Origin of the sequence: Wenyingzhuangia marina (genome assembly GCF_900130035.1) — a bacterium.
Lineage (GTDB): Bacteria > Bacteroidota > Bacteroidia > Flavobacteriales > Flavobacteriaceae > Wenyingzhuangia > Wenyingzhuangia marina.
Map to the genome: position 1 here is coordinate 173,015 of NZ_FQXQ01000004.1, position 115,343 is coordinate 288,357.

At 31.0% G+C, this 115,343-nt stretch carries 95 protein-coding genes and 3 tRNA genes (2 of these 98 running past the window's edge); 55 read left to right on the forward strand and 43 right to left on the reverse strand.

Annotated features, from left to right (window positions below):
• Nucleotides 1–1,131, forward strand: partial view of a malonyl-CoA decarboxylase domain-containing protein gene (locus tag BUB70_RS10180; protein ID WP_073121180.1) — the 3' portion only. Its footprint begins 156 nt before the window's first position; only the last 1,131 of its 1,287 coding nucleotides appear in the window; its start codon lies off the left edge, out of view; it ends in the stop codon at nucleotides 1,129–1,131.
• A gap of 66 nt (nucleotides 1,132–1,197) precedes the next feature.
• Here the strand turns inward: BUB70_RS10180 and BUB70_RS10185 are convergent.
• Nucleotides 1,198–1,270, reverse strand: a tRNA-Phe gene (locus tag BUB70_RS10185).
• 102 nt (nucleotides 1,271–1,372) lie between these two features.
• Here BUB70_RS10185 and BUB70_RS10190 point away from each other — a divergent pair.
• From BUB70_RS10190 to BUB70_RS10245, 12 genes are all read left to right on the forward strand, one after another.
• On the forward strand, nucleotides 1,373–2,116 hold the full coding sequence (locus BUB70_RS10190; protein WP_073121182.1) for a type III pantothenate kinase: 744 nt from the start codon (nucleotides 1,373–1,375) through the stop codon (nucleotides 2,114–2,116).
• On the forward strand, nucleotides 2,097–3,353 hold the full coding sequence (locus BUB70_RS10195) for a BamG family beta-barrel-assembly machinery protein (RefSeq protein ID WP_073121184.1): 1,257 nt from the start codon (nucleotides 2,097–2,099) through the stop codon (nucleotides 3,351–3,353). Before BUB70_RS10190 ends, BUB70_RS10195 begins: the two co-directional genes overlap by 20 nt.
• Before the next feature lie 20 nt (nucleotides 3,354–3,373).
• Complete coding sequence (locus BUB70_RS10200) at nucleotides 3,374–4,729, forward strand: tetratricopeptide repeat protein (protein WP_073121185.1); 1,356 nt, start codon at nucleotides 3,374–3,376, stop codon at nucleotides 4,727–4,729.
• Between the two features lie 166 nt (nucleotides 4,730–4,895).
• A complete protein-coding gene (locus BUB70_RS10205) occupies nucleotides 4,896–6,254 on the forward strand; it encodes a tetratricopeptide repeat protein (protein ID WP_073121666.1) in 1,359 nt (452 codons plus the stop codon).
• Between the two features lie 132 nt (nucleotides 6,255–6,386).
• Nucleotides 6,387–6,968, forward strand: a complete 582-nt coding sequence (gene lptC, locus BUB70_RS10210; protein WP_073121187.1) for an LPS export ABC transporter periplasmic protein LptC — start codon at nucleotides 6,387–6,389, stop codon at nucleotides 6,966–6,968.
• A 1-nt stretch (nucleotide 6,969) separates the two neighbouring features.
• The gene (locus BUB70_RS10215) at nucleotides 6,970–7,155 is read left to right on the forward strand and encodes a hypothetical protein (RefSeq protein WP_073121189.1); all 186 of its coding nucleotides are present in this window, start codon (nucleotides 6,970–6,972) and stop codon (nucleotides 7,153–7,155) included.
• Between the two features lie 6 nt (nucleotides 7,156–7,161).
• Nucleotides 7,162–8,427, forward strand: a complete 1,266-nt coding sequence (locus BUB70_RS10220; protein ID WP_073121191.1) for a hemolysin family protein — start codon at nucleotides 7,162–7,164, stop codon at nucleotides 8,425–8,427.
• Between the two features lie 90 nt (nucleotides 8,428–8,517).
• Nucleotides 8,518–10,668 carry a peptidylprolyl isomerase gene (locus BUB70_RS10225; RefSeq protein ID WP_073121193.1) on the forward strand — a complete coding sequence of 717 codons (2,151 nt, stop codon included), beginning with the start codon at nucleotides 8,518–8,520 and terminating at the stop codon, nucleotides 10,666–10,668.
• Between the two features lie 84 nt (nucleotides 10,669–10,752).
• Nucleotides 10,753–11,859, forward strand: a complete 1,107-nt coding sequence (gene prfB, locus BUB70_RS10230; protein ID WP_073121195.1) for a peptide chain release factor 2 — start codon at nucleotides 10,753–10,755, stop codon at nucleotides 11,857–11,859.
• A 91-nt stretch (nucleotides 11,860–11,950) separates the two neighbouring features.
• Nucleotides 11,951–12,292 (forward strand): arsenate reductase (glutaredoxin), encoded by a 342-nt coding sequence (gene arsC / locus BUB70_RS10235; RefSeq protein ID WP_073121197.1) that lies wholly within the window; start codon nucleotides 11,951–11,953, stop codon nucleotides 12,290–12,292.
• A gap of 19 nt (nucleotides 12,293–12,311) precedes the next feature.
• Nucleotides 12,312–12,884 (forward strand): pseudouridine synthase, encoded by a 573-nt coding sequence (locus BUB70_RS10240; RefSeq protein WP_073121199.1) that lies wholly within the window; start codon nucleotides 12,312–12,314, stop codon nucleotides 12,882–12,884.
• 30 nt (nucleotides 12,885–12,914) lie between these two features.
• Nucleotides 12,915–13,346: an MgtC/SapB family protein gene (locus tag BUB70_RS10245; RefSeq protein WP_073121201.1), complete on the forward strand. Its 432-nt coding sequence runs from the start codon at nucleotides 12,915–12,917 to the stop codon at nucleotides 13,344–13,346.
• 52 nt (nucleotides 13,347–13,398) lie between these two features.
• Here BUB70_RS10245 and BUB70_RS10250 read toward each other — a convergent pair whose 3' ends face one another.
• The 10 genes from BUB70_RS10250 to gcvP all read right to left on the reverse strand — a co-directional run bounded on the left by BUB70_RS10250 (nucleotide 13,399) and on the right by gcvP (nucleotide 24,737).
• The gene (locus BUB70_RS10250) at nucleotides 13,399–14,010 is read right to left on the reverse strand and encodes an arsenate-mycothiol transferase ArsC (protein ID WP_229742991.1); all 612 of its coding nucleotides are present in this window, start codon (nucleotides 14,008–14,010) and stop codon (nucleotides 13,399–13,401) included.
• A gap of 14 nt (nucleotides 14,011–14,024) precedes the next feature.
• On the reverse strand, nucleotides 14,025–14,480 hold the full coding sequence (locus BUB70_RS10255) for a DUF6428 family protein (protein ID WP_073121205.1): 456 nt from the start codon (nucleotides 14,478–14,480) through the stop codon (nucleotides 14,025–14,027).
• A gap of 21 nt (nucleotides 14,481–14,501) precedes the next feature.
• Nucleotides 14,502–14,834: an ArsR/SmtB family transcription factor gene (locus BUB70_RS10260; protein WP_073121220.1), complete on the reverse strand. Its 333-nt coding sequence runs from the start codon at nucleotides 14,832–14,834 to the stop codon at nucleotides 14,502–14,504.
• Nucleotides 14,835–14,907: 73 nt separating this feature from the next.
• Nucleotides 14,908–15,474: a pentapeptide repeat-containing protein gene (locus BUB70_RS10265; RefSeq protein ID WP_073121222.1), complete on the reverse strand. Its 567-nt coding sequence runs from the start codon at nucleotides 15,472–15,474 to the stop codon at nucleotides 14,908–14,910.
• A 110-nt stretch (nucleotides 15,475–15,584) separates the two neighbouring features.
• Nucleotides 15,585–16,034: a NanQ anomerase/TabA/YiaL family protein gene (locus tag BUB70_RS10270; RefSeq protein WP_073121224.1), complete on the reverse strand. Its 450-nt coding sequence runs from the start codon at nucleotides 16,032–16,034 to the stop codon at nucleotides 15,585–15,587.
• 117 nt (nucleotides 16,035–16,151) lie between these two features.
• Nucleotides 16,152–17,549 (reverse strand): class II fumarate hydratase, encoded by a 1,398-nt coding sequence (gene fumC, locus BUB70_RS10275; RefSeq protein ID WP_073121669.1) that lies wholly within the window; start codon nucleotides 17,547–17,549, stop codon nucleotides 16,152–16,154.
• A 138-nt stretch (nucleotides 17,550–17,687) separates the two neighbouring features.
• Nucleotides 17,688–18,695 (reverse strand): TlpA family protein disulfide reductase, encoded by a 1,008-nt coding sequence (locus tag BUB70_RS14175; protein WP_073121226.1) that lies wholly within the window; start codon nucleotides 18,693–18,695, stop codon nucleotides 17,688–17,690.
• A gap of 155 nt (nucleotides 18,696–18,850) precedes the next feature.
• Complete coding sequence (locus tag BUB70_RS10285) at nucleotides 18,851–20,500, reverse strand: pyruvate dehydrogenase complex dihydrolipoamide acetyltransferase (RefSeq protein ID WP_073121228.1); 1,650 nt, start codon at nucleotides 20,498–20,500, stop codon at nucleotides 18,851–18,853.
• Between the two features lie 16 nt (nucleotides 20,501–20,516).
• Nucleotides 20,517–21,515 carry a pyruvate dehydrogenase (acetyl-transferring) E1 component subunit alpha gene (pdhA, locus tag BUB70_RS10290; RefSeq protein WP_073121232.1) on the reverse strand — a complete coding sequence of 333 codons (999 nt, stop codon included), beginning with the start codon at nucleotides 21,513–21,515 and terminating at the stop codon, nucleotides 20,517–20,519.
• 372 nt (nucleotides 21,516–21,887) lie between these two features.
• Nucleotides 21,888–24,737, reverse strand: a complete 2,850-nt coding sequence (gene gcvP / locus BUB70_RS10295; protein ID WP_073121233.1) for an aminomethyl-transferring glycine dehydrogenase — start codon at nucleotides 24,735–24,737, stop codon at nucleotides 21,888–21,890.
• 120 nt (nucleotides 24,738–24,857) lie between these two features.
• On the opposite strand from gcvP, the gene BUB70_RS10300 reads away from it, so the two are divergent.
• The gene (locus tag BUB70_RS10300; protein ID WP_073121234.1) at nucleotides 24,858–25,682 is read left to right on the forward strand and encodes a UbiA prenyltransferase family protein; all 825 of its coding nucleotides are present in this window, start codon (nucleotides 24,858–24,860) and stop codon (nucleotides 25,680–25,682) included.
• Nucleotides 25,683–25,728: 46 nt separating this feature from the next.
• On the opposite strand, the gene BUB70_RS10305 is transcribed toward BUB70_RS10300, so the two are convergent.
• From BUB70_RS10305 to rsfS, 7 genes are read right to left on the reverse strand one after another with little or no spacing between them, the layout of a single operon-like run.
• Nucleotides 25,729–26,328 (reverse strand): YceI family protein, encoded by a 600-nt coding sequence (locus BUB70_RS10305; protein WP_073121235.1) that lies wholly within the window; start codon nucleotides 26,326–26,328, stop codon nucleotides 25,729–25,731.
• Entirely contained in the window at nucleotides 26,325–26,603 is a 279-nt protein-coding gene (locus BUB70_RS10310; RefSeq protein ID WP_073121236.1) for an acyl-CoA-binding protein, read from the reverse strand. The genes BUB70_RS10305 and BUB70_RS10310 overlap by 4 nt, the downstream gene beginning before the upstream one ends.
• Nucleotides 26,604–26,615: 12 nt before the next feature.
• Nucleotides 26,616–27,269: a phosphatidylserine decarboxylase family protein gene (locus tag BUB70_RS10315; RefSeq protein ID WP_073121237.1), complete on the reverse strand. Its 654-nt coding sequence runs from the start codon at nucleotides 27,267–27,269 to the stop codon at nucleotides 26,616–26,618.
• 3 nt (nucleotides 27,270–27,272) lie between these two features.
• Nucleotides 27,273–28,100: a phosphatidate cytidylyltransferase gene (locus BUB70_RS10320; protein WP_073121238.1), complete on the reverse strand. Its 828-nt coding sequence runs from the start codon at nucleotides 28,098–28,100 to the stop codon at nucleotides 27,273–27,275.
• Between the two features lie 9 nt (nucleotides 28,101–28,109).
• Nucleotides 28,110–28,703: an LUD domain-containing protein gene (locus tag BUB70_RS10325; protein ID WP_073121240.1), complete on the reverse strand. Its 594-nt coding sequence runs from the start codon at nucleotides 28,701–28,703 to the stop codon at nucleotides 28,110–28,112.
• Nucleotides 28,704–28,730: 27 nt separating this feature from the next.
• Complete coding sequence (gene ftsH, locus BUB70_RS10330; protein ID WP_073121671.1) at nucleotides 28,731–30,722, reverse strand: ATP-dependent zinc metalloprotease FtsH; 1,992 nt, start codon at nucleotides 30,720–30,722, stop codon at nucleotides 28,731–28,733.
• 22 nt (nucleotides 30,723–30,744) lie between these two features.
• Nucleotides 30,745–31,107 (reverse strand): ribosome silencing factor, encoded by a 363-nt coding sequence (gene rsfS, locus BUB70_RS10335; RefSeq protein WP_073121250.1) that lies wholly within the window; start codon nucleotides 31,105–31,107, stop codon nucleotides 30,745–30,747.
• A gap of 76 nt (nucleotides 31,108–31,183) precedes the next feature.
• On the opposite strand from rsfS, the gene BUB70_RS10340 reads away from it, so the two are divergent.
• A complete protein-coding gene (locus BUB70_RS10340) occupies nucleotides 31,184–31,924 on the forward strand; it encodes a biotin--[acetyl-CoA-carboxylase] ligase (protein WP_073121251.1) in 741 nt (246 codons plus the stop codon).
• Here BUB70_RS10340 and BUB70_RS10345 read toward each other — a convergent pair.
• Nucleotides 31,921–32,310, reverse strand: a complete 390-nt coding sequence (locus tag BUB70_RS10345) for an orotate phosphoribosyltransferase (RefSeq protein ID WP_073121252.1) — start codon at nucleotides 32,308–32,310, stop codon at nucleotides 31,921–31,923. The two genes, BUB70_RS10340 and BUB70_RS10345, sit on opposite strands and share 4 nt — an antisense overlap.
• Before the next feature lie 86 nt (nucleotides 32,311–32,396).
• A complete protein-coding gene (gene pyrE, locus BUB70_RS10350; RefSeq protein WP_073121264.1) occupies nucleotides 32,397–33,047 on the reverse strand; it encodes an orotate phosphoribosyltransferase in 651 nt (216 codons plus the stop codon).
• Between the two features lie 7 nt (nucleotides 33,048–33,054).
• On the opposite strand from pyrE, the gene BUB70_RS10355 reads away from it, so the two are divergent.
• The 9 genes from BUB70_RS10355 to BUB70_RS10395 all read left to right on the forward strand — a co-directional run bounded on the left by BUB70_RS10355 (nucleotide 33,055) and on the right by BUB70_RS10395 (nucleotide 44,490).
• On the forward strand, nucleotides 33,055–33,651 hold the full coding sequence (locus BUB70_RS10355) for an NUDIX hydrolase (RefSeq protein WP_073121673.1): 597 nt from the start codon (nucleotides 33,055–33,057) through the stop codon (nucleotides 33,649–33,651).
• Nucleotides 33,652–33,702: 51 nt separating this feature from the next.
• Nucleotides 33,703–35,619: a protein-disulfide reductase DsbD family protein gene (locus BUB70_RS10360; RefSeq protein ID WP_073121266.1), complete on the forward strand. Its 1,917-nt coding sequence runs from the start codon at nucleotides 33,703–33,705 to the stop codon at nucleotides 35,617–35,619.
• Between the two features lie 76 nt (nucleotides 35,620–35,695).
• Nucleotides 35,696–36,382 (forward strand): phosphatase PAP2 family protein, encoded by a 687-nt coding sequence (locus BUB70_RS10365; RefSeq protein ID WP_073121268.1) that lies wholly within the window; start codon nucleotides 35,696–35,698, stop codon nucleotides 36,380–36,382.
• Nucleotides 36,369–37,946: an ArnT family glycosyltransferase gene (locus tag BUB70_RS10370; RefSeq protein ID WP_073121269.1), complete on the forward strand. Its 1,578-nt coding sequence runs from the start codon at nucleotides 36,369–36,371 to the stop codon at nucleotides 37,944–37,946. The genes BUB70_RS10365 and BUB70_RS10370 overlap by 14 nt, the downstream gene beginning before the upstream one ends.
• Before the next feature lie 22 nt (nucleotides 37,947–37,968).
• Nucleotides 37,969–39,636, forward strand: coding sequence for an ArnT family glycosyltransferase (locus BUB70_RS10375; protein WP_084730259.1), 1,668 nt, complete (start codon nucleotides 37,969–37,971; stop codon nucleotides 39,634–39,636).
• A gap of 89 nt (nucleotides 39,637–39,725) precedes the next feature.
• Nucleotides 39,726–40,673, forward strand: coding sequence for a glycosyltransferase family 2 protein (locus BUB70_RS10380; protein ID WP_073121271.1), 948 nt, complete (start codon nucleotides 39,726–39,728; stop codon nucleotides 40,671–40,673).
• Nucleotides 40,660–41,550, forward strand: a complete 891-nt coding sequence (locus tag BUB70_RS10385; protein ID WP_073121273.1) for a lysylphosphatidylglycerol synthase transmembrane domain-containing protein — start codon at nucleotides 40,660–40,662, stop codon at nucleotides 41,548–41,550. The genes BUB70_RS10380 and BUB70_RS10385 overlap by 14 nt, the downstream gene beginning before the upstream one ends.
• 174 nt (nucleotides 41,551–41,724) lie before the next feature.
• Complete coding sequence (gene rpsA / locus BUB70_RS10390) at nucleotides 41,725–43,518, forward strand: 30S ribosomal protein S1 (protein WP_073121276.1); 1,794 nt, start codon at nucleotides 41,725–41,727, stop codon at nucleotides 43,516–43,518.
• A 117-nt stretch (nucleotides 43,519–43,635) separates the two neighbouring features.
• Entirely contained in the window at nucleotides 43,636–44,490 is an 855-nt protein-coding gene (locus tag BUB70_RS10395) for an N-acetylglucosamine kinase (protein ID WP_073121678.1), read from the forward strand.
• Between the two features lie 55 nt (nucleotides 44,491–44,545).
• On the opposite strand, the gene BUB70_RS10400 is transcribed toward BUB70_RS10395, so the two are convergent.
• The 5 genes from BUB70_RS10400 to BUB70_RS10420 all read right to left on the reverse strand — a co-directional run bounded on the left by BUB70_RS10400 (nucleotide 44,546) and on the right by BUB70_RS10420 (nucleotide 49,247).
• Complete coding sequence (locus BUB70_RS10400; RefSeq protein WP_073121278.1) at nucleotides 44,546–45,340, reverse strand: hypothetical protein; 795 nt, start codon at nucleotides 45,338–45,340, stop codon at nucleotides 44,546–44,548.
• 158 nt (nucleotides 45,341–45,498) lie between these two features.
• Nucleotides 45,499–45,945: a ferritin-like domain-containing protein gene (locus BUB70_RS10405; RefSeq protein ID WP_073121280.1), complete on the reverse strand. Its 447-nt coding sequence runs from the start codon at nucleotides 45,943–45,945 to the stop codon at nucleotides 45,499–45,501.
• 161 nt (nucleotides 45,946–46,106) lie between these two features.
• Complete coding sequence (locus BUB70_RS10410) at nucleotides 46,107–47,366, reverse strand: UDP-N-acetylmuramoyl-tripeptide--D-alanyl-D-alanine ligase (protein ID WP_073121282.1); 1,260 nt, start codon at nucleotides 47,364–47,366, stop codon at nucleotides 46,107–46,109.
• 6 nt (nucleotides 47,367–47,372) lie between these two features.
• On the reverse strand, nucleotides 47,373–48,077 hold the full coding sequence (locus tag BUB70_RS10415) for a 16S rRNA (uracil(1498)-N(3))-methyltransferase (protein ID WP_073121284.1): 705 nt from the start codon (nucleotides 48,075–48,077) through the stop codon (nucleotides 47,373–47,375).
• A gap of 9 nt (nucleotides 48,078–48,086) precedes the next feature.
• Complete coding sequence (locus tag BUB70_RS10420; protein WP_084730260.1) at nucleotides 48,087–49,247, reverse strand: transporter; 1,161 nt, start codon at nucleotides 49,245–49,247, stop codon at nucleotides 48,087–48,089.
• A gap of 98 nt (nucleotides 49,248–49,345) precedes the next feature.
• Between BUB70_RS10420 and BUB70_RS10425 the strand changes: the two genes are divergently transcribed.
• From BUB70_RS10425 to BUB70_RS10475, 11 genes are all read left to right on the forward strand, one after another.
• The gene (locus tag BUB70_RS10425; RefSeq protein ID WP_073121288.1) at nucleotides 49,346–49,600 is read left to right on the forward strand and encodes a hypothetical protein; all 255 of its coding nucleotides are present in this window, start codon (nucleotides 49,346–49,348) and stop codon (nucleotides 49,598–49,600) included.
• A 19-nt stretch (nucleotides 49,601–49,619) separates the two neighbouring features.
• Entirely contained in the window at nucleotides 49,620–52,034 is a 2,415-nt protein-coding gene (locus tag BUB70_RS10430; protein WP_073121290.1) for a YfhO family protein, read from the forward strand.
• Between the two features lie 4 nt (nucleotides 52,035–52,038).
• Nucleotides 52,039–53,229, forward strand: coding sequence for a glycosyltransferase family 4 protein (locus BUB70_RS10435; protein WP_073121292.1), 1,191 nt, complete (start codon nucleotides 52,039–52,041; stop codon nucleotides 53,227–53,229).
• A complete protein-coding gene (locus BUB70_RS10440) occupies nucleotides 53,230–54,483 on the forward strand; it encodes a glycosyltransferase family 4 protein (RefSeq protein WP_073121294.1) in 1,254 nt (417 codons plus the stop codon).
• A gap of 1 nt (nucleotide 54,484) precedes the next feature.
• On the forward strand, nucleotides 54,485–55,573 hold the full coding sequence (gene wecB, locus BUB70_RS10445; RefSeq protein ID WP_073121296.1) for a non-hydrolyzing UDP-N-acetylglucosamine 2-epimerase: 1,089 nt from the start codon (nucleotides 54,485–54,487) through the stop codon (nucleotides 55,571–55,573).
• Nucleotides 55,574–55,640: 67 nt separating this feature from the next.
• Nucleotides 55,641–57,104 carry a lipopolysaccharide biosynthesis protein gene (locus tag BUB70_RS10450; protein WP_073121298.1) on the forward strand — a complete coding sequence of 488 codons (1,464 nt, stop codon included), beginning with the start codon at nucleotides 55,641–55,643 and terminating at the stop codon, nucleotides 57,102–57,104.
• 85 nt (nucleotides 57,105–57,189) lie between these two features.
• The gene (rpsF, locus tag BUB70_RS10455) at nucleotides 57,190–57,528 is read left to right on the forward strand and encodes a 30S ribosomal protein S6 (RefSeq protein WP_068824382.1); all 339 of its coding nucleotides are present in this window, start codon (nucleotides 57,190–57,192) and stop codon (nucleotides 57,526–57,528) included.
• Nucleotides 57,529–57,530: 2 nt separating this feature from the next.
• Nucleotides 57,531–57,827: a 30S ribosomal protein S18 gene (rpsR, locus tag BUB70_RS10460; protein ID WP_073121300.1), complete on the forward strand. Its 297-nt coding sequence runs from the start codon at nucleotides 57,531–57,533 to the stop codon at nucleotides 57,825–57,827.
• Nucleotides 57,828–57,840: 13 nt separating this feature from the next.
• Nucleotides 57,841–58,287: a 50S ribosomal protein L9 gene (gene rplI / locus BUB70_RS10465; RefSeq protein WP_073121302.1), complete on the forward strand. Its 447-nt coding sequence runs from the start codon at nucleotides 57,841–57,843 to the stop codon at nucleotides 58,285–58,287.
• A gap of 112 nt (nucleotides 58,288–58,399) precedes the next feature.
• A complete protein-coding gene (locus BUB70_RS10470; RefSeq protein ID WP_073121304.1) occupies nucleotides 58,400–58,873 on the forward strand; it encodes a DUF6495 family protein in 474 nt (157 codons plus the stop codon).
• A 4-nt stretch (nucleotides 58,874–58,877) separates the two neighbouring features.
• Entirely contained in the window at nucleotides 58,878–59,558 is a 681-nt protein-coding gene (locus tag BUB70_RS10475; RefSeq protein ID WP_073121306.1) for a TrmH family RNA methyltransferase, read from the forward strand.
• A gap of 30 nt (nucleotides 59,559–59,588) precedes the next feature.
• Here BUB70_RS10475 and BUB70_RS10480 read toward each other — a convergent pair whose 3' ends face one another.
• From BUB70_RS10480 to BUB70_RS10515, 8 genes are all read right to left on the reverse strand, one after another.
• The gene (locus tag BUB70_RS10480; RefSeq protein ID WP_073121308.1) at nucleotides 59,589–60,242 is read right to left on the reverse strand and encodes a hypothetical protein; all 654 of its coding nucleotides are present in this window, start codon (nucleotides 60,240–60,242) and stop codon (nucleotides 59,589–59,591) included.
• Nucleotides 60,243–60,244: 2 nt separating this feature from the next.
• Nucleotides 60,245–60,541, reverse strand: a complete 297-nt coding sequence (locus BUB70_RS10485) for a hypothetical protein (RefSeq protein ID WP_073121310.1) — start codon at nucleotides 60,539–60,541, stop codon at nucleotides 60,245–60,247.
• Nucleotides 60,534–61,418: an aldose 1-epimerase family protein gene (locus BUB70_RS10490; RefSeq protein WP_073121312.1), complete on the reverse strand. Its 885-nt coding sequence runs from the start codon at nucleotides 61,416–61,418 to the stop codon at nucleotides 60,534–60,536. Before BUB70_RS10490 ends, BUB70_RS10485 begins: the two co-directional genes overlap by 8 nt.
• Before the next feature lie 5 nt (nucleotides 61,419–61,423).
• Entirely contained in the window at nucleotides 61,424–62,743 is a 1,320-nt protein-coding gene (locus BUB70_RS10495; RefSeq protein WP_073121315.1) for an SPFH domain-containing protein, read from the reverse strand.
• 27 nt (nucleotides 62,744–62,770) lie between these two features.
• A complete protein-coding gene (locus BUB70_RS10500) occupies nucleotides 62,771–63,199 on the reverse strand; it encodes a hypothetical protein (protein ID WP_073121317.1) in 429 nt (142 codons plus the stop codon).
• A 62-nt stretch (nucleotides 63,200–63,261) separates the two neighbouring features.
• Nucleotides 63,262–64,461 carry an alanine dehydrogenase gene (locus BUB70_RS10505; RefSeq protein ID WP_073121320.1) on the reverse strand — a complete coding sequence of 400 codons (1,200 nt, stop codon included), beginning with the start codon at nucleotides 64,459–64,461 and terminating at the stop codon, nucleotides 63,262–63,264.
• 27 nt (nucleotides 64,462–64,488) lie between these two features.
• Entirely contained in the window at nucleotides 64,489–64,893 is a 405-nt protein-coding gene (tsaE, locus tag BUB70_RS10510) for a tRNA (adenosine(37)-N6)-threonylcarbamoyltransferase complex ATPase subunit type 1 TsaE (RefSeq protein ID WP_073121322.1), read from the reverse strand.
• A gap of 14 nt (nucleotides 64,894–64,907) precedes the next feature.
• Nucleotides 64,908–64,990 (reverse strand) — tRNA-Leu (locus BUB70_RS10515).
• Between the two features lie 269 nt (nucleotides 64,991–65,259).
• Between BUB70_RS10515 and BUB70_RS10520 the strand changes: the two genes are divergently transcribed.
• The 12 genes from BUB70_RS10520 (at nucleotide 65,260) to BUB70_RS10580 (ending at nucleotide 97,751) form a co-directional block, all read left to right on the forward strand.
• Nucleotides 65,260–69,345, forward strand: coding sequence for a hybrid sensor histidine kinase/response regulator transcription factor (locus BUB70_RS10520; RefSeq protein ID WP_084730261.1), 4,086 nt, complete (start codon nucleotides 65,260–65,262; stop codon nucleotides 69,343–69,345).
• 560 nt (nucleotides 69,346–69,905) lie between these two features.
• Entirely contained in the window at nucleotides 69,906–73,217 is a 3,312-nt protein-coding gene (locus tag BUB70_RS10525) for a SusC/RagA family TonB-linked outer membrane protein (RefSeq protein WP_073121327.1), read from the forward strand.
• A gap of 10 nt (nucleotides 73,218–73,227) precedes the next feature.
• Nucleotides 73,228–75,198, forward strand: coding sequence for a RagB/SusD family nutrient uptake outer membrane protein (locus tag BUB70_RS10530; RefSeq protein ID WP_229742990.1), 1,971 nt, complete (start codon nucleotides 73,228–73,230; stop codon nucleotides 75,196–75,198).
• A gap of 20 nt (nucleotides 75,199–75,218) precedes the next feature.
• The gene (locus BUB70_RS10535; protein WP_073121680.1) at nucleotides 75,219–76,484 is read left to right on the forward strand and encodes a DUF4959 domain-containing protein; all 1,266 of its coding nucleotides are present in this window, start codon (nucleotides 75,219–75,221) and stop codon (nucleotides 76,482–76,484) included.
• A gap of 68 nt (nucleotides 76,485–76,552) precedes the next feature.
• Nucleotides 76,553–77,209 (forward strand): DUF4998 domain-containing protein, encoded by a 657-nt coding sequence (locus BUB70_RS10540; RefSeq protein WP_159431428.1) that lies wholly within the window; start codon nucleotides 76,553–76,555, stop codon nucleotides 77,207–77,209.
• Between the two features lie 256 nt (nucleotides 77,210–77,465).
• Nucleotides 77,466–79,634, forward strand: coding sequence for a glycoside hydrolase family 43 protein (locus tag BUB70_RS10545; RefSeq protein ID WP_073121333.1), 2,169 nt, complete (start codon nucleotides 77,466–77,468; stop codon nucleotides 79,632–79,634).
• Between the two features lie 89 nt (nucleotides 79,635–79,723).
• Entirely contained in the window at nucleotides 79,724–80,710 is a 987-nt protein-coding gene (locus BUB70_RS10550) for a family 43 glycosylhydrolase (protein WP_073121335.1), read from the forward strand.
• 95 nt (nucleotides 80,711–80,805) lie between these two features.
• Nucleotides 80,806–83,556, forward strand: a complete 2,751-nt coding sequence (locus BUB70_RS10555) for a LamG-like jellyroll fold domain-containing protein (RefSeq protein WP_073121337.1) — start codon at nucleotides 80,806–80,808, stop codon at nucleotides 83,554–83,556.
• Between the two features lie 427 nt (nucleotides 83,557–83,983).
• A complete protein-coding gene (locus BUB70_RS10565; RefSeq protein ID WP_229742989.1) occupies nucleotides 83,984–87,946 on the forward strand; it encodes an FG-GAP-like repeat-containing protein in 3,963 nt (1,320 codons plus the stop codon).
• Between the two features lie 69 nt (nucleotides 87,947–88,015).
• Nucleotides 88,016–91,981, forward strand: a complete 3,966-nt coding sequence (locus BUB70_RS10570; protein ID WP_234950299.1) for an FG-GAP-like repeat-containing protein — start codon at nucleotides 88,016–88,018, stop codon at nucleotides 91,979–91,981.
• A 572-nt stretch (nucleotides 91,982–92,553) separates the two neighbouring features.
• On the forward strand, nucleotides 92,554–95,676 hold the full coding sequence (locus BUB70_RS10575) for a beta-galactosidase, LacZ type (protein ID WP_073121344.1): 3,123 nt from the start codon (nucleotides 92,554–92,556) through the stop codon (nucleotides 95,674–95,676).
• 428 nt (nucleotides 95,677–96,104) lie between these two features.
• Entirely contained in the window at nucleotides 96,105–97,751 is a 1,647-nt protein-coding gene (locus BUB70_RS10580) for an alpha-L-fucosidase (RefSeq protein ID WP_073121346.1), read from the forward strand.
• Between the two features lie 184 nt (nucleotides 97,752–97,935).
• On the opposite strand, the gene BUB70_RS10585 is transcribed toward BUB70_RS10580, so the two are convergent.
• Nucleotides 97,936–98,008: transfer RNA gene (locus BUB70_RS10585), tRNA-Lys, on the reverse strand.
• 99 nt (nucleotides 98,009–98,107) lie between these two features.
• Here BUB70_RS10585 and BUB70_RS10590 point away from each other — a divergent pair.
• Nucleotides 98,108–98,617 carry a shikimate kinase gene (locus BUB70_RS10590; protein WP_073121348.1) on the forward strand — a complete coding sequence of 170 codons (510 nt, stop codon included), beginning with the start codon at nucleotides 98,108–98,110 and terminating at the stop codon, nucleotides 98,615–98,617.
• Here the strand turns inward: BUB70_RS10590 and BUB70_RS10595 are convergent, their stop codons facing one another.
• Nucleotides 98,618–99,118: a phosphoribosyltransferase family protein gene (locus BUB70_RS10595; RefSeq protein WP_073121350.1), complete on the reverse strand. Its 501-nt coding sequence runs from the start codon at nucleotides 99,116–99,118 to the stop codon at nucleotides 98,618–98,620.
• Nucleotides 99,119–99,130: 12 nt separating this feature from the next.
• Nucleotides 99,131–99,517 (reverse strand): RNA-binding S4 domain-containing protein, encoded by a 387-nt coding sequence (locus BUB70_RS10600; RefSeq protein ID WP_073121352.1) that lies wholly within the window; start codon nucleotides 99,515–99,517, stop codon nucleotides 99,131–99,133.
• A gap of 71 nt (nucleotides 99,518–99,588) precedes the next feature.
• Between BUB70_RS10600 and BUB70_RS10605 the strand changes: the two genes are divergently transcribed.
• A complete protein-coding gene (locus BUB70_RS10605) occupies nucleotides 99,589–100,266 on the forward strand; it encodes an FKBP-type peptidyl-prolyl cis-trans isomerase (RefSeq protein ID WP_073121354.1) in 678 nt (225 codons plus the stop codon).
• A gap of 55 nt (nucleotides 100,267–100,321) precedes the next feature.
• On the opposite strand, the gene BUB70_RS10610 is transcribed toward BUB70_RS10605, so the two are convergent.
• The gene (locus tag BUB70_RS10610; RefSeq protein WP_073121356.1) at nucleotides 100,322–100,843 is read right to left on the reverse strand and encodes a DUF1697 domain-containing protein; all 522 of its coding nucleotides are present in this window, start codon (nucleotides 100,841–100,843) and stop codon (nucleotides 100,322–100,324) included.
• Between the two features lie 92 nt (nucleotides 100,844–100,935).
• Between BUB70_RS10610 and pta the strand changes: the two genes are divergently transcribed.
• The 3 genes from pta to BUB70_RS10625 all read left to right on the forward strand — a co-directional run bounded on the left by pta (nucleotide 100,936) and on the right by BUB70_RS10625 (nucleotide 104,999).
• Nucleotides 100,936–103,026, forward strand: coding sequence for a phosphate acetyltransferase (pta, locus tag BUB70_RS10615; protein WP_073121358.1), 2,091 nt, complete (start codon nucleotides 100,936–100,938; stop codon nucleotides 103,024–103,026).
• A gap of 3 nt (nucleotides 103,027–103,029) precedes the next feature.
• On the forward strand, nucleotides 103,030–104,214 hold the full coding sequence (locus BUB70_RS10620; RefSeq protein ID WP_073121360.1) for an acetate/propionate family kinase: 1,185 nt from the start codon (nucleotides 103,030–103,032) through the stop codon (nucleotides 104,212–104,214).
• Nucleotides 104,215–104,351: 137 nt separating this feature from the next.
• Nucleotides 104,352–104,999, forward strand: a complete 648-nt coding sequence (locus tag BUB70_RS10625) for an outer membrane beta-barrel protein (RefSeq protein WP_073121362.1) — start codon at nucleotides 104,352–104,354, stop codon at nucleotides 104,997–104,999.
• Between the two features lie 62 nt (nucleotides 105,000–105,061).
• Here BUB70_RS10625 and BUB70_RS10630 read toward each other — a convergent pair whose 3' ends face one another.
• The 5 genes from BUB70_RS10630 to thrS form a co-directional block, all read right to left on the reverse strand.
• Nucleotides 105,062–105,757, reverse strand: coding sequence for a TerC family protein (locus BUB70_RS10630; protein ID WP_073121364.1), 696 nt, complete (start codon nucleotides 105,755–105,757; stop codon nucleotides 105,062–105,064).
• A gap of 90 nt (nucleotides 105,758–105,847) precedes the next feature.
• The gene (gene rplT / locus BUB70_RS10635; protein ID WP_073121366.1) at nucleotides 105,848–106,192 is read right to left on the reverse strand and encodes a 50S ribosomal protein L20; all 345 of its coding nucleotides are present in this window, start codon (nucleotides 106,190–106,192) and stop codon (nucleotides 105,848–105,850) included.
• 99 nt (nucleotides 106,193–106,291) lie between these two features.
• Nucleotides 106,292–106,489 (reverse strand): 50S ribosomal protein L35, encoded by a 198-nt coding sequence (rpmI, locus tag BUB70_RS10640; RefSeq protein WP_068824420.1) that lies wholly within the window; start codon nucleotides 106,487–106,489, stop codon nucleotides 106,292–106,294.
• 129 nt (nucleotides 106,490–106,618) lie between these two features.
• The gene (gene infC, locus BUB70_RS10645; protein WP_073121368.1) at nucleotides 106,619–107,137 is read right to left on the reverse strand and encodes a translation initiation factor IF-3; all 519 of its coding nucleotides are present in this window, start codon (nucleotides 107,135–107,137) and stop codon (nucleotides 106,619–106,621) included.
• An 86-nt stretch (nucleotides 107,138–107,223) separates the two neighbouring features.
• Nucleotides 107,224–109,170, reverse strand: a complete 1,947-nt coding sequence (gene thrS / locus BUB70_RS10650) for a threonine--tRNA ligase (protein WP_073121370.1) — start codon at nucleotides 109,168–109,170, stop codon at nucleotides 107,224–107,226.
• A gap of 233 nt (nucleotides 109,171–109,403) precedes the next feature.
• On the opposite strand from thrS, the gene BUB70_RS10655 reads away from it, so the two are divergent.
• The 3 genes from BUB70_RS10655 (at nucleotide 109,404) to BUB70_RS10665 (ending at nucleotide 114,635) form a co-directional block, all read left to right on the forward strand.
• Nucleotides 109,404–110,489, forward strand: coding sequence for a helix-turn-helix domain-containing protein (locus tag BUB70_RS10655; protein ID WP_073121372.1), 1,086 nt, complete (start codon nucleotides 109,404–109,406; stop codon nucleotides 110,487–110,489).
• A 308-nt stretch (nucleotides 110,490–110,797) separates the two neighbouring features.
• Nucleotides 110,798–112,330, forward strand: a complete 1,533-nt coding sequence (guaA, locus tag BUB70_RS10660) for a glutamine-hydrolyzing GMP synthase (RefSeq protein WP_073121374.1) — start codon at nucleotides 110,798–110,800, stop codon at nucleotides 112,328–112,330.
• Nucleotides 112,331–112,487: 157 nt separating this feature from the next.
• A complete protein-coding gene (locus BUB70_RS10665; RefSeq protein WP_084730264.1) occupies nucleotides 112,488–114,635 on the forward strand; it encodes a LysM peptidoglycan-binding domain-containing protein in 2,148 nt (715 codons plus the stop codon).
• Here the strand turns inward: BUB70_RS10665 and BUB70_RS10670 are convergent.
• Nucleotides 114,627–115,343 carry the 3' portion of an NAD-dependent epimerase/dehydratase family protein gene (locus BUB70_RS10670; protein ID WP_073121379.1) on the reverse strand. Its footprint extends 282 nt past the window's final position, so 717 of the gene's 999 nt are visible here — the last part of the coding sequence; its start codon lies beyond the right edge, outside the window; its stop codon occupies nucleotides 114,627–114,629. The two genes, BUB70_RS10665 and BUB70_RS10670, sit on opposite strands and share 9 nt — an antisense overlap.

Below are 115,343 nucleotides of genomic sequence, written 5' to 3' on the forward strand. Positions count from 1 at the left end.
TATCAAAAGCTAAATCAAGACCAAAAAATATCTTTTTTTGTAAAAATAAACAAGAAATATACTCCAGACTTATCAGCAATATCTAGAGATGCATCTATTTTTTTAGAAAATAATAATCTTAAAAATTTAAATAGACTTTCTGTAAGTATTGAAGGGAAGCGTCAAGAATTGTTTAGAAGAATGAATATGGCTTTGGGGGGGAGTGAAATTTTGGTTTCTATGAGGGGAGATTTATTATCTTTTATTGGTGATTATCCAGAACTTCAGGAGTTAGATAATGATTTGATACATCTGTTTAGATCTTGGTTTAATCCTGGGTTCCTTAAATTAAGAAAGATTGATTGGAATACAGAAGCAAGTATTTTAGAGAAATTTAGAAACAATGAAAAAGTACATAGTATTAAGGATTTATCAGATATAAAAAAACGATTGCAGCACCATAAAGAATTCTATGCTTATTTTCATCCAGCCATTAAAACAGAGCCAATTATTTTTGTAGAGGTTGCTTATACAAAAGGTATAGGGAAATCTGTTCAAGAGATAATTAATAGGAACACGAGGTCTAATATTTTAGATTTTGACTCATGCATGTTTTATTCAATCAATAATTGTTTGATTGGACTGTCTAGAATATCACTTGGTAATTTTTTAATAAAACGTGTTGTTCAAAAAATTATAATTGATAAGCCAAATATTAAGGTTTTTTATACACTCTCACCATTACCTGGTTTTACAGCATGGTTGTTAACAAATAAAGGAGAAAATATAAGGACATTTGTTTCAAAAAAAGATATGAAAATGATGTCATTTTTATTTGAAGGGGAGGGGGATTATGAAAAATTTGATAATAAAATGAAGAGTGTCATTTTAAGGTTATGTGCAATATATTTGATTGAAGTAAAGCATAATGGAAAACCTATTAATAAGGTTGCAAACTTTCATTTAGGAAATGGGGCTTTGATAAATGATGTTTTTTGGAATGGAGACTTATCACCTAATGGAATTAAATCTTCGTTTGGTATTATGGTCAATTATGAATATGATTTATTAAGAATGGATGAGTATCATGAACTCTTTTTTTCAAAAGGGAAAATAACGGTGTCAAAAAAAGTGGAGAAATTAATCTGCTAAGGTTAATTCTTTTATAGTAATATATTAAAACAAAAAACCACAACAATGATGTTGTGGTTTTTTATGTGGTGCCTCCAGGAATCGAACCAGGGACACAAGGATTTTCAGTCCTTTGCTCTACCAACTGAGCTAAGGCACCATGCTTAACTTAGCGGTTGCAAATATATAATCTTTTTAAAGTTCTACAAATTTTTTGAAGAAAAAATGTTTCTATATTTGAAGTCTATATAATATAGCTGTGATGAATTTAATTATTGATGAAGGAAATACCAGAATTAAACTAGCTGTTTTTAAGGATGTTCAGCTAGTTGATTTGATGATATCGAATGTTAAAGATTTTAAAGAAGCAATTGATAATATTTTAGGTAAGCATGATATTAAATCTTTAATGATATCATCTGTTACCGATGAAGTAAATCATATAGTTGATGATTTACCTGTAGTTCATAAAGTTTTCTTATCTCATGAAACATCTTTGCCTTTTGCAAACTTGTACGAAACTCCCAAAACATTAGGTGTAGATAGAATGGCTTTGGTAACAGGAGCTTGGAGCCAATTTCCAAATCAAAATTCTTTGGTGATTGATGCAGGAACTTGCGTTACTTATGATTTCATTAATAAAGAGGGACAATACTTAGGAGGAGCTATTTCTCCAGGATTAAAAATGCGCTTTAAGAGTATGAGTTTTTTTACGAAAAAACTACCAGATTTAGAAATTCCATTAGGTACTGTAGAGATTATTGGAAAATCAACAAAACAATCTATGGAAAGTGGCGTTTTAAATGGTATGGTGTTTGAGATGGTTGGGGCTATTGAGCATTATCAGCAAAAATTTAAAGATGTTAATATAATATTAACGGGTGGGGATGCTAATTCCTTGTGTAAACAATTAAAAAATAGCATATTTGTCAACCCTAATTTTTTGTTAGAAGGATTAAATGCGGTTCTAACGTATCAAAATAAAAATGAAGCAAAACTTAAATAATATCGTTGTAGGATTAGTCACGTTGTTTTTTGTGTCAGCAAAAGCACAAGAACAGCAAGTTTCATCCCTATTATCTAATGTAGGTACAGGAACAACTTTTTCAGAAGCAACCATGGCCGAGAAGGCACAAGGAGATTTATCGGTCGTTGGAAATAATAATTTTGAGGTTCTTACATTTACCAATCCAGCCTTGTTATCAGATTTACAATTTACATCATTAGGTGTTGATTTGCAGGTGCAAAGTGCGGATGTGTCTTCAACGGAAGCTAATTTTAAAAGTTCAAATACTACATTGTCTAATTTGTCTTTTGGTGTTCCATTAGGAATAAAAGGAGGTTTTGCTCTTGGTTTACGTGTACATTCTGCTGTAGGTTATGAAGTAGATACTAATAATTTTTACAATCATGGTAGTGGTGCAGTAAATCAAATATATGCTGGGTTAGGTTATGAAATCTTTAAAAACTTTTCACTAGGGGTTCAAGCGAATGTCTACTTTGGAGAAACCACAAAAAGACAAGCTTTTAAAAATATTCAGAAAGCGACTGTTTATGATCAAACATATAATGTTAAAGGACTTGCCACTAAAGTAGGTGCTCAATATAGAGTTAATATATCTGAAAAAGTTATGGCACAAGTGGGAGCTTATGGTGTTTTAGGACATCAAATTACAGCTACTGGTACAGCTAGATTTTATGAAGCTATACAAACCAATAAAAATACTTTTTCAATGATTGATAATCCTGTTAGTTCTGGTTTGTCTGGAACTCAAGATAATTCATTTAAATCTGTGTTTGGTGTTGGATTAGGTACTTATAATAATTGGTTTGCTGGAGTTTCTTATGAAAATCAAGGAGCAACAACTTATTCGGGAAATACATTTAATCAAGGTTTTTCTGATAGTCAGTTAAGTTTTGAATCTCGTTCTAAAATAAGTGTAGGGGGGTATATTATTCCTAAAAGATATGCTTTAAAGAACTACTTAAACAGGGTTGCCTACAGAGCGGGATTTAAGTATGAAAACACAGGAACAGTATTAAATAATGAGAGTTTAAAAAATATTGGCATGTCTTTTGGATTAGGATTACCAATAGGAAAGAGAATTTCTTATGCAAACTTTACCCTTGAAGTAGGAAAATTAGGAGACTTCTCTAAAAATAAGTATGAAGAAAAATATATTAATATCGGAGTAAATTTCTCATTATCTGATAAATGGTTTGAGAAACGATTTATACGCTAAACTAAATAATCAATAATAATATGAAAACAAGACTACTAACAATTTTTACGATTTTATTTTCAGTTATGATGTTTACGGCTCATGCACAGGATGACCCAGCTTTACGTTATAACATGTTAAAAACAGACTACAAAACCAAAAATTACGAATCAGCACTTAAGAACCTAGAGTGGTGTTTAGATAATAGTCCAAAATTAACAGCAAATATATATAAATACGGAGGTAATTTATTAGACGATGTTTTAAAAGAAACTCCAGAAAAAAAAGCTGAAATAGCTGCTTTGGGTAAAAAAATGTTTGAAAAAAGATTTGTAAACTACCCAGACGAAGATCCTGCAAAAGCACATAGTGATTATGCAGATTTCTTAGAAGAAATAGGTGGTGATAAAGAAGAGATTTTTAGTCACTATGATCAAGCATTTAAGATTGATCCAACTAAATTAGGAGTGGGGTCTATTATCAATTACTTTACAACAGTAATTAATAAATATAAAGACACAGATTTACAGTTAGTATTTACAACCTATGATGTTACTGTAGAGGCTATTAATGCAAAAGTTGAAGGATATTTGGATAATATTCAAAAATTAAAAGCAAAACAAGAAGAAGGTCAGACTTTAATTTCTTCAGAAAAAAGAAATTTACATATCTATACTGTAAACTCTAAAGCTTTAGGACAAGTGGAGGCTATTTTAGATCAAAGAATGGAAGAAATTTCTACTTGTGAGTACTTAATTCCTTTATATACTGCTGAGTTTGAAGAAAACAAGACAGATAAAGTTTGGGTAACCAGAGCAATCAATCGTATGTTTAAGAAAGATTGTACAGAAGATCCTTTATATGCTACTTTAGTAGAACAATACCAAGAAATAGATCCATCACCAGAAGCATCTGTATTATACGCAGGGTTGTTGATGGATAAAGGAGAAACAGAGAAAGCAATTTCTTTCTTTGATAAAGCAATTTCTCAGGAAACTGATCCAGCAAAGAAAGCTAAAAACTTATACAAAGTAGCAGATATTTTTAAGAAAAGAGGTCAAAATGCTAAAGCAGTTTCATATGCTAAAAAAGCCATTGCAGCAAAGTCTAACTTTGGTAGAGCTTATACTATGATTGCGACTTTATATGCAGGTTCGGTTAATGATTGTGGAAGCGATGAATTTGAAAAACGTATGGTATATGTAGCAGCTAAAACATATGCATTAAAGGCAAGTAAAGTAGATCCAAGTATTGGTGTTTATGCATCTAAATTAGCACAAGCTTATGCAGCTAATGAACCAAGTAAAAAATTAGTATTTAATAATGAATTAGGATTAAAATCTGGAGATTCATACACAATTAAATGTTGGATAGGTGAAACCGTAAGAGTTCCATAATCTAATTTTACTAAAACAATATATAAAAGTCAAAGATTAATTTCTTTGGCTTTTTTTATGCTAAAAATTTAACAGTCAAATAGTTTGGTGTTTTATGATAGACTATGCAATAAAATTATTTTTGGCATATATTTTGGTCGTAGAATTAATAACAAAACAGAAAACTATGAAAACACGAGAATTAATTTTTTTTACAATTTTATGTTCATTTATAATGTTTAGGGCTCATGCACAAGATAATGATCCAGCTTTACGTTACAATATGTTAAAGACTGACTACATAACCAAAAACTACGAATCAGCACTTAAAAACTTAGAGTGGTGTTTAGATAATAGTCCTAAATTAACGGCTAACATTTATATTCATGGAGGAAATTTGTTAGATGCTGTCTTAAAAACTTCTCCGGAAAAAAAAGAAACAATTGCTGTACTAGGGAAAAAAATGTACACAAAAAGATTTGAAAATTTTCCAGAAATAGCTCCAGCAAAAGCGCATAGTGATTATGCTGATTTCTTAGAAGAAATAGGCGGTAATAAAGAAGAGATCTTTGAGAATTATGAAAAGGCTTTTAAAATTGATCCAACTCAAATGGGGCCACCATCAATCGTTAAATATTTTACTGCAGTAGTTGAAAAATATAAAGATAAAGATTTGCAAAAAGTATTTAACACATATGATCTTACAGTAGAGGCTATAGAGAAGAAAGTAGAAGGTTATTTAGATGGTATTGAAAAGTTACAGGAAAAAGAAGCGAAAGGACAGATGTTAATTTCATCTGATAAGAAACAATTAGAAGATTATAGTACCAATTCAGAGTATTTTGGAAAAGTAGTATTGGTTTTAGATCAAAAGATGGAAGAGATTTCTACATGTGAATATTTAATCCCTTTGTATACTGCTGATTTTGAAGAAAACAAGACAGATAAAGTTTGGGTAACTAGAGCAATCAATCGTATGTTTAAGAAAGATTGTACAGAAGATCCTTTATATGCTACTTTAGTAGAACAATACCAAGAAATAGATCCATCACCAGAAGCATCTGTATTATACGCAGGGTTGTTAATGGATAAAGGAGAAACAGAGAAAGCAATTTCTTTCTTTGATAAAGCAATTTCTCAGGAAACTGATCCAGCAAAGAAAGCTAAAAACTTATACAAAGTAGCAGATATTTTTAAGAAAAGAGGTCAAAATGCTAAAGCGGTTTCATATGCTAAAAAAGCCATTGCAGCAAAGTCTAACTTTGGTAGCGCTTATACTATGATTGCGAGTTTATATGCAGGTTCGGTTAATGATTGTGGAAGCGATGAATTTGAAAAACGTATGGTATATGTAGCAGCTAAAACATATGCATTAAAGGCAAGTAAAGTAGATCCAAGTATTGGGGTTTATGCATCTAAATTAGCACAAGCTTATGCAGCTAATGAACCAAGTAAAAAATTAGTATTTAATAATGAATTAGGATTAAAATCTGGAGATTCATACACAATTAAATGTTGGATAGGTGAAACCGTAAGAGTTCCATAATCTAAATTTTACTAAAACAATATATAAAAGTCAAAGATTAATTTCTTTGACTTTTTTTATGAATCAAAGGATAGTAGCTAATGGTATACATTATAATTTATAATCCTATATTTGTATTAGTTATCAAAAAGCATGAGTCAGAAAAGTAATTTTGTTTTTATTCTAAAATACCTAAGTAAAATAAGCTTAATACTAGTTGTTTTGGTGAGCTGTAAAAATTCATCAAAAGAAATTAATGACTTTTTAGCTGATAAAAACTTACCTGTTGGTGTTTCTGAAAATGTAAATCTTGTCCGTAAAGATTCTGGTATAATTGTAAGTAGAATGATTACGCCGCTTTATTGGGATTACACTAATAAAAAATTAAATCCATATTATGAATTTCCTAAAGGGGTAAAAATAGTAACGATTAATAGACTTTCAAGAGATTCTGTAACTGTAACAGGAGATTATGCTATTAGTTATGCTAATACAGCTATTTCAGAAATTATAGGACATGTAGTGGTTGTTAATCATGAAAACGGTGTTGTTTTAAATACGGACCAAATGTATTGGGATCAAAAAGAGGATTATTATTTTACTGAACAACCTTTTACCATTTACACAGAGAAAGATACCATGAATGGTGTTGGTTTTGAATCGGAAAGTAATTTAAATAATTGGATATTAAATAATACAAAAGGCGATTTTATCGTAGATCAAAAAGAAGAATAAAATGCACAAATTTTCGAAAATTATAGAGTGGGGATATTTAGCAATAGGAATTGTTTTTTTAGTAGAAGTATTTACTAATTGGAGTACAGACAGACAAAAAGCAATTGTTTCTATTTTAATGTCAGCCTTAGCTTTTTTTATGTTTTTTTTTAAACGTAGATTTAGACAAAATCGCACAGAAAAATAAAAATATATGGATTTAGAAATCCTCATTATTGTTGTATCCATTCTTTTATCTGCCTTTTTTTCGGGCTTAGAAATTGCATTCGTATCTTCAAATAAGTTACAAGTAGCTTTAGAAAAGAAAAAAGAAGGATTAACATCAAGGTTGTTAACAAGGTTAACAGAAAAATCATCAAAATTTATTACCACAATGTTGGTTGGTAATAATATTGCTTTGGTGGTTTATAGTTTTTATATGGGTAAAAAGTTGGTAGCTTTGTTTCCTCAAGACATGAACGATTTTACACTGTTGTTATTACAAACCATTATTTCTACTTTGGTTATTTTAATTACAGCAGAGTTTTTACCAAAGGCTATTTTTAGAGTTTATGCAAATGAAACACTAATTATTTTTGCGGTACCTGCTTACTTCTTTTACTTGTTATTTCATTTGATATCAGGTTTTATTGAGCAAATTTCAAATGGATTGTTGAAATTGTTTTTTGGAGCCAATGCAGATGAAGAAGGAACAGAATTTAGTAAAGAAGAATTAGGACATTATATTGATAAGCAATTAGAAACAGGAAAAAAAGATGATGAAGAAATTGATTCTGAAATTCAAATTTTTCAAAATGCTTTAGGATTTAATTCCGTAAAAGCACGTGAAATTATGGTGCCAAGAACAGATATTGAAGCCATTGAAATTCACGATAGAGTAAGCAAACTAAAACAACGATTTGTAGATACAGGCTTTTCTAAAATCTTAATATATAAAACTTCTTTTGATGACATTGTAGGTTATGTTCATGCATATGAAATGTTTAAAATGCCTAAAACCATTAAATCCATTTTATTACCGGTTGAATACATACCAGAATCTATGATGATTAATGAAGTTTTAAATATCATGATGAAAAAACGTAAAAGTATTGCGGTAGTGATTGATGAATATGGAGGAACTTCAGGAGTGATTACTGTAGAGGATATTATAGAAGAATTATTTGGAGAAATTGAAGACGAACATGATAAAATTGCCTTGACAGATAAAAAACTAGACGAAAATGAGTTTGAATTGTCTGGAAGGTTAGAGGTCGATTATCTAAATGAAACGTATGATTTAAAGATTCCAGAGTCGGAATCTTATGAAACTTTAGGAGGCTATATTATTGAAAGCATAGAAGATATCCCTCAATTAGGAGAAGAATTTCAAATCGATGGTTTTTTCATCAAAATAACACAAGTAAGTAACGCAAGAATAGAGGAAGTTTACCTAAAATCTAATTATTCAACAGAGTGATTGTTTTTTTCTTTAAAAACAGTCTTTTTATTTCCTGATTTCAATTGAAATTGTATTTTAGCGGACAATCAAAAAATTACATATATAGAAATGGCAATATTATCAAAAATCAGAGATCGCTCAGGATTTTTAATCATCGTTATTGGATTAGCGATGTTTTCATTCGTAGTAAGTCCTAAAAATATTATTGATTTTTTTAGTAGTAAAAACGTAGATGCTATTGGAAAAGTGAATGGTGAGGACATTTCATACAAAGAGTTTGCAACAAGAGTTGAAAATTTTAAAGCTCAAAACAGAAATGCATCTGCTTATGGAGCTCTGACTGTTGAGAACATGGTGTGGGATCAAATGGTTAGAGAAAAAATTTATGAAACTAAATTAGCTCAAGCTGGTGTTGTTATTGGAGAAGGTGAAATTTGGCAAGCAATCATTACAAGTAATGAAGTTGTAAATTCTCCTCAGTTTAAAGACAAAGACGGAAATTTTAACGAAGATTTGTTAAAAGCATATGTTGCAGGTTTAGAAGCGGATAAAACAGAACAAGGTAAACAAATGTTACAAGGTTGGTTGAATTATGAAAAGTCAATCAAACAAAACTTATTAACACAAGCTTACAATTCTTTAGTTAATGTAGGTGTGGGAGTTACAGAGGCAGAAGCAATTAATGATTATGTTATTACTAATACTAGTGTTAGTGCAGACTACGTTTATTTACCGTTTTCTTCTATTCCTAATACAGATGTAAAAGTAACTAAAGAAGATGTAGCTGATTATATTAATGATCATACAAACTTGTATCAAACAGATGCAACAAGAAGTTTAAACTTAGTTAAGTTTTCTTTTACTGCCTCTCAAGAAGATGAAGAAGAAATTAAGCATAGCTTAGAAACTTTAATAGCTGATAAAGAAGAATACAATAAAGTATCTAAATCTACAGAATTGGTAAAAGGGTTTAAGAACACTAACGATTCAAAATTATTTGTTGAAGAAAGTGCTTCTGATTTACCATTGGTTGATAGATTCCAATTTGAAGATGAATTACCAACTGTTGCTAAAGAAGAAATTAAGAATGCTTCTGTAGGAGATGTAGTAGGGCCATATAAGTTTTCTCAGTACTACAAAATATCTAAATTGTTAGATGTACAACAAATTCCTGATTCAGTTCAAGCAAGTCATATCTTAATTAACTTTATAGGAGCGCAAGGGGCACAACCTACAGTAAGAAGAACTTTGGCTGATGCACAAAAATTGGCTGATAGTCTTTTAACAGTAGTTAAAAAATCACCTAAAAAATTCGGTGAAATTGCAGAAAACTATTCAACAGATCCAGGGTCAGCTTCTAAACAAGGATCATTAGGATGGTTTGGATACAGAGCAATGGTACCAGAGTTTAGAGATTACTGCTTTGAAAATAAAAAAGGATCTGTAGGAATTGTTAAAACAGCTTATGGTTTACATATAATTAAAATTGAAGACCAAAAGAACTTTAGTAAAGCTTATAAATTAGCTACTATTGCAAGACAAATTCAAGCTTCAGAAAAAACTGAAAACAAAGTTTTTGAACAAGCAGAAACTTTTGCAAATGCATTAAGAAACGGAGGTGATTTTGAAGCAATTGCTAAAGAAAAAGGCTATTTAGTAAGCCCAGTTAATGGATTAAAAGAATTAGATGTTTATGTAGGTTCTGTAGGAGAAAACAGAAGAATTGTAAAATGGGCTTTTGAAGAAGATACTGAATTAAATGCTACCAAACGTTTTGATTTAGATGAAAATGGATATGCAGTTGTGATGTTAACTAATAAGCAAGAGAAAGGTTTAATGTCTGCTACAAGTGCATTTAGCCAAGTAGAGCCTATTTTAATCAAACAAAAGAAAGCAGAAATGCTGGAGGAAAAAATGGATGGAGATAGTTTAGAAGCTATTGCTAAAGCTAACAATGTAAAAGTAGAAAACTTTAACAATGTAACTTTAGGAGCTCCAACTATTTCTGGTGTTGGTATTGAGCCAGGTGTGGTAAGTGCAGCTGCAGTAAGTAAACAAGGAACTTTAATTAACAATATTGTTGGAAACAAAGGAGTATTTGCAGTTGTAAATAAATCTGTAACAATTCCTGAAGCGGATGCAACTAAAGTAAATGTTAAGACAGTAAATAGCATAGTAAAATCTAATGTGTCTAGTCAACTATACAACGGATTAAAAGAAGAAGCTACTATAGAAGATTATAGAGCATCTCGTTACTAAGAATCCAATTTATAAAGAAATAAAAAAGAGGCTTTAAAGCCTCTTTTTTTGTACTCAATATCAACGTTTCTTACCTTTGTTATTATGATTACTCAAGAACAACTACAAAAATTGGCTAACAGAGTTGCCAAGCTTAAACAATATTTAGAGATTGATAAAAAATTGATTGAAATTGCCAATCAAGAAGAAAAGTCTTTGGCTCCAGATTTTTGGAACCATCCCAAAGAAGCCGAAGCACACATGAAAGTGTTAAGAGGTCTAAAAAAATGGGTAGAAGATTATAAAAAAGCCAATACGTTAATAGAAGATTTAGGAGTTACTCTTGAGTTTTATAAAGAAGGTGAAGCTACAGAAGAAGAGGTTAACGACTTAGAAACTGAAGCGGTTACTTTAATAGAAGATATTGAATTTAGAAACATGCTTTCTGAAGAAGGTGATGAGATGAGTGCGGTATTACAAATTACTGCAGGAGCAGGAGGAACAGAGAGTTGTGATTGGGCTGCCATGTTGTTACGTATGTATAGCATGTGGTCTAACAAACAAGGGTTCAAAATCAAAGAATTAAACATGCAAGATGGTGATACAGCTGGAATTAAAACGGTTACCATTGAAATTGAAGGAGAATTTGCTTTTGGATATTTAAAAGGAGAAAACGGTGTACATCGTTTGGTACGTATTTCTCCGTTTGATAGTAATGCCAAACGCCATACTTCTTTTGCCTCGGTCTATGTTTATCCTTTGGTAGATGATTCTATTGAAATAAAAATAGATCCATCTGAATATAGTTTTGAAACCATGAGAGCTAGTGGAGCAGGAGGGCAGAATGTAAACAAAGTTGAGACAGCCGTTCGTTTACGCCACCATCCTACAGGAATTATTATTGAAAACTCAGAAACTCGTTCTCAATTAGATAATAAAACTAAGGCCATGCAGTTGTTAAAATCTCAATTATATGAAATTGAGTTACAAAAGAAAATGGCCGCTAGAACAGAAATTGAAGCCAATAAAATGAAGATTGACTTTGGTTCTCAGATTCGTAACTACGTGATGCATCCCTATAAATTAGTGAAAGATGTTAGAACAGCTCACGAAACAGGTAATGTTGATGCAGTAATGAATGGAGATATTGATGGTTTCTTGAAATCGTATTTAATGATGGCTGGGCAGCCTGAACAAAAAAATGAATTGTAGATAAACTTTACAAAGTTTTTAACGAGTGTTCTAGATAGTTTGTATTATATGATGAAGTTGTTAAGAATTACTTTATTTAAAAGTTAAAAAGATGATAAAAATATACCACAATCCAAGATGTACAAAAAGTAGACAAGGTGTTGCTTTTTTAGAGGAAAAAGGAGTTGAATTTAAAGTGATCAGATATTTAGAAGAAGCTTTTACTTTTCAAACCTTGACAGAAGTAATTGCTGAATTGGCTATTCATCCAATGGAGCTTATTCGTAAAAACGAAGCTATTTGGAAGAGTAATTTTAAAGGAAAAGAATTATCGGATGCTCAAATTATTCAAGCCATGGTTGATTTCCCTAAGTTGATAGAACGTCCTATTGTTGTGAATAAGGGAAGAGCTGTTATAGCAAGACCTACTGAAAAAATAGAAGAGGTTTTATAAAACTTTTAAAAATATCAAATTGCATCACCATTTTATCATACATAAACCTTATGGTTACTTATCTCAATTTACAAGTGGTGAAAAGTTAGCACATAAAAAAAAGTATTTAGGAGATTTGTATACCGTGCCTGAAGGTACTATGGCTATTGGTCGTTTAGATGAACCTAGCGAAGGTTTATTGTTATTAACTACAGATGGTAGCGAAAGCGAACGAATAAGATCAAATAAGGTAGGAAAAGAGTATTATGCACAAGTTGATGGACTCATTACCTCAGAGGCTTTAGAACTTCTTAAAAAAGGGATTGTTATCAGTGTTAATGGACAAGATTATAAAACAAAACCTGCTAAAGTTAAAAGTATTTCAATACCAAATAAATTACCACATAGATCTAAAAAAATTAGAGATGATAGACATGGACCTACTTCTTGGGTTTCTATCACTTTAACCGAAGGAAAATTTAGGCAAGTAAGAAAAATGTGTTCTGCTGCTGGTTTTCCTGTTTTAAGATTAATTAGAGTTAGAGTAGGGCAGATGTACTTGTCTCAAATAGAGGAATCAGGAATTTTAAAAGTAGATTCTTTTTTGATTTAATACATTCCAAAAATCCTTATCTTTAATTGTATGGAGTTAAAAGATTTTATCATAAGACTTGTTGTAGCCCTTATGGCAGGACTTTGCATAGGTTTTGAAAGACAATGGAGAAATAAATCTGCTGGATTAAAAACCAATATGTTAGTCTCAACAGGTTCAGCTATTTTTGTCTTATTATCTGTAAAGTTTTCTGAATTAAATAACGATGTAGATGTTACAAGAATTGTAGCTCAAGTAGTTACAGGAGTTGGTTTTTTAGGAGCTGGGGTTATTTTTAGAGAAGGAACCAATGTTCATGGACTTACCTCGGCTGCGACTATTTGGTGTAGTGCAGCTATTGGTTGTGTTGCTGCTACTGGTTTTTATATTGAAACTTTTATATGTACTCTATTGGTTTTAATTGTTAATGTTAGTATTGAGCCTGTAGATAAATGGTTAAGGAGTAGAAATATTTCAGATTAGAATAAAAAATAAAAGCCCTCATCATTTTACGATAAGGGCTTTTTTTATTGTGCTAGTTTATTTGAGAAAAAACATAATACATTTCTGTAGCAATTTGCATGCTTCTTTCATGATATTTAGTTTCTTGTTCAGCTGTTTTATCAAACAGTTTTGGGTCTTCGTAGGTCATAGGAATCCTTTTTTCGGCTCCAGGAATAAATGGACAACCTTGATCTGCACTAGAGCAAGTCATAATAGCTGCAAATGAATTTTCAGGATTAAAATCATCATCATAAGTTTTAGAAAATCCAATAATTGGATGTGATTCGCTACCGAACTTAATGCTATAAATAGGATTTGTATTGTTAGTTAAAGTTTGAATATGAAATCCTGAATTTTCCAAAGTAATGGCTATAAAAGGAAATAAAGCAGTAGCTTCTGTTCCGCCAGAATAACAAAAAACATTATTGATGTTAAACTGAGTAGCCATGGTTTGTGCCCATATTTGTGATAAATGACTTCTTCTTGAATTATGTGTACAAATAAAGTTAAGATTTATTTTTTCTTGATTATTTTTTTTCTGTTGAATGTAGTTAATTAATGGTTGTAATACTTCTTTTCTTTCTATAGAAATTCTAGCGGGATTTACATCTTTTATTACCTGTTGTAATTCTGGATATATCATAATAGATTTTAATTTTAGCAACATCCAGAACCTGGAGTACATTTTGATGTTAGATTAGTTAGTTTTATTTTTTCTTTTGGAACTCCGCATTGATCTGGAGCCAAACAGTTGGTTGTTTTGTTAATTAGTAAAAAATCACGACCATTAAAATCTAATCCATATTTACCAATGGTGTTTGATTGATATTCAACTTCTATATCTAAATCTTTTATCTGAAGTACTTTTTCAGAAAGTGCAATAATTTGTAACAGTTTTTCTGGATGTAATCTGTGGTCGTAATCATTAGCCTCCCACAATTGTAAGTTAATTGTGTTTTCTTTTCTTAAAACACCACCACAATCAATAAAATGTTTACTTACTTTTCCAACTTCTGTTACATGAAAATGACTTGGTACTCTTGTCTCATCTGGTAAAACAAATCCAATTGTTTCTAAATTATTTAAGACCGATTTTAATTCTGATAATTTCACTTTTTTTACTTTATAAGGTTGTTAGCAACATTGGTTTTTATGTGGTTTTTTAGTAGAAATAAATTTGTTAAGTATTAATTCCATTTGTTCCCAATTAGAATCATCAATACAATAACAAACTCGAGTCCCATCAATACTCCCTTTGATAAGTCCAATGTTTTTTAATTCTTTTAAATGTTGAGAAATGGTTGCTTGTGCCAGACCTATTTCTTCTACAATATCTCCGCAAACACAAGATTTTGTATCAAATAAATATTCTAAAATAGCAATTCTAGCAGGATGTGCTAATGCTTTAGCCAAAGTAGCAATCATGTTTTGCTCCTTTGTAAATTTCTCGGTTTTACTAATTCCCATAGGATTGTTTTTAGATCGCAATATTACGATTAATAGGGTTGAAAATCTAATAAAAAAGAGATTTAATATAAAATTAATGAATTACAATGTTGTATTTATCTAATAGTCCCTGAATGTTTTCTATAGAAAATATAGCTTTTTTAACATTGTTGTTTTCAGGATCGATGATATAATTTATAGAAGTTTTAAAATTTGCCTTTTCTAAATTGGTACGTTCAAATTTAGCTTTTGAAAAATCACACTCATCAAATAAAGATAGAGATAAATCACATTCTGTAAAATCTACATTTTGTAATTGTGTATTTTTAAAAATAGTTTTCTTTAATTTTTGCTGATAGAAGGAACTGTGATTTAATGAACAATGATAAAATTGAAAAGACAACCCAAAAGGATTACAGGCTTCAAATAGAATTCCAATCATTTTACAATCTTTAAAAATCACTTCTTGTAGTACCGTTTTGTTTAATTTAACATTACTTAGATTACAATCTTTAAACTCACAATTGGTAAACTCTATTCCAGACAAATCGCATTCAGAAAAATTACAATTAATAAAAGTACATTCTTCGTATTCACCAGATTCTATAGGATATTTTGTGTAGTTTTTTTGTTCAAAAAGCTCTTCTTCAAAGTAATTCACTTGACTTATTTTTAAAATGATAAGGGCTAAAAGTAAGGGCTAAAATCGATTATAAAAAATAAAAAAGAGATTAAAATTATTTAATCTCTTTTTTCTAATATCAATAAAGCTTAGTGTACTTTGATTTTTACCACTACTTTTTTTACTTTTTCAGGAGCATCAATATGCACACTTGGCATGTGTAAGTCATCTGGGAAGAAAATCATAAAAGTACCCGTATCAAATTTTACTAGAGATGAAGTCGTATCATAAAAATCTAAATCTTTTTCAGGATCTTCGCTTATTGGTGTTTGATTCGTTAGCGTTGTAACTCCAACGTATTCAGTTCCAGAAATCATGTATTGTAAATCTATATGTGCATGATGTCCTTCGCAATTAGCTTCATCAATGTCTTTGGTAATATATTCCATCACAATGGCAAATACTTTGTCATCATCAATTTCATAAGTTCCAATAGGAGTGTTTGCTAAATCTGTTTGGGTAACATAATCAAAAGCCATGGCAATTCTATCACTTAGTCCACTGTACAATTTGTGATTTTCTAGTTTGTCTATTATCATTTTAGTTTAGTTTTCTTTTTAGCAGAAGCAATATAATTAATTAGTACCATAAAAAGTTGTTTAAAATAAAAAACCGCTACAAAATATGTAGCGGTTTGATAGTAAAGGTAGCTTTTATTATTTTAAAGAACCAATCATGTCTTCAGGTTTTACCCATTCGTCATATTGTTCTGGTGTTACATGTCCTAAACGTACAGCTTCTTCTTTTAAAGTAGTTCCGTTTGCATGAGCAGTGTTTGCAATTTCAGCTGCTTTATAATATCCAATTTTAGTATTCAAAGCAGTTACCAACATCAATGAGTTGTTTAATAACTTTTCTATTACTGGATAATTTGGTTCAATACCTATAGCACAATGTTCTTCAAAAGATACACAAGCATCACCAATTAAACGAGCAGATTCAATTAAATTCTTAGCCATCACAGGTTTAAATACATTTAACTCATAATGACCTTGTAATCCACCAACTCCAATAGCAACATCATTACCCATTACCTGAGCAGCTACCATAGTAATTGCTTCACATTGTGTAGGGTTTACTTTCCCTGGCATGATAGAAGATCCTGGTTCGTTGGCAGGAATGATTAATTCTCCAATACCTGAACGTGGTCCAGAAGCCATTAAACGAATATCGTTTGCTATTTTGTTTAAGGATACTGCAATTTGTTTTAAAGCTCCATGTGTTTCTACAAAAGCATCATGAGCAGCCAAAGCTTCAAATTTATTTTCAGCAGTTATAAAAGGCAATCCTGTAAATTCAGCAATTTTTTTTGCCACCAATACATCATAACCTTTAGGTGTATTTAATCCTGTACCCACAGCAGTTCCTCCTAAAGCCAATTCAGCCAAATGGGCTAAAGTATTTTTTAAAGCTTTTAAACCATGGTTTAGTTGAGAAACATAACCAGAAAATTCCTGACCTATTGTTAATGGAGTTGCATCCATTAAGTGTGTTCTACCAATTTTAACTACATCTTTAAATGCTTCTGATTTTGCTTGTAAAGTATCGCGTAATTTTTCAACACCTGGAATGGTATTTTCTACAATAATTTTATAGGCGGCAATGTGCATTCCTGTAGGAAATGTATCGTTTGATGATTGAGATTTGTTTACATCATCATTAGGTTGAATTGCTTTCTCTCCTTCTCCAATTACTCCACCAGCCAATTCTTGAGCACGGTTTGCAATTACTTCATTAGCGTTCATGTTCGATTGTGTACCAGAACCTGTTTGCCAAACAACCAATGGGAATTGATCATCTAATTTTCCCGCTAAGATTTCATCACATACAGCAGAAATTAAATCTCTTTTACTTTCTGCCAATACTCCTAAATCACAGTTGGCATGTGCAGCAGCTTTCTTTAAATAAGCAAAACCATAAACAATTTCTAAAGGCATGCTTCCTGCAGGACCAATTTTAAAGTTGTTTCTAGATCTTTCTGTTTGTGCTCCCCAATACTTGTCAGCAGGTACTTGTACCTCACCCATAGTATCTTTTTCTATACGATATTTCATTGGATTTTTATTTAATTCTCTTAGCATTCAAAGATAAGCCGATTGCTTTTTTATTTAAAAATTTGTGACTAAAACTTGTTTGATTTCTATAACATTACACAGATTTTTGTAATTGTTATACTATTTTAACAGTTTGATTTATGGTAGACTTTTTAACAAATCATTTATTTGGTTACTAGAAGGTCTTGGGGCGTTTGCAGAGATGATTTTCCCTTCGGTATCTAACAAGATAAAACGTGGAATACCAGTAACATTATAAGCCGATGTAAATTCTTGATCTCCATTAGCGAATAATTGAATTCCACCCATTTCCTTTTCTTGAATCATTTTTTTCCAAGCTTCTTTTGCATTTTTGTTATCCACAGAAATACTTACAAACTTGATGTTTTTTTTATGAAACTTTTCTTCTAATTTTTTTAGATATGGAATTTCAACTTTACATGGTCCACACCAAGTTGCCCAAACATCAATGTAAACATAATTACCACGTAAATCTTTTAAAGAAGTTTTTCCTCCCTTATAATTTTCGTAATCGTTAAACTCTGGAGATTGATCTCCTTTTTTTAATTGTTCAACACCATTAATTGCGTTGTATTGTTGTTCTAAGTTCTTAACAAAAAAATCTAAATTTTCTTTTTCTGTTTTGATGATGTAAGGATTGATATCAGCATATCCCTTAAATAAGGATTCAATATTCCCAACCATATTTAATTTAAAATCTTTAAAAGCATCAGGCTCTAAATTGTTGATGCTGTCAATTTTTTCAAATATTTCTTGTGTATAAATTTCTCTTTTATTTAAATAGTCATTAGCTCTTTTACCATGACCTGAATAAGTTAAAGAATTATCATAATCTTTGGCATCTAGATTGATTTTTAACTGAGTCTCTTTATCTAAAAAAAGTGTTTTTTGAAACTGTCCAATTTTAATAAAACAAAATTTACCATCTACATTAATGGTGTCTTTAAAACTTCCGTTTTCGATTTTAATTTTTTTAACCTGTGAAGGGGTTCTTAAAAGAACTTCAGTTACTTCTTTTGGTAGGTTTTTAATTTCTCCAGAGATGCTAGATTGTTTAGGGGTGTTGTTACAAGCAATGACTAGTAAGGCAATACTAGCTATAAAAAATCTTTTTAAATGGTTCATGTTTTTAAGGTTCTGTTAAAATCTATTTTCACAAAGAATAGCATATATCAAGCCAAGCCTTGCTAAAATTATATAAGTTTTAAAAAAATCTAAGATATAAAAAAACACCTTTGTATTTAAACAAAGGTGTTTTAAGAAATATATTTGTTTATTGCTTATGCAATCATGGTTACAGGGTTTTCAATATACTGTTTTAAAGTATTTAAGAAAGCTGCACCAACTGCACCATCAATGGTTCTGTGATCACAAGACAATGTTAAATTCATTACGTTACCAACAACAATTTCTCCGTTTTTAACAACAGGTTTTTGTTTGATTCCCCCTACAGATAAAATTGCAGAGTTTGGTTGGTTAATGATAGAAGTAAAGTTATCTACTCCAAACATTCCTAAGTTAGAAACAGTAAAAGTACTTCCAGACATTTCTGCAGGAGTTAACTTTTTGTTTTTAGCTTTAATGGCTAAGTCTTTTACTTCAGCACCAATTTGAGTTAAACTCTTAGTGTCTGTAAAAGGAATTACAGGAACTACTAATCCGTCTTCAATAGCAACTGCTACACCAACAGAAATATGTTCGTTGTAAATGGTTTTTTCTACAGTCCACTCAGTATTGATTTGTGGGTGTTTTCTCAATGCCATTGCACTTGCTTTTACCACTAAGTCATTAAATGAAACTTTAGTATCTGGCAATTGATTAATCATTGCTCTAGAGGCCATGGCATTGTCCATGTCCACATCCATACTAATGGTAAAGTTTACGTTTTCAGTTTGAGATTTGTCTAAAGCTCTAGCAATTGCTTTACGCATGTTAGAGTTTTTCTCTTCTCTTTGAGAAACTTCACCAGCAGGAGCAGCAGCAACAGTCTTAGTAGCAGGAGCAGCAGTTTCTACAGCAGGAGTATAGTTTTCAATATCTACTTTTACAATTCTTCCACCTTCACCAGTACCTACAACTTTTGCCAAGTTAATTCCTTTTTCTTCAGCCAAAGCTTTTGCTAAAGGAGAAGCAATAATTCTACCATTTTCAGAATTGATTGCGCTTACTTTTTTAGTAGCAGTTGGTGTTGTAGTCTTTGGAGCTTCTGTTTTGGCAGGAGCAGGAGTGTCAGTTTTAGGAGCTTCGCTAGCAGGAGCTGGTTTAGCTGCAGCAGGAGCATTAGCTTTTCCAAAATTTTCAGCGACACCAGAAACATCAGTTCCAGCTTCACCAATAATAGCTAATAAACTATCTACAGGAGCGGTTTCTCCTTCTTGTAAACCAATGTACAATAAAGTTCCTTCATTAAAAGATTCGAACTCCATAGTCGCTTTGTCAGTTTCAATTTCAGCAAGAATATCTCCTTCTTCAACTTTGTCTCCAACTTTCTTTAACCAAGAAGCAACAGTACCGTCAGTCATTGTATCACTTAAACGTGGCATAGTAACTACAGTTACTCCATCAGGAATAGCCACTTCTTCACTAGCAGGTGCTTCTTCAGTTTCAGCAGCAGGAGCTGCTTCTTCTGTTTTTGGAGCTTCAGCAGCTGGTTCAGCAGAACCACCACTTAACAATCCAGAAATGTCTTCACCTTCTTCACCAATAATTGCTAATAAACTATCTACAGGTGCAGTTTCTCCAGCTTCTAAACCAATATGTAATAAAACACCTTCGTTAAAAGATTCGAATTCCATAGTAGCTTTATCAGTTTCGATTTCTGCTAAAATGTCACCTTCTTCAATTTTGTCTCCAACTTTTTTAAGCCATTGAGCTACGGTTCCTTCCGTCATCGTATCACTCAATCTAGGCATATTAACTATAGTAGCCATAATTTATTGTATGGGATTATTTATGTTTAACAAATGGGTAGTTTTCTTGCTCATATACCATATCGTATAATTGTTGCTTGTCTGGATATGGAGATTCTTCTGCAAATTTCTCACATTCAGCTACCTTGTTCTTAACGTCCTTGTCAATTTGTTTAATTTCTTCGTCAGTTAAGTATTTTTCTTCTTTGATAATATCTAATACTTGTGTAATAGGATCAATTTTTTTGTATTCTTCAACTTCTTCCTTGGTACGGTAGTGTTGAGCATCCGACATAGAATGACCTCTATAACGGTACGTTTTCATTTCTAAGAAAGTTGGTCCATCACCTCTACGAGCTCTTTCCATTGCTTCGTCCATTGCTTCTGCTACTTTAATAGGATTCATAGCGTCAACAGGTCCACAAGGCATTTCGTATCCTAAACCTAATTTCCAAATATCTTGGTGGTTTGCAGTACGTTCTACTGAAGTTCCCATTGCATATCCATTGTTCTCTACAATAAATACTACGGGTAATTTCCATAACATTGCCATGTTAAAGGTTTCATGTAAGGAACCTTGACGAGCAGCACCATCACCAAAACAACAAATAGTAACACCACCTGTATTGTGGTATTTATCACCAAAGGCCATACCTGCTCCTAATGGAATTTGTCCACCTACAATACCATGTCCTCCATAAAAACCATGTTCTTTAGAGAAAATATGCATAGAACCTCCCATACCATGAGAAGTACCTGTAGATTTTCCGTACAATTCAGCCATTACTCTTTTAGGATCAACTCCCATACCAATCGGTTGTACGTGGTTACGGTAAGCAGTAATCATCTTGTCTTTACCTCCTAATTCCATAACATGTAAACATCCTGCTAAAATAGCTTCCTGACCGTTGTACAAGTGCAAGAATCCTCTAACTTTTTGTTGGATGTAGACTGCAGCTAGTTTGTCTTCAAACTTTCTCCAGAAAAGCATGTCCTTATACCAGTTGATATAGGTTTCTTTGGTGATTTCTTTCATGATTTGTTTTAAATTTATAATAAATGATTTACGGATTTATGTGTAAATCAAACTTTATATTTATAGAATAGGAGCAAAAATAAGACATTATAGGTAAGTAATAAACATCTAGAATCACTTTTTTAATGCCTGTTTCATAAGATTTTACACTGATTTTAAAAACATTAGGTTGAATTTCGTGGGAGGTGTAAAATGGTTTTTTATTAACTATTTGTTTTTTAGTTTTTTAGGTGTGTTTTTTGATGTTTTTTTAGCTTTTGAATATCGGTAAAATAAATTTTGTTTTTTTTCAAAAAAAATACATTCTAAATAAAAATCTCAATCCATTTAAATGGATTGAGATTTTATGATTTTAATTTTTGGATATGTTGTTTATGCTTCAATATAGCTTTCAATCGGCTCACAAGAACAAACTAAGTTTCTATCACCATATGCATCATCTACTCTACGAACAGTAGGCCAGAATTTATTATCAGAAATATTTTCTAATGGATAAGCAGCTTTTTGTCTAGAGTAACTAAAATTCCATTCATCCCCTGTTAACATTTGCAGCGTATGAGGAGCATTCTTTAATACCGAATTTTCATCATGAATTTCTTGTTCATCAATTTCAGCTTTGATGCTTAACAAAGCATTGATAAAAGTATCTAATTCTTCTTTGTTTTCACTTTCCGTTGGTTCAATCATTAAAGTTCCAGCAACAGGGAAAGATACGGTTGGAGCATGGAAACCATAATCCATCAAACGTTTCGCCACATCAACAACTTCAATTCCTTTGGCTTTAAAAGTTCTAAAATCAACAATCATTTCATGAGCACAGAATCCGTTTTCACCAGAATATAAAATAGAATATTCAGACTCTAATTTTGTTTTGATGTAATTGGCATTTAAAATAGCATTTTGTGTTGCTGATTTTAATCCTTTTGCTCCTAACATTTTAATGTATCCATAAGAAATCAAACATACCAATGCAGATCCCCATGGAGCAGATGATACTGCTTTGATAGCATTTTTACCTCCTGTTTTTACTACTGGATTTGATGGCAAGAAAGGTGCAAGGTGTTCTACCACACAAATTGGTCCAACTCCTGGTCCACCACCTCCGTGAGGAATGGCGAATGTTTTGTGTAGGTTTAAATGACAAACATCAGCACCAATGGTAGCAGGATTTGTTAATCCTACTTGAGCATTCATGTTGGCACCATCCATATAAACTTGTCCACCATTGTCATGAATTAATTGTGTAATTTCTTTAATTCCACTTTCAAAAACTCCGTGAGTAGATGGATAAGTAACCATTAAACAAGATAGGTTGTCTTTATGTAAAATGGCTTTTTCTTTTAAATCTTCAAAATCAATATTTCCTTCTTCTGTAGCTTTGGTAACCACTACTTTCATTCCTGCCATAACAGCAGAAGCGGGGTTGGTACCGTGAGCAGAAGATGGAATTAAACAAATGTGTCTGTGGTGATCTCCTCTAGATTCGTGATATGCTTTAATGGCTAATAATCCGGCATATTCTCCCTGTGCACCAGAGTTTGGTTGTAATGATGTTGCATAAAATCCAGTGATTTCATTCAAATCATTTTCTAATCCTTTTAAAACTTCTTGATATCCTTGAGCTTGATCAACAGGTACAAATGGGTGAATGTTTCCCCAGTTTGGCCAACTTAAAGGTAACATTTCTGAAGCTGCATTTAATTTCATGGTACAAGAACCTAAAGAAATCATAGAATGATTTAATGATAAATCTTTACGCTCTAACTTTTTGATGTAACGCATCATTGCTGTTTCAGAATGATGAGTATTAAATACAGGATTGGTTAAATAATCAGAAGTTCTTTTAAATTCAGGTTTTACATCCACTTCTTTTAATTCGTGAATTTCAGTAAAGTTTTTACCAGTAGCTTTGGCTAAAATTCTAACAATTTCATTAATGTCTTCCAAATTGGTAGTTTCATTAATGGCAATAGTTACAGAAGTTTCTGAATTGTATAAAAAGTTAACTTGTAATAATTCTGCAATTTCTTTTATTTTACTTGCAGAAGGAACAGTAATGTTTAAAGTATCAAAAAACACCTTGTTCACTTGTTCAAAACCTAAATTTTTTAAGGTGCTGTGTAAGGTATAGGTATGGTTTAATATTTTATTGGCAATGTATTTTAATCCTTTTGGACCATGAAAAACAGAATACATACCAGCCATTACCGCTAACAATACTTGAGCAGTACAAATGTTAGAAGTAGCTTTTTCTCTTTTAATGTGTTGTTCACGGGTTTGCAAAGCCATGCGCAATGCACGGTTTCCATCAACATCTTTGGTTACACCAATAATTCTACCTGGTAAAGATCTTTTGTATTCTTCTTTGGTAGCAAAATATGCAGCATGAGGTCCACCATATCCCATAGGAATTCCAAAACGTTGTGTAGTTCCCACTACAACATCTGCTCCCCATTCCCCAGGAGGAGTTAATAAAGTTAAACTTAATAAGTCAGCAGCAACTGCTATTCTTGCTTCTGTTTCGTTAGCTTTTTTAACAAAATCAGTATAATCAACTACTTTTCCATTTTTTCCAGGATATTGAACCAAACCTCCAAAAACATTTTCTGAAAACTCAAAAGTTTCATGGTTTCCAATCACCAAATCAATGTGTAAAGGAGTGGCTCTAGAGGTTAAAACATCAATGGTTTGAGGTAATACATTCTCTGAAACAAAAAATTGTAAAGCATCTTTTTTCTTTTGATTTCTACTTCTAGTATTAAAAAGTAAAATCATGGCTTCAGCAGCAGCAGTTCCCTCATCTAATAAAGAAGCATTGGCTATTTCCATTCCGGTTAAATCCGTTACCATGGTTTGGAAATTTAACAAAGCTTCCAATCTACCTTGTGCAATTTCTGCTTGGTAAGGTGTATAAGCAGTGTACCATCCCGGATTTTCTAAAATGTTACGCTGAATTACACCAGGAGTAATGGTAGGGTGGTAGCCTAGTCCAATATAGTTTTTAAATAATTTATTTTTTACAGATAGTTTTTGAATATGATCCATGTATTCATGTTCACTCAAAGCAGGTGCTAACTGTAATTCATTTTGTAAAAGAATATCTTTTGGAACTGTTTTTTCAATCAACTCTTCAATAGAATTTACATTGATAGCTTTAAGCATTTCAGCTTGTTCCTCTTGATTAGAACCTATGTGTCTTTGCGCAAAAACATCTGTTTTCATAAACGAAAAAATAATTATTTTGAAGCCACAAAAATACGGATAATAAAAGTTTTATTTTTGTTCTATTGTCAAATGTTTTAACCAATTTTGATAGTTATTGTTGATAAGTATAAATAAACGATGAAATTTTTAAAGGCCCTTTTTCAGTTTTATGTCTATAGCAATTTGCATGTGTCTATTGCAGTGGCTTGTTTGGTGATGAGTGTTGGTTTTTTGTTTGGGGTAGAAGTAAGTCACGAAGCATTGTTGTTAATGTGTGCTACTTTTGTTTCTTATCATTTAATTAGATTTTTAAATAGATATAAATACGGGAAAAAGCATTTGTTAGATGTATTCAGTAACCAATATAAAGCTCTCATTTATATAATGATTAGCGCTGCAATGGTTGTTGGACTGTATGAGTTATTGCAGTTAGAAATAATTCAGTTCTTACATTTATTCCCTTTTGTAATTCTGACATTGTTATATGCTTATAGTTTTATAGGTAAAAATGGAATTAGACATTCTATTCGTTTTATTCCTGGAATAAAAATATTTGTGATTGCTTTTGTTTGGGCAGGAACAGTAGTCTTTTTTCCGGTAACTTCATTTGTTCCTTTTGACGTTAATCACGTAATATATTTTTTAGGATTGATGTTCTTTGTGGTGGTGTTAACGATTCCTTTTGATATTAGAGATTTGGCTTTTGATGAAAAAAGCATTAGAACTTTGCCTATGCTTTTAGGAGTAAAAGGAGTAAAAGTTTTGGGCGTTTTTTTATTACTACTTTCTTTATTAATACATTGGTATGTTTTTGGGAATGATGGATTTTATCAATTTTTAATCACCTCTTTAGTTTTAGTTTTTTTATTATTTTTTGCTAAAGAAGAACAATCTAAATATTACGCTTCTTTTTGGGTAGAAGGAATTCCGATATTATATTATTTACTTCTATTATACGCATAAAAAAAGCACCTAATTAGGTGCTTTTTTTATGTATGTTTTTTTGAGTTTAGAAATTTAAGACTGCATCTAAATCTACAGTATCCCAAGTTTTACTAATTCCATCTTCACCAGTGTGTAATAATTCACAGGCTTTGTGTAAAGACTCTAATGCCTTTTGAGCATGCCATGTGTTTAAATCTAAGGTAGCTTTTAAGTAAGCTGTTTTTCCTTGAATATCTAATGTAAATGGTAAATCGTGGGTTTCATTATTCATGGTTAAAGAAATAACTCCTCCATCTTTTGATGTTTTGGTTACTGTACCAGAAAGCATCTCTGTATTATCCATCACCCCAAAAAATAATGTTTTAAGTTTGGTGTCCCTAGAGTCATCATTACTAAAAATACTGCTAACAGGAATAGAAAATTCAACTCCATCTAAAGCTTCTTCAATTGATTCAGCTGCTTGATTATTAGAGATATTTACCGTTTGCATTTGTCCATTCACTCCTTTTTTACTAGTGAATTTATAACCTATCCAATTTACAATAGCTGTTTCAGCATCTAATTGGTAGGTTGGTACTTCAGCTTTTTTTTCGTTTTCTTTTTTTGATGGTTTACATGCTGCAAGTGTTGCAACAGCCAATAAAATAAGTGCTACTTTTTTCATGATATCTTTTGATTTGTATATTTTTCTACGAGTTTAATATATTCTTTTTGAGCTTGTTTAGGGGAAATACCTCTTAACTGCATCCAAGCATTATATTTAAATGAGCTCCTTAAATCTTGATCTTGATTTGCATTAAAGCTAAAATCATCACCTTTGGTCGCTTGTTTGTAGTATGCGTAGAATTCTAACATAATATCCGGCGGAAGTGTTTCCATTTCTAACGCCAATTTAACCGCTTTGTTAAAGCGTTCTTTTAATAAAGAATCATTACTCATAAATTATAAAAATTATAAAGATGCAATTACATCTTCTGCACCTTTCACTGTTTGATTTAAAGATACATTAATTTTAGAATTTAAAGGTAAAAATAAGTCAACTCTTGATCCAAATTTAATAAACCCAGCATCAGTTCCTTGTAGTACTTCTGTACCTTCAACGGCATAGTTTACAATTCTTTTTGCTAGGGCTCCGGCAATCTGTCTGTATAACACTTCACCAAATGTAGCATTTTCTACTACAATACTTGTACGTTCGTTTTCTTCAGACGCTTTCGGGTGCCATGCAACTAAATATTTACCAGGATGATATTTGCTATATTTTACCAATCCACTTAAACCATATCTTGTAACGTGTACATTTAATGGGCTCATAAAAATAGAAACCTGTAATCTTTTGTCTTTAAAATATTCAGGTTCATATACCTCTTCTATTACAACAACCTTGCCATCAACAGGTGCTACGACATGATTTTCTGATACATTGGTCTTTCTCTTAGGATTTCTAAAAAATTGCAATACAATTACTATAAAAAATACTAAAACAGTATAGATAATGTATTGTAACCAAGGTAAATCTTCTAATAGAAAGTAAGTTAAGTCTGTACCGATTAATGCTAGAATTAATGTAGCTAAAATGATGGTTTTTCCTTCTTTGTGAAACATAGTTTATGAAATTAGTTGTAAGTAAAAATATATAAAAGGAGAGGCAAAAACCAAACTGTCAAAACGATCTAAGACACCTCCATGACCGGGAATTAAATTCCCACTATCTTTAATGTTTGCAGCACGTTTAAACATAGATTCTACCAAATCTCCTAGGCTACCAAAAATACTGATAACAAAGCTTAATCCAAGCCATTGAATTAATGAAAATTGTGTGAAATATATAGATAAAATACTTGCTGTAATTAATGTTAAAAGTAGCCCACCCACAGAACCTTCAATAGTTTTGTTTGGAGAAATTCTTTCAAATAATTTAGTTTTACCAATACTCTTCCCAGTTAAATAAGCAAAAGTGTCTGTAGACCAAACCAAAATAATGCAACCTAAAAAAGTGGTTCCTTCATATGTGTGAGTTTCATTACAAAAAGGAATGGCTAATATGATGGTGAAAGGAAGTATGGCATATAAATATGTTAAAAATACAACCCCAAGATCTGTAAATGGTGATTTGTTTACTCTTTTAAATAATACAATTAAAAAAGCTACAAATAGTAGAACGTATATAAATGCTGAGTTTGTTTCTGGTATAGAAACAGAATCACTTAGGTTAAAATGCTCTTTTAAAATAGTAATGCTCCCTGCAGATAATACAAACGAAAAGATACCAAGAATATTAAAAAACGGTGTTTTGTAGTTGCTTAGTTTTTGAAACTCATATATAGCAACCAACATAAAAAAGAAAAACAAAATGTAAAAAGTAATACTGCTATATAATGTTGCAGATACTAGTATGGCAACAAAAACAATTCCTGAAAGAGCTCTTTGCAACATAATTATATATTATAAATCTTCAATTAAGATAAGGTAGGTGTTTTTAGAATTAGAAAGTCCATAATTTAAGAAGTTTTCCTTTTTCTCATCATTACCATAGCTTTTAATTTCGCAAATATTACTAGGTATTTTTTCTTTACAGCTGGCTTTGATTCCTGTTAAACCTTCCCCCATGTTTTTTACTATTTGACTAGTAGTGGCCATTACAATAAAATTGCTATTTAATTCAATCAATTTCATTTCTTTAATCTGATTAGAAGAAACCATGATGTTTCCAGAATCAGCAACCAAATGTTCGCAAGTAGTAAAAAAAGGACTATTATAGTTAGAGGAAGAAATAGGTGTTTTTGTTTTTTTAGAAAACTCAATCAGTTTTTCTTGAACACAAGAAACTTGTTGCCAATTATTCTCTTTTAGTATTCTTGTGAAAATTTCTAGAGCTTCACTTTCGGAAATGCAGTATAAAAATTTACCACCTTTATTAATGAAGTTGTTAACAAACAAATCATCTAAAGACAAAACAACGGGATGTTCGTTGATTTTTTTGTCTTTAGATGATGGTTTAGATTTTGAATTTTTAAAAAGTTTATCGAATAAACCCATATAAATAAATTCTTCCTTTATTGAGGTTTAATGTTTTACCTCAGAATTATTTTCTTCTGTTTCTTCTTGTTCTTTAAGTTTTTTCTCCAATATCTCACTTTCAGATAAAAAAGCTCTTTCTCCAAAAATTTTAATCAAATCATCTTTAAAGATAACTTCTTTTTCTAACAATCGCTCAGCCAATTCAGTTAATTTGTCTTTATTATCTGTTAAAATTTGAATAGCTCTTTGATATTGTTGTTCAATTAAAGCGCTAATTTCTTCATCAATTAACTTGGCTGTTGTTTCACTATATGGTTTTGTAAACCCATATTCTTGACCACTAGAATCGTAATAAGTTAAGTTTCCAATTTTTTCACTTAAACCATAAATACTTACCATGGCTCTTGCTTGTTTGGTTACTTTTTCTAAGTCACTTAGTGCTCCTGTAGAAATTTTATTAAACATAATTTTTTCTGCAGCTCTACCTGCTAAAGTAGCACACATTTCGTCAAGCATTTGTTCTGTTTGAACAATCATTCTTTCTTCTGGTAAGTACCAGGCCGCCCCTAAAGATTGACCTCTAGGAACAATAGTTACTTTTACCAGTGGAGCAGCATGTTCTAACATCCAACTAGCAGTAGCGTGTCCAGCTTCGTGGAAAGCAATGGTTTTCTTTTCTTTAACAGAAATGATTTTATTTTTCTTTTCTAAACCTCCAACAATTCTGTCAACAGAGTCTAAGAAGTCTTCATTTTCAATAGATTCTTTTCCTTTACGAGCAGCCATTAAAGCAGCTTCGTTACAAAGATTAGCAATATCAGCTCCAGAAAAACCAGGTGTTTGTTGAGCTAAAAAGTCAATTTTAACATCATTACCTAGTTTTAAAGGCTTTAGGTGAACGTTAAATATAGCACTACGTTCGTTTAAATCTGGCAAATCAACATAAATTTGTCTATCAAATCTACCTGCACGCATTAAAGCTTTGTCTAAAACATCTGCACGGTTGGTAGCTGCAATAACAATTACGTTTACATCGGTACCAAAACCATCCATTTCAGTTAACAATTGGTTTAATGTGTTTTCGCGTTCATCATTACCACCTGTCATGTTGTTTTTCCCCCTAGCTCTACCAATAGCATCGATTTCATCAATAAAAATAATAGAAGGAGATTTTTGTGCAGCTTGTTTAAATAAATCTCTTACTCTAGATGCACCAACTCCTACAAACATTTCTACAAAATCAGAACCTGATAAAGAGAAAAAAGGAACCCCAGCTTCTCCAGCAACAGCTTTTGCTAATAAGGTTTTTCCAGTTCCAGGAGGTCCTACTAATAAAGCCCCTTTAGGTATTTTACCTCCTAAGTTTGTATATTTTTCAGGACTTTTTAAGAAGTCTACAATTTCTTGTACTTCTTCTTTAGCACCTACAAGACCAGCAACATCTTTAAAAGAAACTTTTACCTTTTGTTTTTCATCAAATAATTTAGCTTTAGACTTACCAATGTTAAAAATTTGACCACCAGCACCGCCACCAGCACCACCACCAGACATTCTTCTCATAAAGAAAATCCATAAACCTAAAATTAAGATGAATGGTAAGAAACCTAAAATTGAGTCAAAAAGATCTGTTTTATTAACGTTTTTAAGGTCAATATCTAGATTGTATTTTTCTTTGTTTTCTTTTATGGTATTCTCAAAGTTTTCTAAACTACCAAAGTTGTAAGTCAATACAGGTTTTGCATTATTAACCCATGGCAAAGACTCATCTTTATTGTTAGCACTAAATTCTTTTTGAGCTTCTTCAGTTAAATGAATTTCTGCATAATCATTATTAACAATTAAAATATTTTTAATGCTGTTAGCACGTAATAAATCTTCAAATTTATTTCTAGAAATATCTGTATTGGTTATGTTATTACCAAAAAAGTTAAAAGATATAATAACAGCAATAATAACAGCGTATATCCAATAAGAATTGAATTTTGGTTTAAACCCGTTTGGATTAGGCTTAGGTTGGTTTTTTGGTTCTTTGTTCATTTGTTTTTGCATGCTTTTGTGATTATGAAATCTTAGTGATTTTAGCATCACCCCATAATCCTTCAATATCATAAAGTTCTCTGACAGGTTTTTGGAAGACATGTACTACAACATGTATATAATCTAGTAAAATCCAGTTTGCTTGAGATTCTCCTTCTACATGAAAAGGTTTTTCTTGAGCTTCTTTACCAACTATTTTTTGAATTGACCCTGAAATAGCGCTTACGTGGGTGTTTGAGGTACCTGATGCCACTATAAAATAGTCACAAACAGTGTTCTCTATTTCTCGTAAATCTATCAATTGGATATTCTCTCCTTTTACTTCGTCAATTCCCTTTAAAATGGTACTAATTAATTGATCAGTACTTACGTGTTTTTTAGACATTAAAAAATCTTTAGTTTTGCTGCAAAGTTATCGTTTTTTAAATGATAACTTACACTAATATAATTATAATTTATTTGTGAATATAATCAAACTTAATGCCATTGACTCAACGAATCGTTTTTTGAAAGATTTGGCAAAAAAATCGGAAATAGAAAACTTTACGGTGGTTGTTACAGAGGAACAATTGGCAGGTAAAGGACAGATGAATACTGTGTGGGATTCAGAAAAAGGAAAAAATTTGTTGTTTACTGTTTATGTGGAATTAAAGGGCTTGTCGGTTGATTTGATTTCTTATATTAATTTTTTATGTGCTGTTAAAATGAGAGATGTATGTGCAAATGTTTTAGAAGATATTTCTAGAGTTAAAGTAAAATGGCCTAACGACATAATGTCATATAACGATAAGATTTCGGGTATCTTAATTGAAAATGTTATAAGAAAACAACAAGTTGATGCCTGTTTTATTGGTGTAGGTTTAAATGTAAATCAACTTCAATTTTCGTCAGATTTAACCAAAGCAAACTCTTTAGCTAATATAAAAGGAGTTGAATTTGATAAAGAAATAGTGTTAGAAAAAATAATTATTGCTTTAGAAGAGGTAATGAATGTAAATTATATTGTCAATAATTTAAAAAGCATTAAAAAGAATTATTTAAATCATTTGTACAAAATAAATATCCCTACAATGTTTATGGATAAAGAGGGGAATACTTTTATGGGTAAAATTGTTGATGTTAGTAATGAAGGACTTTTGCTTTTAGAAAAAGAAGATGGATTAATTTATAATTATGCTGTTAAAGAAATAAAACTGCTTTAAATATTCTGTAAATTATTACTTAACGCATTGATAAAATTTGTTAATGGTTTTTTTACCATCATGGCCATCATTGGGTTAAAATTTCCATTAAAAAATAATTGAGCAGAAGTACTGTTTTCAGAAACTTGATTTAACTCAATAGTCAAACTGAAATCTAATTTGCTAGAAGCTGCTCCTAACACTATTTTATCATAAGGTGTTTTTTCTTTTAAAATCAATCTAATTTCTGGCATTCCAGTCAACCCAAAAATAAAAGAGTCTCCATCTACTTCGAATTTTTCCTTGTTATCTGGCATCAACTGCTCAAAATTGTTTAAATCAGTTAAAAAATTAAAAGTTTCTTGGTTTGATTTAAATATGGTTACTAATGGAGTTTCTAATTTCATGGGTTTATTATTTGTTTTACAAATATAATTATTGAAGCTAAAAAAAGCATCCTAATTTTTTTAAGATGCTTTTTTTTGATATAATATTAATCTTCTTCGTTTGTCCATTTGTCTGGAGCTTTTCTCCAAGTCTGGATCAAAGCTAATTCACTCGAAGTAATATAGTTGTTTTTTACTGCTTGTTCAATTAGTACTTGATAGTTACTTAAGGTCGTTAAAGTAACATTGGCAGCTTCAAAGTTTTTATCTGCAATAGGAAAACCATAAGTAAAAATAGCCATCATTCCTTTTACATTTACGCCAGCTTCTTTTAAAGCTTCAACAGCCAGTAAGCTGCTCATTCCTGTACTGATCAAATCTTCTACTACCACTACATTAGAACCTTTTTCAAGATATCCTTCAATTTGATTCATTCTACCGTGTTTTTTAGGCTCAGGTCTAACGTATACAAAAGGAATTCCTAATTCTTGTGCAACCAAAACTCCAATAGCAATAGCTCCTGTAGCAACTCCAGCAATAACATCTGGTTTACCATATTGTTCTTCAATAGCATTTGCCATATTGGTTTTTAGAAAATTTCTTATGATTGGGTAAGAAAGAGTAATTCTATTATCGCAATATATAGGTGATTTCCACCCAGAAGCCCAAGTGAATGGATTTGTAGGTTGTAGTTTAATTGCTTTTATTTTTAAAAGCTGTTCTGCGGTATTATTTGCTGTATCTTTGTTAAAAATCATAGTGCAAATGTATAAAGTTTTTATCAATGAAGTTCCAGTTTTTTTAACAGAAAAAAACAATGAATTAACAGGTTTTTCTTCTGTGAAATATCAAGAACTTGATTTTGTAAATATGTGTTTAGAGATTCAACAGAATCCCGATGCGAAAATAAATGTTATTTGTGACAATTTGGAAAATGATTGGTGTAATTTTCTATTAAATTTTGAAGTTAGAAGAGCAGCAGGTGGAGTGGTGAAAAATACCAATGATGAAATATTGTGGATTTACAGATTTGATACTTGGGATTTGCCAAAAGGACATATAGAAAAAGGAGAATCTAAAGAAGTTGCTGCCGTTAGAGAAGTAGAAGAAGAGTGTCAAGTTTCTGGATTAATTATAGATAAAGAGTTAGAAACCACTTATCATGTTTTTAAACACAAAGGAGTTTTGGTGATGAAAGTTACCTATTGGTTTGCCATGCGTACTAATATCGAAAACCAAACGTTGGTTCCTCAGCTAGAAGAAGGAATTACTCAGGTGGTTTTTAAAACGGTTGAAGAGTCTAAAAAATGTTTAGAAAACACCTATGGAAATATTAAGTTGTTGTTGGAACAATTGTTGTAGTTAGCGTGTAAATTTTATTCAGTAAATTCGTCTTAGTATCAAAATATTTTCATGAAAACATCCTTATCCTTAATTAAAATAGCAATTCTTTTTGTTTTTTGTTCTGTTAATGCTCAAGTTTTTAACCCAGTTTCATGGTCTACTTCTGTAGAAAAAACAGATAAAGGAAATTTGATTTTGGTTAGTACAGCAACCATTGAGAAAGGTTGGCATTTGTACAGCCAAAATATTGGTGATGGAGGTCCCATTCCAACGACTTTTTATTATCCTGAATCCATTGAAAAAGTAGGAGAGACTATTGAAGGAAATGGGGTAGAGGTGCAAGATCCTATTTTTGAAATGCCAATTAAGTATTTTGGGGAAGAAGCAAACTTTCGTCAAACAATAAAAAACAACATAGATGCTAAAAGTCTTAAGGCTTCTGTGGAATACATGGTTTGTAACGATGAAATGTGTTTGCCACCAAAAGAGGTTGAATTGACTTATGATTTAACAAAAGTAAAAGCAGTAAAGACAGAGGTAGCAGTTAGTAGTGATACAGATGACAAAAGTTACTTGACGTTGTTTTTATTAAGCTTTTTAGCAGGTTTAGCAGCTTTGTTTACACCATGTGTGTTTCCTATGATTCCGATGACCGTAAGTTTTTTTACCAAACAAAGTAAAAATAAAGCAATTGGAATTAGAAATGCCATGATTTATGGAATTAGCATTATAGGAATTTATGTGTTACTTGGAACATTGGTTGTATGGGTTTTTGGACCAGAATCGTTAAATAGGTTGTCTACAAGTGTTGGTTTTAATGTTGTGTTTTTTGGGATTTTGGTCTTTTTTGCTTTGTCTTTTTTAGGAGCTTATGAATTGGTGTTGCCAAGTTCTTGGGGAACCAAGTTAGATGAAAAAGCAGATAGGGGAGGGGTTATAGGGATCTTTTTTATGGCTTTGGCTTTAGTAGTCGTTTCTTTTTCTTGTACAGGTCCTATTGTTGGAGGTGCTTTGGTTGAAGCAGCATCTCATGGAGGAATTGCTCCAATTATTTCTATGTTAGGATTTTCTTTAGCAATTGCCATTCCATTTACATTGTTTGCAGTTTTCCCAGGATGGTTAAATTCTTTACCAAAATCTGGAGGATGGTTAAATACAGTAAAAGTAGTTTTAGGATTTTTAGAATTGGCCTTGGCATTTAAATTTTTATCAAATGCAGATTTGGTGTTACAAGCACATTGGTTAGAAAGAGAAGTTTTTATTGCTATTTGGATAGTGATTTTCTTATTGTTAGGAGTTTACTTGTTAGGAAAAATAAGATTACCTCATGATTATCAAGCTGTAGAAACCATATCTGTGACTAGATTGATGTTGGCTATCTTAAGTTTTACCTTTGTGGTTTATATGATTCCAGGAATGTTTGGAGCTCCTGTAAAATTAATTGGAGCTTTTGTGCCTCCATTAGAATATAGTGAATCTCCAAATGGGGTGATGAACAATCAATCAAGTTCTAATATTTCACATCAAGATTTACCAGAAGGAGCACATATATTGGCACCTTACAATATCTTAACATTTAACGATTACGAAAAAGGCTTGGCTTATGCTAAAAAAGTAAACAAGCCTGTGTTGTTAGATTTTACGGGTAGGGCTTGTGTAAATTGTAGAAAAATGGAGCAAAATGTATGGACAGTTCCTGCTGTGTTAGATGTTTTGCAAAATAAAGTGGTGTTGGTTTCTTTATATGTGGATGATCGTCAGAAGTTAGAAATAGAAGAAATATCTCCTGTAACAGGAAAGCCTTATAGAAATATTGGTCAAAAGTGGTCAGAGTTTCAAACCAAAAGATATAAAACCAACTCACAACCTTATTATGTAGTTGTGAATGCTGAAGGAAAAGATTTGAATAAACCTGTAGGTTATACACCAAATGCAGATGAATATTTATCATGGTTACAAGAGGGAGTTAAAAAAGCTAGGAATTAAGGTTTTGTTAAAGCTGTCTTAACCTTACAGCATCATCATCAGCCTAACTTTGTGATTCAATCATTACTGTTTAGTTATGAAAATCAAACACAAAGTTTTGTTACCTTTTATGGTAGTTTTACTTTTATCTACATGTCTTTTTTCTTTTTCTAAAGGAGATATTGTGTTGGCTATAAATAAAATTCATACATCTTTTTTAGATAGATTTTTTGCGGGTATTAGTTCTATAGGAAATACCATGAGTATCTTTTTGTTTTTAGCAATTGTACTTAGGTATAAACTTAAATTTTTATACTTTTTTGTTTTGGCTTTTTTAATAGAATCGGCAATAGTAATACTTTGTAAGAATTTTATTTTTGATGGACATCCAAGGCCTTATTTATTATTTGAAGCTAAAGGAATTTTATCAAAAATAAATTTTGTTGAGGGAGTAAGAGTTCATAAAAGAGATTCGTTTCCATCGGGTCATACTGCTTATGCTTTTTTAATTGCTACTTTCTTTGCTTTAAAAATCAAAAAGATACTTCCAGCAATAGGTTTGTGTTTATTTGCAATTCTGGTGGGGATTTCTAGGATGTATTTGTTTCAACATTTTTTTATAGATGTGTTTGGAGGAGCTATGGTTGGTTTTTCTTCAGCTTATTTAGCGATTGTTTTGGTTAAAAAATCTAGAAAAAAATCGTGGTATAATAAAAAAATCAGATTTAATCCAACTCGTAAAAATTGGTTTGAATTAACCTCAGAAATTCATGAAGTTTTTTAATACAAAACAATCACTTTGGTGGATGTTTTTGCTTGGATTTGTTCTCTGTGTTTTTGGTAGCGGAAGTTCTATCATTTATATCTTAGATGAAGCTAAAAATAGTGAAGCTGCAAGAGAAATGTTGCTATACGGAAATTATTTTAAGCCTACTTTTAACAATATTATTAGAACAGATAAACCACCCTTTCATTATTTTTTTATGATGATAGGGTATAAGATTTTTGGTATCAATGCTTTTGGAGCAAGATTTTTTTCAGGGTTGTTTGGAGCTTTTACTATTTTAACAACAGTAGTTTTTACTCAGAAATATTTGGGGTATAAAATTGCCAAAGTCACTTTTTGGATTTTGCTATCCTCTTTTTATTTTATTCAAGAATTTCATTTAGCAGTTCCAGATCCTTATTTAATTTTTTGGATGAGTTTGACTTTCTTTTGTTATATAGATTTTTTCATCTCAAAAAGCACAAAAATACTTTGGTTATTATATTTTTCTATGGGGTTTGGGGTGTTAACCAAGGGACCTGTAGCCATTGCATTACCTGTTTTAATTGCATTTGTACATTTGCTTATAACTAGGTCTTTTACGATTAAAAATATTTTGTCATTCAAACCTTTTTTAGGATTGATATTGGTTCTGTTGATTAGCTTTCCCTGGTTTTATATGGCTCATATTAAAACAGGAGGAGTGTTTACAGAAGGTTTCTTTTTAAAACACAATATTGAAAGATTTCAAGATAAAATGGAAGGGCATGGAGGAATATTTTTAATAACTATCGGTTTTGTGTTGTTAGGAATGTTGCCTTTTTCTGTATGGATTTTTAGAGCTTTATTTTATGGTTTAAAACAAAGATTACAGCATCCATTTATTTTTTTTATAACAATTTCGGTCATTACTTTTATCACTTTTTTTGCAGTATCTGCAACAAAATTACCAAACTATACCATGCCCTGTTACCCTCTAATGGCTATTTTATTAGCTTGGTTTTTTATGGAGTATGGTATTAAATTAAAATACGGATATATAGAATGGGGGAGTCTTCTTCTTATTTCGTTTGCTCTACCTGTTGCTGGATATATAGGTTTATCTCTAGATAGTTCCTTGGTTTCTAAAAACTGGCTGGCATTTTTCTTAATTTTTGTTCCTGTAGGGGTTTTAATAGCTGTTTTTTACATAATTAAAAAAAGAGTTGATAATAGTTTTAATTCTCTCGTTACTACTTTTACATTGTTGAGTATAGTTTTGTTTGGCATTGTGTTTCCACAATTAACCAAAGAATCTCCTGTGGTAAAATTTAAAGAGAATATTAATGAAAATAGACCTGTAATTGTTTATAAAAGAATGGATTCAGCGTTCCCTATTAACTTTAATAGAACTTATAGAGTGATAGATAACATAGAGGAAGCTCAGTTATTTTTTAAAGAGAATCCTCAAGGAGTTTTAATAACAAATACAAGAAATAAAGAGGAAATAAATGAATTAAGTATCTTTAAAAAATTATTTTCGCAAAAAAGTTTGTTCGAGAACCATACTACTAGGGTTTATGGGATCGATCAAACTAAATAATTTGTGACAAAATTTATTACCTATGATCTTATCTAAAAGAGACCTATATATTCTTTATGCTTTATTGTTAGTTGTTTATGTATCTGGATTGTTTATTCCTATTATGGAAAATGATTCGGCACAGCATGCAACCATGGCTATGAGAATGTTTTTGGAGAATGATTATTTTAATATTTACAAAGGAGAACACGACTATTTAGATAAACCACATATGCATTTTTGGTTAGCAGCTTTATCTTATAAAATTTTTGGAATTACACATTGGGCATACAGAATTCCAGCATTACTCTTTACCTGGGTTGGGGCGCTTTACACTCATAGATTGGCTAAATATTTTTATGGTAGAAAAATAGGTCATATGACTGCATTGGTGTTTTTATCTTCTCAAGCAATTATTTTATCAAATCATGATGTTAGAACAGATGCAGTCTTAACAGGAGCGACCATTTTTGCATTGTATCATTTTGTAAAGTATTTAGACAGAAAAACAATTAAAAATATAATTCTTGGTTTTTTAGGACTGGCAATAGCTTTTTCTAGTAAAGGTCAATTACCTGTATTTGTATGTGGAATGGTGTTACTGGTTCATATTATATATGCTAAAAAATGGATGGCTGTTTGGTCTTGGAAAGTGTTGATTGGTGTTATAAGTTTTTTTGTCTTTATTTCGCCAATTCTTTATGCCTATTATGTTCAGTTTGATTTACATCCAGAAAAAGTATTTAATGGATATTCTAATATTTCGGGGGTGAAATTTATTTTATGGGATCAGAGTTTTAATCGTTTAACAGCAACTGGTTTTAATAATAATAGTCCAGATTATCTTTTCTTTTTCCATTCTATTTTATGGGCCTTTTTGCCTTGGCCATTAATTATGTATACAGCCATGTTCAGTAATATTAAAAGAGCAATTAAACATAAATTTAAATCTTATGAAAGTTTTGAGTTGATGACTTCATTAGGCGTTTTGTTGGTGTTGTTGGTAATTAGTACTTCAAAATTTAAATTACCACATTATTTAAATAGTTTAATTCCGCTGATGTCTATTTTGGTAGTTGGTTTTTTATGGTACTTACAAAAAAGTCAGAAGGTAAAATATATAAAAAGATGGTTTTATTTTCAAGTAGGGTTGTTTTCGGTCTTGTCAATATTGGTTATCTCTTTATGCTTTTGGGTTTTTCCTGCGATAAATATTTTTATCATTATTGGTTTGATAGTCATTGGGGTTTTATTAATTCTTTTCTTAATCAAAGAAAAAGCATCGCCTTTTAGAAAGCTGATTGTATCTTCTGTGGGTTTTATGATTTTGATTAATTTTTGTTTAAATACACAGTTTTATCCAAATTTGTTGCAATATCAATCGGGAATAACAGCAAGTAAAATTATTAAAGAAAAAAATATTGATGTCGATAAATTATATTTAAAAGATGGGATTGAAGCATGGTCTGTTAGTTTTTATGCACATAAAAATTTAAAAAGAATGGATGTAGATAAAATTCCAACTGAATTAAAAAAGGGAGAGTGGATGTATCTAGATGAAGCATCTTTTATAAAAACTAAAGAAGATGGAGTGAAATGGACTACGGTTTATCCTTTAGAACATTATAGAATCACAAGGTTAAAAATGTCATTTTTAAATCCAAAAACTAGAGAGTCTACATTGAGAAAAAGATATTTGGTTAAGAAATAAGTTATTAAAAAGTAATATTATTATTTAACAAACAACTTGTTTTAGTTTTAAGATTATGAGTAAGTTTGTCACATCGAAATTGAATAGAAATGAGTAAATCAAGTTTGTTGTCTGTAGTAGTTCCAGTTTACAACGAGGAAGGAAATGTTACTTTGTTAACAGAAAGTATAGATAAAGGATTGGCAGGATATAAATATGAGATTATTTATATAGACGATTGTTCTACAGATCATACTCGAAAAGAGATTAAAGACTTAAATCATCCTAAAGTGGTTTTGGTAGAACTTAGAAAAAACTACGGACAAAGTTCTGCTATTGCAGCAGGAATTGACATCGCTAAAGGGGAGTATATTATTACCATGGATGGTGATTTGCAAAACGATCCATCAGATTTACCAGCCATGTTAGATAAGTTGATTGAGGAAGATTTAGATATGATTACTGGGATTCGTCAAAAAAGACAAGATAGTTTTATAAGAACATTGCCTTCTAAAATAGCAAACTATATCATTAGAAAAACCACGGGATTACATATTACCGATCACGGTTGTGCTATTAAAATTTTTACGGCTGAGGCTGCAAAAGGATTAAAATTATATGGAGAAATGCACCGATTTATTTCTTTGGTAACTTTTATGAATGGAGCAAGAATTTCAGAGATGCCTGTAAAACACCATGCACGTAAATTTGGAGTCTCTAAATATGGTTTGGGTAGAACATTTAAGGTGATTAATGATTTGTTGTTAATTTTGTTTCAACGTAAATACATGCAAAAACCAATTTATCTTTTTGGAAATATAGGATTGGTGTTTGCAGGAGCGGGAATGTTAATTAATTTGTATTTATTAATTGTAAAGTTGATGGGAGAAGACATTTGGGGGAGACCCTTATTGATTCTTGGAGTGATGTTAGTAGTCATGGGAATTCAGTTTTTTACCGTTGGGATTATTATTGATTTGTTGATGAAAACTTATTATGAATCTCAAGATAAAAGACCATACAATTTAAGAAAAGTAACTACTTTTGAAAAAGTATAAAGTAAAAAAAATAGCTGGAACAGCATTAAAAATAGGAGTAAGTATACTCCTATTTTATTTTGTAATGACCAAAATCTCTTTCGCTGAGGTTTTTCAAATTATTAAGAAGAGTAATGTTTTTTTACTGTTTTTAAGTGGTGCTTTTTTACTACTATCACAATGGGTTTCTTCTGTTAGGTTAAATACTTTTTTTCATTCTTTAGGTTATTGTTTATCTAATAAAAGCAATCATATATTGTACTTAATAGGTATGTTTTATAACTTTTTTATTCCTGGTGGAATTGGAGGGGATGCTTATAAAGTATACAAGCTTCACAAAAAATTTGATTGGAATGTTAAAAAGTTATCTGCTGCCATTTTCATTGATAGATTTTCGGGGTTAACCGCTATAGGAATGTTATTGGTTTTGTTGGCAGTTCCTTTTATTCGTTCCCTAGGTTACGTGTCTTCTAACTTCATATTAATAGGCTTGGCAGTTTTGTTGTTGCTTTTAATACCTTTAATGGCATATGTTTTAGTACAAAAACTGTTTCCATCTTTTAAAAAAGTATATGTTAAAACTTTAGGCTTATCACTAATAGTACAAATATTACAATTAATATGCGTGTACTGTTTGGTGTTAAATTTTGAGGTAGTTTCTGATTTGTTTTCGTACTTATTGGTGTTTTTAATCTCTGTTATTTTATCTATTGTTTCTTTTGCAGGAATAGGAGTAAGAGAATTTGTGTTTTATCAGGCAGCAGATTTATTACATTATAATAAAGATATTTCTGTAGCTATTGGTTTGTTATTCACTTTTTTAACAGCAATACTTTCTTTAGTAGGGGTGTTTTTTCAGTTAAAAAAAGTCAACTTATCACTTCAAGAAAAAAAATAGCTAACTAGCTGTTTTTGTGTGTAGTTAAATAAAAAATAATTTGTATATTTGCAGTCCTTTTTGGCGAGCTAGGTAAAGAAAAGGAAATGAAAACAATTTAATTTAACATCTTTAGTTGGTGTTACTCGCTTTAAAAACATAATAATCAACTAAATACAAAATTTATTTAGACACATGTCTGAAGAAAACCAAAACGCAGTTGAAGCTCAAGAGCAAGAAACTGTACAAGTAAACCCACAACAATTTTTAGCAGATTTTAACTGGCACAAATACGAAGAAGGTATTGATGAGGTTGATGAAGCTCAATTAAAAGAGTTTGATGCTGCATTAGAAGGAACTGTAGGTTTTGTAAATGAACGTGATGTAATTGAAGGAACTGTTGTTCGTATTACAGATCGTGATGCGATCATCGATATTAACTCTAAATCAGAAGGAGTTATTTCTTTAAACGAATTCCGTTACAATCCTAACTTAGCTGTTGGAGATAAAGTAGAGGTTTTAGTTGATAGAAGAGAAGATCACTCAGGACAATTAGTATTGTCTCACAAAAAAGCAAGAGTAATCAAAGCTTGGGATAGAGTTATTGCTGCTCAAGAATCTGGTGAAGTAGTTAACGGATACGTTAAGTGTAGAACTAGAGGAGGTATGATTGTTGATGTTTTCGGAATTGAAGCATTCTTACCAGGATCTCAAATTGACGTGAAGCCAATTAGAGACTATGATCAGTATGTAGACAAAACAATGGAATTCAAAGTTGTGAAAATCAACCATGAATTTAAAAACGTTGTAGTATCTCACAAAGCTCTTATCGAGGCTGATATCGAAGTTCAGAAGAGAGAAATCATTTCTGGATTAGAAAAAGGTCAAGTATTAGAAGGTATTGTTAAAAACGTTACTTCTTACGGTGTATTCGTAGATTTAGGAGGAGTTGATGGTTTAGTACACATTACTGACTTATCTTGGTCAAGAATCAACCACCCATCTGAGGTAGTTGAATTAGATCAAAAATTAAACGTTGTAATCTTAGACTTTGATGACAAGAAAACTAGAATCCAATTAGGATTAAAGCAATTGTCTCAACACCCATGGGATGCTTTAGATGCTAACTTAACTGTTGGTGATAAAGTAAAAGGTAAGGTTGTTGTTTTGGCTGACTACGGTGCATTCATCGAAGTTGCTGAAGGAGTTGAAGGATTAATTCACGTTTCTGAAATGTCATGGTCTACTCACTTACGTTCTGCACAAGATTTCGTAAAAGTAGGAGATGAGGTTGAAGCTCAAATCTTAACTTTAGATAGAGAAGAACGTAAAATGTCATTAGGTATTAAGCAATTACACCCAGATCCATGGGCTGATATCACTGCTAAATATCCAGTAGGTTCTACTCACAATGGTATTGTACGTAACTATACAAACTTTGGTGTTTTTGTTGAATTAGAAGAAGGAATTGACGGATTGGTATACATTTCTGATTTATCTTGGACTAAGAAAATTAAGCACCCATCTGACTTTGTTGCTGTAGGTGATAAACTAGATGTTCAAGTGTTAGAATTAGATGTTGAAAACAGAAAATTAAACTTAGGACACAAACAAACTCAAGAAAACCCTTGGGATGCTCACGAAGCTAAGTATGCTCTTAACACTGACCACGAAGGAACTGTTAAAGAGAAAACTGACAAAGGAGCTGTTGTAGACTTTGAGGATGGAGTTGAAGCATTTGTACCTGCACGTTTATTAGAAAAAGAAGATGGTTCTAAAATCAACAAAGGAGATACAGCTACTTTTAAAGTAATTGAGTTCTCTAAAGAATTTAGAAGAATTGTAGCTTCTCATACTGCTACATTTAAAGAATCTGAAGCTAAAAACGTAAAAGCTCAAGCTAAAAAGGTTGAGTCTAGTGAAAAATCAACTTTTGGTGATATCGCTGGTTTAGCAGATTTAAAAAAGAAAATGGAAGAAGGTAAATAATTCCTTTTTTTTAATAATATTAAAAGCTGTTTTGAGTCTTCAAAACGGCTTTTTTTTATCTCTAATTTGTATATTTGGGCAACCTTAAAACTAACATTTTTAAAAAGATACGTACGTATGATATTAATTGCCGATGGAGGATCTACCAAAGTAGATTGGATTGCATTAAATAGCGATAAAACAGAAAAATTTAAGACTAGATCTGAAGGATTAAACCCTGCAATTGTAGGTAAAGATTTGTTAAAGAAAAGAGTTTTAGATAATGTGAATTTAGGACCCCAAAGAACAGAAGTTACCCATGTTTTTTTCTATGGAGCAGGTTGCGGTACTCCAAAAGCTATTGAGGCTTTAAGACAGGTATTTCAGGAAGTTTTTGTAAATGCAGAAATTGTAGTTGCAGAAGATATGTTAGCGGCTGTTTATGCAGCCTCTGAAGCAGAACCAGCCATCGTTTGTATTTTGGGAACAGGTTCTAATAGTTGTTATTTTGATGGTAAAGAGGTACAGTCTACCACTGCATCATTAGGATGGGCAATTATGGATGAGGCAAGTGGAAATTATTTTGGAAAGCAGTTAATTAGAGATTACTATTACAAAATAATGCCTGAAGAAATTAGAGCTAAATTTGAACAAGATTTTAATTTAGAAGATGATTATATCAAACATGAATTATATCAAGGGGATGCTCCAAACACTTATTTAGCGAGTCATGCTGCTTTTATGTTTGATTTTAAAGATCATGATTATATTACAGGGTTGATTGAAAGAGGAGTTGATGAGTTTTTCCGCTATAGAGTACTGCCGTTTGGAAAAGGCAAAGAAACTCCAATATACTTTATTGGATCTGTTGCTTTCTATTTTTCTAACATCATTGAAAAAGTGGCAAATAAGTATGATTTAAGATTTGCGGGAGCCATTAAACGCCCTATAGATAATATGATTGCTTATCATAAAAAATACTTAATTAAGTAAATGTCATAAAAAAGGATACTGATTTCAGTATCCTTTTTTTTATGTATAATGTTGTTTATCTTCTTTTGTTCTTTTTAGAACTATTATCATTAGTAGTTACATATTTTGAATCATTACTGCTAGAGGTTCTTCTGTAAGAATTACTATTTCCTCTATAAGCTTCTTTTTTATTGTTGGTTTGTTTTTTAAACTCTTTTTTATTGTATTTACTTTTATTTTTCTCTGACGAGTTGTTTTTATGTGAATACTTGTGTTTTTTCTTATAGTTATCTTTATGTTCTTTAGCCTTGTAATTGTAGTGTTCTCTTACAAAGTTGTTTCGTCTATATGGCTTTGTATGTACAATAGATCTTCTATGATTAGGTCTTTTATATGCAAAATAACAAGGCTTATAATTAATGTTATGATGATTTATATATCCTCTTCTATTATAAATTGTTCCATGATTGGTGTAATAAATATTTAGATTTCCAATATTTGAAACCCATCCATGATGATTGTAATTAATTAAGACACTACCAATTCTAGTTACTTTACCATAACGATTATAGTAAATGGGAGTTCTTTCAATTTGTACGATAGCTCCGTATCTATCTTTTTGTATGTACGGTTCATAATTGTAACCTGTGTTAAAACTTAGATTGATATTTCTTGTACGGATATTAATATTCGCTTTTGGTTGATGAATGATATTAAAATCAAATTCTCCATTGTTAAATACGGCATATTCTACACCATTTTCTATAAAGATGAATGGTGTTTGGTTGTTGTACCTATTGTTGGTATTAGCAGCATTAACCGCAATACTTGCTAAAAAACAACTTGCTATAAATAAGTATAATTTTTTCATGATGTATTGTTTTTAAGTGAGACATTATTTCTTCAATTAGAAGAAACTTAACATAGGTTATAAGCCAAACAGTGTGCCAAAAAATAATATCTAAACATTAAACAGCCAGTTATATAATTATAACTGGCTGTTTAATAATATGTTTTTAATAAATTTTATTAAAGATTTTCTAGAGTTTTAATTGTGTTTAAACCTGATTGAATCTTAGATAATTGTTCTTTTAAAATAGATACGATTGATGGTGGAGTGGCAGAATCATATATAGCGTCTTCATAGTCTTTAACTGACTTTTTTTCTCCAGTAATGGCTGCTTCTAGCATTGCTTGAGCATCGTGGCTAGAAAATAGTGTTTTAATATCCATCCAAGCTCGGTGGGCATGTCCTTCTAAACTAGTACCTTTTTTATATTCTCCACCTAGGGCTTTAATTTCTTCTGCTAATTCTTCAGCAAATTCTTTTCTTTGTTCTGATTTTGTTTTAAAATATGCCTTTAATCCTAAGTGGTCGGTTTTTTCAGATGCTTTTTTAAATCCTTCTTCAGCATCGTGAGTTCTAATTAATAATCCTTCTAATTTTTCTGTAAGAATGTCTAAACTTGTTTTCATTTTTCTATCATTTTTTTGAGTAATACTTTAATGATGTGTACTACCTTAACATCTTTCTCTAGTTCAAAGTTAAGTGATAGATAAACAGTTCTTTAGCGCTTTTGATTTAAGTTTGTGCTCAAATAATAATAGAAGTAGAATAATTAAAGATCTAGGTTAGGTTATAAAATATCTAAAACTCTTTCTAAAGCCATTCCTCTAGATCCTTTGATTAAAAGAGTTGTGTTAGAAAAATCAAAATCAAAATTATTTTTTAAATCATCAAATGAAGCAAAGAAAAAAGCTTTATTGTTTTTTTGCTGATAAAAATTTTGTCCAACAAAAATGGAAGTACCAAAATTACTCTCTAATGCTTTGGATACAATGTTTTTATGTTCCTCGTTACTAGTTGTTCCTAATTCAAACATATCGCCCAAAATAACAGCTTTACGGCTTTTGTTTAAAGCATTCATGTTTTCTAACGCAGCTGACATACTTGTGGGATTGGCATTGTAAGCATCTAAAATAATATGAGTGTTTCCTCTTTTAATAATTTGGGAACGATTGTTTTCGGGCTTATAATTTTCTATGGCTTTTTTAATGTTGTTATCAGAAATATTAAAATAATGACCAATAGCAATTGCAGCAATAATATTATTATAATTGTATTTTCCTATCAAATTACTTTGGATCACATCTCCTTTATGAGCTAATTGTACATAAGGAGTTAACTCAAGCAAAGGAGTTTCGTGTGGATTGATATAGATACACTCACAGTATTCAGCTTGCTCAACCATTCTTTTTTCTTCTTGGTTTACAAATGCTTTTCCTTCTGCATTAGCTATGTAATCATACATTTCAGATTTTCCTTGTATTATTCCTTCTTCAGAACCAAAACCTTCTAAATGTGCTTTTCCAAAATTAGTAATATATCCAAAGTTTGGAGCAGCGATAAAACACAAATATTGAATTTCTTTTAAGTGATTTGCTCCCATTTCAACCACCCCCATTTCCGTTTCAGGCGTCATGTTTAGTAGGGTTAATGGAACTCCTATATGATTGTTTAAATTCCCAACAGTTGCATTTACTTTGTATTGGGTAGCTAATACTTCTCGAATTAATTCTTTGGTAGTGGTTTTTCCGTTACTCCCTGTTAAGGCAATAATAGGGATACCTAAATATTCACGATGAAAATGAGCTAAATGTTGCAGGGTTTCTAAAACATTTTTTACTAAAATAGTTCTTTCGTCAATATAAAAGGCTTCTTCGTCAATTACAACATATGCGGCTCCGTTTTCTAAAGCCGTTTTAGCAAAAGTATTTCCGTTAAAGTTATCTCCTTTTAAAGCAAAAAAGATGGCTCCTTGGGTAATTTTTCTAGTGTCTGTGGTAAAGTTTTGTTTTTGATTTAAAAACAATTGGTGTAAGTCTGCTGTTTTCATAGAGGACTATAATAAGGTCATTAAAGAAGAGATGTAAACACCTGCTGTTTCGGTTCTTAATCGATTATGACCAAGCGTTACAGGAATGAAATTTAAATCGATACTTTGTTTAATTTCTTTTGGAGTAAAATCTCCTTCAGGTCCTACTAATACCAAAATATCATTTTCAGGTTTGGCAATGTGTTGTAAAAATTGTTTGTTGTTTTCATCTTCACAATGCGCTATAAATTTTTGAGTAGCTTGTTGTTGTTTTAAAAAATCATCAAACAAAATAGGTTCGTTAAATTTAGGAATATACAGTTGTAAAGATTGTTTTACAGCAGATTGAATAATTTTTTTCATTCTATCAACCTTAATTACTTTTCTTTCGGAGTTCTTACAAACAATAGGAGTAATTTCATCAATTCCAATTTCTACGGCTTTTTCTAAAAACCACTCATATCTGTCGTTTAATTTGGTAGGAGCAATAGCAATATGTAAATGAAAAGGACGGTTTTTAGTTTTGTATTCTGTTTTAATAATATTTACTGTGCATTTTTTCTCACTGGCAAAAGATATTTCAGTGGTAAAAAAATGTCCGTTTCCATTAGTAATAAATACAGTATCTCCTTCGGATTTTCTCAATACTTTAATTAAATGTCTACTTTCTTCTTTGTCAAAACTAAAAGTAGTGTCTGTAGGGTTTATATGTTCGCTAATAGATAATATCATAGAATAGATTTAATAGCTTAAAATGAATTCATCATTAATTTTTGTGTCTTCTTTTTTCTTCTTCTTCTTCTTCTTCTTCTTCTTCTTCTTTTTGACTTTCTTTTTGTTTTTTTCTTTTTTTGTTTTTTCCTTTTGCTCTTCTTCTTTGGCGATTTCTTTTAGAAATTCATCTAAAGATTGATTATCATCAATAGTAGTATTTTTTTCTACTTCCTCTACAATATCATCATCTTCAGTTTTATTTATTATTTCTGGTTCTTTTGGATTGTCGATAATTTTATCTGGAGTCTCTATAACCTCTAATTGAGTGTCTTTTTTTCTATCTATGTATTCCCATCTATCATAATGTTTATCAATTCTAAAGGCTAGGTTTATACCAATTTCATGACCCGAAATGCCTTCGCCAATATTGGTTTTGTAATTAGCGGCAATAGCTAAGTTTTTATTAACCAAAAAAGGAGTTCCTATTCCAATAGTTGAGTAATGACTGTCTTTAGAACCATAAAACTGAAATTGTAAATAAGGGTTCCATCTTTTTGCTACTACAAAAGATGATGAAACTGAATAGACCATTTGAGCATAACTTCCGTTGTAGTTATAATAATCTAGTTGGTTGTTTAATGAGACTTTTCTATTGATATTGTTTTGAGTAATAATACTCATACTATAACTACTTATGCCTCCGTTGTAAAATTTATGACTAGCTAACGGTGTATGATATTTAGCTTGAATTGCAATACTTGGAATTAATCCATTGTATTTAAAACCATAACGTCTTTTCCAGCTCCTTTTAAGCTCGGGACTTTCTTTGTTAACATGTTCATAAATTAAATACTTAAGTCCTATTGATAAATTTTCGGTACCAGAAAGGTTAGAGTTGTTTATTTCTCCTGTAGAAAATCTATGGTTTAAAGTAGCTTCTAGTCTTTCAGATAAAAAACCATAATGTATATCAAGATCATTGCTAAAAGTATTAATCTTGTAATTGGTGTTTTTTCTGTTTAAATTATTTGATAATATTGAGTTTTCTATTTGAAAAACACCTCTTCCTACCGCATAAGGTGTTTCTGTGTCACCTGGTCTATTGGCATTTATAATGTTGGTATATTGGGCATAATTTGTGTTAGTAAATAGTATAAAACACAATATGCTCAGAAGAATTCGATTCATGAAAACAGAAAAATTATGATATGTAAATATAATATTTTATAGTAGAGCGGGTAGGTTCGTTTTCAAATTATTATTTTTGAGCAACTAAAGAAAAATCAATGCAAGAAGCCGGATTTATAAATTTTATTAGAACACTATTAATTATACTTGCAGTATATTATATTTTTAAGTTTTTTGTTAAATATGTAGTACCTGTTTTATTGGTGAATTACGTTCAGAAGAAAACAGGTCAGCAAGTAAAAAAAGAACCTTTAGAAAAAGAAGGAACGGTTACAATTGACAAAAAACCAGCTCAAAACAATGTTGTGAATGATAATGTTGGTGAGTATGTAGATTACGAGGAAATAGATTAATTCCAAAATAAAAATAATTTTGAAAAAAACATTTAACGTTAAACAGGTTGCTGTTTATATAGGTGTAATTATCGCTTTTAGCGTAGTTGCCCTTTTTTATTTTAAGCCTGTTTTAAAAGGATATAAAATATTTCAGAGTGATATTGCTCAGTTTAGAGGAATGTCTAAAGAACTAAAAGATTATAGAGCAGAAAACGGAAAAGAAGCATTTTGGACAGATGCTGCTTTTGGAGGAATGCCTTCTTATCAATTAAGTACTTATTACCCTAACGATTATATTAAAAAGTTAGATAGCCTTATTCGTTTTTTACCTAGACCAGCAGATTATTTATTTCTGTATTTTCTAGGATTTTTTGTGTTGTTAACCGTTTTAAAATTCGATTGGAAATTAGCTTTGATAGGCTCTTTAGCTTTTGGTTTTTCTACTTATTTTATCATTATTTTAGGAGTTGGTCACAATGCAAAGGCTCATGCAATTGGTTATATTCCTTTGGTTTTAGCCGGAGTATTGTTACTTTTTCAAAAAAGATATGTAGTTGGGTTTGTTTTAACTGCCTTGGCAACTTCATTAGAAATGCAAGCAAGTCACCCACAAATGACCTATTATATGTTGTTTATGTTGTTGTTTGTAGGCTTGTTTTTTGTGATAGAACAAATTAAAAAAGGAATCTTAAAAAGTTCTTTAAAACCTATTTCTTTAGTCGTGCTAGCCATGGTGATTGGTTTGTTAACCAATGCACAAAGTATGTTGGCTACCAAAGAATATGCAGCACACAGTACTCGTAGTAAAAGCGAGTTAACCGTAACTTCTGATGGAAAACCAAAAGAAGTTTCTACAGGTTTGTCTAAAGATTATATTACAGAATATAGTTATGGAATATTAGAAACTTTTAATTTAATGATTCCTCGTTTGGTTGGAGGGGCGAATAACGAAGATTTAGGAAGAGATTCTAATACTTATAAATTTTTAGCATCAAAAATAGGAGCTGGACAAGCTGTTAATTTTTCTAAAAGCGTACCTACTTATTGGGGAAATCAACCTATTGTGGCAGCACCTGCATATATAGGAGTGGTATTTGTTTTCTTGTTTTTTATAGGATGCTTTTTGGTAAAAGGATGGATAAAAAAGGGATTGGTAGCTGCTACTATATTTTCAATATTATTAAGTTGGGGAAAAAACTTTGGTTTTTTAACTGATTTGTTTATTGATTATATGCCTCTATATAATAAGTTTAGGGCAGTTTCTTCTATTCAAGTCATTGCAGAAATTTGTATTCCTTTGTTGGGGATGTTGGCTTTAAAAGAGTTCTTTTCTGATACCGTTCCTAAAGAAGAAAAAATAGAATCTACAAAAATAGCGACAATCCTTATTGGTGGAATTTTAATCATTTTTACTTTTTTTGGAGGAATGTTGTTTTCTTTCTCAGGATTAAATGATGCATATTATAATCAACAAATTCCTGGTTTTTCTGGAGCTTTACAAGCCGATAGAAAAGATATATTATTTTCGGATGGATTAAGATCTATTGTTTTGGTTGCTATTACTGTTGGTGTTTTATGGATGGTTTTAAATGTTAAAATAAAAAAGCAATACGGAATTCTTGTTTTGGGAGTGGTGATGTTGTTTGACACTTTAACCGTTGCCAAACGTTATGTAAACGATGATGATTTTTTACCTGCTAATAAAGTTGAAAAACCATTTTCGCCATCTGCAGCAGATAAACAAATTCTTCAAGATAAAAGTCATTACAGAGTGGCTAATTTTAGTGGGAATTTTATGAATGATGGAGCTACTTCTTATTATCACAATTCTATAGGAGGATATCACGCAGCAAAACCACGTAGATATCAAGAGTTGGTAGATTATCAATTGTCTAAAAACAACATGGAAATTATTAACATGCTAAATACAAAGTATTTTATTGTGGCTTCAGAGCAAGGTCAGCCAGAAGCTCAAAAAAATCCTGATGCTAATGGAAATGCATGGTTTGTACATAATATTATTTCTGTAGACAATGCAGATGATGAAATTTTAGCCTTAACAGATTTTGATTCTAAAAATGATGTAGTCATCAACACCCAAGATTTTAAAGTACAACCTACAGAAGTAGATTCTACGGCAACCATATCATTAGTTTCTTATGAACCAAATGAATTGGTATATACTTCTCAGTCTGAAAAAACACAATTGGCTGTGTTTTCTGAAATGTATTACCAACCAGGGTGGAATGCTTATGTTGATGGAAAATTAACTCCACATTACAGAGCAAATTATGTGTTAAGAGCTATGAATATTCCAGCGGGAAAACATAAAATTATATTTAAGTTTGAGCCAAAAGTAATTCAACAAGGATCTATGTTGAGTTTAGTGGGATATGGATTGTTAATCCTAGTATCTGTTGGAATCTTCTTTATAGAAAAGAAAAAACAATAGCTCCATGCGTATAGGAATGATTTTAGACAAGACATTTCCGCCAGATCCAAGGGTGGAAAATGAAGCTGTTGCTTTGGTTGGGGCTGGGCATCAAGTTTTTTTGTTTTGTTTAAAATATGATGATAATCAACTTGATTTTGAAATTGTTAATGGAGTTCAAGTTTGTAGATATACTTCAAATCAATTTGAGTACAAGTTATCAGCATTAGCTTATACAATTTCTTTGTATACCCGTAAAATGTCTCGAAAAATTGAACATTTTATAGAAAGTCAGAAAATTGAAGTTTTGCATATTCATGATATTAGAATCGCTCAAGCTACTCTTAAGGCTAATAAAAAATATCAATTAAAAACAATACTTGATTTACATGATAACTTACCAGAGGTAATGAAGTTTTATCCTCATTTACAGAAGTTTCCGGGTAAGTATATTATTTCTCCTCAAAAATGGAAAAAAAAAGAAGAGGAGTTTATTCAGCAAGCAGATAAAATCATAACAGTATCTCAAGAATTTATAGAGGAGGTTGTTCGAAGAACAAAGATTTCAGACGATAAAATTCTATTGGTTCCCAATACAGTTAGAAAGTCTTTCTATGAAGAAGCGGTAATTGATCCCCTTATTATTGAAAAATACAAAGATAATTTTGTGATTTTGTATTTGGGAGATACTCATTTAAGAAGAGGTTTACAAACAGCTATAGAAAGCATTCCTGTTTTAATAAAAACCATTCCTAATATAAAATTTGTAATTGTTGGTACTAACACAACAGATGTAGTGTTAAAACAAGATGTTAAAAAACTAGGAATTGAAGAGTATGTAGATTTTGAAGGATGGAAAAATGTACTTTTATTTCCATCATACATTAAGGCAAGTCATATTTGTATATCTCCTTTACATAGAAGTATTCAGCATGATGTGGCTTATGCTAATAAATTATTTCAGTATATGAGTTTTGGAAAACCATTGTTGGTAAGCAATGCCATTGCTCAAAAAAAACTAATAGAAAGAATAGATGCTGGATTGGTTCATATTGAAAAAGATGTTAAAGATTTTTCTGAAAAAGTGATTTTATTAGCAAAGAATGAGGAGTTGAGGCTACAAAAAGGAGAAAATGGTCAGAGGTTTTTGAAAGAAGAGTTTGTTTGGGAACAAACCTCTAAGAACTTATTAGAAATGTATAAGAAACTAAAATAAATGAGAGTTTTAGTCATTACATATTATTGGCCCCCAGCCGGAGGTTCTGGCGTGCAGCGTTGGTTAAAGTTTGTAAAGTATTTACAAGATTTTGATATTACTCCAGTGGTTTACACCGTTGAAAATCCAGATTATCCAATTGTAGATGCAACTTTGTGTAATGATATTCCAAAAGGAATAGAAGTGATAAAACAACCTATTTGGGAGCCTAATCAGATTATGAATGTTTTTGCTAATAAGAAAAAAGTAAAAACTAGTGCTGGTTTTTTAGGAACCAAAAGAAGTTTGAGTTCTAAAATAGCTACTTATATAAGAGCTAATTATTTTATTCCCGATGCTCGTATGTTTTGGATAAAACCATCGATTACTTATTTAGAGAAGTATTTATCAGAAAATAAAATAGATGTAATTATTTCTACAGGGCCACCACACACCACTCACATGATTGGTTTGGGTTTAAAAAAGAAATTAAACATCCGTTGGATTGCTGACTTTAGAGATCCGTGGACAGAAATTGATTATTTTCATCAACTGCCTTTGACTCAAAAATCCATCAAAAAACATGAATATTTAGAGCAAGAAGTTTTAAAACATGCTGATGAGGTTTTGGTGGTGGGTAATCAAATGAAAAAATCATATGATGTTTTTTCTAAAAACGTACATGTCATCACCAATGGTTTTGATGGAGAGGTAAGCACTGAAAAAAATCTAGATGAAGCTTTTACTATCACTCATATTGGAATGTTAAATGCTGATAGAAACCCAATGGTTTTATGGAAAGCCTTATCATTATTAAAAAATAAAATTGATTTTAAAGTTCAGTTAATAGGAAAAGTTGCTCAAGAAGTAAAAGAGAGTATTGAAAGATATCAACTCTCAGGAAAGATTACTTTTATAGATTATTTACCTCATGAAGAAGTAAAAAGCTACCAGCAAAAATCACAAGTATTACTATTGGCTGTAAACAATGTTCCTAGTGCAAAAGGAATTGTAACAGGAAAAATATTTGAGTATTTACAAGCACAAAGACCAATTGTAGCCATTGCTCCAACAGATGGAGATTTGGCGGTAATTTTAGAAAAATCAAAAGCAGGTTTTGTGGTAGATTTTAAGGATGTGAAAAAGTTAACAGAAATACTTGTAGATTTACATACACAATTTAAGTTGGGAGCGTTAACAGTAAATTCGGTAGGAGTAGAGCAATATCATCGAAAATCTTTAACAGGGCAATTGGCAAACATTATTAAAAAGTAAGGTGAAAAAAATAGTTACCATATTAGGAGCAAGACCACAGTTTGTAAAAGCAGCGGTGTTGAGTAGAGTTATTGTAGAACACGATGAACTTGAAGAAGTGATTGTGCATACTGGTCAGCATTATGACAATAACATGAGTATGGTCTTTTTTGAGGAAATGCAAATTCCTGTTCCTAAATACAATTTAAATATTAATGGATTGAGTCATGGAGCCATGACTGGACAAATGTTGGCTAAAATAGAAGAGGTTTTAATTTTTGAAAAACCAGATGCTGTAGTGGTTTATGGAGATACCAACTCAACTTTGGCAGGAGCTTTGGCAGCACAAAAGTTAGGAATTAAAGTTGTACATATAGAAGCCGGTTTAAGATCTTTTAACATGTCTATGCCAGAGGAAGTCAACAGAATTGTTACGGATAGAATTGCAAATTTATTGTTGTGTCCTACCCAGACAGCGATTGATAATTTGGAAAATGAAGGTTTTGGAAATCACGATATTAAAATTGTGAATTCTGGTGATATTATGAAAGATGCTGTCGAGTTTTACGGAGCTTTATCAAAAGAAAAAGCTACAGTGCTAGAAAAACATCAGTTGGTGAAAAATAAGTTTGTTTTGGCAACCATTCACAGACAAGAAAATACAGATGATCTCAATGCTTTAAAAGGAATTTTTGAAGGGTTAACGACTATTCATCAATATAAAAAAGTAGTGATGCCTTTGCATCCTAGAACCAAATCTATTTTAGAAAAACATCAATTAACCTATCCTATTACATTTATAGATCCTGTGGGGTATTTTGATATGTTGGCCTTGTTACAACATTGTGCTTTGGTGGTGACTGATAGTGGAGGGTTGCAAAAAGAAGCCTTTTTTAATAAAAAAGCCTGTGTAATTGCTCGTGAAGAAACCGAATGGGTAGAGTTGGTAAATAATGGATTTGCTACTTTGGTAGGAAGTAATGCTGTTAAAATGCAAGAAGCTTATCAACATCATATTTCAGCCATACATGATTTTTCTATGTCTTTATACGGAAATCAAGTTGGTGAAACTATTTACAAAGAAATAAAAATGTTGATTATTCAAAAATAATTAGGTGTTCTAGTGTAGTCTAGAACAAATGCATCTCGACTACGCTCGATGACCAATAGAATCAAAAATGGGAATTGTTTTAAAAGAATCATACAGAAACACGGTTACTTTACTTGTAGCTATTCTAATAGGAGCTGTAAATGCATTGTTTTTATACACTTATTTTTTAGGAGATCAGTATTATGGACTTGTTACTTTTTTATTGTCAACGGCCTTTATTTTAAAACCATTAATGGCATTGGGAGTAAATTTTAGTGTTGTAAAATTCTTTTCGTTATTTACTTCTAAAGAAGAAACAGATAAGTTTTTAAGTTCAGCTTTATGGTTTCCATTGGTTTTAGTAATTCCTTTGGGAATGATCGGTGTTGGTTTTTACGGAAAGATTTCTGACTGGTTGTCTGAGGAAAATCCTTTGGTAAAAGATTATACTTATTTAATTTTTTTAGTTGCCTTGGCAACTGCTTATTTTGAGATTTTTTATGCTTGGGCTAGAGTTCATTTAAAATCGGTTTATGGAAATTTATTAAAAGAACTTTTTGTAAGAATTGCAGCTACTATTTTGTTGTTTGCTGTTTATTTAGAGTGGATTAATGCTCATCAATTTGTACTATGGTTAACAGGAACCTATTTTTTACAAACATTTTTAATGATGTTATTTGCGTTTAAATTATACTTGCCTAAGTTCAGTTTTTCCTTACCTGATAATTTTTGGGAAATTGTAAAATATAGTCTTTATATTATCATGGCAGGCTCTGCAGCTACTATTTTGTTGGATATAGATAAGTTTATGATTCCGCAAAAAGAAGCTATAGAAGAAGTCGCTTTTTATGCTGTTGCGGTGTATATAGGAACGGTGATTGAAATTCCTGGTAGGGCTATGAGTCAGATTGTACAGCCTTTAACAGCCAAAGCATTAAACGAAGAGAATGATGTTGATGTATTAGATTTATATCAAAAAACATCGATTACTCTATTAATAGCTTCGGGTTTGATTTTTATTTTGGTAAATGCCAATTTAGAATCTTTGTTTGCCTTATTGCCCAAAAAATATACTGGAGGTTTTTGGGTGGTGTTAATGATTTCTATAACCAAATTATATCACATGTTTTTAGGGAACAACGGAGCCATTATTTCTAATTCTAAATACTATAAAATTTTATTACCTTATGGAGTAGGAATGGCTTTTTCTGTAATTCTTTTAAATGATTGGTTGATTGAACTTATGGGAATTAACGGAGCGGCGTTGTCTACTTTAATTGTAGTACTAGTTTTTAATACGGTAAAATTAGGGTATGTAAAAAAGAAATTTAACATTTGGCCAACAACCCGAAAAACATGGATTGCACTATTTTTTATAACATTATTTACTGTGATAGGTGTTTTGTTTAATTTCAAATTTCATCCTGTTGTAAATATATTATCAGAATCTGTTCTTTTAGGAGTGGCTTATCTTTTTGTATTGATTCATTTTCAGCTATCTACAGATATTACAGCAGTTTATCATCAATTTAAATCAAAACTAAAAAAGTAGTGTATTTTTTAGAATTTGAGTTTTGTAAGTGGATATAAAAACACTATATTTGCACCCGATTTAAATTTAATTAAAAACAATCATTATGAATCATTACGAAACTGTTTTCATTTTGAATCCCGTTTTATCTGACGTTCAGGTAAAGGAAACAGTACAAAAGTTCGAGGACTATTTGGTTTCTAAAGGTGCCGAAATGTTACATAAGGAAGATTGGGGGCTAAAGAAATTAGCTTACACAATCCAAAAGAAAAAAAGTGGATTTTACCACTTATTTGAGTACAAAGTTGCTGGTGAAGTAATTGCTCCTTTTGAATTAGAATTTAGACGTGACGATAGCGTTATGCGTTATTTAACAGTTAAGTTAGATAAGCACGCTGCTGCATGGGCTGAGAAAAGAAAGTCTAACTTAAAATCTGCGAAGTAATTATGGCAAATATCGATCAACAAGCAAAAGGTGGTGCTAAAGGAGATGTAAGATATCTTACTCCATTAGACATCGAAACTAAAAAAGAAGCTAAATACTGTAGATTTAAGAAAAAAGGAATCAAATACATCGATTATAAAGATGCAGATTTCTTAATGTACTTAGTAAACGAGCAAGGTAAAATTTTACCAAGACGTTTAACAGGAACTTCTTTAAAATACCAACGTAAAGTGGCACAATCTATCAAAAGAGCTCGTCACTTGGCATTAATGCCTTATGTTGGAGATTTATTAAAATAATAAGTAGACTATCATGCAAGTAATATTAAAACAAGACGTTGAGAACTTAGGGTTCATAGACGATATCGTAGAAGTAAAGAACGGTTACGGACGTAACTTTTTAATTCCTACAGGAAAAGCTGTTTTAGCAACTGAGTCTGCTAAAAAAGTATTAGCAGAAACTTTAAAGCAACGTGCTTATAAAGAAGCTAAATTAGTTGAAGAAGCTAACGCTACTGCTGAAGCAATTAAAGCATTAGAAATTAAATTGACTTCTAAAGTAGGTCAAGGAACTAAATTATTTGGTTCTATTTCTAACATTGATGTTGCAGAAGCTTTAGAAAAAGCAGGACATTCTATTGAAAGAAAATTCATCAAAATTGCTGGAGGATCTATCAAAAGAACTGGAAAATACAATGCTGCAATTCGTTTACACAGAACTGTAACAGCGGATTTAGAATTTGAAATTATTGCTGAGTAATTTTCTCAACAATTAAACATATTAAAAGCTCACTACCTTTATTGGATAGTGAGCTTTTTTATGAAAAATAGTTTTCTATTTATTTAAGATTTTACTTTATATACCTAATAAAATGAAATACATTCAACTAACCAAAGAACAATTAGAAGAGTTACATCAAGAGTTTGCTACCTTTTTGGCTACCCAACAAATTGATGTAAAAGAATGGAATGATATTAAAGCCAACAAACCAGAAGTTGCAGATGAAGAAATTAATATTTTTAGCGATTTGGTTTGGGAAGATGTATTAACCAAAGCAGAATATGTTGAACATTTTTCTAAATCGAGTATTAATTTATTTTATTGTACCGAAGGGGTGATACAACGTATTATGATTAAATCTAATGATGATAGTGTTGATTTATCTAGCCAAGAAGGAATTCAGACTTTGTTAAACAATCCTAAAAGTAAACAGTTTGAATTTTTTAAAGGAGCTAAGAAATATGCTAAAGAAAGAAATTTAGAAATTTTTGATTTAATTTTAAAAGGAGCAAGCATTAATAAAGAAGGGGCTTTGTATCAAAATTTTAAAAGTTTTGTAGAGTAAACTTATGGTAGATCAACAATTAGTAACTTATCTAGAGGAGTTTGTAACCAATGAGCGTAAAGCTTTGTTCAGAGAGGTGTTAAAGAATAGAACTAGACATTTTGCCGTGGTGTTGGAGGATTTGTATCAAAAACATAATTGGAGTGCTGTGGTGCGTAGTTGTGATGTTTTTGGGGTACAAGATATTTATACTATAGAAAATAAATACAGTGCTTACATTTCTAATGGTGTTGGGAAAGGAGCTCAGAAATGGGTAGATTTTCACAGATTTAAAACCAGAGAAAACAATACACAAGACTGTGTAGATGAACTAAAAGCAAAAGGATATCAAATTATTGTAACCACACCTCACGAAGATTCTTCTTTTGTGTCTGATTTTGATATTACTAAAAAATCTGCTTTTGTATTTGGAGTAGAAGGAGCAGGAGCTTCAGACTTGGTCATGAGTCAAGCAGATGGCTATTTAAAAATTCCTATGTATGGTTTTACAGAAAGTTTAAACGTATCCGTAGCAGCAGCCATCACTTTACAAAACACGACGGATAGATTGCGTAAATCGACCATTGATTGGCAATTAACTGATGAGGAAAAAGAAGAGTTATATTTAAGTTGGCTAGAAAAATCTATAGGATCTATCAAACCCATCAAAGAAAGGTTTTATAAAGAATTAGAAGATAAAAAATAAAAAAAGGCTCTATTTAGAGCCTTTTTTTATTTAATATAATAATTGAATGTTTTCATCCTTGTATTTATAAGTTTTCTTTAAGTCAGGAACTCTATCATAACTTAACAAATACAGATTGTTAAGTTGAAAATATGTTTTTGATACTTTTAATTTAATCTTTTTTCCGACAGAAGAACTTATTGTTTTTTTAGGTAAAAGAGTACTGTCTATTCTTGTTCTAAAAGAGTATTTCTGATGATTTACTGTATAAGAAATATAAGTTTCAGAAGAGTTATATGCGTTATAGCAAGAATCTATTTTTCCATACATTTCAAATGAGTTTTTTGCTATTTGCGCAATTGGATCAATAGGTTTTTTATTTATTAAAAGTAATGAATGTAAACTGTCTTTTCTGTTGTAGATTACAGGATAGTAATGGTTTAATTGGATGTTTTTTTCTTTGATTTCATTTCTAGAATCAAAATAGTTAGTCAAACTTTTTAATTTATATTTTATGTATAAAGTATGACTTGTTCTACTTCCTTCTATTTCGTAACGATATGGAACACAAAAAGATAGTCGTTGATTCTGATAAAGGTCTTTTTCTTTTTGTTTCTTTTTCTTTTGATAAAAATTACTAAATAATAACATAATTATAAAAAAAATTAAAGTTCCAATAAATTGTTTTTGTTTTAATGTTAACATATTTACTTAAACTTTATCATTGCATTTTTAGGGTTATCTGCATCGTACAGAATTGTAAAAATACTATCGGTTACTTTGTTTTTTAAATGCATCGGAACCTCTTGTTTTTTGTTGTAAATTATATCATTCACCGTATAAGTAAATTCGCAATAAGGTAACTTTCCTCTTTGAAATTCATTCATCACTTTCCCAGTAGTGGTCGCCGCATTTTCCATTATTTTCTCCTTGTAGTTCAGTTTTATCACAAAAGCAATGATGACCACACAAACAATAATAAAAGGAAAAATGATTTTATTCATTATCAAAATTGATTAAAATACTGTATTCACAGTTGAAAGTTTCTTTAGGATTTAATTTAATAATTCCCTCTTTTTCTGTGATTTCTTGGTTATGGTTTACGTTGTCGGCAATTCCATGCCAAGGTTCAATACAGATAAAAGGAGCTTCTTGATTTTTAGACCATATTCCTAAATAAGGAAAGTTTTTAAATTCTACACTCATATAAGTATTTCCTGTAGGTTCGTGTATGAAAGAAATTTGTGAGAATGGATTTGGATTAAAAACAATGGCATCATTGTCAAATACATTTTTAGGCAATTCTAAAATCCCTTCTTGTTTAAAAACCGGATAAGATTCATTTCCTATTAAACTTCCTTCAATCAATTTGGCTTCTGGAGTTTCATTATTATCAAACATTAAAATATATTCTTCTCTAGTTTGATTTTTTTCAAAAGGACAATTAAAAGCAGGATGTCCACCCACGGAAAAATATAAATCTTCTTGAGCAGGGTTTTCTACAAAATAAGAAGTTACCAATCCATTAGAAGTAAGCGTGTATTTTATTTGAAAAAGAAAATCAAAAGGATATACTTTTTTAGTCTCTTTATCTGACACTAATTGAAACGTAATACTATCTTCTGTTTGAGTTGCAACAATAAAGTTTTTGTCTCTAGCAAAACCATGCTGTCCCATTGGATATGAAATTCCTTTGTAAGTGTAGCTGTTGTTTTTTAAAGAGCCCACAAAAGGAAATAAAACAGGTGTATGTCTGTTCCAAAATTTTGGATTTCCATTCCAGATATATTCAATGTTTTCTTTACAGAGGCTAATTAATTCTGCTCCTTGAGATTTAAAAGTAGCCTTTAAATATTTGTTTTGTAGGGTATAGGTGTTCATCTTTATTATTTACTTTGGGTTTGTAATTGTTTTGCCATGGCGGCTCCAATTAAACTTTCAAGAGGTGTAGTTCCGTTTTTTGAATCACCTCCACCAATAATCATAGTTTGTGGGAATTTAATTTTAGCAACTTCTGCAGCTACTTTAATATCTCTTTCAAGTTCTAACTTTAATTTTACTTCTGGGGTAATACCTGCACTAACTTTTCTGGATATTTCATAGGCTTCAGCATCAGCTTTTACCTTTTTAGTTTGTGCATTTAAACGTTCTGTTTCTAATTCAATAGCTGCTAATTTTTTATTAGTTTCTTCTTGTTTTAGTTTTGTTTCAATAGCAATTAAAGCCTTTACTTGTTCTTTTTCTTGTGCAACTCTTTCAGCAGCCTTATCTCTTTCCCCTTCAGCAATAATACGTTGCTGAGCGTCCTTGGCAGTTTCTACTTTTTGTTGTTCTAATTGTCTTTTTGCAGATTCATCTCGTTGTGCTTCTAGTCTTTGTTTAAAAGTAGATTCAAGTTCTATATTATCTACAATTACTTGTGAGACAATAATGTTATTTTCACTTAGCTCATGTTTAATTCTTTTAGGGATTCCATTCTCTAAAACTTTATTTACTTCATAAGAAGTTTGAATTTCTTTTATAAGTTTACTTGTTTGCTGTATGGTAGAAAAAATAGTATCTCTTTTTTCAATTTTTTCAACAGCATAAGCACCACCTTTTAATTGTTCTTCAAACACTTGTCTAAAGTTTTGGGCTTCACCAGAAATGTAATCTTGAGCAGCAAACATGTAGGCAGTATTAACCAATTGTTCTTTGATGGTTGGAACAATGGTGTTGTTTACTAAATTACTCATCGTTCTAAATTTTACCGCCAATCCTATAAAGCTAGTTTCGTCTCTAGGTAATTCAAATCTCGTAGAAATAAAACCAGTAGCGGTAACTTGATCAATAAAACGAAGAGGTACAGGTTTCATAATACCTTCTACTTCATCTTCATCTATTTCAATACCGTTACCAATTACTTTTACATCAATAAATTTTTGCCATTTATCAATTTTGGCAAACCCTCTCCATTTGATTCCTTGTTCCATTACAGCACTCATGGTTCCTGTAGGAGAAACTAGCAAATAGTTAAATCCTCTGTCAGCAAAAAAGAATAGTTGATTAATAGTTGCGAGGAGTAAGCCAATGGTTAGTATAAAAATAGCATGGCCTTTTTTTAAATTTTTTTGCCAAGTTGGTGCATTATCGTTAATAGTTGCTTTACTTAGTAATAATCCTACTAATCCCCCAAGAATTAGTATTATCCCTAAAATTGTAATCATAGCTTTTTTTGTTTAAGGTTAATATAATTAGTTTACTTTAATATCTGTGATTGTTGCGGTGTATTCACATCTTTCAATAATAAAAGAGAAGTTGTTTCTAACAATTTTATTATTTATTTTTTTACCAATAGTGGCATCAATCCAATAATCAGGACATGGTTTTTGATGAACATGACTTTTGTCTCTGTTCCAATCACCTTTATGAAGCATGTATTGAATGTCTAATGAATCTAAATGATATTGAGTTAAAATTTCTTGAGCTTTATCAGATATTTTTAAGGTGTCTTTTAATCTAATTTGACTTAAAACTCTAGCCGTAGGACCGTAATTAAAAGTGGTTCCTTTTTGTTTGTTTATGTATGTTAAGGCAACCACTCCAAGAGCCAATCCACCAAAATAATATCCAAATCTTCTTAATAATTTGGCATCGATTTTACTTAGTAATTCTTTTAACATAATTGAGGTTTTCTGACATCAAAAGTAAAGAAGTAGTTTGTATTAAGAGGTCTGTTTGCAAATTAAAAAATCAATAAATTAATATCAGTAAAAGGAAAGTTAAACCAATCTCCCACAGCTTTATTTGTTAAAATTCCTTTATACATATACATTCCACTCCTAATGATTTTATCATATCTAACAGCGCTTTCAAAGCCCCCCTCTTCTCCAATATTTAATAGGTAAGGAGTAATGATGTTACTGATAGAAATGGTTGCAGTTTTAGCGTAGCGAGATGGAATGTTTGGAACGCAATAATGTACAACACCATGTTTTGTGAAAGTAGGATTGCTATGGGTAGTAAGTTCAGAAGTTTCTATACATCCACCTCTGTCGATACTAACATCAATAATGACGGCACCTTCTTTCATAACTGAAACCAAATCTTCAGAAACTACAATCGGAGCTCGGCTTTTTCCTTTTATAGCACCAATAACTACATCAGCTCTCATTAAAGCTTTTTCTAATGCTTTGTGGTGAATGGTAGAAGTGTATATAGGAATATGTAAATCTTGTTGTAATTGTCTTAGTTTGGTGATTGAATTGTCAAAAACTTTTACACTAGCTCCTAGTCCTTTTGCAGATTTTGCAGCAAATAAACCAACGGTTCCTGCACCTAGAATAACAACTTCACAAGGAGGAACACCACTAATATTTCCTAAAAGTCTACCAGACCCTCCTTTTTCAGCATTCATTAGTTCTGAAGCGATTAAAATAGAAGCGGTTCCGGCAATTTCACTTAATGATTTTACAACGGGAAAACTATCATGTTCATCTTTAATAAAATCAAAAGCGATGGCAGTTATTCTTTTATTGGCTAAGGCTTTAAAATAATCGGCTGATTGCGTTTTAAGTTGTAAGGATGATACTAAAAAAGCTTGAGGTCTCATTAAATCAATCTCTTCTAATGAAGGTGGAGATACTTTTAAAATTAAATAACATTCAAACACTTCTTTGGCAGTGTAGGCTATTTTTGCTCCTGATTCGGAGTATTCAGCATCAGAAAAATTAGAAGCCAATCCAGCTCCAGTTTCTATTACTATTTTATGACCTTGAAGCGTCATAGCAGCAACAGCATCAGGTGTTAAACAAACTCTTTTTTCTTCGTGACAAGTTTCTTTAGGTATTCCTATAAGAAAATCTCCCTTTTTAGATGGAATTGCTAGTCGTTCCTCTTGAACATGAAACTCAAATTTTCCAAATGCAGCCATACGTTTCCCCATATCATAAAAAATAATACAGGTTGTTAGTTACTTTAAAAAAAGAGTTCTACTGTTGTCTTCGTTAGTTTTAATAGTAACAACCTGTGCATCTAAAGGTAGTAAATTTTCTACATTTTCAGGCCATTCTATGAAAGCCCAATGATTGTTGTATAAGTATTCTTCTATTCCAATATCATAAGCTTCGTTTTCATCTTCAATACGATAAAAATCAAAATGATATAAAATGTCATTATTCTTGGTTTCATATTCATTAACCAAAGCAAAGGTTGGAGAAGAACTAATATTACACCCTAGTTGATTTGCAATTTCTTTAATAAGTGTAGTTTTACCTGTACCCATAGAAGCATAAAACAAAAGAGTTTTACTTTTGGTGTTATTAATAACTTTTTTTGCTACTGCAGATAAATCATTTAAGTTATAGGTAATTTCCATCCTTATTTTCTTAGTACACCTAACTGGATTCGAACCAGCACGTCCATAGGACACTACCCCCTCAAGGTAGCACGTCTACCAATTCCGCCATAGGTGCTTGGTATTAAAACTAAATTGTTTTTAATAGAACGCAAATATATAAATACAAGCTTTATATTACATATTTTATTTATAGATTTAAATAAGGGATTGTTTATAAAATAAAAATTACTTTTTTGGGGTATTTTTTAATAGTATATTTACAGGTGTGAAAATTACATTTATAAGTATGGTGGTATAAAATATACTATATTTATTGATGTTAATAATACTTTAATTTTGATTTAAAATTATAATAGTAATTATAATGTCAAATAATTTTTTCAGATGAATATTAAGAATTTTACATATATATTTTTGTTTTTTAATTGTTTGCTATTTGGACAGGATAATAAAGATATTGAGAAAGAGCGTTATAGAATAAGTTATATAGATATTAAAGATGGTTTAGCTAATAATTCTGTAACGGCCATATACAAAGACAAAAAAGGTTTAATGTGGATTGGTACTTATGATGGTGTTAGCAGGTATGACGCATATGATTTTGTAAATTATAGAAACCAACCAAATGATACATTAACGCTTATCAATAATAAAGTTACTTGTATTAGTGGGACTTTAAATCATATTTGGATAGGAACAAAAAAAGGAGTTAGTGTTTATGATTATTTAACAAATGAGTTTAAAAGACAGTTCTTTTTAAATACCGAAAATAAGTCTACAGAGTTTATTTCATCGGAAGTGTATGATATTAAAGAATATCAATCGAATGTATATATAGCTACTGCCGGACAAGGATTGTTTTATTATGATGAAAAGAATGAAAAATTAAATAGAGTTTCATTAAAAATTGGAAATGAAATTACTAAAACATATCATGTCAAAGGGATAGAATTCGATACCTCAGGAACTTTATGGGCTGTTATTTCTGAAGTAGGAATAGTAAAAATGGAATCAGGATCAAATACCTTAAAAATTGTTTATAGTGGTATTAAAGATGGTAATTGTATTATAAACGATGGAGAATCGAATATTTGGATAGGATATGAAAAAGGTATTTACAAGTATAATATTTCTACAAATAGGCATGTTAATTATTCAAAGCAATTAAAGGGCTATCCAATTAAAGATATTTTATGTGATCATAAAAAAAATGAACTATGGATTGCTACTGATGGGAATGGAGTTGTAAAGTATAATTTAAAAACTGATGTTTTTTATCATCTTTCAAATTCTGATGATATAGATGCAGGTCTTGTAACTAGCAATGCTATTTCTACAATGTATCAAGATAATGATAATAGATTTTGGATAGGAACTTTAAGAGGAGGGGTAGATATAATTGAAAGTAAAAAATCTCCTTTTACTATTATTTCTAAAAAACAAAACGTAGCCAACACTCTTCCTAGTAATTTTATATTGTCCTTTTCGGAACAAGATCCTAATCATATATGGATAGGTACAGATGGTGGAGGAGTAAGTTTATGGAATAGAACCAAAGATGAGTTTGTTAATTATTCGTACAACCCAAATGATTTAAGTTCTTTACCTAATAATTTTGTAACAGGAATTGTGACTACCAAAAAAGGAACATGGTTTGGTACTTATGGTGGAGGTGTTAGTTTATTTAATACTAAAACTAAAAAATTTAAGAAATATGAACTTTTAAATACTAAGAACAAAGAGGTTGAGGATTATGTTTGGAAGTTGTATGAGAGTAAGGAAGGAGAGTTATGGGTTTCAACACATAATGGAGGGGACGGATTGTATAGGTATAATAAAGATATAGATCAATTTGAGTTTGTTCACATAGGATATATAGGGGTAATTTGCATGACTCAGGATAAGAACAATAATATGTGGGTAGGTACTTTCTCAGAATTGATAAAGTTAGATTTAAATAAAAACAAGCATCAGTCTTATTATATAGGATATCCAGTTCAGTCTATTGTTGAGCATGCAGAAGATAAGATGCTTATTGGTACTGAAGGAGGAGGCTTAATAGTGTTTAATCCTAAAACTTCTAAAAAAAGAGCTTTAACAGAAGCAGATGAAATATCAAATAATTCAATTCTAAATATTGAAAAGGATAATCAAGGTTGTTATTGGTTAAGTACTTATAACGGAATTACAAAATTTAATGCGGATACTAATGAAATAGTTAAGTATTACGATTCAGATGGACTTCAAAGTAATCAGTTTAATTACAATGCGTCATTAAAATTATCTACGGGAGAAATTTTAATGGGAGGAATTAAAGGGTTCAATGTAATTGATTCTAAACCTTATAGTATAGCTAAAGATTTTCCTCCACTAGTTATAAATTCAATAAAAGTAAATAACAAACCATTAAGTCAGTTTGGAAAAACTGCTTTTGGAATAAATGAAATAGAACTTCCTTTTGAAGACTCAATGGTTACTGTTGAATATGCTGGTTTAGATTATAGTTTCCCTGAAAAAATATCTTACGCTTATTTTTTAGAAGGATGGGATTCTGAATGGCATGAGGTTGGAAATATACGAACTGCAAATTATTCCAAGTTAACAGAAGGAAACTATGTATTGAAAATAAAATCAACCAATGCAGATGGAAAATGGAATAATCAAACATTAACATTTCCAATTACTATTTTACCGCCCTGGTATAGGACTGTATGGGCTTATCTTTTGTACGTACTTATTTTTGCTTTAGCAATCTTTGTTGTAGATAGGTATCAGCGTAGACAAACAGAGCTTAAATTTGAAATTAAATTATCAAAAGATTTAGCAGCTCAAGAAAAAGAATTAAATGAGAAAAAATCAACTTTTTTCACAAATATCTCACACGAATTTAGATCACCATTAACTATGATTATTAACCCATTAAAGGATATAGTTAATAGTGAAAACTCTAAAGTGGATCCTAGTGTTATTGAGGTTGTATACAAAAACTCTCGTAGATTGTTAAGTTTGGTGGATCAACTTTTGCTATTTAGAAAGACTGAAACTGAAACAGGAAAATTAATTATTAGTAGAATGGATTTGGTAGAAGCATGTAATGAAGTGTTTACTTGTTTTACAAATCATGCTAAAACAAAAAATATAGCTTACTCTTTTAAATCAGATGTAAATGAGCTTTTTGTTTATGCGGATAAACAAAAAATAGAAATAGCGTTGTTTAATTTAATATCCAATGCATTAAAGTTTACGGAAAAAGAAGGAGGAGAGGTAAAAGTGAGGTTAAATGTGCTTTCAGGTGATAAAACATCTATAAGTGTAATAGATAATGGTAAAGGGGTGACAGAAGAGGATAAAGAAAAAATATTCGACTTGTTTTATCAAACTAGTAAAAGAGATAAAAGTAATCGTAAAGGTTTTGGAATAGGTCTTTATTTGGTTAAAGAGTTTGTAGAGCAGCACCAAGGAGATGTGGCTTGTTATGATACAAAAAATGGAGGAACTACTTTTGAAATTAAGTTGTTAAAAGGTAAATCTCATTTTGGAGACGTAGAAATTAAAGAAGAACTTGAAGAAGAGCATATTGATTATGTAGAGGAGGTTTTTGAAGAGGTAGAACTTATTGAAAAAGATGAAAATTATGAGGAGTCTAAAGAATTAGTAAAGAACTTAAAAAACTTGTTAGTTGTAGATGATAATCCTGAAATAAGAAAATATTTAAAAAATATTTTATCACCTAGATATAATATTACAACAGCTAAAAGTGCAGAGATGGCTGTAGAGGTACTTAAGACAATTCCGTTTGATTTAATTGTTTCTGATGTGGTCATGGGAGAAATGAATGGAGTTGAATTTTGTAGATATGTAAAAACAACAGAAGGATTAAAGCATATTCCAATCATACTACTTTCAGGAGGGAGTACAGAAGGAGTAAAGCTGGAGAGTGCAGAAGTAGGTGCTGATGATTATATTACTAAGCCTTTTGATAAAGATTATTTATTAGCTAGAATTAACGGGATTTTAACTAGAAGAGAAAGTGTACAGAAACATTTGCTTAATACGGTTACCAAAAGTGTAACTAGCTCTAAATTATCTGAAGAAGATAAACAGCTTTTAGATAGGATAGTAGATATTATAGAGAATAAAATGGAAGAAGAAAGTTTTAATATTAAAACTTTAGCAACAGAGGTAGGAATGAGTCATTCTTTATTGTATAAAAAAATCAAAAAAATCACAGGAAAGTCAGCTACAGAATTTACGAGAGGTATTAGACTAAGAAAGGTAGCGACACTATTAATTACTACAGATATGCAGGTTAATCAAGTAGCAAGTATGGCTGGTTTTGGAGATCTTAAATATTTTAGAAAACAATTTCAGCAGTTTTACGATATGAATCCTTCAGAATTTAAAAAGAAGTATCAAAACGTAAAAGATAAAAAATACATCTTAAATGATGAGTTTTGGAAATCTAAATAGACTATAGCTAAAATTAATGAAATATTAATAAGGTATTGTTGTGATAATACTATTTATAGCATATGTTTTGTGTAATGAATCCTATATTTTAGTTATTTAATAATAAAAACTACTATTTAGTGGCTTCAATACGATTTTACCCCTTTCTTTCTATCAATATGTCCCATCTTTATTGTGTTTTTTTAATGATATTTGAAAATGTTTTAAAGCTAAATAAATAGCAGTATTGAGAGTGTGTTTTTGTAATGATTTAGACTATTCTTAATGTGTAAAAAAAGAAAATTTTAAAAAAAGTGCATTCTCTTAAAGGTTTTTGTTTTTGAAATTGCACTAAATTTTTTAATCATTATTATAAATGTGTAAATCACACTTTGTTATTGATTAAGATGTATTAACTGGAGAAATAAAATTACTTATATTGAAACATAAAAATAACTAAATACTATTAACTAAAAATGATTAACTAAATGAATTCTAAGCTATTGATAAGGAAATTTGAATTGAGCTCATTTTTTATGGGAAATAACAAATTTGTAAAACGATTAACTAACTAAACTATTATGAAATTGATAAAAACAAGAAAAAACTATTTTTCTTCACATGGGTTTGATTTTAAAATAAGAGCAATAATGTTATTGGTATTTATTGCTACATATCAGGTTCATGCAACTGAGGTAAATGTTACTGATGTTTCAGAAGAAATTCAAAAGAGAACTATTTCGGGTGTTGTTAAAGATTCTCAAGGAATGGCTTTGCCTGGAGCAAATGTATCTGTAGAAGGAACGGATAATATTGTAATGACGGATTTTGATGGAGAATTTAAATTAAATATTCAAGATGGAGATAAGACTTTAGTGGTGTCTTATTTAGGTTTTGAAACGGAGAAAGTGTCAATAGGAACAAAATCAGTATTTACAATTATATTGAACCCTAGTTCTGAAGCTTTAGATGAATTAGTTCTTGTAGGTTTTGGTACTCAGAAAAAAGAAAGTATGGTAAGTTCGATTACTACGATTAATCCTAAAGAGCTTAAAGGGCCTACAAGTAACCTTACTAATATGATTGCAGGTAGAGTAGGTGGGGTTATTGCTTACCAAGACAGTGGAGAGCCTGGTCAAGACAATTCAAACTTTTTTGTTAGAGGATTGGGTAGTTTCGGGTCAGGGCCACAAAATCCATTAATATTAATTGATGGTATTGAGTCTACAACCACTGATATGGCACGTTTGCAACCAGATGATATTGAAGATTTTTCAGTATTAAAGGATGCAGCTGCCTCTGCAGTATATGGAGCTCGTGGAGCTAATGGAGTTGTGTTAATTAACACCAAAGGAGGTAAGGCAGGTAAGACAAGGTTTCATTTAAGAACTGAAAGTAGGATTTCTTCGAACTCTAAAAACTTTAATTTTGCGGATAATATTACGTACATGAATTTGGCTAATGAGGCTTTTTTAACAAGAATATTGCCAGGTGAAAATGTAAATGGTGGAGCGCCTCCCTATACGCAAAATAAAATTTTTAGAACTTCAATTGGAGATGATCCACTTTATTATCCAAATAATAATTGGATTGACGAATTGGTTAAAGATTACACTGTGAATCAAGGATACAATTTAAGTGCAAGCGGAGGTGGTGAAAAAGCTAAATATTATATTTCAGGTACTTATAATATAGATAATGGAGTTTTAAATGTTGAAGGATTAAATAATTTTAATTCTAATATTAAGTTAAAAAATTATTCTTTAAGATCTAATTTAGATATCAACTTAACTCCTACAACAAAGGCTTCTGTGAATTTATATGGTCAGTTTGATGATTATAATGGTCCCATTGGAGGTCGTGATAGAAATAATAATAGAGTTAGTGGAGGAAAGCACATTTTTAATTTAGCCTTGTGGTCTAATCCTGTAGCGTTCCCTAAAAAATATCCAGCTAGTTTTCTACCATATATAGACCATCCTCTATTTGGTGGTGAGAAAGTACGTGGTGCAACTAATGATATTATGACAAATCCTTATGCTGAAATGGTAAAAGGATATGCTTCAAGTAGAGCATCTACCATACAAACTCAAGTAGAGATAGAGCAGGATCTAGAATTTATTACAAAAGGATTGAGTTTTCGTACTATGGGTTATATAAGAAGATTTGGGAAATTCGAGTCAGCAGCATCGTACAATCCTTTTTATTATGCTTCTAGGATAGATCCAGAGACGGGAGAGCTTAGTATAAATGTATTAAATGATGGTAGTGAAGGAAGTATCGGAATTCCTGGACGAAGTTATCTTAACATGTTAGGTGAGTTTGAGGTTAAGGAGTTTGATTCACGTATACATTTACAAACTTCTTTTCATTATAATAGAACCTTTAATGAAAAACATGAAGTATCTGGAATGTTGATTAATTTAATTTCTAATTATGAAACAGGAAACACATCTGAGTTACAAACATCTTTACCAAATAGAAATCACGTACTTTCAGGTAGGTTTACTTATGGCTATGATGCTAGGTATTTAGCAGAATTTAATTTTGGATATAATGGGTCTGAAAAATTTGCTTCTGGAAACAGATATGGTTTCTTTCCATCTATAGGATTGGGATATCAAATGTCAAATGAATCATATTGGGAACCTTTGAAAGATATTATAACTTCTTTTAAGATACGTGGTACTTATGGTAGGTCTGGAAATGATGCTATTGGGGAAAGAAATGATCGTTTCTTTTATTTGTCTTTAGTAGATTTAAATAGTCCTCGTTATGGTGCTTCTTTTGGAGAGGAAGCGACATATTATAGAAATGGTGTTCGAACACTACGTTATGCAAATCCTGAAATTGCTTGGGAGACTTCTGAGGTATTAAATGTAGGGTTCGATTTAGAAATAGACAAATCTCTTACTTTTAATGCAGATTTCTTTACTAGAACGACAAGTAATATTTTAGAAAAAAGAGAAAATATAGGTACTATAGTTGGGCTTGGACGTGATGATCAGGGTAGACCAATACAACCAAGGACTAATTATGGTATTGGTAAGACAGAAGGAATGGAATTTGCGTTGAATTATAACAAACAATTTAACTCAGACTGGTATACACAACTTAGAGGAAACTTCACATATGCAACAAGTGAAAGAGTTCAAACAGATGAACTTAATTATCCTGATGAGCTTTCATATAGATCAAAAGTAGGATATAGTTTCAGACAAGAATATGGATATATTGCAGAGCGTTTATTCATTGATGATTTTGAGGTAGCTAATTCACCAACGCAATCATTTAATGGTATTGTTAGAGGAGGTGATATAAAGTATAGAGATGTAAACGGAGATGGACAAATTACGGAAAATGATAAAGTTCCGATTGGGTATCCTACTCTTCCAGAGATTATTTATGGATTTGGAGGTACAGTAGGATATAAAAACTTTGATTTTAACATATTTTTTCAAGGTTCCGCAAGGTCTTCATTTTTTATTAATCCTAATGATATCGCTCCATTTGTTGCATCTGGAACATATCAAAATGGTTTGTTAAAAGTAATAGCAGATGACCACTGGTCTGAGGCAAATAGAGACTCTTACGCGTTATGGCCACGTTTAAATGAAAATATGACTTGGGGTAGGGAAGAAAATAACCTTCAACAATCAACTTGGTGGATGCGTGATGGATCTTTTATAAGATTAAAAACAATAGAAGCTGGATATAACATCCCAGAAAAATTACTTTCTAAAGTAGCGGTTACTAGTGCTAGATTATATTTTAGTGGAAATAACATTGCTGTTTGGAGTAAATTTAAATTATGGGACCCAGAAATGGGAGGAAATGGTTTAGGTTATCCGATTCAAACAGTATATAATTTAGGTTTAAGAGTTGATTTTTAAAAAAAACATTATGAAGACAATAAAAAATATAATACATACACATAAATGTCTCTACAAGCTTAAAAAAGCAATAGGAACTATCTTTATGATATCGGCTTTTACAGTATTACAATCATGTGAAGATACTTTCTTAGATGTTGTACCTGATAATATAGCAACTATAGAAGAGGCGTTTAAGTTAAGAAACGAAGCAGAGAGATACTTGTTTACATGTTATTCATTTCTTCCTGATAATGCTAGTTTTTCTAGAAATGTTGGTATGTTAGCGGGGAATGAAATTTGGATTCAATCAGATGCAGCAAGGTATTCGAGCCAGTCTCACTTTATTGCGTTAGGTTTACAAAATTCGGGTAGTCCATTGGTAAATGTTTGGGAAAATTTTAACGTAGGTTCTGGAAACTTATTTGAAGGGATTAGACATTGTAATGTCTTTATAAGAGAGATGCAAAATGAAGACAATGCTCCAGATATGCGTGAAGCTGAGCGTCTAAGATGGATTGCAGAAGTTAAATTTTTAAAAGCTTATTACCATTATTTTTTAATGAGAATGTATGGGCCTATTCCTGTTCTACGTGAAGTTATACCTGTAGCTGCGAAAGATGAAGAATTAGAATTGGAAAGAGAACCTATAGATTCTACAGTTGATTATTTGGTAGAGTTATTAGATGAGTCTATTACTAATCTTCCTCCAATTATTGGTGATACTGAAAATGAATTAGGTCGTATTACAAGACCTATTGCTGCTGGAATTAAAGCAAAATTATTGTTAATGGTTGCTAGTCCATTGTTTAACGGTAATCAAGATATGATTGGCTTTAATACTAAAGACGGTACTGCGTTATTTAATACAGTTTATGATGAAGAGAAGTGGGAAAGAGCAGCTATAGCGACTAAAGAAGCTATTGACTTAGCTGAAGCTAATGGAAATCAGTTATACGTTAGTGAGGATCCAGTTGTTCAATTAGACCCAATTGTAAAGACCAAACTAGATATCAGACAAGCGATAACTGAACGATTTAATTCTGAAATTATTTGGGGAAATACTAATAGTCAAACGACTGAATTACAGTTGTTTTCAATAACTCCTTTTAGTTTTGATACTAATCATGATCAAGCTAGAAAAGTACTATCACCTACAATTGCATCAGCTTCTAATTTCTACACAAAAAATGGAGTGCCAATTGAGGAAGATAATACACTAAACTACGATGATATTACAGAATTGAGACAAGCAAGTGTTGATGATAGATTTAATATCAGACAAGGTTATAGAACCTCTATATTGAATTTTGATAGAGAACCTCGTTTTTATTCCTATTTAGGTTTCGATGGAGCTGTTTGGTACACAGATCAAGCGTCTAGTAACCCAACTAGATATTATATAAGAGCAAAATCTAAAGATTATGCTGGTAGTTCTGATGTTTTTTTCAAAAATGTAACTGGGTATTATATCAAAAAATTTGTTAACTCTAAGGTTTCAATTAATGATAATGGTGGTGTTTCTTTTAGAAGTTACTCTTGGCCAGAAATGAGATTAGCAGACTTATATTTAATGTATGCGGAAGCATTAAATGAAGTAGCCTCTACTCCTGATGAGAATCCTGAAATATTTCAATATATTGATGCAGTACGAAATAGAGCAGGTTTAGAAGGTGTAAAAACATCATGGGATAATTTTTCTACCAATCCTGCTAAATACACAACCAAAGACGGAATGAGAAAAATTATTCAAAAGGAACGTAGTATTGAGATGGCATATGAAGGTAATAATTTTTGGGATAACTTGCGTTGGAAAACGGCTATTGAAGAATATAATAATCCTATTACTGGATGGAATGTAAATGGTGATGACGATGATAGTTATTATCAAGTTATTACTATTCGTCAACAGCGTTTTGTTTCGCCAAGAGATTACTTTTGGCCAATAGGTGAATTTACTTTAACTCAAAACCCTAGCTTGGTTCAAAATCCAGGTTGGTAATTACAAAAACATATAAAATTATGAAACGAAATATTATAAAATCCTTAAGTTTTATCATATTGTCTTCTTTTATGACTTTAATAAGTTGTGCAGAAGATATAGGTAATACTCCGTTAGAGAGTAATACAAATGGACCTGGAAAAGTAACAAATGTTACCGTCCAAAATCTTTCAGGAAAAGCAGCAATTAGATATACATTACCTGATGATCAAGATTTACTATACGTAGTTGCCAAATATCAATTAGAGAATGGTACTGACATGGAGGTGAAATCTTCTTACTATTTAAATTTTATGTTGTTAGAAGGTTTTAAAGGAGAAGTTGAGGGAAAAGAAGATATAGAAGTAGAAATTACAGCAGTTAATAGGAGTGAAGTTGCTTCAGAACCAGTTATAATTACTGTAACGCCTAAAAAAGCACCTATTTATGATGTGCGTTCTTCTTTAAAAGTTGATAATGATTTTGGAGGGATGTCTATATCTGCATTAAATCCATCTAAAGACAAGGTTTCACTTTTAATAATGCAAAAGAATGATGAGGGGGACTGGGAGCCTACTCCTACAAGTCTCTACGATACTACATTAGATACTATTATGAAAAGTGTAAGGGGGCTTGATACAATTCCTAAGGAGTTTCAATTTGTTGTAAGAGATAGATGGTTTAATTATTCAGATACATTATCTCAAATAGTAAAACCTTTATATGAAACAGAGATGCCTAAAGCTAATATGAATATTGTTAAATTGTCAAATGATGCACCTTATCATGCAGGACACGTTAATGATAGAAACTTATTTGATGGAGAGGCTCCTAATTATTGGGCATCTTATTTTTCTGCAAGAAGTTATAGTGGTGATCATCTGGTAACTTTTGATATTGGTGAAGAAGTTAAACTTAGCCGTATACATTTGAGAAACTTTGGAGAGCCAGTAGGACCTGGTGGAACACGTTTATACTTCTACTTAGGAGCTGTGAAAAAATTTAGACTTTGGGGTACAAAAACCATAGGTGGAGATCCTGCTACAAATGGTGATTTATCTAATTGGACATTGTTAGGAGAGTATGATGTTATAAAGCCTTCAGGTTTACCATATAATTCTGAAGATAATGAAGATTTTATTGCAGGAAGAGATGGTGCTGATTATATGATTCCGATTGATAAGGAGAAGGTACGTTATCTAAGAATAGAGGGCTTAGAAAACTGGATTGGAGCTAAGTATATGGCTATTAATGAGGTTGAGGTTTATGGAAATCCTGATTTTGTAGAAGAGCCAGAAGAAAATTAATGTTCATTAGAAAAAACAAAAAAATGAAAACAGCAAAAAATAAAATTTATAAGGTTATAGCTATAGCCTTGTTATTTTTAGGTGTAACATCATGTTCCAAAAGTGATGAATATCTAAAGTATACAGAAGGCGGTGAAATTTCTTACACTGGTAGAATAGTTAATTTAAGTATTCATCCGGGTAGAAATAGAGTTAAGGTTGAAGGGATTATTTTAGCAGATCCTAAAGTAACCGAAGTAAGAGTTTATTGGAATTCTCTTAGAGATTCTGTATCAATTCCTGTGGATAGAACAGAAGACAGAGATACTATATCATACTATATTAATAACATGGAAGAGAATATTTACAATTTCACTGTTAATACTTTAGATGCTTTGGGAAATAAATCAATACCTACGCAATTGACTCAGACAGTGTACGGTGATCGTTATCAATCATCTATCTCAAATAGACCTTTTAAATCAAATACTATCGTAGGAGATAGTATCAATATTTCTTTTTCTACGGTTGATAAAAGTTCAGGAATAGTAGGTTCTTATATTCAATACACAAATATTTTAGAAGAACTAAAGACTGCATTCATAAGTGTTGATTCTACTTCTATAGGTATAAATAATTATAAAGCTAGTTCTCCATATAAATACCGTACGTTTTTCATACCTGCGAGTCAAGGTTTAAAATCAATAGATACTTTTTTCACAGACTATAAACAGATTACTCCGTAAATGAAATATGGTTTGTAATAGAGTATATTCTTAATATATTACAAATAAAAGAGAAGATGATGTGTTTGCATTTTCTTCTCTTTTTTTAATAGTAAAAATATAATTTATAAAATATGAGAATTAAAAAGGAAACTTTAACATAATGTGTTGTGAATTATAAATTCATAATAATATAATAGGGTATTTTGTATTTATACTTTTAATGTATTATCTCTAAAACAATCAACAGAAAATCAACCACCTCAATATTTTTAACATGAAAGAACAGAAAAGATTAAGTCATCAGTTTTTAGTTATTTGTCTTTTGGCAATAACTTTGTTTTCTTGTAAAACGATATCTAATACAGATAAAGAAAACAAGTACACCCATTACTTGTTTACTTATTTTACTGGTAACACCGGAGATGAAGAAGCTATTAGATATGCTTTAAGTAAAGATGGATATAATTACCAAGCCTTAAATAATAATCAACCTATTATAGATTCTAAGAACATTAGTTCAACAGGAGGCGTTAGAGATCCTCATATTTTAAGAGGTGCTGATGGAAAAACTTTTTATATGGTTGTGACTGATATGGTTTCAGCGAATGGATGGAGTTCTAACCGAGCAATGGTTTTAATGAAGTCTACCGATTTGATAAATTGGACCTCTACGGTGATTAATATTCCAAAGACATATCCTAAGGAATTTGGTGATGTTGTTCGTGTTTGGGCACCACAAACAATTTATGATAAAGATGCTAAAAAATACATGATCTATTGGTCTATGTTAGGAAGTAAGGGACCAGATATTATTTACTATGCTTATGCAAACAAGGATTTTACTGAATTAGAAAGTACTCCAAAGCAACTTTTTTATAGCCCTACAAATAGTGCATGTATAGATGGTGATATTATTTATAATAATGGAAAATATCATTTGTTTTTTAAGAATGAAAGTCATGGAGGTGGTATTAGAAAAGCCGTTTCAGATAATTTAACAGAAGGATATGTACAACAAGATGGTTTTTATGATCAAACAGATGCTGCTGTAGAGGGGTCAGGTATTTTTAAGTTAATAGATTCTGAGGAGTATATTTTAATGTATGACATGTATACTTCAGGAACATATCAGTTTACGAAATCAAAAGATTTAGAGAATTTTGCAGTTATAGATGAAGCTGTCTCTATGAATTTTCATCCAAGGCATGGAACCGTTATAAGAATTACTGAAAAAGAGACTCAAGCTTTAATAAAGAAATGGGGAACTTTAGAAAAAGGAGCCATTTTAGGTATTGAATCTAAAGATGTAAAGCCTAACAACATTATTATTAACGATAAAGAAAGTGCTATCTATATTCCTGTAAAGATAGGGACAGATATTAAAAACTTTGATCCAGAAATAAAAACAGTTTCTTGGGCAAACGTATTAACTCAAGGAACTAAAGATTTTTCAAAAGGACCAGTATCATATACTATTGCTACAGCTGGAGAACAAAAAACTTATAAAGTTACCGTTAAAGTAGATAATAATCCTGTCTTAAATGGCTTTTATGCAGATCCTGAGATTATTTATGCTCATAAAACCAATAAATATTATATTTATCCAACTAGTGATGGTTTTACAGGTTGGTCAGGAACTTATTTTAAAACATTTTCATCACCTGATTTAGTACATTGGACAGATGAGGGAGTTATCTTAGATTTGAAAAAAGATGTAAGTTGGGCAGATAGAAATGCTTGGGCACCAGCTGCAACTGAAAAGAAAATAAATGGCGAGTATAAGTATTTCTATTATTTTACCGCAGCTCAAAAAATTGGAGTTGCAGTTTCAGACAATCCAACAGGACCATTTGTAGATTCAGGAAAAGCATTAATTTCAAAAAGACCAGAAGGAACAAGAGGAGGACAAGAAATAGATCCTGATATATTTACAGATCCAGTATCAGGTAAGAGTTATTTGTATTGGGGAAATGGTCACATGGCATGTGTTGAGTTAAATGATGATATGGTTTCTATAAAACCAAATTCTTTAGTGTTATTAAGACCTGACAGGACTTTTAGAGAAGGAACTGAGGTTTTTTATAGAAAGGGGAAATATTATTTTCTATGGTCAGAAGATGATACAAGAAGTCCAAATTATCGAGTAAGATATGCCACTTCTGATAGTCCAATAGGTCCGTTAAACATTCCTGAGAACAATTTAATTTTAGAAAAAAGACCCGAAGATGGAATTTATGGTACGGGACACAACAGTGTTATTCAAACTCCAGGAACAGATATTTGGCATATTGTTTACCATCGTTTTAATCGTCCTAATGGAATTAATATGGGAGGTGCTGCTGGATATAACAGAGAAGTTTGTATAGATAAAATGGAATTTAATGAAGATGGTAGTATTAAACCCGTAATACCTACAATAGAAGGAATAAATTCAATTGATTAAAGTCATCGTTCTATGTTTTTGATTGATTTGTACATGTAGTTTTAATGGTCATGAGATAACTTTATCAAACATAAAAAACATTCAAAAAAATGATTAAATATTATCAATTACTACTACTTGTTATCTCCGTTTTTTCGATAACAAGTTGCAACAAGAAAGTAAACAAAATTAGTATAACAAACCCTATTGTAGAAGGATCTTTTGCAGACCCCTCTATTGTTAAACATCAAGGAAAGTTTTACGTTTATGCAACAAAAGATCCATGGGGTGGAGAAGATTTGGCTGTTATGGAATCCTCAGATTTTAAGAATTGGGAACAAAAAACAATTAATTGGCCAACAAAAGAAATGTGTACAAGTTCTACTTCGAACGGAAGCATGGTTTGGGCACCTTCTGTAATTCAAGCAAAAAACGGAAAATTTTATATGTATGTTTCTGTGGGGAGTGAAGTTTGGGCTGGTGTTAGCGAACATCCTCTTGGTCCATGGAAAAATGCAAAGTCAGACAATACTCCATTGATTAAAGGGGATATGTTTCCAGAATACCACATGATTGATGCAGAGGCTTTTATAGATGATGATGGACAGGCATATTTATACTGGGGGTCTGGTTTAAATTGGGTAAATGGACATTGTTTTGTTGTAAAGTTGGCTGAAGATATGATTAGTTTTGATGAAAAAACAATAAAAGATGTTACTCCTCCAAATTATTTTGAAGCTCCTGTAATGGTTAAAAAGAATAATAAGTATTATTTAATGTATTCTGATGGAAAGTGTACTAACGAAACATACAAAGTTAGGTATGCTGTTGGAGATACTCCATACGGACCATGGGTAGAAGGAAAACAAAGCCCTGTGTTAACTACTACTAATGACGAAACAACTTTTGGACCAGGACACCACACAGTATTTAGTGAAGGAGGACAAATGTATATTCTTTATCATAGAATAAAAGATCATACGAATCTGGGGCATGATGACTTGTTGAGAGAGCTAGCAATTGATAGTTTAAATTTTAATTTAGAAGGTGGAATTAAAAAAGTACGTCCTTCTGGAGTAGTAATCACATTAGAATAGTTACGTATTCTATGTAAAACCAAATAAGAAATATTGCTTTATAGGTTTTGTTAATTTAAAATTACCACAAGAAGCGAAATAGAAATCCAAAATCAATGAAAAATCACATACTTATAATCTTAAACTTGTTAATGATTGGTAAAATCTATTCACAAGAAATAAATTCTAACAATACTATAGTAGCTCAACCTATTCCTGATAGAACTGTTTACTATAAAGTTTCTGATGAAGGTGTTGCTAAGCCAATTATATGGGGATTAGATTTAGCATGGTTGAGTGAAAGTAACATTAGACGAGGAGTCGCTTTTATGGGAAAAGAGAATGTAGATGTAATAAGATCTTCATTTATACCTACTCAACCTTTATTAAACGATAATCAATTGCAAGGTGATGCATTGTCTAATACAAATTTAAGAATTAGTATTCTTAAAAAGTATTTAGATCCAGGATCTAACATAGTACTTAATTCAGATCACCCAAGTGTAAATTCTTATTATAAAGGAAATGCACAAAACTGGGCAAAATTAATAGAAGTTACAGCTAAGTTACACCAAGATGCAGGTTTTAATATCACTACTGTATCCCCTTTTAATGAACCCGACTATAGTGCAACAGGACAAGGTACAATTCAAGATTTTTATAACATATGTGGAGAATTAAAAAACAATTCATTTTTTGATGGTATTCGTATTTCTGGAGGTAATACTCTTAATAATGATAAGGCCTCTGAGTGGTATAACTTTTTAAAAGATAGATTAGACGAAGGAAATACACATCAACTTGCTGGTGGTTTTGATAGTTATGCTAATTTTTATCAAGAAGTAAGAGAAAATGGAGATCATGCAACCAATGATGAATTGCATAATGTTATGGAAGCTATGGTTGGAGTAGAATACGGTATGCAAACAGGAATTTGGTGGGGAACTGCAGAGTTAGCAAGAGGTGAATTTGTTAAAGCGAGTGATGGAGTAAGGTTAGGATATAATGAACATAGACCTAATTGGACTGCTGCTTCGGTATACCGCGCACCTTCAGGGAAAACTCAGGCTTTCGTAGGTTCTTCAGAAAGACAAGCGGTAACAACTACTTATAGATTTGTATCTACAGAAAGAGATGTGTTTTATGATGGACATGGTCCTCAAAGAGAATATACAGTTGTAATGCCAGGAGGAACGGGGTATCAACAAGGGCAAAGCAATGCAGAAACTGTAGTGAATATTACTTGGGGAGATGATATTCAGCCAGTAGTTGATGGACGTTATATTATAGTAAATAGAAGTACAGGTAAAGTATTGCAAGTTGATGGAGGTTCTTTAAATGCAGGTGCAAATTTAGTTCAAGGAACTAATATAGGAGCAACTCACCAACAATGGAATGTAAAACCAGTATACGCAAAAATAGGAGGTGATTTTAGTTATGTGACTATTACAGCTCAACATAGCGGTAAATCTCCTGATGTATTAAACTTTTCTTTAAATAATGGAGGGAATATTATAGTGTGGGATGATTTAAAAAGTGGAAATCAACAATGGTATTTAGATTATGCTGAAGACGGTTGGTTTTATATTCGTAGTCGCCATAGTGCAATGTGTTTGAATGTAACTAATTCAAGTACATCAAATGTTTATCAATGGGAAAAAAATGGAGGTGAAAATCAACAATGGAGATTTTTACCTGTTGATGCTCCTGTTGAGTTTGATGCTCCAGAAGCTCCTAGTAATTTAACTACGACTGAAAATTCGGCATCTATTCAGTTGAATTGGTCTAAAAATATAGAATCAGACGTTGTTTCTTATAACATTTATCGTTCGACAAGTAAAGGAGCTGATTATAATACAATTGCCAGAAATGTAAGTGTAAATTCTTATGTAGATAATACGGTTATTCCAGGTGTAGAATATTTTTATGTAATTAAAGCAGTAGATAAATCATTAAATACGTCCATGTATTCAAATGAAGTTTCAGTTTCGGCTATTGGAGATAATACAATAGTAGCTCATTACAAATTTGATGGAAACACGGTAGATAGTTCTATAAACCAGAATAATAGTTCTTATTACGGAGTTTTATCTACAACTGAAGGTAAGATAGGTAGTAGTATAAAATTAAATGGTAGAAATAACTTTGTACAATTACCAACAACCATTGCAAATCATCAAGAAATAACAGTTGCTACGTGGGTTTATTTTGACGGAGGAAGTTCATTGCAACATATTTTTGATTTTGGAAGTGGAGAGTCTGATAGAATGTTTTTAACACCTAATTCTGCGTCTGGTGAACTGTATTTTGGAATTAAAACTAATGGAGTAGAAGAAAGTTTGTCTACTACAAGCTTGTCGGCAGGAGCATGGCACCATGTGGCTGTTACTTTAAACTCATCTTTAGCAAGTTTATATGTAGACGGTGTTTTAGTAGATGAATCAAACTCTATCGTAAACAGCCCACTAGATTTTAAACCTGCTTTAAATTATATAGGGCGTAGCCAATATTCAGGTTCGTTATTTGATGGGAATATTGATGATTTTAGAGTTTACAATTATGCATTAACAGTTGATGAAATTAAAAAATTGGTAGACTTAGATAATCTTTTTACTGCTAAAGTGGAGAAAAACGAAATTAATGTATCTCCTAATCCAACATCAGGAAAGGTAGATTTATACCTGCCAAGTAATCATAAATTAATAGCAATTGAAGTATATAGTATTAATGGAAAATTAATAAGTCAATCAAATTATGAGGTAGAAAATGGGAAGATTGTTCTAGATTTAGAAAATGAATTACCAGGAATCTATTTTGTTCGTATTCCATTATACCCTGAAAATACAATTAAAATCATTAAAAAATAGTTGCTAAAGAAGGACTAGATAGAACTATAACATATGATGTTTCTATAAAATAGTATATAAGTATGATGTTGTAAGAGAAACAAAAGAGGTTGATCAAATTTTATTGATTAACCTCTTTTATTATTTAATATGAAATAATTTCTTGTTTTTTTTTGAGATATTACGATGTAAGTGTAACTTGTGCATCCTTTGAAATGTACAGGTGAAAAATTAGAATCAGTATATGAAAAAAACAGCCAATACTTGGTAGAATGTTTAATTAAGGAGATGCCAATAGCAAATATTTTAACTTTTAATGAAAATTCTAACCATAGAGTTAATAAAGTTTTAATAATTGATTATTCAAAGTTATTAATTATAGAAGAAGATGGATTTTAAAAACAATTGTTCTTATTATTTACTCGTTGTTTGTTTTTTAATAACAAATATGTTGTCAGCACAAACATTTGAACATATAGAGCATTTAAACGGTTTACAAGATGTTGCAAAAAATAATGGAACAGCAGTAGCTGATTTTGATCAAGACGGTGATTTAGATTTATTTGTGGTAGCAAAAGCAAAAGAAGACCCAAGTATTAGTAAAACCAAAAGTAGGTTGTTTAGTAATAATAATGATGGGACTTTTACTGATGTAACAAATACCTCGGGATTGGTAAACCTATTTACTAACACTGAAAACGCAGAACCTAGCGAAACTCTAGTAGGATATAAATTTGGTGCTTTTTGGGGAGATTATGACAATGATGGTTTTCCAGATTTATTTATGACACACATAAATAAAATACAATTATTTCATAATGAACAGAATGGTACTTTTAAAGATGTTACAGATTTAGTTGGACTTAAAAAATATAATAACTGTATAAACACGGATGCCACTTGGTTCGATTATAACAATGATGGTTATCTTGATATATATGTTTCAGATTGGAGTAATGACCTTGCAGGTAATAAATTATATAGGAATAATGGTGATAATACATTTACCGATGTTAGTGATATATTTCAAAGTCCTATTAAAAAACACTCTTACCAAAGCATACCATTTGATTTTAATAACGATGGTTGGATGGATTTATATGTTGCTAATGATTATAGCACAGAAACGAATGACCTTTTTATTAATAATGGAGGTTCTGGTTTTGTAGAACAAGCAGAGAAATACAATTTAAATCGTTCTCTAAATGATATGGGAATTGCCATTGGGGATTATAACAATGATGGTTTTTTTGATTTTTATGTTACGGCAATAGTAAGTAACGGACTTTTACATAATCAAGGTAATAATATTTATAGAGATAGGGCCATTGAACTAGGCGTTGCAGATGCAGGTTGGGCTTGGGGTGTTACTTTTTCAGATTTTGATTTAGATAGAGATGAAGATTTATATGTAGTTGGTGGTTGGGAAGATAGTTTTTATTCTCAAGATAGATATAGAAACAAATATTACGAGAACATATTAAATAGAGGGCATTCAGGTTTTATAGATAGTTCGGATAAGAGTAAGTTGGGAGAGATAACAATAAGTGTTTCTCAATCTATTTTTGACTATGATAATGATGGTGACTTGGATGCCTTTATCACAAATAATGATGGGCCATCTTATTTTTATGAGAACAAAACCTTAGATTTTACGAATCAAAGTTTAGGACAGCCTAATTGGTTTAAAGTAAAATTAGAGGGTACAGTATCAAATAGAGATGCTATTGGAACTAAGTTGTCTATAAAAACAGTTAGTGGAACATTACATAGATATTATACTGGTAAAGGTTTTTTATCACAAAGTTTACAATCTGTTCATTTTGGATTGGGATCAGATAATGAGATTTTAGAATTAAATATTACTTGGCCATCCGGTGCAATAGAAACATTTAAGAATATATCAGTAAATAAAACTGTTTTGGTAAAAGAGGGTGTTGGTATAGAGGCTTATAATAGTTTACCTAGTGTAAAAGTTTATGGTTGTACGGACCCCAATTCTTGTAATTACAATCCAAATGCTACGATTAGTGATGGAAAATGTACCTATTTAGAAGGAGGGCATATTTCTGGTAAAAAGAATGTAATTCAAGAAAATATTGAAGTTTACTCTTATAATTTACCAGAAGGATCTAGAGCGGATTGGGATATTATTGGAGGTGAAATTTTAGAAATATCAGATGAAGGTGTTTTAACAGTAAAGTGGGGCAGTCCTGGTACAGGAGTTTTAAAGGTAGTAGAATCGAATGATTATTGTGTGAGTGAATCAAAAGAGTTTACAGTTAGTATATACAAAGATGTAGTAGATACGACCAATCCTCATTCAGTAGCAAGAATATGGAATGAGACTTTATTATCATTAATACGAAAAGATTATGCAAGACCTACGGTACATGCAAGAAATTTATTTCATACAAGTATTGCTATGTATGATGCATGGGCAGTTTATGATGAATCGGCATTGACTTATTTACTAGGAAATACCATTCATGGTTTTAGTAGTGAATTTGATGGTTTTAGTACCTTAGAATACATAAAAAAAGCTAGAGAGAAAACGATAAGCTATGCTATGTATAGATTATTATCTCACAGATTTAAACATGCTCCGAACCCAATATTGTCTCAATCTATTATAGATGCTACAATGACAGAGTTAGGTTATGATAGTTCTATTACAGATGTTGATTATAGTACAGGAAATCCTATTGCTTTAGGGAATTATATTGCTACACAAGTAATAAATTACGGATTACAAGATGGTTCAAATGAAGAAGAGTTATATGCTAATAAGTTCTATCAGCCAGTTAATCAACCTCTAGATCTATCAAACCCTAAAAGTTTAGAAAATATAGACCCTAATAGATGGCAACCTTTAAGCTTTAATACATTTATAGATCAGAGTGGAAATGTAATAGGAGGAGTTACTCCAGGTTTCTTAGGTCCAGAATGGGGAAATGTTTTACCTTTTTCACTATCCGAACAAGACAAATCTGTTTACAGTAGATCAGGACATGATTATGCAGTGTATCATGACCCCGGAGCTCCTCCGGTTATTTCTGATGATGAATATAAGTGGGCATTTAGTTTAGTATCTAAATGGGGATCTCATTTAGACCCTACCGATGGAGTGATGTGGGATGTTTCCCCAAAATCTATAGGTAATATTGATTTTGAAGAGTTACCAACCAGTTTTACTGATTATGCTAAGTTTTATAAAGAGGTTGCAGGTGGTGATATTGGAAAAGGAAGGTTTTTAAACCCTGTAACGCAAACATCTTATCAGGAACAATGGGTTCCTAGAGGAGACTATACAAGAGTTTTGGCAGAATTTTGGGCAGACGGACCAGATTCAGAAACACCACCAGGTCATTGGTTCACAATCTTAAATTATGTAAATGATCATAAACTATTGGTAAAAAAACTAAATGGTCAGGGAAAAGTTTTAGACAATTTAGAATGGGATGTTAAGTCGTATTTTATATTAGGAGGAACGATGCATGATGTAGCGGTAGCGGCATGGGGAATAAAAGGTTGGTACGACTATATTCGACCTATATCAGCCATACGCTACATGTCAGAAAAAGGACAAAGTAGTGATCCATCAAAACCTAATTATCATAAAGACGGAATTCCATTACAAACAGGATTGATAGAAGTTATAAAAGAAGGAGACCCTTTGGCAGGAGAAAATAATATAAATGTTGGAAAAATAAAGTTGTTTTCATGGAGGGGACATAAATTTATAGAAGACCCAGCGGTGGATGAAGCAGGTGTTGGTTGGATTTTAGCAAAAGATTGGTGGCCATATCAAAGACCAACTTTTGTAACCCCACCATTTGCAGGTTATGTTTCAGGTCATTCAACTTATTCAAGAGCCGCAGCAGAAGTGATGACAGCATTAACGGGAGATGAATATTTTCCTGGAGGTTATGGAGAGTTTATTGCTAAGAAAAATGAGTTTTTGGTTTTTGAGGAAGGACCATCAGTAGATGTAAAACTACAATGGGCTACTTATAGAGATGCTTCAGATCAATGTAGTTTATCAAGAATATGGGGAGGGATTCATCCTCCTTTAGATGATATTCCAGGTAGGATTATAGGAGAGGAAATAGGTATAGAATCTTATAAATATGCGACTAGTTTTTTTAATAAGAAAACTGTAGATGATAACACAAGAATAGAGGTAAGTCCCAATACGCTTAGAGAGGGTATAAGAGAGGTTGAAGTAAAAAATGTATTAGAGGATAGTACTATCTATCTGTATAATATAAATGGAAAATTTTTAGAGGTTTTAAGCAAGGAGTATAATTCAAGGACTAATAGTTATGTTGTAAGGCTTCCTGTATCATTATCAGCAGGAATCTATATTTTAAAAGTAAATAATCAATCTAGTAAAATAATCGTTTTATAGAAATAAAAGAGATTTATGATTAAAGTTAAAATATACTTTTTTTTATGTTTTTTTTTAGGAATAACATGTGTGATTTATTCGCAAACATTTGAACATATAGAGTATTTAAATGGCTTACAAGATGTTGCAAAAAATAATGGAACAGCAGTAGCTGATTTTGATCAAGACGGTGATTTAGATTTGTTTGTGGTAGCAAAAGCACAAGATAAAAGTGATGCTAATGTTACGGCAAGTAAATTGTTTAAAAATAATAATGATGGGACTTTTACTGATGTAACACAATCTTCAGGTTTAGTTAACTTGTTTCCTTTAGATGAAATAGGAGAGGTTTCTGATGCCTTAACAGGGTATAAGTTTGGTGTGTTTTGGGGAGATTATGATAATGATGGTTTTCCTGATATATTTATGACTCACACTAATAAAATGCAGTTGTTTCATAATCAACAAGATGGAACATTTCAAGAGGTTACAGAACAAGCAGGAATTAAAAAGTACAATGATTGTATTAATACAGGAGCTACTTGGTTTGATTATAATAATGATGGTTTTATAGATGTTTATGTGTCCGATTGGGATGGTGATTGTGAAGGTAATCGTCTATATAAAAATAAGGGGAATGGAACTTTTGAAGATGTGAGTAATATTTTTCAGGGACTTTCTAGTGCACACTCGTATCAAAGTATTCCTTTTGATTTTAATGATGACGGATGGTTAGATTTATATGTCTTAAACGATTTTCCATTAAATCAAGGAGGAGCTAATGATTTATTCATTAATCATAATGGGGAATTCTTTACAGAGGAAGCAGATAGCTATCATTTAGACATTGCAAGAGGAGATATGGGAGCAGCTGTTGGCGATTATAATAATGATGGGGAGTTTGAATTTTATATTGCTACAATAGGTAATAATGCATTATTTGAAAAACAAACAGATAATACCTATAAAGACCTTTCTAGGGAACATAAAGTATATAATGCAGGTTGGGCTTGGGGTGTTACTTTTTCAGATTTTGATTTAGACCGTGATGAAGACTTATATATTGTAAATGGATTTGATTATCCTAATGCTGGAATTGGGAACAACAAATATTACGAGAACATATTAAATAGAGGGCATTCAGGTTTTATAGATAGTTCGGATAAGAGTAAGTTGGGAGAGATAACAATAAGTGTTTCTCAATCTATTTTTGACTATGATAATGATGGTGACTTGGATGCCTTTATCACAAATAATGATGGGCCATCTTATTTTTATGAGAACAAAACCTTAGATTTTACGAATCAAAGTTTAGGACAGCCTAATTGGTTTAAAGTAAAATTAGAGGGTACAGTATCAAATAGAGATGCTATTGGAACTAAGTTGTCTATAAAAACAGTTAGTGGAACATTACATAGATATTATACTGGTAAAGGTTTTTTATCACAAAGTTTACAATCTGTTCATTTTGGATTGGGATCAGATAATGAGATTTTAGAATTAAATATTACTTGGCCATCCGGTGCAATAGAAACATTTAAGAATATATCAGTAAATAAAACTGTTTTGGTAAAAGAGGGTGTTGGTATAGAGGCTTATAATAGTTTACCTAGTGTAAAAGTTTATGGTTGTACGGACCCCAATTCTTGTAATTACAATCCAAATGCTACGATTAGTGATGGAAAATGTACCTATTTAGAAGGAGGGCATATTTCTGGTAAAAAGAATGTAATTCAAGAAAATATTGAAGTTTACTCTTATAATTTACCAGAAGGATCTAGAGCGGATTGGGATATTATTGGAGGTGAAATTTTAGAAATATCAGATGAAGGTGTTTTAACAGTAAAGTGGGGCAGTCCTGGTACAGGAGTTTTAAAGGTAGTAGAATCGAATGATTATTGTGTGAGTGAATCAAAAGAGTTTACAGTTAGTATATACAAAGATGTAGTAGATACGACCAATCCTCATTCAGTAGCAAGAATATGGAATGAGACTTTATTATCATTAATACGAAAAGATTATGCAAGACCTACGGTACATGCAAGAAATTTATTTCATACAAGTATTGCTATGTATGATGCATGGGCAGTTTATGATGAATCGGCATTGACTTATTTACTAGGAAATACCATTCATGGTTTTAGTAGTGAATTTGATGGTTTTAGTACCTTAGAATACATAAAAAAAGCTAGAGAGAAAACGATAAGCTATGCTATGTATAGATTATTATCTCACAGATTTAAACATGCTCCGAACCCAATATTGTCTCAATCTATTATAGATGCTACAATGACAGAGTTAGGTTATGATAGTTCTATTACAGATGTTGATTATAGTACAGGAAATCCTATTGCTTTAGGGAATTATATTGCTACACAAGTAATAAATTACGGATTACAAGATGGTTCAAATGAAGAAGAGTTATATGCTAATAAGTTCTATCAGCCAGTTAATCAACCTCTAGATCTATCAAACCCTAAAAGTTTAGAAAATATAGACCCTAATAGATGGCAACCTTTAAGCTTTAATACATTTATAGATCAGAGTGGAAATGTAATAGGAGGAGTTACTCCAGGTTTCTTAGGTCCAGAATGGGGAAATGTTTTACCTTTTTCACTATCCGAACAAGACAAATCTGTTTACAGTAGATCAGGACATGATTATGCAGTGTATCATGACCCCGGAGCTCCTCCGGTTATTTCTGATGATGAATATAAGTGGGCATTTAGTTTAGTATCTAAATGGGGATCTCATTTAGACCCTACCGATGGAGTGATGTGGGATGTTTCCCCAAAATCTATAGGTAATATTGATTTTGAAGAGTTACCAACCAGTTTTACTGATTATGCTAAGTTTTATAAAGAGGTTGCAGGTGGTGATATTGGAAAAGGAAGGTTTTTAAACCCTGTAACGCAAACATCTTATCAGGAACAATGGGTTCCTAGAGGAGACTATACAAGAGTTTTGGCAGAATTTTGGGCAGACGGACCAGATTCAGAAACACCACCAGGTCATTGGTTCACAATCTTAAATTATGTAAATGATCATAAACTATTGGTAAAAAAACTAAATGGTCAGGGAAAAGTTTTAGACAATTTAGAATGGGATGTTAAGTCGTATTTTATATTAGGAGGAACGATGCATGATGTAGCGGTAGCGGCATGGGGAATAAAAGGTTGGTACGACTATATTCGACCTATATCAGCCATACGCTACATGTCAGAAAAAGGACAAAGTAGTGATCCATCAAAACCTAATTATCATAAAGACGGAATTCCATTACAAACAGGATTGATAGAAGTTATAAAAGAAGGAGACCCTTTGGCAGGAGAAAATAATATAAATGTTGGAAAAATAAAGTTGTTTTCATGGAGGGGACATAAATTTATAGAAGACCCAGCGGTGGATGAAGCAGGTGTTGGTTGGATTTTAGCAAAAGATTGGTGGCCATATCAAAGACCAACTTTTGTAACCCCACCATTTGCAGGTTATGTTTCAGGTCATTCAACTTATTCAAGAGCCGCAGCAGAAGTGATGACAGCATTAACGGGAGATGAATATTTTCCTGGAGGTTATGGAGAGTTTATTGCTAAGAAAAATGAGTTTTTGGTTTTTGAGGAAGGACCATCAGTAGATGTAAAACTACAATGGGCTACTTATAGAGATGCTTCAGATCAATGTAGTTTATCAAGAATATGGGGAGGGATTCATCCTCCTTTAGATGATATTCCAGGTAGGATTATAGGAGAGGAAATAGGTATAGAATCTTATAAATATGCGACTAGTTTTTTTAATAAGAAAACTGTAGATGACAACACAAGAATAGAGGTAAGTCCCAATACGCTTAGAGAGGGTATAAGAGAGGTTGAAGTAAAAAATGTATTAGAGGATAGTACTATCTATTTGTATAATATAAATGGAAAATTTTTAGAGGTTTTAAGCAAGGAGTATAATTCAAGGACTAATAGTTATGTTGTAAGGCTTCCTGTATCATTATCAGCAGGAATCTATATTTTAAAAGTAAATAATCAATCTAGTAAAATAATCGTTTTATAGGAATAAATTAATATGAAAAAAACAATCTTTTTTGAGATATCAACTCCAAAATATTTTTATTATTTATCACAACGACTTTATATGCTCAAAAAGAGCCATTAAGAAGTTTTCCTCTTATTTTTTGTAAGATTATTTGAATGTCCTTTTAAAGAATTAAAACAAGTAGATATAAATTATTTTTTATCTATAGACCTAGATAAATTATTAGCTCTCTTATTTAAGAGAAGTGTGATTAAAATGAAAAAAAAGAACTTATACATTGTTGATTACATGGTTTTGGAAGCTGTAAATACAAAAAAAAAATAGTAATTAAATTTATAGCTAAAGAAAAATAATTTACACCTAAAGTGTTTTATTTGAGGTTGTTAAATTAAATTAAAAAAAAGGTGATTAATTTTATTATCAATACAACCATGCTTTATTATTATATTACCCCCTTTAAATTCTTATAAATATCATTTTATTTGTGTAATAGTTTTTTTAATAAGAATTAGTACGTATTTCAGGTCTTGTTTTACGGAATTTTTAAAATCATTAGTTTAGTTAAAATAAATATCCTCAAAATAAAAAAAATGAATAGAATAAAATTAGCATTATTACTTGTTTTACTAGGTTTAGGTAAAAGTAGTTATGCTCAGTCAAACGTGAATGAATGGGAGAATCCTGCTGTTTTAGATAGAAACAAAGAATCAGCACATTCTATATTTATGTTGTATGAAAATGAAGAAGTAGCCTCTAAGAATAATCCAGAAGCATCTAAAAATTATAAATCTTTAGATGGAACATGGAAGTTTAATGTGGTTAAAAAACCAGCATTAAGACAAAAAGATTTTTATAAAGTAGATTTAAACGATAAGAATTGGTCTGATATTACAGTTCCATCAAACTGGGAATTACAAGGATTTGATATTCCTATTTATACAAATGTAGCTTATCCATTTCCTAAAAACGCTCCATTTATTGATGAAAATTATAATCCAGTAGGTAGCTATAGAAGAACTTTTACAGTAGATAAAGAATGGAAAGATAAAGAAGTGATTTTACATTTTGGTTCTATATCAGGATATGCCGTAGTATATTTAAATGGTAAAGAAGTTGGAATGACAAAGGCTTCTAAAACACCAGCTGAATTCAATATTACTTCATTTTTACAAGATGGAGAAAATTTATTAGCAGTTCAAATTTTTCGTTGGCACGATGGTAGTTACTTAGAAGATCAAGATTTTTGGCGTTTAAGCGGTTTAGAGCGTAGTGTTTATTTACAGGCTTTACCTAAAACTACTATTTGGGATTACTTTGTAAAAGGAGGACTTACTGAAGATTATAAAAATGGAACTTTTAACTTAAGTGTAAAATTACGTGATTTTGATAAACGTGATTTTAAAAAAGGTGCAGTTCAAGTAAAATTATACAATCCTGAAGGAAAATTAGTTTTTGATGTAAAAGAAAAAGTAAAGAAAAAAACAACAGAAGTTAATTTTAATGAAATTGTAGAAAATGTTGCTGCTTGGAGTGGTGAGTTTCCAAACCTATATACATATTCTATTAGTTTGTTAGATGATGAAAACAAAGCTATTGGAGTTATAAATGAAAAATTAGGATTTAGAAAAATTGAGATTAAAAATTCTCAATTAATGGTAAATGGAGAACCTATTTTGGTTAAAGGAGCTAATTTACACGAACATCATGATGTAAAAGGACATACTCCTGATAGAGAAACGATGTTACAAGATATTAAATTGATGAAAGAAAATAACATCAATGCAATTCGTATGAGTCACTATCCTCACGATCCATATTTGTATAAATTATGTGATATATATGGGATGTATGTGGTAGATGAAGCTAATATTGAAACACATGCTATGGGAGCAGAGTTACAAGGTAACTTTAATAAAGAAAAACATCCTGCTTATTTACCTTTATGGGCACCTGCACACTTAGATAGAATAGAACGTATGTTCCATGCAGATAAAAATAACACTTCAATTATTCTTTGGTCTATGGGGAATGAATGTGGTAATGGACCTGTTTTTTACGAAGCATATGATTGGTTAAAAGCAAATGATGATACTCGTTTTGTACAATTTGAACAAGCAGGACAAAATACAAATACAGATATTGTTTGTCCTATGTATCCTGGAATTAATTACATGAAAGAGTATGCTGCTTCAGAGCAAACAAGACCTTTTATTATGTGTGAGTATTCTCATGCTATGGGAAATAGTAATGGAAACTTTCAAGAATATTGGGATATCATTAATTCAAGTAAACATATGCAAGGTGGATTTATTTGGGACTGGGTAGACCAAGGATTAAAAACCAAAGATGCTAATGGAAAAGTGTTTTGGGCTTATGGAGGAGATTTAGGAGGAAAAGATTTACAAAATGATGAAAATTTTTGTGCAAATGGATTGGTAAGTGCAGATAGAACACCACACCCAGCACTTGAAGAAGTAAAAAAAGTACATCAAAATATTGCATTTACTTTAAAAGATGGTAAAATATTAAGTATTACCAATGGTTTTGATTTTACCAATTTAGACCAGTATTACTTTACATTTGATATTACTAAAAACGGACAAAAAATAATTGAATCTCGTTTTGAAATTTCTTTAAAACCAAATGAAACTACTCAAATGGATTTAGGAATACCAGCTTTAGAAAAAAATGGAGAATATTTCTTAAATATATATGGATATACTAAAAAAGAAAATCAACTTTTAGCTGCAGATCACGAAGTTGCTAGAGAACAATTTGATTTAAAAGTAGCTGATTATTTTGCATTACAATCAGAAAGTAATACTTCACAAAAAATTAAATATTCTGTAAAAAATAAAGTTTTATATTTTAATAATTACAGAGTAGAAGGAAAGTTAGATTTAAAAACAGGGAAATTAACATCGTATAAATTAACACATACAGATGAATCTCCTATTTTAAATTTACCAAGCCCTTATTTTTGGAGAGCTCCAACAGATAATGATTTTGGAAATAGAATGCCAGAGAGATTAAAAGCATGGCGTTTTGCTGACAAAACTTTAAAAGTGGTAGATGTTAAAGTAGGGAAAATGACGGCTGAAGGTTTACCAGTAACAGCTAACTTTATTTTATCAGAATTAAAAGTAAAATACACTATTGATTATTTGATTAAAAATGATGGAGCTATCAATATAAAAGCCACTATTGATATGGGAGATCAAGAAGTACCAGAATTACCACGTTTTGGAATGCGAATGATTCTTAATGGAGATAATAGTAATTTATCTTATTACGGTCGTGGTCCTTGGGAAAACTATAATGATAGAAATACATCTTCTTTCGTTGGTCTTTATGAAGATAAAGTAGAAAATCAGTTTACATGGACATATATTAGACCACAAGAAGCAGGTTATAAAACAGATACTCGTTGGTTAACTCTTAAAGATAATTCTGGAAAAGGAATTAGAATAGAAGGAGATCAGCCTTTAGGATTTAGTGCTTTAAATATTTCTACCGAAGATTTAGATCCGGGAGAACATAAAGCACAACGTCACCCAACAGATTTAACAGTACAAAATAAAGTTTTCTTACATATAGACTTAAAACAAAGAGGTTTAGGTGGTGATAATAGCTGGGGATCATATCCTCACAGACAATATAGGTTGCATGATAACAAATACACTTATGGATATACAATTTCTTTAGAGAGATAAAAATGAATATCAGATTGCTATGAAAAAAAACTCCTTAAATAGATTTAAGGAGTTTTTTTTTCATATATAAGTTAAGAGTCTAAACTAAAATCATGTAATTTAGAAATTCCAGAAATCTCTCAATCTGCTTTATCTATATATAATCGGTAATATGGACTAATTCCATTTATGATTAAGTGATATATAATCAACATATAGTAATGAAAATGAATATTTAAATTGATTGTCATGAATCATAAAAACGAGAATATTTAAACGTATTTGTATAAGAAAAAGTCGGTTTTGTATAAAGAATTAAAGTTACTAAAATTTATTTTTGAAAGTGGTGAGATATATGGTTACTAATGTTTTTGTTGTTGAGTATTTAGTATATTAAGTATCATCATGTAAAAGTGATAATAAAATAAGTCATATTTAAAATATAATCCATGAAACGTAGAGATGTTATAAAATTAGGTTTTGCAGGTGCGGCAGGCCTTTATATAAATCCAATATTTGCAAAGTTAAATTACTTGACTAAAGTAGATCAACCAATTTTATTTAAACCTAATTGGGAATCATTAAGTAAATACAAAGTTCCAGATTGGTTCCGTGATGCAAAATTTGGAATGTGGGCCCATTGGGGACCTCAATGTGAACCAGAAGCAGGAGATTGGTATGCAAGAGGAATGTATCAAGAAGGTTCTTGGCAGTATAAGTTTCATGTTAAAAAATATGGTCATCCTTCAAAATTTGGGTTTAAAGATGTTATTAATGTTTGGAAGGCCGATAAATGGAATCCAGAAGAATTGGTGAATTTATACAAAGATTCTGGAGCCAAATATTTTATGGCAATGGCTAATCATCATGATAATCTAGATCTTTATGATAGTAAATATCAACCAAATTGGAATACTACTAAATTAGGTCCTAAAAAAGATATTATTGCTGGATGGGAAAAGGCGGCTCGTAAAGCAGGATTACCTTTTGCAGTAAGTGTTCACGCAGCACATGCGTGGAGTTGGTTTGAAACGTCTCAACGTGCTGATAAAAAAGGTGATTTGGCAGGAATTCCTTATGATGGTAATTTAACAAAAGAAGACGGAGCAGGAACTTGGTGGGAAGGTTTAGACCCCCAAGAATTATACGCTCAAAATCATCCATTAAGTGAAAATAGTTTAAATAATGGAACCATACATAGTCAATGGAATTGGGGAAATGGAGTAGTAAAACCATCTGATGCTTATATAGAAAAGTTTTACAACAGAACTATTGATTTAATAGATAAATATAATCCTGATTTGGTATATTTTGATGATACTGCTTTGCCTCTTTGGCCAATAAGTGATGCTGGCTTGAGAATAGCAGCTCATCTATATAATAAAAGTCTCGGAAAAAATGAAACCGTTCAAACAGTTGTTACAGGTAAAATTTTAGATGAACAACAACGCAAGGCTATGGTTTGGGATATAGAAAAAGGACAAAGTAATAACATAGAACCTTTACCTTGGCAAACAGATACTTGTATTGGAAATTGGCATTATGATAGAGGAGTTTATAACGATAAACGATACAAATCAGCCAAAACAGTTATTCATACTTTAGTTGATGTGGTAAGTAAAAATGGAAACTTAATGTTAAACATTCCTGTTCGTGGTGATGGAAGTATTGATGAATTAGAACGTAAAATTGTAGAAGAAATAGGTGTGTGGATGAAATTAAATAATAAAAGTATTTATGGCACACGTCCATGGAAAATATTTGGCGAAGGACCACAGCAAGAAAGTGCCGCTGCCCTAACAGCACAAGGTTTTAACGAAGGGAAAGGTAAACCTTATACTTTTAAAGATATTAGGTTTGCACAAAAAGAAGATATACTTTATGCTACGGTAATGGCTTGGCCAGAAGATGGTAAAATATTGATAAAAAGCTTGGGAAAAGAATCTAAATATCATCCTCAAAAAATTAAGAAAATTAAATTATTGAGTACAGGTGAAAAATTAAAATATAAACAGCATTCTGATTTTCTAGAAGTATATTTTCCAAATGACCAACCAAAGGCTTCTTATGCTAATGTGTTGGAAATTATGTCATAGTTAATTGATTTCAGATACACTTGTTTTTTAATTTTAATAATGCTCACAATAAATTTTTGAAATTGTATAACTAAAAAAGCCTAACTATTATAGTTAGGCTTTTTTGAATCATGATTATTTTATTCACCACAAATTTAAAATCTATTGCAAATAAAAAGCTCCTCTAAAAAGAGGAGCTTTTCTGTGACCGGGCTGGGGCTCGAACCCAGGACCCTCTCCTTAAAAGGGAGATGCTCTACCAACTGAGCTACCAGGTCAATGAGAGTGCAAATATAATAGTTTTTTTTAGGGAGGAAACTTTTTTTAGCTAGTTTTTTCCTTGATATTTGTGTCTAGTAATATTATTATTAAAGATGATGAAATTAGTTCTATTAGGATATATGGGGTGTGGTAAATCAGCTGTTTCAAATGCATTGAGTAACTCTTTGAATTTGAAAAGAATAGATTTAGATGATTATATAGAAACGAAAGAAGGAAAAACTATTGCTGATATTTTTAAAGATCATGGAGAAATTTATTTTAGAAAACTAGAAACATCGTCCTTATTAGAATTATTAGATAATGATGAAGCATTTATTCTTTCTTTAGGCGGAGGAACCCCTTGTTTTGGAAATAATATGGAAATAATCAACAAAAAATCTACAGCGGTCTATTTAAGTGCTAATATTCCTACTTTGGTAAGTAGGTTGTTACCAGAAAAAGCCAAGAGACCATTAATTGCTAGAATTGAAGATGAAGATTTGGCAGAGTTTATTGGGAAACATTTGTTTGAAAGACGTCATTTTTATTTACAAGCAAAAATTGCTGTCTCTGTAGATGATAAGCCTGTTCAAGTAATTACAGATGAAATAATAAAATCTTTATAATTAGCATAAATAAGCGACAGATTCTTCTTCATTACTAAAATCAACCTCAATAGTTTCTTGTAAAGAAGTAGATAAAGAAATTCCTTTAAAATCTGCTTTTACAGGATATTCTTTATGATTTCTGTTGACCAAAACAGCTGTTTTAAAAGAAGCTAAAGAAACATTTAAAAAATGTTTAACTCCATAAATAAGTGTTTTTCCAGAGTTTAACACATCATCAATTAAAACAATATGTTTATTAGTGTAATTCTCTTTAGAAATACTAGTTTCAATAGTATTTAAAGGATTTTTCTTGTCTAAAATCACCTCACATAAAGTAATATTTAGATCAGAAATTTGTGTTAAATGATTTTTAATGTGTTGTGCAAAAATAAATCCATTCCCATTAATTCCGGCTAAAATAATTTCGTCAACATCACAATGGCTTTCTAAAATTTGAAAAGCAATTCTTCTTGTTTTCTGTGTGATTTCTTGATGATTTAAAATAATAGACTTGTTCATGTAGTAATGAATTTAATTTTCGGTTTCAAAGTTATTGTTTTCTTGGTATTCGTCTAAATCTCTTCTATCTTTTTTACTAGGTCTACCAGCACCTTTTTGACGATAATAATCTTTAGAATATTTTAACAAATCTAAATGGTCAAAGGCCTCTTTAGGTGTGGTATCTTTTCTATATAAATCTACCAATTTAGCTCCAACCCTGTTAGGGGGAACGTCTAAAACCTCTAATTGATAATTGATTTGATTTTTACGAACAATTAATTTTTCACCAATATATACCTCTTTAGAAGGTTTGGCATTAACATTGTTAATCTTAATGTGACCTTTTTTACATGCCTCAGTTGCTATAGATCGAGTCTTAAACATTCTAATGGCCCATAAATATTTGTCAATTCGCATGCGTTATTTTTGTTTGTTTCTTTCTGCTAAGATATGAAAATTGTAAATTGCGTCTCCTAAAACGTTCAAGAATGAATTTTAAAAAATTATGTTTAGCCTTAGTGGCCACTATCATAGTAAGCTGTGATCAAAACTCATTGGAGGAATTTGATCATGCAGCACAATATGTAATCGAAAAACCAATGATAGATGAGTATCTAGCGACTCACTATTTTGATCCTGTAGATAAAGAGATTAAAGAAATTGATGCTGATCAAACTGCTTTAGAGGATGATACTAATTTACAAGCATTACACTCAACTGTAAATGATGTAGATTACACTATGTATTCTTATGTGTATGAGCAAGGGTTAAACCAAGATGCGGGTAATCAAGATGAAGGTGTTGTAAAAGGAAGTCCTGATGCTGATGATATTGTAAATGTTGCTTATAAACTATCTTCTATAACAAAAAAGGATGATGAAGGAGAATATAGAGTGTATCAAGAAAGTACTTTAAATGATGTTTTTTTATATGGAGATGAAGTAATTAGAGCATGGCCAATTGGATTATCAGTCTTTAGAGGAGGGTATGCAAATGAAAGTGATCCTACAATCCCGAGACAATTTTCGGGTACTGGTAAAGGATTCATGATTATTCCTTCAGGTTTAGGTTACTTGAACGGAGGAAGTGGAGCCATTAGTCCTAATGAGTCTTTGCTTTTTAAAATTGATTTAAGATTAGTAATTTCTGCTGGAGAAGACTTGTGAAAAATAGAATACATGATATTAAAAAAGCATTTGTTTAATTCAAACAAATGCTTTTTCATTTTTCAGCAATTTCTATTAGTTTACTAATTGTTCTTATATTTCTAGTAGTAGCAGAAATATCTAGTTGTTTTTCAAAATAATTATTATTTAGTTTAGAATCGCTATACTTGGTAGCATATTGAATATAAATAATATTATTTTTTAGCATTAAAGTATCCAAGCCTTTATTGATATTGTTTACTTGTTCTTGCTCAGGAGCTTTTGATAAAAAGGTAACATAATCTACTTTATCTTTAGGGGGAAAGGGGTAATCAGTAAAAATCTTTTTAAACTCATCTAAAGTATAGACAAATGCCTTGATTTTATATTGATATTCTTTTAGAATGATTTTAGAAAATAAATCACTGACTTCTTGAGGATGATGAATATTGCCTTTAACAACAAAATTACCACTTTGTATATAACTTTTAATACTAAATAATTTTGAGTTTTTCAAAAGAATGTCTACAAATTCTTTCATAATTATTTTGTGTTTACCACTCACATTAATTCCTCTTAATAATACTATATACAACATCCTAAAAAAGTTTTAACAAAATATAAAAGTATGATTTATATTAGTTTTTAGAGTATTTCATTATATTACTTTTGTTATTAAAATAAGATATTATGAGTAAAGCTATTTACATTGCAGCATCCCATTCAAATAGTGGAAAATCTATTGTAACTTTAGGTTTAATGAGGTTGTTGTTAGGAAAAACAACCAAAGTAGGTTACTTAAAACCCATTATTACAGTAGCAAAAAATAAAAAAGATTTTCATATAGAAACCATTATTTCTCATTTTGATTTAGATATAGATTACCATGATGCTTTTGTGTTTACAGGTAAAGAAGTTATTGCTAAAAGAAATCAAGGGAAAATAGGAGATGTTATCGATACCATTATCAAACAATACAAAAAAATGGAATCGAAATATGATTTTGTATTGGTAGAAGGGACAGATTTTGAAGGAGATGCCACTTCTGTAGAAGCAGAGTTAAATGTAAATATTGCTAAGAATTTAGGAATCCCAGTATTAATCATCAGCAAAGCATCAAAAGAATCTGTAGATAACACTATTGAAAATACAAAGTTAATTTACGATACTTTTAGAAATGGAGATGTAGAGGTTTTATCGGTTATTGTAAATAAAGTAAGTAAAGATAATTTAATAAAAACGGAAAAGCGTTTGCTAGAAATAGTTCCTAAATCAGTAGTGACTTGTGCAGTGCCATTTTCTAATAAATTATCCAATCCAACAGTTGCTGAAATAGTAAGAGAGTTAGATGCTGAAGTGATGTTTGGAGTCTCAGGATTAAATAATCCAATTAGTGCTTATGGAGTAGGAGCTATGCAATTAAGAAATCACTTAGAGCATTATGTAGAAGATTATTTAGTAGTAACACCAGGGGATAGAGCTGATATTATTTTAGGATCTTTACAAGCCAATAGCTCTAAAAACTACCCGAAAGTAGCAGGTATTTTGTTAACAGGTGGGTTAAAACCCGAAGCAACTATTTTAAGATTGATTGATGGACTATCTGATATTGTTCCTATTTTATCTGTACAAACAGGAACTTTTGAAACTGCTACAAATGTAGCCAATGTTCAAGCTCAGATTTATTCAGAAAATACAGATAAAATTTTAGCATCCTTAAGAATTTTTAATAAGTATGTACCAACCGAAGAGTTAACCAATAAGTTAATTAAGTTTGAAACAAAAGGAATGACTCCTAAAATGTTTCAATACAATATGGTGGATAGAGCTCAGAAACATAAAAAAAGAGTGGTTTTACCAGAAGGAAACGATCCTAGAGTTTTAGAAGCAGCAGCAATGTTGGCTACCTTAAATATTGTAGATGTGACCTTGTTAGGTGATGTTGAAGAATTAAAAATAAAAGCAGAAAAGATTGGTGTTGCTATTAATTTTGATAAAATTAAAATTATCAATCCATCAACATCAGAATATTTAGAAGATTTTGTCAATACTTTTTATGAGTTAAGAAAACACAAAGGGATAAATATAGATATGGCTCGTGATACCATGACAGATGTTTCTTATTTTGGAACCATGATGGTACATAAAGGATTGGTAGATGGAATGGTTTCTGGTGCTGTAAATACCACCCAACATACTATTAGACCAGCATTACAGTTTATTAAAACCAAACCAGGAGTATCGGTGGTTTCTTCAGTTTTCTTTATGTGTATGGAAAATAGAGTATCTGTATTTGGAGATTGTGCCATCAACCCTGATCCTACAGCAGAGCAGTTGGCAGAAATTGCTATTTCTTCTGCAGATTCAGCAGCTAATTTTGGGATAGAACCAAGAGTCGCTATGTTGTCTTATTCTTCTGGTTCCTCAGGAAAAGGAGCTCAAGTAGATAAAGTTCGTACAGCCACAGAAATCGTAAAAGCAAAAAGACCAGATTTAAAAATAGAAGGACCTATTCAATATGATGCTGCTGTTGATCCAGGAGTAGCAAAAAGTAAGATGCCAGATTCTGAAGTAGCAGGAAAAGCAACTGTATTAATTTTCCCTGACTTAAACACGGGAAACAATACATACAAAGCCATTCAAAGAGAAACAGGAGCCTTAGCTATTGGTCCAATGTTACAAGGATTAAATAAACCAGTTAACGATTTAAGTAGAGGTTGTACTGTAGATGATATTTTTAATACGGTTATTATTACAGCCATTCAAGCACAAGAATTATAAAACATGAATATATTAATAATCAATTCAGGAAGTTCTTCTTTAAAGTATCAAATCATAGAAATGCCATCAGAAAAAGTGGTATGCAATGGATTAATAGAGCGTATAGGACAACAAAATTCAAAGTTTGTATACAATCCCATTAATGGAGAGGAAGTAGAAATAGAAGAGACTATTGCAGATCATAAACAAGGTTTGTCTATTTTGGTATCATATTTATTCGATGAAAAGTTAGGGGTTTTAAAATCGAAGAAGGATATAAAAATAATTGGACATAGAGTGGTACATGGAGGAAATAAATTTTCAAAAACAAGAATTGTTACTCCAGAAGTTAAAGCAGGAATTAAAGAGTTGTTTTCTTTAGCTCCTTTACATAATCCCGCTCATTTATTAGGGATAGAAGTTTGTGAAGAATTATTTCCAGAAACTAAGCAAATTGTGGTATTTGATACTGCTTTTCACCAAACTATGCCATCAAAAGCTTATAAATATGCTTTACCTAAGAAACTTACTGAAGAGAAAAAGATACGCGTTTATGGTTTTCATGGAACTAGTCATAAGTACGTGTCTGAAAAAGCCAATGAGTTTTTAGGGACCACCAATACCAAATTAATAACGTTGCATATTGGGAACGGAGCATCGGTTTCGGCAGTAGAAAATGGTAAATGTGTAGATCATTCTATGGGATTTTCTCCAACTACAGGATTGGTCATGGGAACTAGAATTGGAGATATAGATCCATCTGTAGTATTACATTTAATTAAAAATTTAGGATATTCTGTTGATGAAGTAAGTGATTTGCTGATTAAAAAAAGCGGAATGTTAGGAATGACAGGGTATTCTGATTTTAGAGATTTAGTATACCAATCACAAAATGGAAATACTGATTGTACTGAAGCTTTAGAATTGTATGCTTATAGGGTAAAAAAATACATTGGTTCTTATACAGCTGCTATGAATGGGCTAGATGCGCTTGTTTTTACTGCCGGAGCAGGGGAGAATAGTATTGAGTTAAGAAAGTTAATATGTGAAAATTTATCTTTTTTAGGAATAGAATTAGATGAGGATTTAAATAATGTTAGACCTAAAGAATTGATAGAAATTCAAGCTAAAAATTCCAAAGTAAAAATATTAATTATACCAACCAACGAAGAACTAGAAATTGCTAAACAGTGTTTTGAGTTGATTTAAAGTAATATTTTCATTACAAAAAAGGTTTACTATATAAGTATGGTAAATTGTTTTTGTTTAGTTACATAATGTTATTTTATTATTGACTTTGGCTAGATTCTTGTTTTTACCTTATATAAATTTTAAAAAAAATTGTTATGAAAAAAGTATTACTTGGTTTGTTGTTTTTAGCAACAATGAGCATGTCTGCTCAAGAAACAGAATTTGAATCACCCTATTCTAAGGGGAATTTTAGCATAGGAGGTGGTTTTGCTATTTATAACTCAGAAAACACTAATGTTAATTTCACAAATACAGAGAGTAAAAATTACTCTATAAACCCTTCTGTCGGTTTTTTTATTAAAGATAATTTAATGATTGGTATTAATACTAGATACACTAAAACACAAAATGTTAATGAAATAAATGGAACTGAAAATAGTATGGAAACTGATTCCTATGCTTTAGGTATTATAGCAGACAAGTATTATAAGATTTATAAGAGTTTCTTTCTTAATTTTTCAGGAAGTATCATGTATGGTACCACAAATGTTACTAGAGCTAATAATACTAATACTAATAATACTGATGATGAATACTTTGTTGTTGGGGTTTCTCCAGAACTTAGTTATGTGCTTAATAAGCACATGTCTCTAAAAGTTGGTTTCAATGATCTTTTAAGTTATAGATATAGTAAGAATGAAGATCCAGGAGGAAGAGAGCAAAGTTCAAGTAATCTGTATACTAGTTTAGGAAGTTCTAGTTTGTTGTCTGATTTATCGATAGGGTTTAGATATTTCTTTTAAAAAAATGAAGAATAAAAAACCTCGATAGAATTTCTATTGAGGTTTTTGTTTAGGTTAATTATTCATTCTTTTTTAACTGTTTTAATCTGTATCAAGTCTACTAAAAAGGCAAATAGCATAGAGAAATAAATATATCCTTTAGGAATTTCAAAATGTAATCCTTCTCCTATTAAGGAAACTCCAATCATCATTAAAAAACAAAGCGCTAATATTTTAAAAGAAATATGTTTGTTGATAAAGTTCACAATAGGTTTAGAAGCAAAAATCATAATTAACACACTTACAATAATTGCAGCGTACATTACATATAAATTACTCACCATTCCCACAGCAGTTATAATAGAATCTATTGAAAACACAATATCTAATAATAATATTTCAATCAGTAGGTTTCTGAAAGTAGGATTCTTCACTACTTTATCAGGATTATTGTGATGGTTCTCTGTATGATGAAATATTTCTGTACTTGCTTTATAGAGTAAAAAGACACCTCCACCAAACAAGATGAGGTTCTTTCCGCTAAAACCAATCCCCAACACAGTAAACAAAGCATTGTCTAGTCTTAAAATCCATGAAACAACTGTTAGTAAACCAATTCTAATAACAGCTGCTAATGATAATCCTATAATGCGAAGTTTATCCCTTTTTTCTTCAGGAAGTTTGTCTGTTAAAATAGAGATGAAAATAATATTATCTATTCCTAGTACCACCTCCAAAAACACTAATGTGATTAGTGGAATGATTATTTCTTGTAACATAGTTTAGTTTTTTTAGTCAAATTTAAGCAAATAAAAAACCCTCTAACAATAGTTAGAGGGTTAAAATATAAGCAAGATGTTATTTTAAATTTATTTTACTTTTTCGACGATGGCCTTAAAAGCTTCTGGGTTGTTCATTGCTAAATCAGCTAAAACCTTACGGTTTAATTCGATGTTGTTAGCTTTTACTTTCCCCATAAACTGAGAATAAGACAATCCATGAATACGTGCACCCGCGTTAATACGAGTAATCCATAATCCACGGAAACTTCTTTTCTTGTTCTTTCTATCGCGGTAAGAGTAAGCCATTGCTTTCTCAACCGCATTTTTTGCTACTGTGTAAACGTTTTTACGTCTTCCAAAGTAACCTTTTGCTTGCTTCAAGATTTTTTTTCTTCTATTTCTTGAAGCTACTGAATTTACTGATCTAGGCATAATTTCAATGTTTTTTGTAGTAAGGCGGCAACCATTATGTTACTCTTTTATATTGCCCACTCCATGGTTAATAATTTAATATTCCCTTTTAAACTTAAATTACTTTAAGTTTAATTGATTTTTGATGTTTGATTCATCACTTTTGTGAACTAACCCATCATGAGTTAATTTCAACTTACGTTTCTTAGACTTCTTTGTTAAGATGTGACTTTTGAAAGCGTGTTTTCTTTTTAATTTTCCAGTACCAGTTACTTTGAATCTCTTCTTAGCACTTGATTTTGTTTTTAATTTAGGCATCTCTCTTTAAGTTTTAATTCTTGCTTATTTTATCTTTATAGTTCTTAAAGTTAAAAGTCTGTCAAGTATTAAGGTTTACAGTACATAAACTTTTAACTTTATTACTTTTAAAACTTTAGAAACTAGTATTTACTTTTTTACTTTCGGAGCAAGAAACATAATCATACGCTTACCTTCTAACTTAGGCATTTGTTCTACTTTACCATATTCTTCTAACTCTTGAGCTAATTTTAATAATAAAATTTGACCTTGGTCTTTAAATATAATAGAACGTCCTTTAAAGAATACGTACGCTTTTAATTTTGCACCATCTTGTAAAAACTTAATGGCGTGTTTCTTTTTAAACTCGTAATCGTGTTCATCTGTTTGAGGTCCAAAACGAATTTCTTTTACAGTTACTTTAGAAGCTTTAGCTTTAATAACCTTATCACGTTTCTTTTGCTCATACAAGAACTTCTTGTAATCTATAATTTTACAAACAGGAGGAACTGCTTTTGGAGAAATTTCTACCAAATCTAATTCTTGTTCCTTTGCTATTTGCTTTGCTTTGGCAAGAGGGTAAACACCTACTTCAATGTTTTCTCCAACCAAACGTACCTCATCCACGTAACGAATGTGTTCGTTAATTCTGTGTGGATTTTCTTTAATAACTCTTGCAGGTCCTTTAGACCTTCTTCTCTTAATTGCTATGGCTTTATCTTTTTACTCTCATATTGCTATGAGAAATTAAACTCTTATTTATTAAACGTTACTAAGGTTTTGGCAACTTCATCAGATATATGTTTGATGAAATCATTGATAGAAAAAGTTCCTAAATCTCCTTCTCCGTGTTTTCTTACGGATACGCTTTCTTCTCCTTCTTCTTTCTCCCCTACAATAATCATGTATGGAACCTTACTAACCTCAGCATCTCTAATCTTTCGACCTGTCTTCTCACTTCGGTCGTCAATTAGCGTGCGAATTTCGGAATTTTCTAGCAATCCTGAAACTTTTTCGGCATATTTCTGATATTTCTCACTGATTGGTAGGATGATAACTTGCTCAGGCATCAACCAAAGAGGGAAATTACCACCTGTATGCTCTAATAACACTGCAATAAAACGCTCCATTGATCCAAAAGGAGCACGGTGAATCATTACAGGTCTATGTTCTGCATTGTCAGATCCTTTGTAAGTTAAGTCAAATCTTTCAGGTAAATTGTAATCTACTTGAATAGTTCCTAACTGCCAACTTCTTCCCAAGGCATCTTTCACCATAAAATCTAACTTAGGCCCATAAAAAGCTGCTTCACCAGTTTCTATTACGTAATTTAAACCTTTTTCTTTAGCTGCATTGATGATTGCATTTTCAGCTTTGTTCCAATTTTCATCAGAACCAATATATTTAGATGGGTTTTCAGGATCTCTTAACGATACTTGTGCAGTAAAGTCTTCAAAACCTAAAGAACCAAATACATATAATACCAAATCAATTACATCTTTAAACTCTTGGTCTAATTGATCTGGAGTACAGAAAATATGTGCATCATCTTGTGTAAAACAACGTACACGAGTCATTCCGTGTAATTCTCCACTTTGTTCGTATCTGTAAACCGTACCAAATTCAGCATAACGCTTTGGTAATTCTTTGTATGACCAAGGTTTGTAATTGTAAACCTCACAGTGATGAGGACAGTTCATTGGTTTTAATAAGAACTCTTCATCCATTTTTGGAGTTTTGATAGGTTGAAAACTATCTTCCCCATATTTTTCATAGTGACCAGAAGTCACATATAATTCTTTTTGCCCGATATGTGGAGTCATTACCATTTCGTAACCCGCTTTTTTCTGAGCTTTTTTTAAGAAATCTTCTAAACGAGATCTTAAAGCTGCTCCTTTAGGTAACCATAAAGGCAATCCTTGTCCTACTTTTTGAGAAAAAGTAAACAATTCTAGCTCTTTCCCTAATTTACGGTGGTCACGTTGTTTGGCTAATTCTAATAATTCTAAATATTCTGTTAACATTTTAGCTTTAGGGAATGAAATTCCATAAATACGAGTTAACTGAGGATTTTTTTCATCACCTCTCCAATAAGCACCCGCAGCACTCATTACTTTTACAGCTTTTAAAATTCCAGTGTTTGGAATATGACCTCCACGGCATAAATCGGTAAAATCATCATGATCGCAGAAAGTAATTTCTCCGTCATTTAAGTTTTCAATCAACTCAACTTTAAAAGGATTTCCTTCTTCTTTATATTTAGCCAAAGCATCAGCTTTAGAAACTTCACGTAAAGTAAATTCGTGTTTTCCTCTAGCCAATTCTAAAAAACGTTGTTCAATTTTAGGAAAGTCAGTTTCTGAAACTTTGTGTTCTCCAAAATCAATATCATAGTAAAAACCGTTTTCAATGGCAGGACCAATAGTTAGTTTTACACCAGGATATAATTGTTGAATAGCTTGAGCTAAAACGTGTGCAGAAGAGTGCCAAAAAGCTTTTTTACCTTCTGGTTGCTCAAATGTATATAAGGTTAAGTTACCGTCTGTGGTTAATGGGGTTTTGGTCTCAACGGTTTTTCCATTAAAACTTGCAGAAATTACATTTCTTGCTAAACCATGGCTAATACTCATAGCCACATCCATTGGAGTACTGTTTTTTTCGTACTCTCTTACACTCCCATCGGGTAAAGTAATATTAATCATTATAAATATTTTTTGCTGAGCAAAGATACATTTAAAGTATAAAGTACAAAAGTATAAAGTACAAAGTATTACAGCTAAACAACAGGTTTTTTTAGAAGGAATTTATCTTAAAATTTTAACCTTATTTTTACCAGATAGGATTCTTTGAAATGTAAATTATTCAATTTTGAATAAAAAAGAACTATTTTTGAAAAGCTACGAAAAGAAACAGGGATGTTAATTAAATTTTTTTGATGAATATTGTAGTTACTAAAATTAACAATTGGTTTGTAAAATATAAACCCTATTTTTTTTCTTATTCTAACGGTTTTTTTAAACTATTTTATCTAGCAAATTCTCCAGAATTAATCGTAGAGAGTAATATTAAATATCCTTTTGTTAAGCATGATGCCGAAAGACAATTGACTTATTGCGATAATTCTTTTGTTAAGTCTAGACTTGGCTATGCAGAACTTGAAAAGGGATTATGGTGTATTAATTCTCATATTTATTATAAGAACAATCTTTCATTTACTCCTATTTATGATGAATCGGAAACAGCAACCTATTATTGTTTAATTATTAATGAGGTTAAAAATGAATATCCTTCTAAATATTATAAGATCAATAATATTGTAGTGAAAAATTATTCATTGAGTTTTTTAAAACCTAAAATAAAATTTGAGAATTTTCATTTTAAAGGAGCTACAGAGAATTTATATCAAATATATTTTGACAAAGCTTGGTATGAAAATAATATTAAAACATTACCAAATTTACCTGCATCAGTTGTTGAGTTATTTGAAAATAAAAATATAGACTTTATTAATTACGCTATCAATATAGAAGAGTTTAGAACAGTTTATAATGAGTTTTACAATGCTTTTAACTCAGATACAAAACCAAATTATATTTCGCTAAAAAAAACGACCTATGCTTTTTTTGAATTGTTTTTAGAAAATTATCAATATGCTGTAGTTTCTAAAACATCAAAATTAAAAAGCAAGGATAGAGTTCTTTTAAAAACGGTAGAAGACTATTTATTAGATAACCTACTTGATAAGTTTATAGGAATAGAAGAAATTGCAGAAATGTTTAAAATTTCGCCAACCAAATTAAAAAAGGATTTTAAAGCATTATACGGAACTACTATTTATGGATATTTTAAGGAAAAGCAAATGAAATTGGCCTTACAAATATTAAATGAACAAGATTGCAAAATTAAGGAATTAGCAACCATGTTTCATTATGAAAATTATAGTAAATTCTCAAAAGCATTTTTAAATACCAATGGTTTTTTACCATCAGAAAACCCTAAAAAGCTTAAAAATATCTTTTAGGGCTATAAAAGTCTTTTTGGGGTGTGGTTCATAAGTTTTAGTAAAGCATCTTTGCTTACAGAATTTAAACGTTAAGAAGAAAATTTTAAAATTATTTATTGAGATTTTATCTTTATTACATTTTATACTCAAAATAAAAACTTGCTATGAGATTGATTAATGAAGTAAAGGTTAAATTTATTTCACTTAAAAAGCTGTTAAAATTCGTTTTAACAGCTTTTTTGTTAGAATAAACAAATTGAATTTAGATGTTTAAGAATAACTAAAAACAAGGTTTGTAATCAAACCAAAAAAAGTTACTTTTGTGCATGCAACAAAAAGTACTTATTCTAGATTTCGGATCTCAAGTTACGCAGCTGATAGCTCGTCGAGTGAGAGAATTAAACATTTATTGTGAAATTCACCCATACAACAGCGAAAAATACAATTTTGCTGATTATAAAGCAGTTATTTTATCAGGTTCTCCACACTCGGTTAGAGGAGAGAATGCTCCTAAAATTGACTTATCAGAAGTAAAAGGTAAAAAACCATTATTAGGTATTTGTTATGGAGCTCAATACTTAGCACACTTTTTTGGTGGTGAAGTAGGGGCATCAAACACTAGAGAGTATGGTAGAGCCAATTTATCTTTCTTAGATCATACCAATCCTTTATTTGATGAAATTAAAGAAGGAAGTCAGGTTTGGATGAGCCATTCTGATACTATTTTAAGACTACCTGCAAACTATGAGTGTATTGCAAGTACTCCAGATGTGAAAAATGCAGCTTATCATGTAAAAGGGGAAGATACTTATGCTATTCAATTTCATCCAGAAGTATATCACTCTACAGATGGAACTAAATTGTTAGAAAACTTTTTAGTAAAAATTGCAGGAGTAGCTCAAGAATGGACACCAGATAACTTTGTAGATACTACGGTTCAGGAAATTAAGGATAAAGTAGGAAACGATAAAGTAGTTTTAGGATTGTCTGGAGGAGTAGATTCTACAGTAGCAGCAGTTTTGTTAAACAAAGCTATTGGAGATAACTTATACTGTATTTTTGTAAACAATGGTTTGTTACGTAAAAATGAGTTCGAAAGCGTATTAAAACAATACGAAGGAATGGGCTTAAACGTAAAAGGAGTAGATGCCTCGGAAAGATTCCTAAAAGAATTGGCTGGTTTGTCTGATCCTGAATTAAAACGTAAAGCGATTGGAAAAGCATTTATTGATGTTTTTGATCAAGAAGCTCACTTAATAGAAGATGTAAAATGGTTGGCACAAGGAACTATTTATCCAGATGTGATTGAATCTGTTTCTGCAGATGGAGGACCTTCAGCAACTATAAAATCTCATCACAATGTAGGAGGTTTACCAGACTTTATGAAATTAAAGATTGTGGAGCCTTTACGTATGATTTTTAAAGATGAAGTTCGTAGAGCTGGAAAATCTATGGGAATTGATCCTGAATTGTTAGGACGTCACCCTTTTCCAGGACCTGGATTGGCTATTAGAATTTTAGGAGATATTACCGCAGAAAAAGTAACGATGTTACAAGAGGTTGATGCTATTTTTATCAACGGATTAAAAGAACATGGGTTGTATGATTCAGTTTGGCAAGCCGGAGCAATCTTATTACCTGTACAATCTGTAGGAGTTATGGGAGATGAACGTACTTATGAAAAAGCTGTTGCTTTACGTGCAGTAGAGTCTACTGACGGTATGACCGCTGACTGGGTAGATTTACCTTATAAGTTTTTACAAGAAATTTCTAATAAAATTATAAATAGTGTCAAAGGAGTAAACAGAGTTGTTTATGATATTAGCTCTAAACCACCAGCAACTATTGAGTGGGAATAATTTAAAAGAATTATATACTAAAACGCCAAATAACTTATGTTGTTTGGCGTTTGTTTTTTATATAAACTGATTTGAGTGAATCATTACCCCATATGAGTTATACATAATTGGTATAATATATGTAATATTGCTATCAGAAAAAGAACCTTTATATACTATGCGAATATTTAAAATTTTTAGCTTTTTTTTAATCATGATGAGTGCAACTATGTTTGCACAAACAGTAAAAGAATACAAAACAGAAAAAGGTGAATCATTAAGAGATGTAGCCAAAAAATTTGATATTAGTTATAAAGATTTAATGAAAGCGAATCCAGAGATATCAAGATGGCCAAAATCAAATACATTAATTAAGATTCCAGCAGTTACAGAAAACACAAAGAAGAAAACAAAAAAAAAGAAAGACCGTAAAAAAGATTTAGCAAACAATATTGCTACTGATTCTATGGTAATTCACATTGTAGAACCTAAAGAGACTTTGTATAGTCTTTCTAAGTTGTATGATGTAGAAATGATTACTTTAATAAAAAATAATCCTGTTTTAACCTTTGATGGTTTAAAAATTGGACAAGAATTAAAAGTGCCATATAAAGCACCAGAGATTTTGGAACCTTCAAAAAATCATATTGTAAAAGCGCAAGAAACTTGGTACGGAATATCTAAGTTATACCATATAACGATAGATGATTTAAAAACAGCAAACCCTAAAATAGCTGTTGATGGATTAAAAATAGGTGCTGTTTTAGAAATTCCAGAATCTAATGATCCTGCTGCTCAAATACATATAAGTGAAAAACCAGATGATAACTCACATATAATTGCAAAAGGAGAAACTTTGTATAGTGTTTCTAAATCTTATGGAATTAGTGTTCAGGAGCTTTTAGCGGTTAACGATACTGTTGTGGTAGATAGTTTGGTTATTGGAACTGTATTAAAGTTGCCTAAAAAAGTAATTACAAGCGTAGCGGTTAGTACCGCCTCTCCATTTTACAAGCAAACTCCTGTTTTTTATAAGTACTACAGTCAGAAAGATACTCTTGCAGTAGTTTTAAAAAATTATAAGATGTCTTTAGATTCTTTAAAATCATTAAATCCAACATATAAAGATGTTGTAGATAATGGAGGAAAATTATTAATGGGGTTTAAAAAAACACATCAACTTTTTGGGAATCAAAAATGGTTTAAAGATTCTATTGTAACTAACAAATCTATCAAAGCCATGGTGATGTTACCTTTTGATTTTAAGAAAAATGATTCTTTATCAAAAGAGGAGTTGTTTTCTAATTCTAATGGATTGCCAACTTATGTTTCTGATTTTTATTTAGGAGTAGAAATAGCTATTGATTCTTTAAAAAAGCAAGGAGTTCAAGTAGATTTAAAAGTAGTAGATACTGAAAAGTCAGTAGATTCTATTTATAAAAACATAGCAAAGTTTAAAGCAATGGAGCCCGATGTAATTGTGGGGCCTTTGTATAGCTCTAATGCTATGTATGTAGCAACTCAATTTACAGGTACACCTATTTACTATCCTATTTATTCTAAAAAGCAATCTACTTTTATGAATAGCAATTTGATAAAAACTTCTTCTGAGAAAAGTTTGTTTGAAAAAGAAATTTTAGACTTTATTAAAGAAAATAGAAGGGGAGAACATTTGTTAATTGTAGGGTTAAATGGAAAAAGAAATGAATTGGTAAGATTAAAAAATCAATTGTCTAAAAAAGATAGTCTTGGAAATGTTTTAGCAGATGATGTTTCTGTTTTAACACTATCTAATGGATATATTTCCAAAGCAGATTTTTTAAGTAAAATTAAATTAGACAAACCAAATTGGATTTTAATAGCAGATACAGACAATGTAGTTACTTCTGATGTATTTAACAATGTGATGAGCTTACCGAAGGAAAATAAAAGTAAAACTCCAGTGAGAATTTTATCTTTTGAAAAATCAGATTACATCAATAAATTAGCATATGAATCTTTGTATAAATATCATTATACCTATGCTACAGATGAAGTTGAATATAGAGAAATTGAAAATAAGTCTTTTGAACAGGCGTATTTAAGAAAAAACAATCAGTATCCAAGTTATCATGCTACTCGTGGTTTTGATGTTACTTATGATGCTATTTTACGTGTGTTAAAAAGCAAAAACGGTGGTAAAGATTTGTATGCACCTTCATACAGAACCAAAACAGCTTTTGTTTATAAAAAGGGAGGTGTTCCAACCAAAACAAATCAAGCAGTATTTGTGAATTCTATAGAAAACACAAAGAAAGATGGATTAAAAATAATAAGATTAAGATAGTTTAGAAGCTATTTTTTCAATCGTAATATCAAAAGGAGTGTAGGTGAAATCTACACTCTTTTTTATTTTACTACCGTCGTAAAATCTTTTTTTCTGTGCAGCTTTTGCGCTGTATTTGTTTATTCCTACTTGTAAATTCCCAAAACTAATGAAAGAAAATAAGCTATTGATTCTCCAAACAACTTCAGTAATTTCTTTTCCTATTTTGTATTTAGGAGGCTTTACGTTAAGTTTTTTGGCAATCAATGTAAAAAGATTTTTAAAACTATAGTTGTCATTTACCAATACAAAACGTTCGTTTTTAATATTACTATCCATTAAAGTAATCATGGCATTGGTTACGTCATTTACATCTACCACTCCAGTAACTCCTGTAGTATAAAAGTGAAATCCTTTTTTTATTTTTTGGAATAATTTTCCTGTATTTACATTCCATGCTCCAAATCCAAAAATCACTCCTGGATTTACAATCACAACCTTTAAACCTTCTTGAGAACCTCGCCAAACTTCCATTTCTCCACCGAATTTAGATAAACTATAATCACTATGATCTCCTTCAGGATTCCATTCAGAATCTTCATCCATGATAGAAAATCCAGGTTTTTTAGAAAGCGTAGCAATAGAACTTACATAACATAATTTTTTGATGTTATTAGCAATGCAAAGATTCACAATATTGGCAGTTCCTTCTATGTTTACTTTTCTTAG

Excerpts from the sequence above, each read along its gene's own strand:
- BUB70_RS10470 (WP_073121304.1), top strand. The coding sequence starts at position 58,400 with ATGAAATACATTCAACTAACCAAAGAACAATTAGAAGAGTTACATCAA.
- BUB70_RS10665 (WP_084730264.1), top strand. The coding sequence starts at position 112,488 with ATGCGAATATTTAAAATTTTTAGCTTTTTTTTAATCATGATGAGTGCA.
- BUB70_RS10370 (WP_073121269.1), top strand. The coding sequence starts at position 36,369 with ATGAAGTTTTTTAATACAAAACAATCACTTTGGTGGATGTTTTTGCTT.
- BUB70_RS10380 (WP_073121271.1), top strand. The coding sequence starts at position 39,726 with ATGAGTAAATCAAGTTTGTTGTCTGTAGTAGTTCCAGTTTACAACGAG.
- BUB70_RS10195 (WP_073121184.1), top strand. The coding sequence starts at position 2,097 with ATGAAGCAAAACTTAAATAATATCGTTGTAGGATTAGTCACGTTGTTT.
- BUB70_RS10440 (WP_073121294.1), top strand. The coding sequence starts at position 53,230 with ATGAGAGTTTTAGTCATTACATATTATTGGCCCCCAGCCGGAGGTTCT.
- BUB70_RS10490 (WP_073121312.1), bottom strand. The coding sequence starts at position 61,418 with ATGAACACCTATACCCTACAAAACAAATATTTAAAGGCTACTTTTAAA.
- arsC (WP_073121197.1), top strand. The coding sequence starts at position 11,951 with ATGATAAAAATATACCACAATCCAAGATGTACAAAAAGTAGACAAGGT.
- BUB70_RS10555 (WP_073121337.1), top strand. The coding sequence starts at position 80,806 with ATGAAAAATCACATACTTATAATCTTAAACTTGTTAATGATTGGTAAA.
- BUB70_RS10205 (WP_073121666.1), top strand. The coding sequence starts at position 4,896 with ATGAAAACACGAGAATTAATTTTTTTTACAATTTTATGTTCATTTATA.
- BUB70_RS10605 (WP_073121354.1), top strand. The coding sequence starts at position 99,589 with ATGAATTTTAAAAAATTATGTTTAGCCTTAGTGGCCACTATCATAGTA.
- BUB70_RS10215 (WP_073121189.1), top strand. The coding sequence starts at position 6,970 with ATGCACAAATTTTCGAAAATTATAGAGTGGGGATATTTAGCAATAGGA.
- BUB70_RS10405 (WP_073121280.1), bottom strand. The coding sequence starts at position 45,945 with ATGAAAACAAGTTTAGACATTCTTACAGAAAAATTAGAAGGATTATTA.
- BUB70_RS10495 (WP_073121315.1), bottom strand. The coding sequence starts at position 62,743 with ATGATTACAATTTTAGGGATAATACTAATTCTTGGGGGATTAGTAGGA.
- BUB70_RS10595 (WP_073121350.1), bottom strand. The coding sequence starts at position 99,118 with ATGAACAAGTCTATTATTTTAAATCATCAAGAAATCACACAGAAAACA.
- BUB70_RS10575 (WP_073121344.1), top strand. The coding sequence starts at position 92,554 with ATGAATAGAATAAAATTAGCATTATTACTTGTTTTACTAGGTTTAGGT.
- BUB70_RS10285 (WP_073121228.1), bottom strand. The coding sequence starts at position 20,500 with ATGGCTACTATAGTTAATATGCCTAGATTGAGTGATACGATGACGGAA.
- BUB70_RS10270 (WP_073121224.1), bottom strand. The coding sequence starts at position 16,034 with ATGATAATAGACAAACTAGAAAATCACAAATTGTACAGTGGACTAAGT.
- BUB70_RS10395 (WP_073121678.1), top strand. The coding sequence starts at position 43,636 with ATGATATTAATTGCCGATGGAGGATCTACCAAAGTAGATTGGATTGCA.
- BUB70_RS10530 (WP_229742990.1), top strand. The coding sequence starts at position 73,228 with ATGAAGACAATAAAAAATATAATACATACACATAAATGTCTCTACAAG.
- rpsF (WP_068824382.1), top strand. The coding sequence starts at position 57,190 with ATGAATCATTACGAAACTGTTTTCATTTTGAATCCCGTTTTATCTGAC.
- gcvP (WP_073121233.1), bottom strand. The coding sequence starts at position 24,737 with ATGAAAACAGATGTTTTTGCGCAAAGACACATAGGTTCTAATCAAGAG.
- fumC (WP_073121669.1), bottom strand. The coding sequence starts at position 17,549 with ATGAAATATCGTATAGAAAAAGATACTATGGGTGAGGTACAAGTACCT.
- rplI (WP_073121302.1), top strand. The coding sequence starts at position 57,841 with ATGCAAGTAATATTAAAACAAGACGTTGAGAACTTAGGGTTCATAGAC.
- rpmI (WP_068824420.1), bottom strand. The coding sequence starts at position 106,489 with ATGCCTAAATTAAAAACAAAATCAAGTGCTAAGAAGAGATTCAAAGTA.
- BUB70_RS10475 (WP_073121306.1), top strand. The coding sequence starts at position 58,878 with ATGGTAGATCAACAATTAGTAACTTATCTAGAGGAGTTTGTAACCAAT.
- guaA (WP_073121374.1), top strand. The coding sequence starts at position 110,798 with ATGCAACAAAAAGTACTTATTCTAGATTTCGGATCTCAAGTTACGCAG.
- BUB70_RS10190 (WP_073121182.1), top strand. The coding sequence starts at position 1,373 with ATGAATTTAATTATTGATGAAGGAAATACCAGAATTAAACTAGCTGTT.
- BUB70_RS10300 (WP_073121234.1), top strand. The coding sequence starts at position 24,858 with ATGAAATTTTTAAAGGCCCTTTTTCAGTTTTATGTCTATAGCAATTTG.
- prfB (WP_073121195.1), top strand. The coding sequence starts at position 10,753 with ATGATTACTCAAGAACAACTACAAAAATTGGCTAACAGAGTTGCCAAG.
- BUB70_RS10365 (WP_073121268.1), top strand. The coding sequence starts at position 35,696 with ATGAAAATCAAACACAAAGTTTTGTTACCTTTTATGGTAGTTTTACTT.
- BUB70_RS10260 (WP_073121220.1), bottom strand. The coding sequence starts at position 14,834 with ATGGGAATTAGTAAAACCGAGAAATTTACAAAGGAGCAAAACATGATT.
- rpsR (WP_073121300.1), top strand. The coding sequence starts at position 57,531 with ATGGCAAATATCGATCAACAAGCAAAAGGTGGTGCTAAAGGAGATGTA.
- BUB70_RS10310 (WP_073121236.1), bottom strand. The coding sequence starts at position 26,603 with ATGAGTAATGATTCTTTATTAAAAGAACGCTTTAACAAAGCGGTTAAA.
- BUB70_RS10360 (WP_073121266.1), top strand. The coding sequence starts at position 33,703 with ATGAAAACATCCTTATCCTTAATTAAAATAGCAATTCTTTTTGTTTTT.
- rpsA (WP_073121276.1), top strand. The coding sequence starts at position 41,725 with ATGTCTGAAGAAAACCAAAACGCAGTTGAAGCTCAAGAGCAAGAAACT.
- BUB70_RS10535 (WP_073121680.1), top strand. The coding sequence starts at position 75,219 with ATGAAACGAAATATTATAAAATCCTTAAGTTTTATCATATTGTCTTCT.
- BUB70_RS10480 (WP_073121308.1), bottom strand. The coding sequence starts at position 60,242 with ATGTTAACATTAAAACAAAAACAATTTATTGGAACTTTAATTTTTTTT.
- BUB70_RS10545 (WP_073121333.1), top strand. The coding sequence starts at position 77,466 with ATGAAAGAACAGAAAAGATTAAGTCATCAGTTTTTAGTTATTTGTCTT.
- BUB70_RS10485 (WP_073121310.1), bottom strand. The coding sequence starts at position 60,541 with ATGAATAAAATCATTTTTCCTTTTATTATTGTTTGTGTGGTCATCATT.
- BUB70_RS10500 (WP_073121317.1), bottom strand. The coding sequence starts at position 63,199 with ATGTTAAAAGAATTACTAAGTAAAATCGATGCCAAATTATTAAGAAGA.
- BUB70_RS10450 (WP_073121298.1), top strand. The coding sequence starts at position 55,641 with ATGGGAATTGTTTTAAAAGAATCATACAGAAACACGGTTACTTTACTT.
- BUB70_RS10345 (WP_073121252.1), bottom strand. The coding sequence starts at position 32,310 with ATGAAATTAGAAACTCCATTAGTAACCATATTTAAATCAAACCAAGAA.
- rsfS (WP_073121250.1), bottom strand. The coding sequence starts at position 31,107 with ATGTCTAAAAAACACGTAAGTACTGATCAATTAATTAGTACCATTTTA.
- BUB70_RS14175 (WP_073121226.1), bottom strand. The coding sequence starts at position 18,695 with ATGAACCATTTAAAAAGATTTTTTATAGCTAGTATTGCCTTACTAGTC.
- BUB70_RS10625 (WP_073121362.1), top strand. The coding sequence starts at position 104,352 with ATGAAAAAAGTATTACTTGGTTTGTTGTTTTTAGCAACAATGAGCATG.
- BUB70_RS10225 (WP_073121193.1), top strand. The coding sequence starts at position 8,518 with ATGGCAATATTATCAAAAATCAGAGATCGCTCAGGATTTTTAATCATC.
- pdhA (WP_073121232.1), bottom strand. The coding sequence starts at position 21,515 with ATGAAAGAAATCACCAAAGAAACCTATATCAACTGGTATAAGGACATG.
- BUB70_RS10655 (WP_073121372.1), top strand. The coding sequence starts at position 109,404 with ATGAATATTGTAGTTACTAAAATTAACAATTGGTTTGTAAAATATAAA.
- BUB70_RS10620 (WP_073121360.1), top strand. The coding sequence starts at position 103,030 with ATGAATATATTAATAATCAATTCAGGAAGTTCTTCTTTAAAGTATCAA.
- pta (WP_073121358.1), top strand. The coding sequence starts at position 100,936 with ATGAGTAAAGCTATTTACATTGCAGCATCCCATTCAAATAGTGGAAAA.
- BUB70_RS10320 (WP_073121238.1), bottom strand. The coding sequence starts at position 28,100 with ATGTTGCAAAGAGCTCTTTCAGGAATTGTTTTTGTTGCCATACTAGTA.
- BUB70_RS10565 (WP_229742989.1), top strand. The coding sequence starts at position 83,984 with ATGTTGTCAGCACAAACATTTGAACATATAGAGCATTTAAACGGTTTA.
- BUB70_RS10590 (WP_073121348.1), top strand. The coding sequence starts at position 98,108 with ATGAAATTAGTTCTATTAGGATATATGGGGTGTGGTAAATCAGCTGTT.
- BUB70_RS10425 (WP_073121288.1), top strand. The coding sequence starts at position 49,346 with ATGCAAGAAGCCGGATTTATAAATTTTATTAGAACACTATTAATTATA.
- BUB70_RS10315 (WP_073121237.1), bottom strand. The coding sequence starts at position 27,269 with ATGTTTCACAAAGAAGGAAAAACCATCATTTTAGCTACATTAATTCTA.
- BUB70_RS10600 (WP_073121352.1), bottom strand. The coding sequence starts at position 99,517 with ATGCGAATTGACAAATATTTATGGGCCATTAGAATGTTTAAGACTCGA.
- BUB70_RS10630 (WP_073121364.1), bottom strand. The coding sequence starts at position 105,757 with ATGTTACAAGAAATAATCATTCCACTAATCACATTAGTGTTTTTGGAG.
- BUB70_RS10435 (WP_073121292.1), top strand. The coding sequence starts at position 52,039 with ATGCGTATAGGAATGATTTTAGACAAGACATTTCCGCCAGATCCAAGG.
- BUB70_RS10305 (WP_073121235.1), bottom strand. The coding sequence starts at position 26,328 with ATGAAAAAAGTAGCACTTATTTTATTGGCTGTTGCAACACTTGCAGCA.
- lptC (WP_073121187.1), top strand. The coding sequence starts at position 6,387 with ATGAGTCAGAAAAGTAATTTTGTTTTTATTCTAAAATACCTAAGTAAA.
- BUB70_RS10410 (WP_073121282.1), bottom strand. The coding sequence starts at position 47,366 with ATGAAAACAGCAGACTTACACCAATTGTTTTTAAATCAAAAACAAAAC.
- BUB70_RS10375 (WP_084730259.1), top strand. The coding sequence starts at position 37,969 with ATGATCTTATCTAAAAGAGACCTATATATTCTTTATGCTTTATTGTTA.
- BUB70_RS10550 (WP_073121335.1), top strand. The coding sequence starts at position 79,724 with ATGATTAAATATTATCAATTACTACTACTTGTTATCTCCGTTTTTTCG.
- BUB70_RS10415 (WP_073121284.1), bottom strand. The coding sequence starts at position 48,077 with ATGATATTATCTATTAGCGAACATATAAACCCTACAGACACTACTTTT.
- BUB70_RS10525 (WP_073121327.1), top strand. The coding sequence starts at position 69,906 with ATGAAATTGATAAAAACAAGAAAAAACTATTTTTCTTCACATGGGTTT.
- thrS (WP_073121370.1), bottom strand. The coding sequence starts at position 109,170 with ATGATTAATATTACTTTACCCGATGGGAGTGTAAGAGAGTACGAAAAA.
- BUB70_RS10420 (WP_084730260.1), bottom strand. The coding sequence starts at position 49,247 with ATGAATCGAATTCTTCTGAGCATATTGTGTTTTATACTATTTACTAAC.
- BUB70_RS10200 (WP_073121185.1), top strand. The coding sequence starts at position 3,374 with ATGAAAACAAGACTACTAACAATTTTTACGATTTTATTTTCAGTTATG.
- BUB70_RS10505 (WP_073121320.1), bottom strand. The coding sequence starts at position 64,461 with ATGGGGAAACGTATGGCTGCATTTGGAAAATTTGAGTTTCATGTTCAA.
- BUB70_RS10355 (WP_073121673.1), top strand. The coding sequence starts at position 33,055 with ATGTATAAAGTTTTTATCAATGAAGTTCCAGTTTTTTTAACAGAAAAA.
- rplT (WP_073121366.1), bottom strand. The coding sequence starts at position 106,192 with ATGCCTAGATCAGTAAATTCAGTAGCTTCAAGAAATAGAAGAAAAAAA.
- pyrE (WP_073121264.1), bottom strand. The coding sequence starts at position 33,047 with ATGATTTTTAACAAAGATACAGCAAATAATACCGCAGAACAGCTTTTA.
- BUB70_RS10610 (WP_073121356.1), bottom strand. The coding sequence starts at position 100,843 with ATGTTGTATATAGTATTATTAAGAGGAATTAATGTGAGTGGTAAACAC.
- BUB70_RS10245 (WP_073121201.1), top strand. The coding sequence starts at position 12,915 with ATGGAGTTAAAAGATTTTATCATAAGACTTGTTGTAGCCCTTATGGCA.
- BUB70_RS10580 (WP_073121346.1), top strand. The coding sequence starts at position 96,105 with ATGAAACGTAGAGATGTTATAAAATTAGGTTTTGCAGGTGCGGCAGGC.
- ftsH (WP_073121671.1), bottom strand. The coding sequence starts at position 30,722 with ATGAACAAAGAACCAAAAAACCAACCTAAGCCTAATCCAAACGGGTTT.
- tsaE (WP_073121322.1), bottom strand. The coding sequence starts at position 64,893 with ATGGAAATTACCTATAACTTAAATGATTTATCTGCAGTAGCAAAAAAA.
- BUB70_RS10520 (WP_084730261.1), top strand. The coding sequence starts at position 65,260 with ATGAATATTAAGAATTTTACATATATATTTTTGTTTTTTAATTGTTTG.
- BUB70_RS10325 (WP_073121240.1), bottom strand. The coding sequence starts at position 28,703 with ATGGGTTTATTCGATAAACTTTTTAAAAATTCAAAATCTAAACCATCA.
- BUB70_RS10250 (WP_229742991.1), bottom strand. The coding sequence starts at position 14,010 with ATGATATATCCAGAATTACAACAGGTAATAAAAGATGTAAATCCCGCT.
- BUB70_RS10220 (WP_073121191.1), top strand. The coding sequence starts at position 7,162 with ATGGATTTAGAAATCCTCATTATTGTTGTATCCATTCTTTTATCTGCC.
- BUB70_RS10400 (WP_073121278.1), bottom strand. The coding sequence starts at position 45,340 with ATGAAAAAATTATACTTATTTATAGCAAGTTGTTTTTTAGCAAGTATT.